Below are 111,992 nucleotides of genomic sequence, written 5' to 3'. Positions count from 1 at the left end.
CCGGTGCCGGAGAGCGGGCCGGAGGCCGGGACGGCCGCGGCCGGAGCCGCCGCCAGCAGGGTCCGGGGCAGGACGACGACCGCCGCGACACCGCCCTGCTTCTGCTCGCGGAGCTGCACGCGCACACCGTGCCGGTGGGCGAGGCGGGCCACGACGTACAGGCCGAGGCCGAGACCGTCCTCGCCCTCCTGGTCGTACGGCGCCTCCGGGTCGAAGTCGGCGAGGCGGGCGTTGAGGCGCTCCAGCCGGTCCTCGGCCATGCCGATGCCCTCGTCCTGGACGGAGAGCATGACCTCGCCGTTCTCCAGCAGCCAGCCGGAGATCTCGACGGGCAGGTCGGGCGGCGAGAACGAGGTGGCGTTCTCCAGGAGTTCGGCCAGCAGGTGGGACAGGTCGTCGGCGGCGAACCCGGCGATGTGCGCGTGCGGCGGCAGCGCGGCGATCCGGACCCGCTCGTACCGCTCGATCTCGCTGACCGCCGCGCGGACGACGTCCACGAGGGGCACGGGCCCGGCGGCGTGCTGGACGTGCTCGGTGCCGGCGAGGACGAGGAGGTTCTCGCTGTGCCGGCGCATGACCGTGGCGAAGTGGTCGAGCTTGAACAGCGTGGCGAGGCGGTCCGGGTCCTGCTCGCGCTCCTCCAGGTTCTCGATGACGGCCAGTTGCCGCTCGACCAGGCCGAGCGTGCGCAGCGCGAGGTTGACGAAGGTGCCGCCGATGGCCGTGCGCAGCCGCTCCAGCTGGGCGGCGGACTCGGCGAGTTCGCCGCGCAGTTCCTCGCGCGCGTCGGCCATCTTCTGGCGCTGCCCGACGAGGTGCTTGCGGTCGGACTCCAGCGTGGAGATCCGCTCGTTGAGCGCGACTGCGTGCGCGTGCAGGGCGTTGACGGAGCGGACGACCTGGGCGAACTCGTCGTTGCGGCCGGTGAACTTGACGGGTTCCTCGGCCGTGGGGACCTCCGCCTCGGCCAGCCGCTTCGAGCCGAGGCGCAGCACGGCGAGGGGGCGTGTGAGGCTGCGGGCCATGCCCGTGGCGACGCCGACGGCGAGCAGCATCAGGGCGCCGAGGACGGCGATGCGGATCTCCAGCGCGGTGACGTCGTCGTCGCGCAGCGCCTCCAGGTCCTTGGTGCGGCGGTCGTAGAGGGCGGACTCCACGCCGCGCATCAGGTCGACCCGGGCGGAGAGGGCCGCGTCCAGCCTCTTGGTGTTGGTGGAGAGCTCGCTGCCGGACAGCGTCGGCTGGTCGGTGAGGGTGGCGAGGTACTTCTCGGCGGAGTTGACCTCGGTGCCGGTGACCGTGTTGTCGAACGAGGTACGGGCCGCCTTGGGCGCGGTGTCGCGGAAGTCGGCCAGGGCGGCGTCGGAGCGCAGCCGGGCCTGCTGGGCGGCGGCGCTCAGTGCGTCGCGCTGCCGGGCGTCGGCGTCCGAGGAGGTCTCGGTCGGCAGGCCGGTGACCGGGTCGATGGCCGTCTCGGTGCCGCGCGGCACGCTGAAGGCGGCGAGCAGCAGCCCCCGGGCCGCGGCGGCCTGCTGGACGGCGGAGTCCAGTTCGGCCAGGGCCTGTCCGCCCGCACCCGCGCGGGGCGGCGTCTGCTGCGCCAGCTGCTCGGCGAGCCGGTGGAGCTCGGTGATGGCGGTGGAGTACGCCTGGTGCGCTTCGAGAGCGCTGCTCTTGCCGGTGAGCGCCGCCCGGCGCACGGCCGCGATGTCGTCGAGGTCGGAACGGAGCGAGGCGGGCGTGTCGGTGTCGCTCCGCAACTCCTCGACCTGCCGGTCCACGCGGGCGCTGCGCTGCTCGGAAGGCGCCTTGGACTTGGGGCGGCCGGCCGCGATGTAGGAGGTGACGTCGTCGCGCTCGTCGGCGAGGGAGTGCGCCAGGACGAGGGCGCCCTGCGTCTGCTCGGCGAGCGTCACCAGCTTCTGGGAGTCGTGGAGTTGCCCGGAGGCGGCGAGGACGGACGGGGTGCCCGCACCGGCGATGGCAGCTGCGACCACGGCCACGGCCACGATGAGCCGGTTGCGTACATGGGTGGGGCGGCCCTTGCCGGTGGGGGGCGTCGGCTCAGCGCCCTGAACGGGGGCCGTCTGCTTGCCTGGGCGACGAGGCCGCGTCTTCTGCACCGGTGCTCGCATTCCTGACTCGTGAACTCATGGGCCCGGATGACGCTCCGTCAACTGGTGCGTACTCCAGGTACACTTCCCGACCCTCCCAGCGCCGGTGGGCAGCGCACGTGCATCACCTGACCCGCCACCCGAAGGAGTGAACCCCGGAGGAGAGTTGGGGAGCAAGTTCCGCTGGCCCTTGCAGCGGCCTTGTTCGGCAGGCCGGTTGGACGCCGTGCGCGGGCGGTGGCAGTATTCGCCACCACGCCTTCCCGGAACAAAGCATTCCATCCCAAACGGGGCGTCTGACCTGTATGACCGCACCAGTCCGGCAACCATTGCCAGCGTTTTGCGGACCTTGTGAAGGGCTCGTGCAGACTGGCTGGATGCGTACTGAACTCGCCTCGGAGCCGGGAGACGCGGACCGCCCCAACGAGGACTTCGCCAGTGTCGGACTACCGGCCTCCGGACAGGGTGGTTCGGTCGTCGTCCTGGACGGGGTCACACCGCCGAGGGGCGGGACGGGCTGTCTGCATTCCGTCCCCTGGTTCACCGCACGCCTCGGTGGAGCCCTGACCGAACTGACCGTTTCACTCCCGGATGTTCCCCTGGTCGACGCCTTGTCCCGCGCCATCGCGCGTACCGCTGAGGCGCACGCGTCAACCTGTGACCTTTCTCACCCCAGAACACCGCAGGCCACGGTGGTCGTGGCCCGCTGGTCCCCGGAGACGGTGGAGTACCTGGTCCTGTCGGACTCGGCTCTCCTCGTGGAGTCCCAGGACAGCGTGGTGACGCCCTTCCTGGACGACCGGCTGGCTCTCCTCCCCCGCTCGGCCCTGGCCACGGACGCGCTGGTGGACTCCACGCTCCGCAACAAGGAGGGCGGCTTCTTCACGGCGGCGGCCGATCCCTCGGTGGCCCGGCGAGCGGTGACCGGCACCCTGCCCCGGTGCGAGGTCCGCGCCCTGGCCGCCCTGACGGACGGGGCGGCCCGCTGGGTGGAGCGGTTCGGGGAGGGCGACTGGACGGACTGCTTCCGCCTCCTGCGCAAGGAGGGTCCGCAGGCGCTGGTGGACCGGGTGCGGACGTTGGAGCGGACGGATTCGGCCGGATCGTTCCTGGGCCGGAGCAAGACGCACGACGACGCGACGGTCGTGTACGTCGAGTTCTGAAAAAGCGGAGTCCTGAAAAACCCGAACCGGGGGCTACTTCTCCATGCCCCGGTTCAGCTGGTGCAGCAGCCGGGCCAGCTCCGTGACCTCGCGCGTGTCCCAGTCGGCCAGACGGCCGGCGTACCGGGCGCGGCGGGCCTCGCGCACCCGGCGGACCCGGTCGTGGCCCTCCTGGGTGAGGGCGACGAGCCAGGCGCGTCCGTCGGCGGGGTCGGGCTCGCGGGCGACCAGGCCGAGTTCCTCCAGGGCGCGCAACTGGCGGGACATCGTGGCCTTGCCGACGCCGATGTAGGCGGCGAGCTCGGTGGCCCGCTGCTTGCCGCACTCGTCCAGCCGTACGAGCAGGCCGTACGCGGACGACTCCAGGTCGGGGTGGACCTCCCGGGCCATCTCGCCCTGGCTGGCCCGGGCCCTCCGCAGGAGCACGGTCAGCTCCCGCTCCAGCGCCAGAAAGGCAGGCTGATCCACACCGGTTCCGGCCAGGGAGGCGTCCCGGTGTCCGTCGTCGTTGCCGTCCTCGTGCACGTGAGCCCTGCCTCGGTTGTCGCCCGGTACCTGCATTTTCCGCCACCTGCGGCCATCGCCGCAGCTCGGCAAGTATTCCGCAGGTCACGGGGTGCGCGTCCACAGGGCCGCCACACGGTGAAGGCCCGGGCCTCCCTCACGGGACCCGGGCCTTCCCTCATCCGGTGGCCTCCGTCACGCGGCCACCGGAACCTCCGGCGCCGCGTCCGCGGTGGCGGGCGCGAGCGCCAGCTCCAGGACCTGGCGGACGTCGGTGACGGCGTGGACGTCGAGCTTGTCCAGCACCTCCGCCGGGACGTCGTCCAGGTCGGGCTCGTTGCGCTTGGGGATGATCACGGTGGTGACCCCGGCGCGGTGGGCCGCCAGCAGCTTCTGCTTCACGCCGCCGATCGGCAGGACCCGCCCGGTCAGCGAGACCTCGCCCGTCATCGCCACGTCCGTGCGGACCAGACGGCCGGACAACAGCGAGGCGAGGGCCGTGGTCATCGTGACGCCGGCGCTCGGGCCGTCCTTGGGGACCGCGCCCGCCGGGAAGTGGATGTGCACGCCCCGGTCCTTCAGATCACCCACCGGCAGTTCCAGCTCGGCACCGCGGGAGCGCAGGAAGCTCAGCGCGATCTGCGCGGACTCCTTCATCACGTCCCCCAGCTGACCGGTCAGGGTCAGCCCGGCCGCGCCCGTCTCCGGGTCGGCCAGCGACGCCTCGACGTACAGCACGTCACCGCCGGCGCCCGTCACCGCGAGGCCCGTCGCCACGCCCGGCACCGACGTGCGGCGCTCGGCCGGGTCCTGGGCGGACTCGGGCACGTGGTGCGGCCGTCCGATCAGAGAGCGCAGGTCCTCGTCCCGGACGGTGAACGGCAGCTCCCGCTCACCCAGTTCGTGCTGGGCCGCGACCTTGCGCAGCAGCCGTGCGATCGACCGCTCCAGGTTGCGCACGCCCGCCTCGCGCGTGTACTCACCGGCGAGCTTGCGCAGCGCGCCCTCGTCGATGGCCACCTCTTCCTCGGCGAGCCCGGCCCGCTCCAGCTGACGCGGGAGCAGGTGGTCGCGGGCGATGACGACCTTCTCGTCCTCGGTGTAACCGTCCAGGCGGACGATCTCCATCCGGTCGGCCAGCGCCTCCGGGATCGCCTCCAGGACGTTGGCGGTCGCGAGGAAGACCACGTCCGAGAGGTCCAGCTCGACCTCCAGGTAGTGGTCCCGGAAGGTGTGGTTCTGCGCCGGGTCGAGCACTTCGAGCAGGGCCGCGGCCGGGTCGCCCCGGAAGTCCGAGCCCACCTTGTCGATCTCGTCGAGCAGCACGACCGGGTTCATCGACCCGGCCTCCTTGATGGCGCGGACGACCCGGCCGGGCAGGGCACCGACGTACGTACGCCGGTGGCCGCGGATCTCGGCCTCGTCACGGACGCCGCCGAGGGCGACGCGCACGAACTTCCGCCCCATCGCGTGGGCGACGGACTCGCCCAGGCTGGTCTTGCCGACGCCGGGCGGTCCGACGAGCGCGAGCACGGCACCGCCGCGCCGCCCGCCGACCACGCCCAGCCCCCGCTCGGTACGCCGCTTGCGCACGGCCAGGTACTCGGTGATCCGCTCCTTCACGTCCTGAAGGCCGGAGTGCTCGGCGTCGAGGATGGCCTGGGCGCCCTGGATGTCGTACGCGTCCTCGGTGCGCTCGTTCCACGGCATCTCCAGCACCGTGTCGAGCCAGGTGCGGATCCACGAGCCCTCGGGCGACTGGTCGGAGGACCGCTCCAGCTTGTCGACCTCCTTGAGCGCGGCCTCCCGGACCTTCTCGGGCAGGTCGGCGGCCTCCACCCGGGAGCGGTAGTCGTCGGACTCCTCTCCCTCCTGCTCGCCGTTCAGCTCGCGCAGCTCCTTGCGGACCGCTTCGAGCTGACGCCGCAGCAGGAACTCGCGCTGCTGCTTGTCGACGCCCTCCTGGACGTCCTTGGCGATGGACTCGGCCACGTCCTGCTCGGCGAGGTGGTCGCGCAGCTGCTGGGTGGCGAGCTTCAGCCGGGCGACCGGGTCGGCGGTCTCCAGCAGCTCGACCTTCTGATCGGTGGTCAGGAAGGGCGAGTAGCCGGAGTTGTCGGCGAGCGCCGAGACGTCGTCGATGGCCTGCACCCGGTCGACGACCTGCCAGGCACCGCGCTTGCGCAGCCAGGCGGTGGCGAGGGCCTTGTATTCCTTGACCAGTTCGGCGACCTGCCCGGGCAGCGGCTCCGGGACGGATTCGTCGACGCGGGTGCCCTCGACCCAGAGGGCCGCGCCGGGACCCGTGGTCCCCGCACCGATCCTCACCCGGCCCCGGCCGCGGATCAGCGCGCCCGGATCGCCGTCGGCCAGCCGGCCCACCTGCTCGACGGTGCCGAGGACACCGGTGCCGGCGTACGTGCCGTCGATGCGTGGCACCAGGAGTACCCGGGGCTTTCCGGGCGTTGTCCGAGCAGCGGCCTGTGCGGCCTCCACCGCGGCACGGACCTCGGAGTCGCTCAGGTCCAGCGGGACCACCATTCCGGGCAGGACGACCTCGTCGTCGAGCGGCAGCACGGGCAGGGTGAGCGGTGTGGACGTCGAAGCCATGATCTCCCCTTCGGCAGTCAAGTTGAGCTATGCCGACTCAATGCACGGGAGTCGCCGGATGTTCCCCACCCGCCGTTCGCTGTGAGCGATCGACCGTGACGCCAGGGGCGATCGGGGTCGTAGAGTCAGCGGCGTAACAGATCAATTCGGCTAGTGCCTATTACCAGGGGGCGGCGTGGACAGGACCGTGCAGGCGTGGGTGGACGGGTGGATCGTGTCGCGCGGGGCCGCTCCGCCCGTGACCGAGCCGTGGGGCTGCACGATCGACGTGGGGGCGAACGGCCACGTCACACGGCATGTGTTCGGCGCGACCGGCGACGACCTCGACGAGACGTCCGTCCGGAAGGTGGCCGGCGCGGTGACCGGGGCCGGCGTGTGGCTGAAGGCGTTCCGGGACCCGTCGGTGGTCGCCGGCTGGCTGGACGACAGCTGGTGGATCGACCCCGAGCCCGGTTATCTGATGAGGGTCCCGCTGACAGACCACGGCGCTCCGGACGTGCCCGACGGCTACCGGCTGCGCAGCTGGTCGCGCGGCGGAGTGACGCGAGTGATGGTGGCCGCCCCGGACGGTTCGCTCGCAGCGCGCGGCCAGATGGCCCCGACCGGCGCCACCGCCGTCGCCGACCAGATCGAGACGGCCCCCGGGCATCGCCGCAGGGGTCTCGGCAGCTTCGTCATGCGGACGCTGCAGAGCGCCGCCGCCCGGCAAGGGGCACGGACCGGCGTCCTCGCCGGTACGCCCGCGGGGCGAGGGCTCTACGAGGCGCTGGGCTGGGAAGTCGTGGCCCCGCTCACCAGCGCGAAGCACGAACCACGGACCTGAACGGCCTCGGGTTCAGCCCCGGGCCGGTCCGATCGGGCCGGTGCGCCTCCCCCGCCACCGCCGCAGCACCGGCCAGGTCGCGACACCGATGGCCAGGGCGATCAGATGCCCCCAGTTCGTCATCGGGTCGGTGAGGGCGAGCAGGTCCTGGAGCAGCATCCCGCCGAAGCCGGCCAGCAGCGGCACACGCAGCCAGAGAGGCAGCAGTCCGGCCAGGGCGCCGGTGCCGGCGGCGACACCGAAGCTGACGCCGTAGTCGAGCCGGTGCAGCGAACTCTCGGGAAGCTGCCCGGCCAGCACCGCGAGCCCGACCGGCACCTCGGTCGCCAGGGTGGCGAGGACGTGCCCGAGCAGGAAGACACCGGCCGTGCGCAGGCCGCCGATCCGCCGTTCCAGCGCGGTCAGCACGAGCACGAACCCGATCGCGAACGGCGAGGCCACCCCGCCCGCGAGCCACAGCGCGCTGCCGACCAGCACCAGCTCCGGCGTCCGCACCAGGTGCGCCACATCCGTACTGGAGCCCTGGAGCAGGGCGTGCACCAGCGCGGGGTCCGCGTACGCGGAGAACAGCGAGGTCAGGCAGAGGACGATCCCGTACCCGAACGTGAACGGCGTGCCCGTGGGAGTGGGGAGCAGCCGCCACACCCGCGGCGCCCGAAGCCGAGGCCGGGGCTTCTCCACCGCGGCGGACTCTCGCCCGTCCGGGCCCACGGTCCCGCACGGCAGCGGGCCGCCGGCCCGCTGCCGCGGCACCCCGTCCAGCAGCGCCGTCACGTCGGAAACGGGCGCGCCCGTCGGCGTCGGCGTGGCCGTCTCGTCGGCCGGCGCGGTGCGATCCACGGCGGGCGCTCCTTCCGTCATGCCCCACCCTTCGCGCACCTTTGCCCCCTGTCTGTGACCGGCGCCACGCGAGAGCCGATTCACAGCAACCTGACAGCAGCGTGCCGCGTCCCCGGCCGGCCTCTCCGTATTGCTTGGCGCCGGACGCCCCTCACCTGCCAGGATGCTCGGATGCCCACCTCGAACGACATCCCCCTCGTGCTGGACCGTCGCGAGGGCCCGCACGGCGAGGTCGTGCTGCGACGGCACGGCGACCGGCTGGAGATCATCGCGAACGGCTGCTTCCTGATGGACACCTCCGACGGCCGCTCCGAGCGGCGGCTGGTCGACGCGGCCCTGGACGCCCTGGCGGGCCGGGACCGCCCGGACGTGCTGATCGGCGGACTCGGCGTCGGCTTCTCCCTCGCCCACGCGGCGGCGAACCCGCGCTGGGGAGGGATCACGGTCGTGGAACGCGAGCACGCGATTGTCGAGTGGCACCTCGACGGCCCGCTCCGCGCGTTCTCCGCCGAGGCCCTCGCCGACCCCCGCACGGAAATCGTCGAAGCCGATCTCGTGGCCTACGTCAATGAGACATCCGCCACGTACGACGCCCTGTGCCTCGACATCGACAACGGCCCCGGCTGGACCGTCACGGAGGGCAACGAAATTCTCTATGGAGAGGCCGGACTGGCAAGCTGCGTACGGGTGTTGAGGCCCGGCGGGGTGCTCGCCGTCTGGTCCGCCCAGCCCTCACCGGAATTCGAAGAAACCCTGCGGAATGTCGGGTTCCAACAGGTGCGTACCGAAGAGATCCCGGTTGCCCGGGGCGTTCCGGACGTCGTGCACCTCGGCATCAGCCCTGGATAGCAAAGGTGTGCTGACTCCCCGTACGCTGCTCCTCTGACGCCGATCATTCAAGCGTCAATCGCAACCATGCGCAGACCGAGGAATCACCCCACTGATTCCGGAAAGCACACCCCAGGGGCGGGCGATGGAGCAGACACACACCTCCCACAACGGTTCGGCGACGGCTACACCGGGCGCACAGCGCCGGGTTCTCGTCGTCGAGGACGACGCCACGATCGTGGATGCCATCGCGACCCGCCTGCGAGCCGAGGGATTCCTCGTGCAAACAGCGGGTGACGGTCCGGCCGCCGTCGACACGGCCGAGGCCTGGCAGCCCGACCTGCTGATCCTCGACATCATGCTGCCCGGCTTCGACGGTCTGGAGGTCTGCCGGCGCGTGCAGGCCGCCCGCCCGGTGCCGGTGCTGATGCTCACCGCACGCGACGACGAGACCGACATGCTGGTCGGGCTCGGCGTCGGCGCCGACGACTACATGACGAAGCCGTTCTCGATGCGGGAACTGGCGGCGCGCGTGCACGTGCTGCTGCGCCGCGTGGAGCGGGCCGCGCTGGCCGCCGCGACGCCGCGCAGCGGCATCCTGCGCCTCGGCGAACTGGAGATCGACCACGCGCAGCGCCGAGTCCGGGTGCGGAGTGAGGATGTCCACCTCACGCCGACCGAGTTCGACCTGCTGGTGTGCCTGGCGAACACCCCGCGCGCGGTGCTCTCCCGCGAGCAGCTGCTGGCCGAGGTCTGGGACTGGGCGGACGCCTCCGGTACCCGGACCGTCGACAGCCACATCAAGGCGCTGCGCCGGAAGATCGGCGCCGAGCGGATCCGTACGGTGCACGGCGTGGGCTACGCCCTGGAGACCCCGACGCCATGAGCGGCGGGCCGGCCGCACGGAGAAACCCCGGGGAGCCGGAACCCTGGGGCGGGGTGAGCCCGTTCTCGATCAAGACCAAGCTGGGCGCGCTGGTCGTCATCTCGGTGCTGATCACCACGGGCCTGTCGGTGATCGCGGTGCACACGAAGACGGAGCTGCGCTTCATCACGGTCTTCTCGATGATCGCCACACTGCTCATTACGCAGTTCGTGGCCCATTCGCTCACCGCGCCGCTGGACGAGATGACGGCCGTGGCCCGTTCGATCTCGCAGGGCGACTACACCCGCCGGACGCGGGAGAACCGCCGTGACGAGCTGGGCGACCTGGCCGTGACGATCAACGCCATGGCCGACGAGCTGGAGGCGCAGGACAGCCAGCGCAAGGAACTCGTGGCGAACGTCTCGCACGAGCTGCGCACACCCATCGCCGGCCTGCGCGCGGTGCTGGAGAACATCGTCGACGGCGTCACGCAGGCCGACCCGGAGACGATGCGCACGGCGCTGAAGCAGACCGAGCGGCTCGGCCGGCTGGTGGAGACGCTGCTGGACCTGTCCCGCCTGGACAACGGCGTCGTACCGCTGAAACAGCGGCGGTTCGAGGTGTGGCCGTATCTGTCCGGCGTACTGAAGGAGGCCAACATGGTCGCCTCCGTGCGCGCGGGCATCGCCACCGGCTCGGGCAGTCACACCCGTACGGACGTCCATCTGCACCTCGACGTCCACCCGCCGGAGTTGACCGCGCACGCCGACCCGGAGCGCATCCACCAGGTCGTGGCCAACCTCATCGACAACGCGGTCAAGCACAGCCCGCCGCACGGCCGTGTGACGGTCAAGGCGCGGCGCGGCGCGCTGCCGGAGTCGCTGGAGCTGGAAGTCCTGGACGAGGGCCCCGGTATTCCGAAGTCCGAGTGGCACCGCGTCTTCGAGCGGTTCAACCGCGGCAACGTCAAACGGCCGCAGGGGCCAGGGAGCGACGGCGGTACGGGTCTCGGGCTGGCCATCGCGCGCTGGGCGGTGGATCTGCACGGCGGGCGGATCGGAGTGGCCGAATCCGAGCGTGGTTGCCGGATTCTTGTCACTCTTCCGGGACTTCCATCTCTGCCAAGTTGACGTAAAGTTCGAAGCGGAGCCACAAGATCCACGGGCGTCCGCACTGACGGACACGTGTGATCAGGCACAGGCCCGCGCCGTCGGCGCACGAGGCCCTGCCGCGCCCTTCCCTCTTTAAGCGGAACCACGCTTGTTTCCCGCCATTTCAAGCCCCGAAACACAGTTCAAGATGTGACTTGCGCGACGTTGAACGGGCCCGACCTGACCTACCCGGTCCAGGGGGCGTAGCCTTGATTCCCGCTGTCCATCATCTTGTGAAGCGGAAGAGGGCGGTTGCCGCCGTGTCGCCACAGTCCCCCAGTAACTCGAGCATCTCGACCGACACCGACCAAGCGGGGAAGAACCCTGCTGCGTCGTTCGGTGCCAACGAGTGGCTCGTCGACGAGATCTATCAGCAGTACCTCCAGGACCCGAATTCGGTAGACCGAGCCTGGTGGGACTTCTTCGCCGACTACAAGCCGGGGGCGGCTGCCGCCTCGGCTCCGGCGGGTACCGCGGCCGCGGGGGCCGCGGGGACCACCGCTCAGCCGGCGGCCCCTGCCGCACCCGCCCAGGCCGCGGCCCCCGCCCCGGCGGCCCCGAAGCCCGCGGCCGCCGCGCCGGCTCCCGCCCAGGCGAAGCCCGCCGCGCAGGCACCGGCTCAGGCTCCCGCCCAGGCCCAGGCCCAGGCACCGGCTCCGGCGAAGGCCGCCCCGGCCGCCAAGCCCGCCGCCGCGAAGCCGAAGGCCGAGCCCGCCGCCGAGGCCCCCTCGGGCCCCGAGCAGGTCGTGCTGCGCGGTCCCGCCGCCGCGGTCGCGAAGAACATGGACGCCTCCCTGGAGCTGCCCACGGCCACGTCCGTGCGCGCGGTCCCGGTGAAGCTGCTGTTCGACAACCGCATCGTCATCAACAACCACCTCAAGCGGGCGCGTGGCGGGAAGATCTCCTTCACGCACCTCATCGGCTACGCGATGGTCCAGGCCATCAAGGCGATGCCGGCGATGAACTACTCGTTCGCGAAGGTGGACGGCAAGCCGACCCTGGTCAAGCCGGACCACGTCAACCTCGGCCTCGCCATCGACCTGGTCAAGCCGAACGGCGACCGCCAGCTGGTCGTCGCGGCGATCAAGAAGGCCGAGACGCTGAACTTCTTCGAGTTCTGGCAGGCCTACGAGGACATCGTCCGCCGCGCCCGCGACGGCAAGCTGACGATGGACGACTTCTCCGGGGTCACGGTCTCCCTGACCAACCCCGGCGGCCTCGGCACGGTCCACTCGGTGCCGCGTCTGATGCCCGGCCAGTCCGTGATCATGGGCGTCGGCTCCATGGACTACCCGGCGGAGTTCCAGGGCACCTCCCAGGACACCCTGAACAAGCTCGGCATCTCGAAGGTCATGACGCTCACGTCGACCTACGACCACCGGGTGATCCAGGGCGCCGCCTCCGGCGAGTTCCTCCGCCAGGTCGCGAACCTCCTGCTCGGCGAGAACAACTTCTACGACGAGATCTTCGAGGCGCTGCGCATCCCCTACGAGCCGGTCCGCTGGCTCAAGGACATCGACGCCAGCCACGACGACGACGTCACGAAGGCCGCCCGTGTCTTCGAGCTGATCCACTCCTACCGGGTCCGCGGCCACGTCATGGCCGACACCGACCCGCTGGAGTACCAGCAGCGCAAGCACCCCGACCTGGACATCACCGAGCACGGGCTCACCCTGTGGGACCTGGAGCGCGAGTTCGCCGTCGGCGGCTTCGCCGGCAAGTCGATGATGAAGCTGCGCGACATCCTCGGCGTCCTGCGCGACTCGTACTGCCGCACCACCGGCATCGAGTTCATGCACATCCAGGACCCGAAGCAGCGCAAGTGGATCCAGGACCGGGTGGAGCGCCCGCACTCCAAGCCGGAGCGCGAGGAGCAGCTGCGCATCCTGCGCCGCCTGAACGCGGCGGAGGCCTTCGAGACCTTCCTGCAGACGAAGTACGTCGGCCAGAAGCGCTTCTCCCTGGAGGGCGGCGAGTCCGTCATCCCGCTGCTCGACGCGGTGCTGGACTCGGCCGCCGAGTCCCGCCTGGACGAGGTCGTCGTCGGCATGGCCCACCGCGGCCGGCTGAACGTCCTGGCCAACATCGTCGGCAAGTCGTACGCCCAGATCTTCCGCGAGTTCGAGGGCAACCTCGACCCGAAGTCGATGCACGGCTCCGGTGACGTGAAGTACCACCTGGGCGCCGAGGGCACCTTCACGGGTCTGGACGGCGAGCAGATCAAGGTCTCCCTGGTCGCGAACCCGTCGCACCTCGAAGCCGTCGACCCGGTCCTGGAGGGCGTCTCCCGCGCCAAGCAGGACATCATCGGCAAGGGCGGCACGGACTTCACGGTCCTGCCGGTGGCGATCCACGGCGACGCGGCCTTCGCGGGCCAGGGCGTGGTGGCCGAGACCCTGAACATGTCGCAGCTGCGCGGCTACCGCACCGGCGGCACGGTCCACATCGTCATCAACAACCAGGTCGGCTTCACCGCGGCCCCCGAGTCCTCGCGCTCGTCGATGTATGCGACGGACGTGGCGAGGATGATCGAGGCCCCGATCTTCCACGTGAACGGCGACGACCCGGAGGCCGTGGTCCGCGTGGCCCGCCTGGCCTTCGAGTTCCGCCAGGCGTTCAACAAGGACGTGGTGATCGACCTCATCTGCTACCGCCGCCGCGGTCACAACGAGTCGGACAACCCGGCCTTCACCCAGCCGCTGATGTACGACCTGATCGACAAGAAGCGCTCGGTGCGCAAGCTCTACACCGAGTCCCTCATCGGTCGCGGCGACATCACCCTGGAAGAGGCCGAGCAGGCGCTCCAGGACTACCAGGGCCAGCTGGAGAAGGTCTTCACGGAGGTCCGCGAGGCCACCTCGCAGCCGTCCGCCGTGGAGCCCTCCGACCCGCAGGCCGAGTTCCCGGTCGCCGTGAACACCGCGGTGACCTCGGAGGTCGTCAAGCGGATCGCCGAGTCCCAGGTCAACATCCCCGACCACATCACCGTCCACCCGCGCCTGCTGCCGCAGCTCCAGCGCCGGGCGTCGATGGTCGAGGACGGCACGATCGACTGGGGCATGGGCGAGACCCTCGCCGTCGGCTCCCTCCTCCTGGAGGGCGTCCCGGTCCGTCTGGCCGGCCAGGACTCGCAGCGCGGTACGTTCGGCCAGCGCCACGCGGTCATCATCGACCGCAGCACGGGCGACGAGTACACGCCGCTGCAGTACCTCTCCGAGGACCAGGCGCGGCTCAACGTCTACAACTCGCTCCTCTCCGAGTACGCGGCGATGGGCTTCGAGTACGGCTACTCGCTGGCCCGCCCCGAGGCGCTCGTGATGTGGGAGGCGCAGTTCGGCGACTTCGTCAACGGCGCGCAGACGGTCGTGGACGAGTTCATCTCGTCGGCCGAGCAGAAGTGGGCCCAGACCTCCGGCGTCGTCCTGCTCCTGCCGCACGGCTACGAGGGCCAGGGCCCGGACCACTCCTCGGCCCGCCCGGAGCGCTTCCTCCAGATGTGCGCCCAGAACAACATGACGGTCGCCATGCCGACGTCGCCGTCGAACTACTTCCACCTCCTGCGGTGGCAGGTGCACAACCCGCACCACAAGCCGCTGGTGGTCTTCACGCCGAAGTCGATGCTGCGCCTGAAGGCGGCGGCCTCGAAGGCGGAGGAGTTCACGACCGGCCAGTTCCAGCCGGTCATCGGCGACCCGTCGGTGGACGCGGCCGCGGTCAAGAAGGTCGTCTTCTGCGCCGGCAAGGTCTACTACGACCTGGAGGCCGAGCGTCAGAAGCGCGGCGTTACGGACACGGCGATCATCCGCATCGAGCGCCTGTACCCGCTGCCGGGTACCGAGCTCCAGGCGGAGATCAAGAAGTACCCGAACGCCGAGAAGTACCTGTGGGCCCAGGAGGAGCCGGCGAACCAGGGTGCCTGGCCGTTCATCGCGCTCAACCTGATCGACCACCTGGACCTGGCGGTCGGCGCGGACGTCCCGCACGGCGAGCGCCTGCGCCGCATCTCGCGCCCGCACAGCTCGTCCCCGGCGGTCGGTTCCGCGAAGCGGCACCAGGCCGAGCAGGAGCAGCTGGTGCGTGAGGTGTTCGACGCGTAAGCGCCCTCGCGCGTCCTGTGTGACCGGGCCGCATCCCCGCTTCGGGGGTGCGGCCCGGCCGTTTGCGCGCACATATCCTTGACGGCATGTACTTCACGGACCGTGGCATCGAGGAACTGGAGAAGCGGCGCGGCGAGGAGGAGGTCACCTTCGAGTGGCTGGCCGAGCAGCTGCGGACATTCGTCGATCTCAACCCCGACTTCGAGGTGCCGGTGGAGCGACTGGCCACGTGGCTGGCACGGCTGGACGACGAGGACGACGAGTAGACGAGCGGGGGACCCACCGGGGCCGGGCGGAGCTTGGCCGGCTGGCGGCGTGGCGGAGCCGGGCTGGGAGCCGGGCGTGGCGGAGCCGGGGCCGACTTGGCGGAGCCGGGCGTGGCGGAGCCGGGGCCGGCTTGGCGGAGCCGGGCGTGGCGGAGCCGGGCTGGCGTGGCGGGCGTGGCAGAGCCGGGTCGTGGACGTCGGAGCGGGGCCGGGCCGCCGGAGCCCTGTGGGAGCCCGGGGAGCCCGAACCGGAACGCCCGAGCCGCGCAGCAGCCGGGACCGGGCCGCCGGGCCCCGTGGGAGCTAGGGCCGGAACGCCCGAGCCCCGCAGGAGCCGGAACCAGCACGCCCGAGCCACACGAGAGCCGGGACCGGAACGCCCGAGCCCCGCAGGAGCCGGAACCAGCACGCCCAAGCCCCGCAGGAGCCGGGCCGGGGCGCCAGACCCCGTGGGAGCAAGGGCCAGGCCGCCAGAGCCCCCCGGGGCCCGAAACGGGCCCTCCCCAGCCGCACGAGAGCCGGGGCCGTGCCGCCGGACCCCGTGGGAGCTAGGGCCGGAACGCCCGAGCCCCGCAGGGCCCGGAACCGGCACGCCGAACCGCACGGGAGCCGGGCCGGGGCGCCTGAGTCCGCAAGAACCGGAACCTGCACGCCCGAGCCGCACGGGAGCCGGGCCGAAACGCCCGAGCCCCGCAGAACCCGGAACCAGCACGCCCAAGCCCCGCAGGAGCCGGGCCGGGGCGCCAAGGTCGCGCGGGATCCTGGATTCGCGCCGTCCGGTGATCAGTCGCGCGGGTGCGTGACGGCGTAGGCCAGACCCAGGGCGCCATGGGCCATGAGCAGCGCTCCGGCTGTGGCCCAGCCCCAGCCGCCGCTGGGACGCCGGAGCCCCCACGCGATGAGCGGGACGCCCACCGCCAGCTGGGCGAGGGCCAGGGCACGGGCCCTGGGGCCGCCGGTCCAGGGCATCCAGGGGCCCAGGCGGCTGTGGTCGACGGTGTCGCGCTCCGCGACGGCCTCGCGCCAGCCCGGCCATTCGACCGGGAGGCTGTCCGGCTGGAGCGCGGCCGCTTCCCGGAGGCGATCGGCGGGCTCGCCGGGGGCGAGTTCCGGGGGCAGCGAGACGCCCACGCGCGCGAGGACCGCCAGCAGGCCGCGCAGACGGGTGCGGGCGTCGGCGCGGGAGTCGGGCTGCGTCAGCTGGTCGAGGGTCTGGAGGTCCAGGACGGGGTCGAGGCCCATGCGCGCGGCGAAGGTGCGCATCGCCTCCTCCTCCCCCGCCGGGAGGCCGCTCGCGAGCCAGACGAATCCCACCGGGCGGCGGAAGCCGGACGCGAGCGTGAAGCCCGCGTGGTCGGCGTCCCACCACAGGGCGAGAACGGGCCAGGGCGCGCCAACGGCGAGGGCCGTGGCCCAGCCGGTGACCACGCGGTCGACGGGCTCGCCGGCATCGCGCCAGGGTCCGCCCTCGGGGACGAGAACACTCCATTCGTCGCCCGCCCGGGTGAGCTGCATACGCTCCCGCAGCAGGTGGGCGACGGGGGCGACGGCCCCGGGCACCGCGCGGCACAGCAGCAGCGCCCCAGTGGCGGGACCGGTGCGGTCGGCTTCCGTCGGCATGATCACACGCTAGGGCGAATCACTGCACTTCGAGCACTTTTGTACGCCTCGACGTCCCCAGAACGAGTGTCTTGACTTTCCCCCACCACGATATATCGTGATTGACAGAAGACGCGATATGGCGCGTCACGCCGGGGAGGTCTGCCCATGTCCGAGTGGTCTGTCGCGGAGCCGAGGAAACTCACCTTCGACGAGCCCGTGAGCGAGCTGCACGTACGCCTCGTCAACGGAACGGTGAACGTGGTGAGCACCGACGAAGGTTCCGCCCGCCTGGAGGTCTCCGAGATCGAGGGACCACCCCTGGTCGTGACCCGGCAGGGCGGCACCCTGACGGTGGCCTACGAGGATCTGCCCTGGAAGGGCTTCCTCAAGTGGCTGGACCGCAAGGGCTGGCGCCGCAGCGCGGTGGTCTCCCTGGCCGTCCCGGCCTCCACCCGGGTGGAGGTGGGGGTCGTCGGCGCGGCAGCCGTGATCTCCGGGATCGAGGGACCGACGGCGGTGAAGGGCGTCACGGGCGACACGACCCTCGTGGGCCTCTCCGGCCCGGTCCGCGCCGACACGGTCTCCGGGAATGTGGAGGCCCAGGACGTGACCGGCGACCTCCGGTTCAACTCCGTCTCGGGCGACCTCACTGTGGTCGAGGGCTCCGGCTCCTCCGTGCGGGCCGATTCGGTCAGCGGCTCCATGATCGTCGACCTCGACCCGGAGGGCCCCACGGACGTGCGGCTGACCAGCGTCTCGGGCGAGATCGCGATCCGGCTGCCGTACCCGGCGGACGCGGAGGTCGAGGCCAATACGGCGAGCGGCGCCATCTCCAACGCCTTCGACGGGCTGCGGGTGCACGGCCAGTGGGGCGCCCACAAGATCACGGGCCGTCTGGGCGCGGGCACGGGCAAGCTGCGAGCGACGACGGTCTCCGGCTCGATCGCCCTGCTGCGCCGCCCCTCCAGGGAGGACGAGCCCGAGGAACCGTGGGACACCCGGCCCGGCACCGGCACCGGCACCGGCACCTCGCCGGCCGACCCGCAGGACGACCCGCAGGCCGGCTCGGGAGACAATTCCGTCTCCGGCCGGGGCGCCGCCGACGCCGGCACCCCGGCCGACGGTACGACCGACAAGAAGGTGCTCTGACATGCCCCCCGTCTTCGCCCACGGCCGCCTCCGCCTCTACCTGCTGAAGCTGCTGGACGAGGCCCCCCGACACGGTTACGAGGTGATCCGCCTCCTCGAGGAGCGTTTCCAGGGGCTGTACGCACCGTCGGCGGGCACGGTCTACCCGCGCCTCGCCAAGCTGGAGGCCGAGGGCCTGGTCACCCACACCACCGAGGGCGGCCGCAAGGTCTACTCGATCACGGACGCGGGCCGCGCCGAACTGGCCGACCGCAGCGGCGAGCTGGCCGACCTGGAGCTGGAGATCCGGGAGTCCGTCGCGGAACTGGCGGCGGAGATCCGCGCCGACGTGCGCGGGGCCGCCGGCGACCTGCGCCGCGAGATGCGCGCCGCGGCGACCGAGGCCCGCCGGGAGACCGGCACCAGGCCCCGTGGCACGGAGGACGCCCCCTTCGGGGACTTCGGGCAGTACGGCGACAAGGAGGCCTGGCGCGTCGCCAAGGAGGAGATGCGGCGCGCCAGGCAGGAGTGGAAGGAACAGGCGCGCCGCGCCAAGGACGAGAGCCGCCGCGCCCGCGAGGACGCCCAGCGCGCCCGCCGCCAGGCGAAGGAGGCCCAGGAACAGGCCCGTGCCCAGGCCCAGGAGCAGGTGCAGCGCATCGCACGCCGGGTCCAGGAGCAGGTCCAGGACCACTTCTCCCGCGGCGACTGGCCCACGGGACTGCGCGAGGGCCTGAGCGAACTGGCCAAGGAGGTCGGCGAGTTCGGCAAGGACTACGGCAAGGACTTCGGCTTCGACTGGACCGGCACCGGCAAGCCGACCCCACAGCCGACTCCCTCACAGCCCGCCGAGGACTTCCCGGCCTCCTACGAACCCGCCTGGGCCCACGAGGACGCCACGGATTCCACCGGCGACCCCGCCCGCGACCTTGACCGCCTGCTCGACCGCTTCCGGGACGACATCCGCGACGCGGCCCGCGACCACGGCGTCACCCCCGACCAACTGCGCGACGCCCGCCGCCATCTGTCGACGGCGGCGGCCCACATAGGAGCCCTGCTGCGCGCCCCGAAGAAGTAAGCGGCCGGATCCCCGCCCTCACCCGGCCTTGGCCTCGCCGCCGCCCCCGTACAGCACCCGCACCAGGGACTCGTACGTCACCCCGTGGTCGGCGAGGACCTCGGCCGGCACGCCGGGACGCATAGTCAGGGCGAGCAGGATGTGCTCGTCCCCGATATACCGGTCCCGCTGGGCGAGGGCGACCCGCAAGGAGCGCTCCAGAACGTCCTTGGCTCCGCGCCCGAAGGAGGCCCGCCCCGACCACCACCCCTTGTCCTTCCGGTCACCGGCCATGGCACCGGCCCCGTGCACCTCCTCGACACGGGCGACGATCTCCTCCACATCGATCCCGAGCCCGGCGAGCGCGTCGGTCTCCGCCTGCGACAGCCCGGCCCGCCGCCGCGCCGCCCCCAGCGCCTGCCGCACGGACTCCCTCCGCTCGGCGAGCCCGAGAGCTGCGAGCGCGAACGAGCCGCGACTGCCCTCCCGATCGAGCAGCGCGAGCAACAGGTGCTCCGGCTCCACGACCTGCCCGCCACCCCCGCCCTCCACATGAGCGAACGCGCCCTTGACCACGCTCCGGGCGTCCTTGGTGAACCGCTCGAACATCAATGCCTCCCGTACTTCTTGTGCACGGCCTGCCTGCTCACACCGAGTTCGGTGGCGATCTCCTGCCACGACCAGCCCTGGTGGCGCGCATTGCGCACCTGTACGGCTTCCAGCTGCTCCAGCAGTCTGCGCAGGGCGGCGACGGCCCGCAGGCCGACCCGTGGATCACGGTCGCCCGCACGCTCGGCCAGATCGGTTGCTTCGGTCATGACGTCAACCTACGTTGACAGCACTCTCCCGTCAACCCCAGTTGACAAACCAACGGCCGGCCCGAACCCGGACCGGCCGTCAGCACATTTCAGTTCAGCAGCAACTACGGATTGGTGAGCACGACCTTCCCGAACTGCTCACCGGACGCCAGCCGTTCGAAGCCTTCCCGCGCACGGTCCATCGGCAGCACCTCGTCGATGACGGGCCGCACTCCGGTGGCGGCGCAGAACGCGAGCAGATCCTCCAGCTCGTCCTTGGTGCCCATCGTGGACCCGACGACCTTGAGCTCCAGGAAGAAGATCCGGGTGAGTTCGGCATGCGGGGGCCGGTCGCCACTGGTGGCACCGGAAATCACCAGCGTGCCGCCGGGCTTCAGCGACTTGACGGAGTGCGACCAGGTGGCGGCGCCGACGGTCTCGATCACCGCGTCCACCCGCTGCGGCAACCGCGCCCCCGACTCCAGAGCCTCCACGGCCCCCAGCTCCACGGCCCGCTTCCGCTTGGCCTCGTCCCGGCTCGTGGCGAAGACCCGGAGCCCCGCCGCCTTCCCCAGCACGATGGCGGCCGTGGCGACACCACCGCCGGCGCCCTGCACGAGCACGGAGTCACCGGGCCGGACGCCGGCGTTGGTGAACAGCATCCGGTACGCGGTAAGCCACGCCGTGGGCAGACAGGCGGCCTCCTCGAAGGAGAGTTCCTTGGGCTTGGGCAGGAGGTTCCAGGTCGGGACGGCGACCTGCTCGGCGAAGGTGCCCTGGTAGCGCTCGGTGAGGATGGAACGGGGTTCCTTCGGGCCGACCCCGTGCCCGCTCTGTCCGATCACCGAGTGAAGGACGACCTCGTTGCCGTCCTCGTCGACACCGGCGGCGTCACAGCCGAGGATCATCGGCAGCTTGTCCTCTGCGAGGCCGACGCCGCGCAGGGACCACAGGTCGTGATGGTTGAGGGAGGCGGCCTTGACCGTGACGGTGCTCCAGCCGGGGCGGGCCTCGGGAGCCGGACGCTCTCCCAACTCCAGGCCGGCCAGTGGCTGGTCGCGGTCGATTCGAGCGGCGTAGACAGCGAACATGACCTCGACGATAGGTTCCGGACCAACTGCACGGAACCACCAACCCCTGTGAGACACACCCTCTTGCCACACGCTCAGCACCGGTGCACAGCCCGGACGGGCCGAGACGCACGCGCACCCGCCGACGGCGAGAAGGGGACGTGTCGGGGGGTGTCCGCCCGCAGCGGTTGGCGCGTCAACGGGGAGTCAGTCGGTACGCAACCCCATCGCGCCGTTCCGAGGACGGACACCCCCCGACGCGGCCCCGCCCCACCACCCGGCGTAAGGCGCAGCCGCGCACCCCCACCGAAGCAGCCACAGGCCGCCGCAGGCACCCCGCCCCACCGCCGCAGGCACCCGCCCCACCACCGGAGGCACCCGCACCACCCGGACAGCCGCACACCACCCGGACAGCCGCACCCAAAGAAATGACCCCGCCCATTCCCGGACGGGGCCACTCACATCACCGCGCAACGCGCCACGCGCTACCGCGTCACCGCCGAGCCACACCCTCGGCCCGGGCAGCAGCCGCCACCGCAGCCGTCACCGCCGGCGCGACCCGCTCGTCGAACGGAGACGGGATGACGTAGTCGGCCGCGAGGTCGTCCCCGACCACACCCGCCAGCGCCTCCGCGGCGGCCAGCTTCATCCCCTCCGTGATCCGCGACGCCCGCACCTGCAAGGCACCCGCGAAGATCCCCGGGAACGCCAGCACGTTGTTGATCTGGTTCGGGAAGTCCGACCGCCCGGTAGCCACCACGGCCGCGTACTTGTGCGCGATCTCGGGGTGCACCTCAGGGTTCGGATTCGCCATGGCGAAAACGAACGCCCCCTCGGCCATCGACGCCACCGCGTCCTCCGCCACCGTCCCGCCGGACACCCCGATGAACACATCGGCTCCGGCCAGCGCGACCTCCAGCGACCCGCTGATGCCCGCCTTGTTCGTGAACCCGGCCAGCTCCCGCTTCACCGGCGTCAGATCGTCCCGGTCCGCCGACACGACACCCTTGCGGTCGGCCACCGCGACATCCCCGATCCCGGCCTCGACCAGCATCTTCGCGATCGCGACACCCGCCGCACCGGCGCCGGAGATGACGGCCCGCAGCTCCCCCAGCGCCCGCTTGCTCAGCCGCGCGGCGTTCCGCAGGGCCGCCAGCGTCACCACCGCCGTACCGTGCTGGTCGTCGTGGAAGACGGGGATGTCCAGGCGCTCCTGGAGCTTCCGCTCGATCTCGAAGCACCGCGGCGCCGAGATGTCCTCCAGATTGACTCCGCCGAACGAGGGCGCGAGCCGCACCACCGTCTCGACGATCTCGTCGACGTCCGTGCAGTTCAGCGCGATCGGGACCGCGTCCACGCCGCCGAACTGCTTGAACAGAATCGCCTTGCCCTCCATCACCGGGAGGGAGGCCTCGGGCCCGATGTCACCGAGCCCCAGCACGGCCGTACCGTCCGTCACGACGGCCACGACCGACGACTTCCACGTGTAGTCGTGCACGAGCTCCGGCTGCTCCGCGATCGCGCTGCACACCTTCGCGACGCCGGGCGTGTACGCCAGGGACAGGTCGTCCTTGTCACGGACCGGCACCGTGGCCTGCACGGCCATCTTGCCGCCGCGGTGGAGCGCGAACGCCGGATCGAAGGAGTCGAGGGGCTCCGCACCGCCCTCGTTGCCCGTATGGTCCGTCGTGCTTTCGCTGCGAGGATTGACGATCTCCGCTGCCACTTCGTTTTACCCCTTAAATCTTCATTGGTCTGAGGGTGGCCACTCCTGGTGAGGCGTGGGCGGGACCGCGTACGGCCGTGGTCGTGCTGTGTACGTGCTACGTACGGGCGCATACGCGATGGGCGCGCCGCACACGCGCCCTGAGCCCCGGATGAGGGGTGTAAAGACCCTTCTTACCGGACGGACGGCACCGACGACGAGTCCATAACGCGAAGGTCACACACGGGCGCCCTGATTCTTCGTCCAATATCGGGACAAGGTCTGGACAAACCCTGGGTAACCACTCATACGTCGGCGAATCCCTCGGGCCCCGTATCGGATACCCGGGACATACCGAAGATCTTCCTGCCGGAAGGAATGATTCCCGCAGAAGGTCCGGCCGTGATGTACCGGAGTGGTGCGGTTCGGGGGTCGCCCGTTATCCGATTTTGACATGGCTGGCCCCCAGAATGGCGCAGTCCGAATGGCAAGATGCCGTAATCACACGAGGTCGCGACACTCGAAGACGTGTGTTCTCGTCGACCCACGGCACTGCCGGCACCGCCGGCAGTCCACGGCACTGCCGAACCGTCGGCAGTCCAGGCACTGCCGAACCCATCGGCAGCGCTCCGCCCCATCGGCAACTCCACCCATCCGCCGGAGGAACCCACCATGACCGCAAGCTCCACCCGTCGTACGACCGCCGCGCACTCCCGGCTAGCAGCGGTCGGTGCGATCGCGGTCGCAGGCGCGCTGATGCTCACCGGATGCGGTGACCAGACCAAGGACGCCGGGTCGGACAACGCGACGGCCGCTGCCCCGCTCGCGGACAAGCTGCCCCAGTCGATCCGTGACAAGGGCGTCATCAAGGTCGGCTCGGACATCGCTTACGCCCCGGTCGAGTTCAAGGACAGCTCCGGCAAGGTCGTCGGCATCGACCCGGACCTCGCCGCCGCCATGGGCAAGCAGCTCGGTGTCGACTTCCAGTTCGAGAACGGCACCTTCGACACGCTGCTCACGGGCCTGCGCTCCAAGCGGTACGACGTCGCGATGTCCGCGATGACCGACTCCAAGGAGCGCCAGGAGGGCATCGACTCCAAGACCGGCAAGAAGGTCGGCGAGGGCGTCGACTTCGTGGACTACTTCACCGCCGGTGTCTCGATCTACACCAAGAAGGGCGACGACCAGGGCATCAAGAACTGGTCCGACCTGTGCGGCAAGAAGATCGTGCTCCAGCGCGGCACGGTCTCCGAGGAGCTCGCCAACGCCGAGTCGAAGAAGTGCCCGGCCGGCAAGAAGATCGCCATCGAGCCCTTCGACAACGACCAGCAGGCCCAGACCCGCCTGCGCGCCGGCGGTGCCGACGCCGGCTCGTCCGACTTCCCGGTCGCCGCGTACGCCGTGAAGACCTCCGGTGGCGGCAAGGACTTCCAGCTGGTCGGCGAGCAGGTCGAGGCCGCTCCGTACGGCATCGCGGTCGCCAAGAACCAGACGCAGCTGCGCGACGCCCTCAAGGCCGCGATGGACGCGATCATCAAGAACGGCGAGTACGAGAAGATCCTCAAGAAGTGGGGCGTGACGGACGGCGCCGTGCAGGAAGCCACCATCAACGCCGGCGGCAAGTGACGCGACGCAGCGGCACTGAAAGGCAACACCCGTGACTGTTGACATCGACAAGACGTCGGGGCCGTCCGACACGCCCCCGGCCGGACCGGAGGCCATCAAGGCCATCCCGGTCCGGCACTACGGGCGGTACGTTTCCGCCGTCGTCGCCATCGGCCTGCTGGTCGGGGTCGTCTACGCGTTCTCCCAGGGCAAGATCAACTGGGGCGCGATCCCGGACTACTTCTTCGACGACCGTGTCCTGCAAGGCGTCGGCAGGACCATCCTGATCACCGTCCTGTCCATGGTGATCGGCATCGTCGGCGGCATCATGCTGGCCGTGATGCGCCTGTCGAAGAACCCGGTGACCTCGGCGATCTCGTGGTTCTACATCTGGTTCTTCCGCGGTACGCCGGTCCTCGTGCAGCTGGTGGTCTGGTTCAACCTGGGCCTGGTCTTCGAGTACATCAACCTCGGGCCGTTCTACAAGGACGAGTGGTCGGACTTCATGACCCCGTTCCTGACGGCGCTGCTGGGCCTCGGCCTCAACGAGGCCGCGTACATGGCGGAGATCTGCCGTGCCGGTCTGCTCTCCGTCGACGAGGGCCAGACGGAGGCCTCGCACGCGCTGGGCATGAGCCACTCCAAGACGCTGCGCCGGATCGTCATCCCGCAGGCGATGCGCGTGATCGTGCCGCCGACGGGCAACGAGGTCATCAACATGCTGAAGACGACCTCGCTGGTCTCGGTCGTCCAGTACTCCGAGTTGTTCCGCGTGGCCCAGGACATCGGACAGACCTCCGGCGCCCCCGCCGAGATGCTGTTCCTGGCGGCGGCCTGGTACCTGCTGCTGACCTCGGTCTTCAGCATCGGCCAGTACTACCTGGAGCGGTACTACGCGCGTGGTTCGAGCCGGTCCCTCCCGGCCACCCCGTTCCAGAAGATCAAGGCGAACCTGCTGTCCCTGTCCAACCGCTCGGCGTCGACGGGAGGCACCGCATGAACGCCATGGTCAAGGCCGAAGGCGTCCACAAGTCCTTCGGCCCCCTGGAAGTCCTCAGGGGCATCGACCTGGAGGTGAAGACCGGCGAGGTGTTCTGCCTCATCGGCCCCTCCGGCTCCGGCAAGTCGACCTTCCTCAGGTGCATCAACCACCTGGAGAAGATCAACGCCGGCCGCCTGTACGTGGACGGGGAGCTGGTGGGCTACCGCCAGAAGGGCGACAAGCTCTACGAGCTGAAGGACAGCGAGGTCGCCCTCAAGCGCCGGGACATCGGCATGGTCTTCCAGCGCTTCAACCTGTTCCCGCACATGACGGCCGTGGAGAACGTCATGGAGGCACCGGTCCAGGTCAAGGGCGTGAGCAGGAGCCAGGCCCGGCAGCGGGCCCTGGAGCTCCTGGACCGGGTCGGCCTGGCCGACAAAGCGGGCAGCTACCCCACGCAGCTCTCCGGCGGCCAGCAGCAGCGCGTCGCCATCGCCCGGGCCCTCGCCATGGACCCGAAGCTGATGCTGTTCGACGAGCCGACGTCGGCGCTCGACCCGGAGCTGGTCGGTGACGTCCTGGACGTCATGCGCGACCTCGCCGAGTCCGGCATGACGATGATCGTCGTCACGCACGAGATGGGCTTCGCCCGCGAGGTGGGCGACAGTCTGGTCTTCATGGACGGCGGCGTGGTGGTCGAATCCGGTCACCCGCGCGAGGTGCTGACGAACCCGCAGCACGAGCGGACGAAGTCGTTCCTGTCCAAGGTGCTCTGACGCCACACCCACCGAGGGGGCGGTACGGGAACTCCGTACCGCCCCCTTCGGCGTGCTACTTCAGGGCGAGCAGCAGGGTGTCCGAGGGCGAGCACCACACCGGCCTGGCCTCGGCGAACCCCTTCTCGCGCAGCACGCGCGCGTGCCACGCCACCGACGGCATGTCGCCGTCGGCGTGGTCGCCGTAGATCTCGTAGCGCCGGGCCGTGGGCTCCGCGAGGACCGGGTCCTTGGCGGCGAGCTGCCACCACTGCGACCAGTCGAGGACGCCGTCCCGCTTGGCCTGTTCCATGCGGTCGTGCCGCTGCGCCTGCTCCGCGGCGTTGATCCGGGGTGTCGTCTCGTCGATCATGTGGTCCGCGTTCATGAAGACACCGCCGTCGCGGACCACTCCCGCGACCTGGCCGTAGAGGTCCGCGAGGGGTTCCCGGTGCAGCCAGTGCAGGGCCGTCGCGGTCAGGACGGCGTCGTACGAGTCGTACGGCAGCTCCGCCGGCCAGTCGGGGTCCTTGAGGTCGGCGGTGACGAAGCGGACCCGCTCGTCGCCCGCGAAGGTGCCCCGGGCGATGGCGAGGAGCGCCGGGTCGAGGTCGACGCCGGTGCTGGTGGCCTCCGGGAACCGGGCGAGCAGCCGGGCGGTGATGCTGCCGGTGCCGCAGGCGAGGTCGAGTACGCGCGGGGCGGTGCCCACGAGGGCCTCGACCATGTCGAGCATGATCCGGAAGCGTTCCTCGCGGTCGGGCAGGTACCACTCCTGCTGCCGGTCCCAGCTCTGCTGCCACGCCTGCCAGTCGGCGGTGGCCGTGGTGATGTCCGCGTCCGTCATCGAGCCCCTCCCTCGTAATACCCTGGAAGCACCATCAGCTGTTACAAGTGCGCGCTCACGACAATAAAGCCCCTCCGTAAGGACTACAAGTGGAACTGGCCTATTACTCGGACTATGCCGTGCGCCTCGTCAACACGGAGGAACCGGCCCGGGGCAAGGACACCCTGACGTCGGTCGAGGCGGTCCGCGAGCTGTTCGGCGCCAACCAGTCGGCGGCCCGCCGCACCACCGACGCGGACGTCACCCGCTTCCGCTCGGTCCGGGGCCGGCTGCGCGCGGTCTTCGAGGCGGCCGACACGGGCGACGAGACGCTCGCCGTGGACCTGCTGAACTCGCTGCTGCTGGAGTTCCCGGTGAGCCCGCAGATCTCCGGGCACGACTTCCGCGACGACGACGGCCGTCCCCTGTGGCACATGCACCTGGCGGACCACCCGTCCAACGCGACCGCGGGCTACGCGGCGATCGCGGCGATGGGCCTGGCGTTCCACCTGACCGAGTACGGCGTGGACCGGCTCGGCCTGTGCGAGGCCGCGCCCTGCCGCAACGCCTACCTGGACACCTCCACCAACCGCTCCCGGCGCTACTGCTCCGACCGTTGCGCCACCCGCGCCAACGTCGCGGCCTACCGCGCCCGCAAACGCCTCGAAGCGGCCCGGCCCGACCTGCCCGAGAGCACGGGCCTGGCGGCCGACAGCGCCCAGCCCAGCAGCGCCCAGGGGGAACGCGGGCCGGGCCTGCGCGGCCGGTAGCGGAACCGGACCCGCCCCAGCACCAGGTCGTCGGGCACGACGCCGTAGTCGGTGCTGTCGCCGCCGGCGTACGTGTTGTCCCCGAGCACCCACCAGCCGTTCTCGCGCCGCTGGGCGACCCGCTTGACGACCAGCAGGTCCTGCTGGAAGGGATGCCGCAGCACGACGACGTCACCGGGCTTGATCCGGGCTCCGTAGTGCACCAGGAGCCGGTCCCCGTGGTACAGAGTGGGCACCATGGACGGACCGGTCACCTCGGCCACCCCGAAGGGCGCCGACCTCCCCCGCTCGGACTCCTGCGACAGCTCCGGCATCACCCGGCACCTCCCCGGTTCTTCGTCCACCAGTCTCAGTCTCACCCCGGACTTTTGTCCTAAGCCCATGGGGGCACTCGCGAAAACCGCTCCCCCACGGAGTAATGTCCCCTGTGAGAAGACGATCACGAGGAAGGAATGCTCCATGCTTTCCCGCCTGTTTGCCCCCAAGGTCAAGGTCAGCGCACACTGCGACCTTCCCTGCGGTGTGTACGACCCTGCCCAGGCCCGCATCGAGGCGGAGTCGGTGAAGGCCATCCAGGAGAAGATGGCCGGCAACGACGACCCGCACTTCCAGGCGCGTGCCACCACCATCAAGGAGCAGCGCGCGGAGCTCGCGAAGCACCACGTGTCCGTGCTGTGGAGCGACTACTTCAAGCCGCCGCACTTCGAGAAGTACCCCGAGCTGCACCAGCTGGTCAACGACACCCTCAAGGCCCTCTCGGCCGCCAAGGGTTCGACCGACCCGGCGACCGGCCAGAAGGCGCTGGACTACATCGCCCAGATCGACAAGATCTTCTGGGAGACCAAGAAGGCCTGATCTTGTCTCAAGCCCTTTGACCTGCACTTTTTGCATGCAGTGTCTCCCTGACCGCACCCGGTCCGCAGGCCGCCGAGCACGGCGTCCCTGACGGATCGGGTGCGGTCTTGTTCGTCCGGCCAGAGGTTGGCGAAGGGAATCAGCCACCCGAAGTCGGCGCGCACACTGGAACCTCACTCACGATTCACAGCTGTCACACAGTCAACTGGCAGATCAGCGGCTGGACATGCCCATCTCCGGCCCTCGCCGACTGCCCCAGCACCGTGTCCTTGCTGCCCAAAAATGGGTCAACGCCGCCTACGGCAAGGTGTCGGGTTAGAGCTCAGTCCGTCGTGGCGAGCTTCGGGGACGGCACCCTCGCCAAGATCATCCGCCACAGCCTGTTATGCAAGGGGTACTGGGGCGGCGACACGGAAAGAGAACATGGGCCTGCCCACGGACGGCGGGGTGGTCCAGGCGAAGGTGCTCAGCGGGTGGGCCGGAGGCCGAGGACGCCGACGGGTTCCTCCTGGCCGAGAAGATGCGGTCCGGTGTGCCCATAAACACCGCCGTGCGCGAGCACTACGAGAAGACCGGCGGGATAACCCGCTTCAGGGACTACCTTGCCAAGCGGTTCGGCACCTCGCAGGCCACGGCGGTGGACGCCGCGTTCTACATCCTCACGTCCACCGACGATCCGCTCGTCAATGTCGGACGCATCTTCCTCGAACAGCAGACCGGAGGAGCCGCCATGGTCCTTTCACACTCACGCCAGGCTGTTCGCGGACAGTTCGGCCTGATGGATTCCTGGATCCTGGCGGTGCTCTTCGTCGGCTTCGGTCTGGCCTTCGTACGCCTCCGGAAGGGCCGACGCCTTGTCAGTCTGATCAAGGCATCCACCGCCACGGGAACCCTCTGCTACCTGCTCGGATGGTCCCAGGTCCACTTCGCCTTCCCCTCGCATACCTGTCCCGACTTCTTCGACAGGCGCCCCATCGTCCGCTTCGACCGCTATGAGGACGGAGTTCTTCCGCTGCACGCCACCTGCTACTGGGACAACGGTGAGCGGAAGGAACTCGTGAGCGCCTGGGTCAATCCACTCCTGTTCACCTGTGCGGCCGTGTTGACCGGCTGCCTGGTGACGTTGGCGGTCCTTGCCTACCGCCGCTACCGGAAAGGACACACACGTTGAGCGACACCGCTCACATACTCACCCGCCGTCAGACTCTCGGCTTAGCCGCTGGTCTCGCGGCAGGAGCCCTCCTCGCGACTGCTCCCACCGCTGCCGCATCCGCTCCCGACCCGAGCGCGTGGCCCGGCCGGCGGTCCGAGAACGGCTGGCCCGTCATGGACAGTGACGGCATCGCCCTCCTGCGCGTCGAAGGTACCGCCGTCGACGTGCCGCTGCTGACGGGCGACGTGGCCACGGTGCTGCTCCACGTGGCCCGGCGGTTCGCGTACGAGATCGACGTGCTCCGCCCCGGCGACGTCCACGGCCACACGGACCACCGCGTTGTCGAGGCCGGCTTCGAGTCGAACCACCTGTCGGCCGCACCATGGTCGTGCCCGGGACCGGCGTCGAGTTCCGGTGCGTGCGCGGTCTTCGACAACAACCTCGGCACAGCGAAGAAGATGAAGCTGAAGCTGTGCCCGAACCTGACCGACGCGCTGTGCAAGGAGGATGCGGGGACCTTCTCGCAGTACGCGGGTAACTGACACGGTCAGTGGAACTGCGGGACGATCAAAAAGATCCCGTACGCCACCACGGCCGCGCAGGCGAGGAAGCACAGCGCCGCCTGGGTGACGCCCAGGGCGGAGGTGCGGCCGTGCTGTTCGCGGGCGCCCTCCAGTTGGGCGAGGCCGAGGACGCCGAGGGCGAAGACGACGACCACGGCCACGGTGACGCCGATGCTCACCGCGGTGACCTGGCCGAGTGCGGTCCAGTCCAGTTGCATGCCGACTCCCCTTCGTTCAGGCGGCCGTGCCGACCTTGGCGGGCGGCTCGGTACGGATCGTGACCTTGTGCGCGTCGTTGACGTTGTGCGCGTGCACCGGGTTGCGGCGGGAGACGACCACGATGCCCGCGGCGAGGGCCGCGCCGACCAGGGCGACGACCGCCGTACCGAGGTCGCCGCCGCTCTGCACCACGCTCGCGGCCAGGCCGCCGACCAGCGCGGCGGCGGGCAGCGTGATCAGCCACGCGACCGCCATGCGGCCCGCGACGCCCCAGCGGACCTCCGCGAGCCTGCGGCCGAGGCCCGCGCCGAGGATGCTGCCCGAGGCGACCTGGGTGGTGGACAGGGCGAAACCGAGGTGCGCGGACGTCAGGATGACGGCCGTGGACGCGGTCTCGGCGGCGAAGCCCTGCGGCGACTGGATCTCGGTGAGGCCCTTGCCCATGGTGCGGATGATGCGCCACCCGCCGAGATACGTGCCAAGGCCGATGGCGATGCCCGCGGACGCGATCACCCACAGCGGCGGTCCGGCGTCGTGGCCGAGTGCGCCGGCCGAGATCAGGGTGAGGGTGATGACGCCCATCGTCTTCTGTGCGTCGTTCGTGCCGTGGGCGAGGGAGACCAGCGAGGCCGAGGCGATCTGACCGATCCGGAAGCCCTTGGTCACGGTGTCCTTGCGGGCGCGGTCGGTGAGCCGGTAGGCGAGGTACGTGGCCAGCAGCGCGGCGAGACCGGCCACGACCGGCGAGGCCACCGCCGGCACCAGCACCTTCTCGACGACCTTGTCGAAGTTGACCCCGTGGCTGCCCGCCCCGACCCACACGGCCCCGATCAGCCCGCCGAACAGGGCGTGCGAGGAACTCGACGGCAGTCCGACCAGCCAGGTCAGCAGGTTCCACAGGATCGCCCCGACCAGGCCCGCGAAGATCATGCCGGGGGTGACGAGGGTGTCGTCGACGATGCCGCCCGAGATGGTCTTGGCGACCTCGGTGGACAGAAAGGCACCGACGACGTTGAGGACACCGCTGATCAGGACCGCCGTACGGGGAGCGAGTGCGCCGGTGGCGATGGACGTGGCCATCGCGTTCGCCGTGTCGTGAAATCCGTTGGTGAAGTCGAAGGCGAGCGCCGTCACGATGACGACCGCCACGAGGAACGTGATGTGGTCCATTCCTGAATGCAAACAAGTGCAGGCCAATAGGCGGGGAACGGCGAGGCAAAGGCTGGTCAAGGTTCACGCGGGTGGCGGTGGCGTCGCACTTGTACGATCGCGCCCATGAGGATCGGCTGGACGTTCGCCTTCATCGACCGCCCGCGCGAGGCGTTCGACACCGCCTGCACGTTCTGGACGGCGGTCACGGACACCCGGCTTTCCGAACTGCGCGGAGTACAGGCCGAGTTCGTCACATTGGTCCCGCACGACGCCGACGCCTGCCTGAAGGCCCAGGCGGTGCGCTCGGGGGCCGGCGGTGCCCATCTCGACTTCTGTGTGGACGACGTGAGGGAGTTCGCCGGCTCGGCGACGCGGCTCGGCGCGAGCGTGGTGGCCGACCTCGGGTCGCTCGTCGTGCTGCGGTCGCCCGGCGGGCAGTTGTTCTGCGCGGACCCTTGGCGCGGGCAATCGTCGCGGCCGGGAGTGGTGCGGGGCAGCCGTCTCGACCAGGTGTGCGTGGACGTGCCGCCGTCCGCCTACGACGCCGAAGTCGCCTTCTGGAGCGGGCTGCTGGCCGACTGGACGTCACGGCCCGGTTCCCTCCCGGAGTTCCACGTTGTCGAGCCGCCGCCCGGCCTGCCGGTACGCCTGCTCCTGCAACGCCTCGACGAGGAACGCCCGGCCTCCGCCCACCTCGACCTCGCCTGCGCGGACGTCGAGGCGACCCGGGCGCGGCACGAGGAGCTCGGGGCGGTGTTCGTGGCCGGTTTCTCGGGCTGGACGGTGATGCGCGACCCGGCGGGCGGCACGTACTGCCTGACGACCCGGGATCCGCAGACGGGCGGGCTGCGCGGCTAATCCGCTTCGACGTACGCGCACAGGACGTCCCCGCCGTCCTCGGGCGTCGGGCAGGGCGGCAGGTCCGGTGTCTCGTCGGGGTTCGCGTTCTCCCAGACGTACGGCCCCCGAGGCTGGGTCGAGTCCTGCATCCACAGCGTCAGCCCGCCCGCGACGACCACGACCAACACCCACACGATCACCACCCGGCGCCACACCCGGCGCCGCCGCTCCCCCGCCATGTCCATGCCTCACACGCTAGTCGGGCAACCGCGCCGCCCGGGCCTGGAGATAGCGCTGTTCGGGCAGGCTGAGAGTCTGCGCGGCCGCCGACTCGTAAGCGGCACGAGCGGCTTCGCGCTCGCCCGCGCGCTCCAGGAGGTGACCTCGTACGGCGTCCAGACGGTGGCCCTTCGACTCGGCTGCGAGAGCATCCAGTTCGGCAAGACCTGCGTGCGGGCCGTGGACCATGGCGACGGCGACCGCGCGGTTGAGGCGTTCGACCGGGCCGGGGACCAGACGGACGAGGACGTCGTACAGGCCCAGGATCTCGGCCCAGTCCGTCGCCTCGGGCGAGGGCGCCTCGTCGTGGACTGCCGCGATCGCGGCACGCAGCTGGTACGGCCCGGGCCGGCCCCGGGACAGCGCCCCGGTGACCAGCGCGACGCCCTCCTCGATGGCGGCCTTGTCCCAGCGGTCCCGGTCCTGTTCGTCGAGGGGGATCAACTCGCCGTGCGGTCCGCTGCGCGCGTCGCGGCGGGCGTCGGTGAGCAGCATCAGCGCGAGCAGGCCGGCCACCTCGCAGTCGTCGGGGAGCAGCCGGTGGACCGTGCGGGTGAGACGTACGGCCTCCCCGGCGAGGTCCCGGCGCTGGAGGGCGGCTCCGGAGGTGGCCGTGTAGCCCTCGTTGAAGATCAGGTAGAGGGTCTGGAGGACGGACGGCAGCCGCTGTTGCCAGAGCTCCGGGCGGCCGAAGCGCACGCCCCGCACCTTCTGCTTGGCCCGGCTGATCCGCTGGGCCATCGTCGCCTCGGGCACCAGATACGCGCGGGCGATCTCCGCCGTGGTGAGACCGCCGACGGCGCGCAGGGTGAGCGCGATCTGGGCGGGCGGCGTCAGGTCCGGATGGCAGCACAGGAAGAGCAGCGAGAGGGTGTCGTCCTCGCGGGGGGCCCGCTCCCCGGGCGGCGGGGCGGTGAAGGCGTCCCGGGGCGCCAGAGCCGCCGCCCGCTCCTCGCGCTGCCGCCGGGCCTCCTCGCCGCGCAGGGCGTCGGTCAGCCGCCGGGAGGCGACCTTGATCAGCCAGCCGCGCGGATTGCCGGGCACACCCGCCGAGGGCCACTGCCCTGCCGCCGCGAGCAGCGCCTCCTGTACGGCGTCCTCGGCGGCGTCGAAGTGCCCGTACCGCCTGACCAGCGCACCGAGGACCTGCGGCGCGTCACGGCGCAGCAGGTCCTCGATCTCGGGTGTGCTCCTCACCGGCGCGCCCGTCGGCGTATCCGGGCTCTCAGATGTCCCCGGAGCCGTCCATGATCGGACGGATCACGACCGGGTAGTCGGGGGCACCGGCCGGCTGGGGGCACCGGGCGACGCGCTCGGCGATCTCGGTGACCCGCTCCAGGCTCTCGCACTCCAGGACCCAGTAGCCGGCCAGCAGCTCCTTGGTCTCGCTGTACGGGCCGTCGGTGATCACCGCCTTGCCGTCGTCACCGAGGGTGACGTGCCGCGTCTGCGCCGGCTCGGCCAGGCCCTGCCCGTCGACGAATTCGCCCGTCTCGGAGAGGTCGTCGTTGATGGCGCCCATGTAGGCGAACATGGCCTGGAGCTCCTCCTCGCTCCACGCCGGGGAGTTCGCCGACGCCCTGCCGCGCATGGCCTCGTAGTCCGCCTGTGTGCCCTGCACCATGACCAGGTACTTCATCAGTCCGCTCCTTCGGCTCTCACCGCCCTGGTGGGCGGCTCTCACACGGGACGTCGGAGCCGGGCCGGGATTCTCGACACGAACTCAGGAATTTTCCACGACGGTTTCTCCGGGTGCGTCTTCGCGCGGGGTCGTCGCAGGTGAGGCGGTGCTCTCGGCGGACGGGGGCGGTTCGGCGGTCCGGGTGGTCTCGCCCGCCCGATCACCCTCGGCGTCTTGCGCTTCGTAGGCCCCGCACTCGGGGTTGCGACAGGGGCCCGCCACCCACAGGGGGACCCACGCGCCCAGCGTCTTGTGGCGCCGGACGACCGTTTCCACTGGCTGTCCGCAGGTCGGACAGACATGCCCTTCGCTGCCCATGTCCTCAGGGTAGGCCGGTCGGCGGCTCAGCGCTTCCTGCTGTACGTGCGCACCAGCAGCCCGTTGCCGAACGTGCGCACCGACTCGAGCGTGAAGTCCGAGATCGCGAATCCGGAGCCGAACATCGGCATGCCCGTGCCGTACACGAGCGGGTAGGTCTTGATCACGAGCTCGTCGATCTCGTCGCGCAGTTCGCCCGCGAGCTTGGAGCCGCCGCACAGGTAGATGCCGAGATCGCCGTCCTCGGCCTTCAGTTCGCGGACCTTTCCGACGACGTCGTCCGCGATGATCTCGACGTTCGGGTCGGGCGACTCCTTCAGCGTGCTGGAGGCGACGTACTCGCGCAGGTGGGCATAGGGGCTGGTGATGCCCTCCTTCAGGGCGAGCTCGTAGCTGCCGCGGCCCTGGACGACGGTGTCGAACCGCTTGTTCGGCACGTCGTCGAAGCCGAGGGCCCGGCGGCCCTGGGTAGCCGCGGTCTCCGGATACTCCGACTTCAGGAAGGCGAGGAACTCCTCGTCGACGAAGCGGAGCATCGACGTCGCGTCGCCGTCCGGGTCCCCGATGAAGCCGTCGATCGAACAGGCGATGAAGTACGTGAGCTTTCGCAAGCCGGTCTCTTTTCGTAGGCTGCCGCTACAACGACTTCAGTTGTAGTACTTCTGATGTAGTGGTTGCAAGGCGTTATCCGCGAACCGCGGAAAGTGGGAGAAGGGACTCCGCATGGTCAGCAATCCCGGGCGCCGGGCCGCGCTCGTCGACGCCGGCGTCGAGGTGCTCGCGCGCGAGGGAGCGCGCGGGCTGACGTTCCGCGCGGTGGACGCGGAGGCCGGCGTGCCCGTGGGCACGGCCTCCAACTACTTCACGGACCGCGGCGACCTGCTGCGCCAGATCGACACCCGGCTGCACGTACGACTCGCGCCCGACCCCGACGTGGTCGCCGAGCTGATGACCCGCCCCAAGGACCGCTCACTGGTCACGGCCTTCATGTACGACCTCATGGCCCGCGCGACCCGCGACCGCACGGGCTATCTGGCCCTCATGGAACTGCGCCTCGAGGCCACCCGGCGTCCCGAGCTGCTCGCCTCTTACACCAGGTCGGTGCGAGGTGACCTGGAGGAGGCCATGGAGTTCCACCGCACGGCCGGCCTGCCCGGCGGCGACGAGTCCGTCGCCGTGCTGTACCTGGCCATGCTCGGCCTGCTCCTGGAGCATTTGACCCTGCCGGGTGTCCTGGAGGGCGTACTGCCCGGGGTGAGCGTGCCGGAGGGGCTGGTGGAGAAGATCGTGGCGGCGGTGCTGCCGGAGGGGTAGGGCAGGCCGAAGGCGGCGGCCGGATGGCCGGAGGGGTCAGGGCCAGTAAGGCCAAAGGGCGGTCGGGCCACGTCGCCGGTCAGGCCACGGGGTCGGACCGGGCCGGGCGTCGGTGGACGACGATCAGGACGTGGTCTCGGCGGTGCGGGGCTCGCGCCACATCGGCCACATGGCCGGGCCGCCATCCGGGAGGTCGAGCACCGGGCCGGCGAGCTCGAAGCCGAGGCGCTCGTACAACTTGCGGCTGCGGGCGCTGCTCGCTTCGAGGTAGGCGGGCAGCCCCTCACGGTCGCAACGGTCGAGGACCGACTCGATGAGCGCCGTGCCGAGACCCTCGCCCTGGCGGCCGGGGACCACGCCGATCATCCACAGGTACTCGTGGGCCCGCCCGGAGGGATGGATGGCGGCGGTCAGCCGGCCGATCGCCTCGATGCGTTCGTTGTCCGGGTCGACGGCCTGACGCACCTGGGCCGGGCCGTCGTCCTCGGCGTCGCCGTCATGGTCGTCGGCCGGCATGGACAGCCACAGCGCACAGGCCGAACCGTCCTCGGCGAGGTCGATGCGCCCGGCCTCGAGCACGATGTCGGTGAAGGCGGCCATGAGCCCGGGGTGGTTGGCACGACGGTCCTCCGCCCCGGGGAAGACCCAGCCGCTCACGGGGTCGTCCTGGAACGCCTCGTCCAGCAGCCGGACCACCAGCTCCCGGTCCGCCACGCCCGCCGTCCGGATCGCCACACCCATGTTCCCGCCCCTTCAGTCGTCCGACGGGCGTTGATCGTAGGGGAGTCGGGACCCGCCTCGGCCAATGGGGCGGGAGCTTGGCGGGATTTCATCGAACGCCTACCCAAACCGCCGGTCATCGACGGCAGTAGGGGGCGGGCCCCGCACACCGTGGGGCAGTGCGGGACCCGCCTGGCCGGAGGCCCGGGGGCCGTACGGAGTCAGGAGCCGCACGGCCCCGGCGCTCCGGGGTTCCTGGCCCTTCGGTCATCCGAAGGTCCGTCAGGTGCCGCCGACGGCCGGTCGCCGCACCGCCGGCCGTCGCCGGCGGCCGATGTCCGCACCGCCGACCGTCAACTGCTGCGCCGTGTCACGAACTCGGCGAGGGCCAGCAGACCGCCCGCCGCCTCCGGGTCCGGCACCGCGCGGGCCAGTTGCTGCATCGCCAGGGCCATCCGGTCGGCCGCCTGGTTCTGTGCCCAGTCACGGCCGCCCGCCCGCTCCACGGTCAGCGCGATGTGATCGAGGTCCTCCGTCTCGCTGGGTCGTGCGTACAGTTCGGCGAGTTCCGCGGCCGCCGGCGTGCCGGACGCGAAGGCCGCCACGACCGGCAGGGACTTCTTGCGTGCGGCCAGGTCCGCGCCGACGGGCTTGCCGGTGCGGCGCGGGTCGCCCCATATGCCGATGACGTCGTCGATGAGCTGGAAGGCGAGCCCGGCCTCCCGGCCGAACGCGTCCAGCGCCGCCACGTCCGCGTCCCCGGCGCCCGCGTACAGCCCGCCGATCGCACAGGCGCTCCCCAGCAGCGCGCCCGTCTTGGCCTCCGCCATGGCGAGCACCTCGTCGAGCGAGACCTCGTCGGGACCGAGCCGCTCCATGGCCGTGTCCGCGTGCTGTCCCGCGCACAGTTCGACCACACAGTCCGCGAGCCGGGCGGTGGCGGCCCGGGCCGCCGGATGCGGGTCCTCGGCGAGCAGCCGCATGGCCAGCGCCTGGAGGGCGTCCCCGGCGAGGACCGCGTCGGGGTCGCCGAACACCGTCCACGCGGTGGGCCGGTGCCGCCGGGTGGTGTCCCGGTCCATCACGTCGTCGTGCAGCAACGTGAAGTTGTGGACCAGCTCCACGGCCGCGGCCGCCCGCACCGCCGCCGCGCGTGCCTCGGGTCCGCCGAGGGCGGCCGCCGCGGCGAGGACGAGCGCGGGCCGGATCGCCTTGCCCGAGCCGCCCTCGGCCGGTGTGCCGTCCGCCTGCTCCCAGCCGAAGTGGTAGAGCGCGACGCGGCGCATCGGCCCGGGCAGCGAGCAGAGAGCGTCCCGCAGGACCGGGTCGACCTCCGCCCGGGCCCGTTCCAGGAGCAGGACCGCCTCGTGCTCCTCGGCCGGTCCGGGCCGGCCGTCCCGCTGTGTCCCGATGGGCCCCCGCCTTTCCGGCGCCCCGGCCGCACGCCCGGGCTCGGCACCGCGCTGCCCACCGGGGGCGGGCAGCGTCGTCTCCGTCCTGGACTCCGTGAGGGACTCACCCATGGGACCGCCTCGGAGACTGAGCGGACGGTGGCTCTTCCGCTGCCGCTGGGCGTTTACCCCGAGGGTGTACCCGCGCTGCCGGGCGCGGACACGGCCGGCGTACCGGAAGCGTCACTGCCAGCGGCCGATCTCGACGTTCTCCAGGACGCCGAGCGCGTCCGGTACCAGCACCGCGGCCGAGTAGTAGGCCGTGACCAGGTACTTGATGATGGCCTGTTCGTTGATGCCCATGAAGCGCACCGACAGGCTCGGCTCGATCTCGTCCGGGATGCCGGAGGCCCGCAGGCCGATGACGCCCTGGTCGCTCTCGCCGGTACGCATGGCGATGATCGACGTCGTCCGCTCGGAGGTCACCGGGATCTTGTTGCACGGGTAGATCGGCACGCCGCGCCAGGTGGGGATGCGGTTGCCGGCCATGTCGATGGTCTCGGGGACGAGCCCTCGCTTGTTGAGCTCACGGCCGAACGCGGCGATCGCGCGCGGGTGGGCGAGGAGCAGTTTGGTGCCGCGGCGCCTGCTGAGCAGTTCGTCCAGGTCGTCCGGGCCGGGCACGCCGTCGTGCGGCTGGATCCGCTGGTCGTACTCGCAGTTGTGCAGGAGACCGAAGTCGCGGTTGTTGATGAGCTCGTGCTCCTGGCGCTCCTTGAGCGCCTCGACCGTCAGCCGGATCTGCTGCTCGGTCTGGTTCATGGGCTGGTTGTAGAGGTCGGCCACGCGCGTGTGGATCCGCAGGACGGTCTGGGCGACGCTCAGTTCGTACTCACGGGGCCTGGCCTCGTAGTCGACGAAGGTGTGCGGGATGTCGGGCTCGCCGGAGTGGCCGGCGGCGAGGTCGATCTCCTTCTCGCCGTACTTGTTGGAGCGCTGCGAGGGGATCGAGCGGCGCTGCTCGAGGTGTTCGCGCAGCGTGTCCGAGCGCTCGGCGATCTGCGCGAACTCCACGCGGGGCAGGACCAGGACGGTGCACGTGGTGAGAGCACGGGCCGTGTACTCCCAGATCGCGTCCTCGTTCAGCAGCGCGTCGTCACCGAAGTAGGCGCCGTCGGCGAGGACCCCGAGGGACTCGTCGTCCCCGTACGGGCCGGTGCCGACCTTCTCCACCCGGCCGTGCGCCAGCAGGTACACCTCGTCGGAGGGGCTGCCGAACGAGGCGATCACCTCGCCCGCGGCGATCTCCCGCTGCTCGCAGCGCCGGGCGACCTCGAAGAGGACCTCCTCGTCCTCGTACGACCGCAGCGCCGGCAGTTCACCCAGCTCCGCGGGGATGACCTCGACGCGGTCGCCGGTCTTCACGAACGTCAGCCGGCCGTCGCCCACGGCGAACGTCAGCCGCCGGTTCACCCGGTACGTACCACCCTGGATATCGACCCAGGGCAGCATCCGCAGCAGCCAGCGGGAGCTGATCTCCTGCATCTGCGGCACGGACTTGGTCGTGGTGGCCAGGTTCCGCGCGGCCGCCGTGCCGAGACTCTGCTGCGGCTTGGTCTGCTCCGTGCGGACCTCTTCGCCTACCGACATAGAGAAATGCCCTCCCGGTTGTGACCGACGCCCATAGGCCTCGGGCATCGATGTGCACGCCCCAGCCTTTCGCACACGGCGCCGTGGTGCTATTACCCGAAAGAGCGGGAATGGATCTTCGTATGACTGGGCAGGGGGCCCGCTTTCCCGCCGGGTCGCGGGAGGCCCGGCCGGTCTCCGACGGCTGGCGACAACCCGTGGGAACCTGTCGGTAATGCCGCTGGGGAGTGTGCGGAACCGGACCTAGCGTGGTGATCCGCTCCTTCCACCGCCTCCAGAAACGGCCCCTCCATGCAATACATCGCGCCGATCGGCGTCGGCATCCTCTACGCCCTGTTGATGTCCCTCGTGCGCGAACCGCACCGGCGGCACCTGAACGCGCTCATGGTCGGCGGCGCCGGTGCGGCGTACCTCAGCGGCGGCGGCATGGGCGGCTGGGAGTTCCCCTTCACCGCGCTGCTCACCTACGTCGCCTTCCGCGGTCTGGAGTCGTGGACGTGGATCGGCGTCGGCTGGCTGCTGCACACGGCGTGGGACATCGTCCACCACATCAAGGGGAACCCGATCATCCCCTTCGCCCACACCTCCTCCCTGGGCTGCGCGATCTGCGACCCGGTGATCGCCCTCTGGTGCCTGCGGGGCGGCCCGTCACTCATCGACCTCGTACGCGGCCGCCGCCGGTCCGGGAAGCCGCAGCCCGGCCCGGGCTCGCGGGAAGGCGTCAGCCCCGAGTCCCCCTCCCCCGCTCCTGAGTCCCCCTCCCCCGCTCCCGGGTGACAATGACCCCGTGACCAGCCCCGACACCCCCGGATCCGCCGTACTGCGTCCCCGGCTGCCCTCGCCGGTGCAGGAGGTCGTGGACAGCAGGTTCGAGCGCCACGGCGTCCGGCTGGTGCTGAAGCGGGACGACCTGATCCACCCGGAGCTGATCGGCAACAAGTGGCGCAAGCTGGCGCCGAATCTCGCCGCTGCTGCCGGCCGTACCGTCATCACCTTCGGGGGCGCCTACTCCAACCACCTGCGTGCCACCGCCGCGGCCGGCCGGCTGCTCGGCATCCCCACAGTCGGCGTCGTACGCGGCGAGGAGCTGGCCGGCCGGCCCCTCAACCCCTCGCTGAGGCGCTGCACGGCCGACGGCATGCGGCTGCACTTCGTCGACCGGGCGACGTACCGCCGCAAGTCCGAGCCGCGGACCCTGGCCGCGATCCTGCGCGCGGCGGACGCGGAGGAGGCGTACGTCGTCCCCGAGGGCGGCAGCAACGCGCAGGCCGTACGCGGCTGCCGGGCGCTGGGCGCCGAGCTGCACAACGAGGCCGATGTCGTCGCCGTGGCCTGCGGCACCGGTGGCACGCTGGCAGGACTGGCGGCCGGACTCGCCCCTGGGCAGCGTGCCCTCGGTGTCCCGGTCCTCAAGGGCGGCTTCCTCACCGACGACGTCACCTCCTTGCAGCAGCAGGCCTTCGGCGGCCCGCGCGGCACCTGGAGCCTCGACGACCGCTTCCACTTCGGCGGCTACGCGCGCGTGCCCGACGAGCTCGACGCCTTCGCCGCGGACTTCGAGCGCCGTCACGGACTGCCCGTCGAACGCCTGTATGTGGCGAAGCTGCTGTACGGACTCGTCGCCCTGGCCGGCGAAGGCGCCTTCCCGCGCGGGACGACGGTGGCGGCCGTGATCACCGGCCGCCCCTTCCCATGACGCCCGCTACGCCGTCCTACGCCGTCTCCCGGAAGGCCGCCGCCTCCTCCAGGTCCAGCCTGCGCAGCAGCGTCCGCAGCATCTCGTCGTCGATGTACCGGGCGTCCCTGAGCTTGACGAACACCTCGCGCTCGGCGCTGATCATCTCCCGCGACAGCCGCCGGTAGGTGTCGTCGACGGACTCCCCGGTGACCGGGTTGGCCTGCCCGAGCCGTTCCCAGACGGCGTTGCGGCGGCGCTCCAGGACGATGCGGAGCCGGTCGGCGAGCGGGGCGGGCAGGGCGTTGCGCTCGTCGGTGAGGAGTTCGTCCAGGCGCCGCTCGGCGGCCCGGGAGGCCTGTGCCTGGGCGTTGGCCTCGGCCAGCGTCTCGGCCTGTGTGTCCCGCGCGGGGAACTTCAGCAGACGGATCAGCGGGGGGAGGGTGAGACCCTGCACGACCAGCGTCCCGATGACCGTCGTGAAGGTCAGGAAGAGGATGAGGTTGCGGTGCGGGAAGGGCTCCTCGCCGTCGTGCAGGGTGAGCGGGATCGAGAAGGCGATGGCCAGCGAGACCACGCCCCGCATACCGGCCCACGCGACCACGAACGGCCCCTTCCAGGTCGGACTCGCCTCCCGCTCCCGGATCCGGGCCGACAGCCGCGGCAGGAAGGTCGCCGGGTACACCCACACGAACCGGGCCGCGACGACCACCAAAAAGACGGCGACCGCGTACCAGGCGGCCAAGACCCCCTCGTACTCCCCGAGGCCTCTCAGCACCACCGGCAGCTGGAGTCCGATCAGCGCGAACACCGCCGACTCCAGGACGAAGGCGACCATCTTCCACACCGCCTCCTCCTGGAGCCGCGTGGCGAAGTCGACCTCCCACGCGCGGTGTCCCAGGAAGAGCGCGACGACCACGACCGCGAGAACGCCCGAGGCATGCACCTGCTCGGCGGCGGCGTAGGCGACGAACGGTGTCAGCAGGGAGAGCGTGTTCTGGAACAACGCCTCCTTCACGTGCGTGCGCAGCCAGTGGATCGGCGCCATCAGCACGAGCCCGGCCACGACACCGCCGACCGCCGCGAGCAGGAACTCGCCGATGCCACCGGCCCAGGTCGCGCCCTCGCCGACGGCGGCGGCCAGGGCCACCCGGTAGGCGGTGATCGCGGTGGCGTCGTTGAGCAGGGACTCGCCCTGGAGGATCGTGGTGATCCGCGACGGGAGCCCGACCCGGCGGGCCACGGCCGTGGCCGCGACCGCGTCCGGCGGCGCCACCACCGCGCCGAAGACCAGGGCCGCGGTCAGCGGCAGGTCCGGCACGAGCATGTACAGGGCCCAGCCGACGACGAAGGTCGCGAACAGAACGTACCCGACGGACAGCAGCGCGACCGGCCGCAGCTGCGCCCGAAGGTCCAGGTAGGAGCTGTCGGTGGCGGCCGTGTGCAGCAGCGGGGGCAGGATGAGCGGCAGGACGACGTGCGGGTCGAGGGTGTAGTCCGGCACGCCGGGGACGGAACTGACCGCCAGCCCGACCGCCACCAGCAGCAGCGGGGCCGGAACCGGTGTGCGCCTGGCCACCGCGGCTATCGTGGCGCTGCCCGCCACCAGCAACAGCAGTGGCATCACGTCCATCGTTCTCGCCCGCCCTCTTTTTTCCACGCGGTCTTCGGCGCGACCGTCGTAACCTGGCAATCATGAAACAGTGCACGCATGCCGACGCGCTGCCGCACCCCGAACCCGTCCCGCTCAGCGAGACGTGTCCGGCGTGCCTGGCCGAAGGCATGGATCCGGTGCAACTGCGGCTGTGCCTGAGCTGCGGTCACGTCGGCTGCTGCGACTCCTCACCGGGGCGGCACGCGGCGGAGCACCACAAGGAGTCGGGGCATCCCGTGATGCGGACCCATGAGCCCGGGGAGACCTGGCGCTGGTGCTTCGTCGATCATGTCCTGGTGTGACTCGACAGGACCCCGGCGCCGGACGGTTCGACCGTCTGACGTCTGGGTACGTCAACCCGGCGCGCGCTCTTCCCATTTGGGCCCGCCAACCCCCTAGACACGGAGCGTATCCACAGGTTTACTGTGAGTGACGGCAAGGGGTTGGGGTCCCGGGGACAGGACCGTTGAGAGCGCGATAGCGTCACCGCTGAACCACGTATCGCGTTACCCCGGGGGGCGACCCTCGGCCCTGAAACGCTTGTACCACCATGGAGGTGAGGGTGTCCCAGATCGCAGGCGAGCCCGCGACCCAGGACTTCGTGGAAGTCCGGCTGCCGGCCGCGGGTGCCTACCTGTCGGTGCTGCGTACGGCCACGGCCGGTCTCGCGGCCCGTTTGGACTTCACCCTCGACGAGATCGAGGACCTGCGCATCGCGGTGGACGAGGCCTGCGCGATCCTGCTTCAGCAGGCCGTGCCCGGCTCCGTACTCAGCTGTGTCTTCCGCCTCGTCGACGACTCGCTCGAGGTCACCGTCTCGGCGCCGACCACGGATGGCCATGCCCCCTCGCGGGACACCTTCGCCTGGACGGTCCTGTCCGCTCTCGCGGGCAAGGTCTCCTCCGCCGTGGACAAGGACAAAACCGTTTCGATCAGCCTCTACAAACAGCGCGGCGCGGGACCCGGGCCGGCGTGAGGAACGAGGACGGGCCGGTGCGGGACGAAGAGCGCGGCACACGAGAGCTGCCTGCCGAGGGCACGGCCCCCGGCGCGGGCACGGCGCCCGGCGGCACCCGGCGCATGGCGGACGGCATCGACGGCATCCCCGAGCAGGCCCGCCCGCATCCCGAGGACGACTCCGCGGGGGCCGTCCTCCCGAGCGGCGAGCTGCGGGACCGGGACGGTGCCGTGCGGAGCGCGCCTCCGGGCGGAGGGATCGCGGCATCCCCTGCCCAAGGGGGTCCCCCCACTCGCGTGAAGCCGGGAGTGGAGGGGGAGGCGAGGGCTCGGGGAAGGGCGACGGGCGGGACGATGAGCGAGCACGAGCGACACTCCGAGGACGCAGCGCCGCGCGCGCACCACACACAGGGTGCGTCGCACGGCTCCCCGGACCGCAGCGGGGCGCGCGAGATGTTCCTCAAACTGCGCACCCTGAGCAGCGGCAGTCCCGAGTACGCGGAGCTGCGCAATCAGCTGGTCCGCATGCACCTGCCGCTCGTGGAGCATCTCGCGCGGCGCTTCCGCAACCGCGGCGAGCCGCTGGACGACCTCACCCAGGTCGCCACGATCGGGCTGATCAAGTCGGTCGACCGCTTCGACCCGGACCGCGGCGTGGAATTCTCCACGTACGCGACCCCGACGGTCGTCGGCGAGATCAAGCGGCACTTCCGCGACAAGGGCTGGGCGGTGCGCGTCCCGCGTCGCCTCCAGGAGCTGCGCCTGTCGCTGACCACGGCCACGGCCGAGCTCTCGCAGCTGCACGGCCGCTCCCCCACGGTCCACGAGCTCGCCGAGAAGCTGGCGATCTCGGAGGAGGAGGTCCTGGAGGGCCTGGAGTCCGCCAACGCGTATTCCACGCTGTCCCTGGACGTCCCCGACACCGACGACGAGTCCCCGGCGGTCGCGGACACCCTCGGCGCGGAGGACGAGGCGCTGGAGGGCGTGGAGTACCGGGAGTCCCTCAAGCCGCTGCTGGAGGATCTCCCGCCGCGCGAGAAGCGGATCCTGCTGCTGCGCTTCTTCGGCAACATGACCCAGTCGCAGATCGCGCAGGAGGTCGGCATCTCGCAGATGCACGTCTCGCGGCTGCTGGCGCGCACCCTGGCGCAGCTCCGGGAGAAGCTCCTCGTCGAGGAGTGACGGCTACTTCTCCGGGTTGCCGGGGTTGCCGGGCCCGCGGATCCCGAGGGCCCGGGTCGTCTCGGGGTTCACGAGCAGGACGAGCGCCGCGACGGCCACGACCGCGAGGGCGATCCCGGCCGGAATGGCCATGCTGTCGGCCTGGAGCAGGTTGTAGGCCACCGGCAGCGCCATGAGCTGGGTGATGACGGCCGGGCCGCGGCTCCAGCTGCGGCGGCCGAGCAGCCCGCGCGCGGCGAGCAGCGGCAGCAGCGCGAGCACGACGAGCGTGATGCCCCCGGTCACGGCCTGCCGACGGTCGTCCGGCTCACCCGTGACACCGAGAACGAGCATCCAGACGCCACCGACGACCAGCGCGAGCCCTTCCAGCGCGGCCAGCAACGCGGCGTACGTCAGCCGCCGCGGGCGGGGGCCGGTGATGTCCGGGGTGGTGGGGGTCTGCTCACTGCTCACCCCTGAAGAGTAGCCCTGCCGTACGCGCCCCTCGTGGCGAGGTTCACCCCAGCTCTCTTACCTGATCCCTACCTCGGTCTGGGCCAGGTACCACCCAGTAGGTACGCTGCCAGTCATGCGTGCACTCCTCGTGGTCAATCCGGCGGCAACCACCACAAGTGCGCGCACACGCGACGTACTGATCCACGCGCTCGCCAGCGAGATGAAGCTGGAAGCGGTCACCACCGAGTACCGCGGCCACGCGCGCGATTTGGGCCGGCACGCGGCGGAGAGCGACGACATAGACCTGGTGGTGGCCCTCGGCGGCGACGGCACGGTCAACGAGGTGGTCAACGGCCTCCTGCACGCCGGTCCCGACCCGGGGCACCTCCCCGGCCTCGCCGTGGTCCCGGGCGGCTCCACCAATGTCTTCGCCCGCGCTCTGGGCCTGCCCAATGACGCGGTGGAAGCCACTGGGGCTCTGCTGGACGCCCTGCGCGACGGCAGCGAGCGCACCGTCGGCCTGGGCCTGACCTCCGGCACCCCGGGCACGGAGGACGAGGCGGTGCCCTCCCGCTGGTTCACCTTCAACGCGGGACTCGGCTTCGACGCCGGTGTGGTCGGCCGGGTGGAACAGCACCGCGAGCGCGGCCGGAAATCCACACACGCTCTTTACGTCCGCCAGGTCGTGCGCCAGCTCCTCGGCGAGCCGCACCGCCGGCACGGGACGATCACACTGGAGCGTGCCGGCGAGGATCCGGTCACCGATCTGGTGCTGTCCATAGTCTCGAACACCTCCCCGTGGACGTTTCTGGGGAATCGCCCGATCTACGCGGCGCCTAAGGCCTCGTTCGATACCGGACTCGATCTCTTCGGTCTCAGCCGGCTCTCCACGGCGGCGGTTGCCCGGTATGGCACCCAGTTGCTCACTTCGTCCCCCGAGCGCGGACCCCGTGGCAAGCACGCGACCTCTCTGCACGATTTGACCGAGTTCACCTTGCAATCGAAGGTGCCGCTCCCCCTCCAGATGGACGGTGACCACCTGGGGCTGCGAACAAGCGTGACGTTCACAGGCGTACGCCGTGCACTGCGTGTGATTGTGTGAGCAGAACTGGCTAAAGTCCTTTCACTCGAACGTTTAGGCCAGGGTCCACCCCATGGAAGTACGGCTGTGACCTAGTCGACACCGAAGAATCAAAAAAAACTTTCCAGAAGGGGTTGTATCCGCCGCTGAGGTTTGCGAGTCTCTACGTGGCGATCGAGACGGCCCGCAACACCGGCCTCCACTGATCACCAGAACCCCTCTTCAAATCACAGGACCTTCGCCGGGGAACCTGGCAGTCGGCCCTTCACTTGTTGAGGGATTCGTGAAAGCGTTCACATTCACAAGCAAGCCCTGCACGTAATACCAAGGAGAGGTAGCAGCCATGGACTGGCGTCACAACGCCGTTTGCCGCGAGGAAGACCCCGAGCTCTTCTTCCCCATCGGCAACACCGGTCCTGCGCTGCTGCAGATCGAGGAAGCCAAGGCCGTCTGCCGTCGCTGCCCGGTGATCGAGCAGTGTCTGCAGTGGGCGCTCGAGTCCGGTCAGGACTCCGGCGTCTGGGGTGGTCTCAGCGAGGACGAGCGCCGCGCCATGAAGCGCCGCGCCGCCCGCAACCGGGCCCGTCAGGCCTCCGCCTGACAACCCACCCCTGCTGACAGCCTGAGCTTGGCGGCGCGTACAGCGAGTACGCATCTCCCGCCCCCGAGCCGCAGCGCGCAGTTCCCCCGATGCGCTTAGTTAAGCAGCAACGAGCTTTAGCCCCGGGCCATTTGATGGCCCGGGGCTCAATGCTGTGAGGGGCCCCTTGCGAGGGACGGGCACCGGCCTGGGCAGTTGCCGCTTCTACTTCCGCGTCGGCACCGGGATGTCAAGGATCACACGGGTGCCGCGCTCGGGGGCCGGGACCATGTCGAAGGTTCCCCCCAACTCGCCCTCCACCAGGGTCCGTACGATCTGGAGACCGAGATTGCCCGCGGTCTGCGGATCGAAGCCTTCCGGCAGGCCGACGCCGTCGTCCTGGACGGTGACCAGCAGCCGGGCCTCCTTGGACGTACCGCCGCGGACCGCCGACACCTCGACCGTGCCGGTGTCGCCCTCGCGGAAGCCGTGCTCCAGCGCGTTCTGCAGAACCTCGGTCAGCACCATCGACAGCGGGGTGGCGACCTCGGCGTCGAGGATGCCGAAGCGTCCGGTGCGCCGGCCGGTGACCTTGCCCGGCGAGATCTCCGCGACCATGGCCAGGACGCGGTCGGCGATCTCGTCGAACTCCACGCGCTCGTCCAGGTTCTGGGAGAGCGTCTCGTGCACGATCGCAATCGATCCGACGCGCCGCACCGCCTCCTCCAGAGCCTCGCGGCCGCGGTCGGATTCGATGCGCCGGGCCTGGAGGCGGAGCAGGGCCGCCACCGTCTGGAGGTTGTTCTTGACGCGGTGGTGGATCTCCCGGATCGTCGCGTCCTTGGTGATCAACTCGCGTTCCCGGCGGCGCAGTTCGGTGACGTCACGGAGCAGGACCAGCGAGCCGATGCGGGTGCCCTTGGGTTTGAGGGGGATCGCGCGGAACTGGATGACCCCGTCAGTGGCCTCGATCTCGAACTCGCGCGGCGCCCAGCCGCTGGCGACCTTGGCGAGCGCCTCGTCCACCGGGCCCCGGGTCGGGGCGAGTTCGGCGGTGGTCTTGCCCAGGTGCTGGCCGACGAGGTCGGAGGCGAGGCCGAGGCGGTGGTAGGCGGACAGCGCGTTCGGGGAGGCGTACTGGACGATGCCGTCGGCGTCGAGTCGGATCAGGCCGTCGCCCACCCGGGGCGAGGCATCCATGTCGAGCTGCTGGTTCGCGAACGGGAAGGAGCCGGCCGCGATCATCTGCGCGAGGTCGGAGGCGCTCTGCAGGTAGGTGAGCTCCAGGCGGCTGGGGGTGCGCACGGTGAGGAGGTTGGTGTTGCGGGCGATGACACCGAGGACGCGTCCCTCGCGCCGTACGGGGATCGACTCGACCCGGACGGGGACCTCCTCGCGCCACTCGGGATCGCCCTCGCGCACGATACGGCCCTCGTCGTGGGCGGCGTCCAGCATCGGACGGCGGCCACGCGGGACGAGATGGCCCACCATGTCGTCCTGGTAGGACGTCGGACCGGTGTTGGGCCGCATCTGCGCGACGGACACGTACCGCGTGCCGTCGCTGGTGGGGACCCACAGCACCAGGTCGGCGAAGGAGAGGTCGGAGAGCAGCTGCCACTCCGAGACCAGCAGGTGGAGCCACTCGAGATCGGTGTCGTCGAGGGCGGTGTGCTGGCGTACGAGTTCGTTCATGGAGGGCACGTGAGCGAGCGTACCCGGGGGTTTGTACAGCTCTGAAATGTACGGGCCCGGACAGGTACGGGCTCCTGGAACACCCGCGGGCCGCGGCGCCTGAGAGGGACCCTCAACCCTCCCGGCACCGCAGCCCGGAGCAGCATCGGCCGTGGGGTGTGCGGTCCCGGTCGGCCGAAGGACGAGGAGCCGGGGCAGTCAGGGCAGAGAGCCTCGGTTCCTCTGTCCGCCTTCCTGTGCGGGGAAGGCGGAGGCTGGTGCGCGCTGCACACGCGCTCTCATCACGCATTGTGGACTAGACCACTTGTGGGTGTCCATGCGTTGGAGGCTGTTCGTTGTTGTTAATTCTGCGACTGGTCGGACGCGCCGGCGTCCTCCCGGCAGCCTAACCCGTGTGGGTTCCTGTGCGGGGCCAGATGGACATGGCAATTTCCGCGACCGCCTCCAGTTCCTCCCGGCTCGCCCCGTCGCGCGCCTGTTGTGACATGCCCTGGATCATCGCTCCGGTGTGCCGGGCCAGGGCGGCGCAGTCGGTACCCGGGGGCAGCACGCCGGCGGCGACATCGGCTCTGATACGGCTCTCGAACGCGGCGATGTTGGCGTTGCGGCGGTCCCGCAGCGACTGTTCGACCTCGGGGGTCGAGCAGTTCGCTGCGGCGTGGACGACGAGGCAGCCGTGCGGGTGGCCGGGTTCCGTGTACGCGGTCGCGGCCTCGCGCAGCATGCGCTCGACGGCGTCCCGGGCGCTGGGCTCCTCGGCGAGCGCCCGGTCGGCGAACGAGCCGTACCTCGTGCCGTAGACCTGGACGACCTCCTCGAAGAGGGACCGCTTGTCGCCGAATGCGGCGTAGAGGCTGGGGGCGCCGATGTCCATGACGCGGGTGAGGTCGGAGACGGACGTGGCCTCGTAGCCGTGCTCCCAGAAGGCCAGGAGCGCCTTCTCCAGCGCCGTCTCGCGGTCGAAGGAGCGGGGGCGGCCGCGGGGCCTCCCCTTGCCCTTGCCCGTTGCGATTCCGTCGCCCTCGCCCGTCGCGGTTCCGTGCCTCTCGGCCCTCGCGGTCCCGTCGTCGTTCACCATGGAGGGCATTTTATAGCGGGCACTAGAGAAATGTCGCCGGGCTGGGGTACGGTCATTTCTGTAGCGACCGCTAGAAAAAAGAGAAGGGGGCGCCGCCATGGGCGTGCTCACGGGCAGGACGGCACTCGTCACGGGCGCGAGCAGGGGCATCGGGCGAGGGATCGCCGAGCGGCTGGGGCGCGACGGTGCGCGGGTCGGGGTGCACTACAACAGGAACGAGACTGCGGCGAAGGAGACGGTCGCGGCGATCGAGGCGGCGGGCGGCTCGGCGTTCGCGGTGGGCGTGGAGCTGGGCGTGCCGGGGGATGCCGAGGCGCTGTGGGCGGAGTTCGACCGGCACGCGGACGGGCTGGACATCCTGGTGAACAACGCGGGGATCGGCAACACGCGGCCGATCCACGAGCTGGACGAACAGGAGTACGACAAGGTCTTCGCGGTGAACGTGAAGGCACCGTTCTTCATACTCCAGCAGGGCATGAGCCGGCTGCGGGACGGCGGCCGGGTCGTCAACATCTCCTCGGGGCTGGCCCGGACTGCGGCGATGCCGGACAACATGGCATACGCGATGACGAAGGGCGCGCTGGACGTCCTCTCGCGGGACCTGTCCAAGGTGCTGGGCCCTCGGGGCATCACGGTGAACTCGGTGGCGCCGGGGATCATCGACACGGACAACACGGCCCCGCTGCTGTACGGCAGTGCCGACGGCTGGGCGAAGGCCGCGGCGTATTCGGCGCTGGGCGGGGTGGGAGAGCCGGCCGAAGTCGCCGACGTGGTGGCGTTCCTGGTCTCGGACGCAGGGCGCTGGGTCACGGGGAGCTGGGTGGATGTGACGGGGGGCTCGCTCACCTAGTCAACGAGTCGCTCACGCGCGTCGTGGGCCGGTAGTCAACGAGTCTCCGTCACCTTCGCCAGCGCCCGGGGAGCGTCCGGGTCCTGGCCGCGGGCGAGGGTGACCTCGTAGGCGAGGAGCTGGAGGGGAATGATCTCCAGGACGGGCTGGACCTCCTCGGCGACGTCCTCCGTCGGCAGGACGAAGCCGGCTGACGCCTGCTCGACCTGATGCCCGGGGCCGATGACGACCAGGTCGGCACCGCGTCCGCGCAGCCGGTCGAGGACCGGCTGGAGCGCTTCGCCGCCCTTGCCGTCGGTGACGACGGCGATGACCGGGGAGACGTTGTCGACCATGGCGAGCGGCCCGTGCAGCAGGTCGGCACCGGAGTAGGAGAGGGCCGGGATGTAGCTGGTCTCCATCAGCTTGAGTGCGGCCTCCTTCGCCGTGGGGTAGCCGTAGCCGCGCGAGGTGATCACCATGCGCTCGGCGAAGCGGTAGCGGGCGGCGAGAGCGCGGACCTCGTCCTGCCGGGCGAGCAGGTGCCCGGCGAGATCCGGCAGCACGTGCGCGGGTGCGCCGTCGCCGCCGCGCAGGCCCTCGACGAACAGGTAGAGCGCGAGAAGGGAGGCGGTGTACGTCTTGGTCGCGGGGAGGGCCTGCTCCGGTCCGGCCATGATGTCGATGTGGTACTCGGAGACGCCGGCGAGCGGCGAGTCCGGGTTGTTGGTGACGGCGAGCGTGATCGCACCGGCTTCGCGGGCGGCCCGCGTCGAGGCGACCAGGTCGGGAGAGCCGCCGGACTGGCTGACGGTGACGACGAGGACGTCCGTGAGGTCGGGCCGGGCGCCGTAGGCCGTGGTGGTGGACATCGAGGTGAGCCCGCAGGGCAGGCCGAGCCGGATCTCCAGGAGGTACTTGGCGTAGAGGGCGGCGTTGTCGGAGGTGCCGCGGGCGGTCAGCAGGACGAAGCGGGGAGCGCGGGCGGCGATCCGCCGTGCCACGTCCCGGATGGCCGGGGCGCCGTCGGTCAGGATCCGGCGCAGGACGGCGGGCTGCTCCGCCATCTCCCGGGCCATGATCCGGCCCGGGCGCTCGCTGGTGGTGTCCGGTGTGGCGGCGGCGGTCATGGCGGGGCTCCCTCCGGGGGCGCGGGCGGATGCAGCTCCCATTCCACTCCCCCGCACCGCGGAACGGCCACGCGGGGCCGGTGCTGTTCACCTGCCGGAGAGCTGGCCGGTGCCGGTTGGCTGCCCCTGTGGGACCGGCTGCATCCACCCTGGGAGCGGCGCCCCCGCTCTGTTAGATTGACCCTAGATTGGTCTAAACCACACGGCCCCTCCCCGGGACCGGTCCAGTTGAGCATCCCCTCAGATCGGCAGGCCCAGCGTGGAAGTTGTCATCGTTCCGGACGCCAAGGCGGGCGGCGAGCTCATCGCCGAGGCCATGGCCCAGCTGCTCCGGCGCAAGCCCGGCGCCCTGCTCGGCGTGGCGACCGGCTCGACGCCGCTGCCCGTGTACGAGGCGCTGGCGGCCAAGGTGCGCTCCGGCGCCGTGGACGTCACGCGGGCGCGGATAGCCCAGCTCGACGAGTACGTGGGGCTGCCCGCCGACCATCCGGAGTCGTACCGCTCGGTGCTGAGGCGTGAGGTGCTGGAGCCGCTCGGCATCGGGATGGACCAGTTCACGGGGCCGGACGGCACGGCCGAGGACGTGCAGGGCGCGTGCGAGGCGTACGACAAGGCGCTCGCGGACGCCGGGGGCGTGGACCTTCAGCTGCTCGGGATCGGGACCGACGGGCACATAGGGTTCAACGAGCCGTGTTCGTCGCTGGCGTCGCGGACGCGGATCAAGACGCTGACCGAGCAGACCCGGATCGACAACGCGCGCTTCTTCGACGGCGACATCGGCCAGGTGCCGCACCACGTGATCACGCAGGGCATCGGCACCATCCTGGAGGCCCGGCACCTGGTGCTGCTCGCCACCGGCGAGGGCAAGGCGGACGCGGTCGCGGCGACGGTGGAGGGACCGGTCGCCGCGGTGTGCCCCGCGTCCGCGCTCCAGCTCCACCCGCATGCGACCGTCGTGGTCGACGAGGCCGCCGCGTCGAAGCTGAAGCTGGCGGACTACTTCCGCCACACCTACGCCAACAAGCCGGAGTGGCAGGGCATCTAGGGTCTGTCGTTTGGATCACGCCGCAGACGCGGGGTCTGGCACGCGCATCTGCCGCGTTGTCGTCGGTTGCCGACTCCCCCACGCTCGGCTTCGCTCGCGCGGGCGGTGCCCCCATCGCGTCGACGCCCTCCTCCGCCTTGCAGCTGCACGCACCAGACCCCGCTCACCGGCGCTGAACAGCACCGTCGATCTCCTGCGGCCTGATCCAAACGACAGACCCTAGAGCGCCCCCGGCTCCGGGGCCTCGTCGGCCGGTTCGTCCTGGGCCCGCAGGCCGGCCACCCACAGGGGCATGACCCAGTGGACGACGAGGACAGCGATGAGGAGGGGTGCGGCGTAGGCCTTCGGGGCGTCGCCGGCGGCACCGCCCGTGATCAGCAGGGCGATGGCCGCCGCGGCCAGGAGCAGGGTCGTCATGCGGTGGGCCCGGGCCAGGACGCGGCTGCGTTCCGCCGACTGCCGCTCGTCCAGTACGTGTTCGCGCAGCTCCAGCAGGCCCCGGGTGGCGCCGTTGATGACGCCGGTCGCCACCATCCAGGGCAGCAGCAGCACCGCCATCGCGGCGACGGGCCACAGTGGTTCGCCCTTGGCGAGGAAAAAGTGGGTCATCAGTGCGCCGATGGCCACGGTGAGAGTGATGTGCGCGGCGACGGCCAGACGTCGGCGTGCCGCCGTGGCGTACCAGGCCTGGCCGCGGCGGTCGTTCATGAGCCGCAGCATGCTCCGGTCGTAGCGGGTGAGGCGTGTCGTCGTCATGGCTGGTTCCTCCCGTAGACCTCGTCCGTGAGCGGCCGGAACGGTTCGAGGGAGAACAGGGCCTCGACCGGCAGACCGAAGAACTTCGAGATCCTCAGTGCCAGGTCGAGGCTCGGGTTGTACTGCCCCCGCTCGATGTAACCGATGGTCTGGTAGTGGGCTCCCACTGCCTCGGCCAGGCTCTGCCGCGACACCTTCCGTTCGGCGCGCACCACGGCCAGCCTGTTGTGCACCTGCTCGCTCATGTATAAGAAGTACTACATTCAGAAGCAGCTTCACAACCCAGTAGCTTGCAACCCGACCGGCTTACACCCCGGCGATCACCTCGGCCGCGGCCCGGCCGCAGACGCGGGCCGCGCCGTGGGTGGCGATGTGCAGGGCGCCGCGGGGTGCGGCCTGGGGGACGCCCATTTCGACCACGATGGTGTCGGGGCGGGCGGCCAGCAGGGTGTCGAGGGCGGAGGCCATCCAGGGATGGCGGTGTTCGTCGCGGACGACCGCGACGATGCGGCGCGGCCCGGCTGCCTCAAGGGCCGCCCGTCCGGCGCTCTCACCGGCACCGGCCTCACTCTCGTTGCCGTCCTCCGCCGCGAAGCTGCCCGTCACCGTGCCCGGCAGGAGGTGGACGAGTTCGGCGGCGATACCCCAGGGGGTCTCGTCGCCCACGGCGATGTTGGCGACGGGGGTGAGGGCGGCGACGTAGGGCGGTTCGGTGAGGGGCTTGAAGGTCTCCGGGCTCCCCAGGCCCGGGGCGACGGTGACCGTGAGGGCGCGGCGGGCGGCGTGCAGGCCGATCTCGCTGCCGTGGGTCTCCCCGGCTGCGCGGCCGGCCGCGCTCGCCCAGCGGGCCAGGGCCCGGACCCGGTCCGCGGCCTCGGCCAGGCGTTCCTCGGGCAGCTCGCCCGTGCGGACCGCCGCGACCAGGGCGTCGCGCAGGCGCCGTACGGTCGCGTCGTCGGCCAGGCCGCCGCCCACGCAGATCGCGTCGGCACCGGCGGCGAGGGCGAGGACGCTGCCGCGTTCGATGCCGTAGGTGCCCGCGATGGCCCGCATCTCCATGCCGTCGGTGACGATGAGGCCGTCGTAGCCGAGGTCGCCGCGCAGCAGCCCGGTCAGGATGCGGCGGGAGAGGGTGGCCGGGCGGTCGGGGTCCAGGGCCGGGACCAGGATGTGGGCGCTCATCACGGCCCGGCTGCCGGCGGCGATGGCCGCGCGGAACGGGGTCAGTTCACGGTCGGTCAGCACGTCTTCGGGGACGTCGATGCGCGGGAGGGCGTGGTGGGAGTCGACGGCCGTGTCACCGTGGCCCGGGAAGTGCTTGGTGCAGGCGGCGACTCCGGCCGACTGCAGGCCCGTCACGTACGCGGCGGTGTGCCGGGCGGCCAGGTCGGTGTCGGCGCCGAAGGAGCGGACGCCGATCACCGGGTTGCGCGGGTCGGAGTTGACGTCGGCGGACGGGGCCCAGTTGAGGTTCACGCCGCAGGCCGCGAGGCGGCGGCCCAGTTCGCGGGCGACCTGTCGTGTCAGCTCCACGTCGTCCACCGCGCCGAGGGCGTGGTTGCCCGGGAAGGAGGAGCCGGTCCGCACCTCCAGGCGCGTCACGTCACCGCCTTCCTCGTCGATCGCGACCAGGACGTCGTCGCGCTCGGCCCGCAGTTGTGCGGTCAGCGCGGCCAGTTGGCCGGGCGAGGCGATGTTGCGGCCGAACAGGCCGACGGAGGCGAGGCCCTCGCCGAGCCGGCGCAGCAGCCAGTCGGGGGCGGTGGTTCCGGTGAAGCCGGGCTGGAGGACCGTCAGGGCGTCACGGGTGAGCGTGTCGGTACCGCCGGCGAGTGTCGTCATGGGGTGGGGTCATCCCTTCACGGCGCCCGCGGTCAGGCCCGCGGCCATCTTGCGCTGGACGAGGAGGAAGAGGGCGACGATCGGCACGGCCATCATCGTGGCGCCGGCCATCATCGGGGCGTATTCGGTGCCGTGCTTCGTGGTGAAGTTGCCGAGCCAGACGGTCGCCGTCTGGTTCTTCTGGCTGAGCAGCATCAGGGCGTACAGGTACTCGTTCCAGGCCTGGATGAAGCCGTAGACCGAGGTGGCGACCATGCCGGGGGCCAGGAGCGGGAAGACGACCCGGAGGAAGGCGCCCGTGCGGGAGCAGCCGTCGACCATGGCGGCCTCCTCCAGTTCCTTCGGGATGTTGACGATGAAGCCCCGCAGCGTCCACACGGTGAACGGGAGGATGAAGGTCAGGTACGTGATGATGAGACCCGTCAGCCGGTCGTACTGGCCCAGGTCGTTGAGCAGCAGGAACACCGGGATGATCATGGCGACCAGCGGGACCATCTGGACGGCGAGGATGCCCACGATCACGATCTTGCGCCCCCGGAAGGCGAAGCGCGAGATGGCGAGCGCGGCCAGCAGCCCCACGACCATGCCGATGACGACCACCGCCAGCGACACCACCATGCTGCGGCCCACCGGGCCCCAGAAGTCGGCGATGTCCAGCGCCCGGCCGAAGTTGGCAAAGGTGATGCCGGTCGGCAGCAGGCTCGGGTCCGGGTCGATGGCGTCCTTGGCGGGCTTGAACGCCGTGTTGAGCATCCAGTAGAGCGGGAAGCCCGCGGTGACGAAGACCAGGAGGCCGAGGACGTTCCACCAGAGCTTCGGCGCCCGGCGGCCGGTCAGCGTGCTGCTCATTCGACCTCTCCGATCTTCAGCATCTGCCGCATGTAGACGGCGACCACGCCGAGCAGCAGCAGGACGGTGATCAGCGCGATGGCCGAGCCCTGGGCGTAGTCGTTGACCACGAAGGCCCGGTCGTAGGAGTAGGTGTTGAGGACCTGGAACTCCGGCTCGGGGTGGCCGTTGCGCATCACGAACACCTGGGGAAAGACGCCCATGTCCCAGATGACCGACAGGGTCGTGAGCATCACGATGATCGGCTTGAGGACGGGCAGGGTGACGTAGCGGAAGACGCCCCAGGCGCCGGCGCCGTCCAGGCGGGCCGCCTCCTCCAGTTCCTTCGGCACCTGGGTGAGACCCGCGCTGAGCGTGATGACCACGAACGGCACGGCTCCCCACACCACCAGCAGCATGATCACGGCCAGGCCCTCGGGCCCGCTCGCGAACCAGTTGTGGCCGATCATCTCGACGCCGGGCAGCTTGCTGAGCAGCGCGTTGAAGACGCCGTAGTCCGAGTCGAAGAGCCACTTGAAGACCGTGGTCGCCACGATCACGGGCATGCCCCAGCTGGCCACCAGCACGATGTTGATGAGCACCTTCAGCCAGCCGGAGACCCGCTGGAGCAGCAGGGCGATCGCCATGCCGATCACCATCGTGAAGACGACGGCCCCGGCGGCGAAGACGATCGTGCGCACGACGACGGTCCAGAACTCGCCGTCGCCCAGCACCTTCGCGAAGTTGTCGAACCCGACCGACTCGGCCGGCTGGAAGCCCCACAGCTGGGACTGCCCGAACTTCTGGAAGGACAGAGTGACCAGACGGGCCAGCGGATAGCCCATGACCAGGGCCAGGATCAGCAGGCAGGGCGCGAGCAGCAGCCAGGGGACCGCGGTCCCGCCCGACGGCCGGTTCGCCCGGGGCAGTTCGGCGGGGGGAGGTGGCGGTGCCTGCCGCGGTGGCGGCACCTTGGCAGGGGTGGTGGTGTCTGCGGCACTCATCGCGCGCTCCTCGGCGGTCCCTCAGGTCTTGACGACGGCGGGGCTCCGCCACAAGGGAGCCCCGCCCGTAGGTCACTTGGTGTTGATGACCTTGTCGATCGCGGCGTCCGCCTCCTTGGCGGCGGCCTCGACCGACTTCTTGCCGGTGCCGATGCTCTGGAGCATGGTCTGGAGGATCTGCGCCTTCTCGACCTGGCCCCAGCCGGGGGCCATCGGGACGAACCAGTTGGACTCGGCCGCGGTGGCGGGGACCGCCGTCTTCGGGTCGCTCTTCAGCGTCGCGAGGTCGGTCTTGTTGTTGGGCAGGTTGCCCTTGGCCATCAGGCCCTTCTGGCCCGAGGAGCCGGTGAACGCGTTGATCCACTCGGCGGCCAGGGCCGGCGCGTCGGACTTCACCGGCACGGCGAGGTCGGAGCCGCCCAGGAAGACGGGCATGTTCTTGCCGGACGGGCCCGGCATCACGAAGTTCTCGAGGTTGCCCTTGAGCTTGCCCGACTTGTCGTTCTTCGGGTCCTCGGCGGTCGCGCCCTCCCAGGCGGCGGCGAAGATCATGGCGGACTTGCCCTGGCCGTAGACGATGTAGCGGTCGGATTCGTCCTTGGTCTTGTCGCCGTGCATGTAGGAGTCGACGACGTTCTTGAACTCCTTCAAGCCCTTGAGGGACTCGGGCGAGGAGAGGGAGGCCTTCCACTGGCCGCCCGACTCGGTGGCGATGGCGCCGCCGGCGTCGTAGACGAAGGACATGGCCGCGTACCAGTCGCGGGTGGGCTGGTACCAGGCGCTGAACTTGTCGCCCTGCTTCTTCTGGATCTTGTCCAGGGCGGCGGTGAGCTCCTTGTACGTCTTCGGGGGCGTCTTGACCCCGACCGAGGCCGCCACGTCCTTGCGCCAGTTGGCGACGCGGCCGCCGGCGTAGTACGGGACGCCGTAGGTCTTGCCCTCATAGGTCACCGAGGCCTTGAGTCCGTCCAGCCAGGCGTCCGAGCCGTCGAACTTGCCCGGGTCGAGGGGGGCGAAGGCGCCCTTGACCATGTAGCCGAGCATCTCGGTGTTGCCCATCTCGACCACGTCGGGGGCCTTGTCGGTGGCGAGGACGGCGTCGAGCTTGGCGTTCTTGTCGGGCCAGCCGTAGTACTCGTGGTTGATCTTCAGCCCGGGGTGCTTCTTCTGCACGGCGGCGTCGGCGGCCTTCACCAGCTCCGGCCAGTTGTTCTGGGCGTCGACGGTGAGCCAGACGGTCAGCTCCTTGGCGTCCGCGCCCTTGTCCGAACCCCCGCTGCCGCCCTCGCCCCCGCACGCCGCGATGGAGAACATCATGCCCGCGATACCGATCGCGGATATCAGCTTGCGCTTCACGCCACCCTCCTCAGGGATGCCACCGACCCCCCTGCTCCCCGCGTTCGTGGGGCCAGGACCCTGGACCAATGGTGTAGACCAGTAGGGGGAGCTTGGACCAGACCAGCAAGCCTGTCAAGGGTCCGGAATCGGCTCTGACCAGCCGTTATGCGACCTACATATGCAGGAACCTTTAAGTAAGAACCCCGCGAAAACCTGGTCGGGCACGGCATACTCCAGGTAGACCACTTCGAGTTGTGGACTAGACCAAAAGCGGCGCCGACGGTATACAAGTGAGATCGTGTCGGCCAGGAGCCGGGAAGGCGGAGCATGAGCACCGACATCAGCAGTGCGGAGAACGAGAGCGGGGCGCCCGTCCGCACCGCACGCGTGCCCAAGTACTACCGCCTGAAGAAGCACCTGCTCGACATGACCGAGACCCAGGCGCCCGGCACGCCGGTGCCGCCCGAGCGCACACTGGCGACCGAGTTCGACACCTCGCGCACGACCGTGCGCCAGGCGCTCCAGGAGCTGGTCGTCGAGGGCCGGCTGGAGCGCATCCAGGGCAAGGGCACGTTCGTCGCCAAGCCCAAGGTCTCGCAGGCGCTGCAACTGACCTCGTACACCGAGGACATGCGCGCCCAGGGTCTCGAACCCACCTCGCAGCTCCTGGACATCGGCTACATCACAGCCGACGACCGCCTCGCCGGGCTGCTCGACATCACGGCCGGCGGACGGGTGCTGCGCATCGAGCGGCTGCGCATGGCCAACGGCGAGCCGATGGCCATCGAGACCACCCACCTGAGCGCGAAGCGCTTCCCGGCGCTGCGCCGGTCACTGGCGAAGTACACGTCCCTCTACACCGCGCTCGCCGAGGTCTACGACGTCCATCTCGCGGAGGCCGAGGAGACCATCGAGACCTCGCTGGCCACCCCGCGCGAGGCCGGCCTGCTCGGCACGGACGTCGGCCTGCCGATGCTGATGCTCTCCCGTCACTCGCTGGACCGGGACGGGCAGCCGGTGGAGTGGGTGCGGTCGGTGTACCGCGGGGACCGGTACAAGTTCGTGGCGCGTCTGAAGCGGCCGCAGGAGTAGGGCGCGCCGGGCGGTGCCACTGCTGCTGAGCTCGGTTTCTTTTGGGTACCGCATTGCGGACGAGGGGTTCCGTTCCCGCCGCACCCTGACCTAGATTGCCTGCGCATTGCACAGGTGATCACTGAGGGGACGGAGCCGCCTGATGTCGCAAGCCCCAGAAGCCAGCAGAGGGGCGACGGTGACGCCGATGCGCGTCGTCATCGCCCTCTGCCTCATAGCGCCCTTCGTGGCCATGCTGTGGGTCGGCTCGTACGCCAAGACCGACCCGGCCTTCATCGGGATCCCGTTCTTCTACTGGTACCAGATGGCATGGGTGCTGATCTCCACCGCACTGACGATGATCGCCTACAAGCTGTGGCAGCGTGACCAGCGCGCCCGCTCTGCCGCGAAGGGCGGTGCGTCGGAGTGAAGGACGGCGTGAACGGCGTCGCACTCGCCGTCTTCATCTTCTTCTTCCTGGCCGTCACGGTCATGGGCTTCCTGGCCGCGCGCTGGCGCAAGGCCGAGAACGAGCACAGCCTCGACGAATGGGGCCTGGGCGGCCGCTCGTTCGGCACCTGGATCACCTGGTTCCTGCTCGGCGGCGACCTGTACACGGCGTACACCTTCGTGGCCGTACCGGCGGCGATCTACGCGGCGGGCGCGGCCGGCTTCTTCGCGGTGCCCTACACGATCCTCGTCTACCCGCTGATCTTCACGTTCCTGCCCCGCCTGTGGTCGGTCTCGCACAAGCACGGGTACGTGACGACCTCCGACTTCGTGCGCGGGCGGTTCGGCTCGAAGGGCCTGTCGCTGGCGGTGGCCGTGACCGGCATCCTGGCCACGATGCCGTACATCGCGCTCCAACTGGTCGGCATCCAGGCCGTACTGGACGTCATGGGCATCGGCGGCGGCGAGAACACCAACTGGTTCATCAAGGACCTGCCCCTGCTGATCGCGTTCGGTGTGCTGGCGGCGTACACGTACTCCTCGGGTCTGCGGGCGCCGGCGCTGATCGCGTTCGTGAAGGACACCCTGATCTACATCGTCATCGCGGTGGCGATCATCTACATCCCGATCAAGCTGGGCGGCTTCGACGACATCTTCGCCAAGGCGGGCGAGGCGTTCAGCCAGACCAATCCGGCGACGGGAGCGCCGCGCGGTGCGCTCGCGCCGGCGGAGGCGGGGCAGTGGACGTACGCCACGCTGGCGCTGGGCTCCGCGCTGGCGCTCTTCATGTACCCGCACTCGATCACGGCCACGCTGTCCTCGAAGAGCCGTGACGTGATCCGCCGCAACACCACGATCCTGCCGCTGTACTCGCTGATGCTGGGGCTGCTCGCGCTGCTCGGCTTCATGGCGATCGCCGCCGGGATCAAGGTGCAGAACGGGCAGCTGGCGATCCCGCAGCTGTTCGAGACCATGTTCCCGGACTGGTTCGCGGGCGTGGCCTTCGCGGCGATCGGCATCGGGGCCCTGGTCCCGGCGGCCATCATGTCCATCGCGGCCGCGAACCTCTTCACCCGCAACATCTACAAGGACTTCATCAAGCCCGACGCCACGCCGGCGCAGGAGACCAAGGTCTCCAAGCTGGTCTCGCTGCTGGTGAAGGTGGGCGCGCTGGCCTTCGTCCTCACCATGGACAAGACGGTCGCCATCAACTTCCAGCTGCTGGGCGGCATCTGGATCCTCCAGACCTTCCCGGCCCTGGTCGGCGGCCTGTTCACCCGCTGGTTCCACCGCTGGGCGCTGCTCGCGGGCTGGGCCGTCGGCATGGTCTACGGCACGGTCGCCGCGTACGGCGTCGCCTCGCCGACCCAGAAGCACTTCGGCGGCTCCTCGAAGGAGATCCCGGGCATCGGCGAGATCGGCTACATCGGCCTCACGGCGTTCGTCCTGAACGTCGTCGTCACCGTCGTCCTGACCTTCGTCCTGAGGGCCCTGAAGGCCCCCGACGGCATCGACGAGACCAAGCCCGAGGACTACACGGCGGACGCGGGCGATCCCGGTGTCCAGGTGGAGCTGCCGCCGGCGACGGCGGGCACCTCGCACTGAGTCGCAGGTGATGACGGGCCGTCGGTGAGAAACCGGCGGCCCGTTGTCATATCCGTCCGGCACCTTAGTCGCGCGTGCGTCCGGCCATCGCGTGCCAGAAGCGGTCCAGCTCCCCGACGCGCAGGCCGACCCAGGGAGGCGTCTTTCTGCGCAGGATCCGGGGGAAGCAGCGGCGCACGCGTCCGGGCAGCAGGGCCTGCTGCTGGCGGCAGAACGGCTCGCGGATCTCTCCTCGCAGCACCCCTCGGGGCGGGTACGGGCAGAACTGGAACTTGCAGTCGGGCAGACAGGTGGAGCCCGGCGGGGGCGGGGCCGAGGTACTGGCCCGCGAATCGGGCCGCAGCGGCTCACGGTCCGTACGGATGCAGGGTGGGAGCGGCATGCCAGGTTGTTCCGCGCGGGCCATGCGCTCCTCGACCTCGTCCGGATGCCCGCCCCGTTCGACGAGGTTCAGCATCACCAGCACGTCGGCGACCAGGCGTTGGGCCCGCCCGTCGAGGGTGCTCCAGCCGACCGAGGGCGGGATCCACAGGTTGTGCTTGCGGTATCCACCGGGGTTGCCGGTGCGGGAGCCGATGGTGTCGGCGACGCCCTTCTCGTCGATCCAGATGAAGCGCTCGGGTTGCCCGGTCTCCAGTGCCAGGGCCACCAGATCGCCCGCCTCCGAGACGAACGGGTGCAGGTACCGCCGCGGTGAGTCACCGTTCGTCCCCGACTGGCCGGGCGCCGTGTTCACCGTACCGGCCATCGAAAGCCAGCGTTCCACCGTCCGCACGGCGGTCGTCCCGCCGATCACCGCAGGTGGCCTCCGTGTTCGGTCGTGGTGGTCGTCCTGACCTGCCAGCAAGTCGCCGTGCCGGTCACGGTGGCCCGCGCTGTCCGGAAGCTCCCACAGACACAGCGCCTGGAGCAGGCTGAGCTGTGCGTACCAGCACCGGGACTGCTGGAGCACGGTCTCCGCCTGCCGGATCAGATCGTCGCGGCTGCCCGCATAGGTGTGGGGGTGACGTTTGCGCCGGTTGGCCGCGAACTTGAAGCCCTGGGCCAGCGCGGTCTCAAGCGCGAGCGGCAGGTCGGGGTTGCCGCCGGTGCGTCGCGGATCGAGGTGCCCCAGCCACTTGATGAGACGTTCCCGGGCCTCATCACGGTGGGAGTCGTCGACGGACCCCAGGAGCATGGGGAGCATCCAGGCCCGCATCACGAACTCCCGGAGCAGTTGCACCCGTTGCTCGCGGTACTCCTGTTTGAGCTCCTGCCGTTGGCGTTGCAACTGTTCGATGAGCTCGGACGACGCAGCCGGTGAGGACGCGCGGGTGCTCCTCGCCTGTCTCATGGCCGCGGCCCACACCTCGAACCTGCTCGTCCTCCAGGCTTTCAGCTCACTGATCGTCTCGTCGTACTCCTGCATGGGGTCGCGGTGGAGATGACCGACGCGCTCACGGATCACGGCGAACGCCGCATTGCCGCCGGCGCCGAACTCCTGGGCGACGGCCAGGCGTATGGAGTACGAGGGCTCTGCTCTGCCCATCTCGAAGAGCTGGTTGTACAGCGGTGTGGTGTCGACCCTGTCGGAGGTCGCGCGCAGTGCCGCGCCGAGTTGCTTGAGCAGTCCGAGCTTCGCGTCCTCAAGAGAGCGCCGGTCCCCCTTGATGGCGGCCCAGCGGCCGTGCACCGCGCCGACGATGTCGCCCAGCAGGCCCGGATTGCGTTCCACGCTCTCGATCTCGAGGGACGCCGAGTAGAGGTCGAGGGCCTTCGGGTCGTCGGTACGGCGGTTCGCGGCCGCGCACAGCCGCTGGGCCATGGGCCGCCCGTGCACGGGAACCTGCCGCCGCAACTCCTTCATCTGCTTCTTGACCTCGGCCTTGATACTGCCTCCCTCCGCCGAGGCCCTGGCCCACCGCCGACGGGACAGCAACACCAGTGCGGTGAGCAACTCCCGGCTGGGACCCGGCGGGCGCAGCGCCTGCTCGATCAGCTCTCCGGCATCGGACTCCCCCTGGTGATACAGCATCCGGAAGCCGAAGTAGGCCTGCATGATGCTGTGCGGGAAGCGGACCTTCTTCTCCTGCCCCTCCACCAGCTTCAGTCTGTTCGCGTTGCTCGCGAAGCGGGCGAGCGTGGCGTGGCACTGAGCCATGTTCCCCTCGCGCAGTCGCTTGCTCTCCTCATCGCTCAGCCGGGCGCAGAGCGCGTTCCAGATCTGTTCCCGGTGCCACTCGGTGAAGGTGTTCCCCCGCTTGCCGTACCGGTCGAAGCCGCGTGCCTTGCCCCACAGGTGCTCGGCGCGGGCCGTCGTCCGCCGCGCCGCATTGGGGTGGACGTCCTGGTCCAGCAGCTCCGCGAAGCCGACCTCCAGCTTGTCCTGGAGCAGTCCGATGCACGCGAGTGCCGAGACCACCTCGATGGTGTCGCGACGCTCCTGCGGGCCCAACGAGACGTCGTCGCGCAGCCGGCCGTCCCACAGGGCGCGTTCCCACGTCTCGAGAAGCCACAGTCGCAGCGTGCTGCGGTCCAGGCTTCGGGTGTCCAGCCGGAGCGGGTCGTTGCGCGGACGGTCCCGTTCCAGGGCGCCGCGGTCGTGCAGTTCACGAGCGATCTTCAGGTAGATGGGCGATTCGGTGACCTCCGCCGTCTCCACGATCCAGTCGATGCGGCGCTCGTCCGTGTCCGGTACGCGCACCTCGACGAAGTGCAACGCTTCCTCCTCGCTGAGCGGTTCCAGCTCGACGATGGCGGCGGGTGTGGTCTCCAGCGGACTGTGCGGCCGGGACGCGATGACGAGTGGCAGTTTCTCCTCGTGGGCGCGCTCGATGGCCTGCCGGATGATGTTGTCCCGGTCCTCCTGCAGGCTGTCGTCGAGAACAGCCTCCTCCAGGCCGTCGGCGATGACGACCACCTTGTCGTCGGCGAGCAGTTGCTGCCAGACCCGCTCGTTCTTGGTGCGAGCCAGGATGCCCTGGGGTGCCTCCTCGAAGAAGCGCTGCTTGGCCATGCGCTCGAAGTTCAGGTCGGCTCCGTCCGCGTCCCTCAGCCGGATGGGCACGGGGACGGCAGACTGCCGGGCCAGGAGTTCGGTGAGCCGCACCAGGACGGCGGTCTTCCCCGTGCCGACGCCGCCGACGAGCAGATAGGGCCTGCGGGTGTCGCGCTTGCGCAGGCGCTGGGCGATGACCTGGGCGACCTCCTCGCGGCCCACGATCTCAGCGATGTCCGGCCCGGCGGTGAGGACCAGTCTGTGGGGATGCTTACGTGCCTTGCGGAGGTAGCGCCGCTTGGTCCAGCTGTACCAGAAGAACAGGAAGAGCGCGGCGGCGATCGAGGCGGTGAGGATCGGACCGACGAAACGAACGACGGCTTCGAACCCTTCGTTGTTCTTCCGCCACTTCTCGAACGAGGTCGTCTTCTCCGTGGCCAGGATCCACAGGCCCTCCCCGCACCAGGCGAGGACCGCGAGCGCGGCGAGCAACCAGACGATCCTGGTCGCGTTGGTGTAGGAGAACCACCTGCGCCACTTCCTGGAACGCGTGGTGTCCCGACGGGCCTCCAGACGGATCGTCAGCGTGTGCCAATAGCCCAGGAAGACGCGGCGCACGTGGTTCCCCGCCCGTCTCACATTCAGGGTCGCCATCGGCGCGTTACGCGGCCGCTCCTTGCCTGGCGGGTGACGGACAACCCTCGTCATCGTGCGTTCTCCTTCCGAGAGCCATCTCGGGTCGGAGGCCTCGGACGCCGGCACCTACTTCCATGGAAACACTCGACGAACCTCCCGCAACCCGAAAACCCCGGCGCCCGGTACGGCTGCCCTCCGGCAGACTCGGCCCCATGGACATCCTCATCCGACAGGCGGAACCCGGCGAATACGAGACCCTCGGCGAGATCACCGCCCAGGCCTACGTCCAGGACGGCCTCCTCGCTTTCGGCGAGAGCGACTGGTACCTGGCCGAACTGAAGGACGTGGCCAAGCGCGCGGCAGCCGCCGAGGTCCTGGTGGCCACGGAGAACGACACCATCCTCGGCGGCGTCACCTTCGTCCCGGCCGGCGGTCCCATGGCCGACATCGCCCGCCCCTCGGAGGCCGAGATACGGATGCTCGCCGTCGCCCACGAGGCCCGCGGCCGCGGCGCCGGAGAGGCCCTCGTCCGCGCCTGCGTCGACCGCGCCCGTGCGACGGACGGCTGTGTCCGCGTCGTCCTGTCGACACAGCGCACCATGCACGCCGCCCACCGCATCTACGAACGTCTCGGCTTCGTCCGTGTCCCGGAGCGCGACTGGAACCCGATTCCGGAGCTCGACGACATCACTCTCCTCACCTACGAGTTGACGCTGTGAAACCGTCGCGACACTACATCTAGGGGTGCTTTCGCCACCCGGCACAAGATGTATGCTCATGCTCGCTGTCGCCGCAGGGGAATCCGGTGCGAATCCGGAACTGTCCCGCAACGGTGTACCCATGCCTTTTTCATGCCTGCATGGGAGTCAGTCCGAGGACCTGCCGACAGCGCGCCCGGCCGTCCGGCCGGTGCGCATTGACGTCCGGGCCTCGTGGAATGGGCCGGTGGACGCGACGCCGCGTGCGCTCGCGTGCTGCCCCCTGCCCTGTGCGAGGCCCCCGTGCCGAGCGAGGGAGAGCCCCACGTGACCATCGCGCCAGCCGATCCGGTCTCAGCCGCCGAAAAAGAGCACGACGGTCCCGGTGCCGCGCTGCTGCGGACCCTGACCGAGCTGACCGCCGACCTCCCCGACGCCGACCCCGGCCGGGTCGCCGCCGCCGCGCTGCGCGGCCGCTCCGCGCGAGCCGACGAGTCGGAGTTGCGCGACCTGGCGACCGAGGCGGCCGCCGGCCTCATCTCCGAGGATCCCGCCTACTCCCGGCTGGCCGCGCGCCTGCTGACGATCGGGATCCGCGCCGAGGCCGCCTCACAGGGCGTCACGTGCTTCACCGAGTCCGTGGCCGTCGGGCACCGGGAGGGTCTCATCGCCGACCGGACCGCCGAGTTCGTGCGCCTCCACGCCGCCCGTCTCGACGCCCTGATCGACACGGCCGCCGACGACCGCTTCGGCTACTTCGGCCTGCGCACGCTGCACAGCCGCTATCTGCTCCGGCACCCGATCAGCCGCAAGGTGATCGAGACGCCCCAGCACTTCATGCTGCGCGTGGCCGCCGGACTCGCCGAGGACGACACCCGCCGCTCCGTCGACGAAGTCGCCGCGCTCTACGGGCTCATGAGCCGGCTCGACTACCTCCCCTCCTCCCCCACCCTCTTCAACTCCGGCACGCGGCACCCCCAGATGTCGTCCTGCTACCTCCTCGACTCCCCCAAGGACGAGCTGGACTCGATCTACGACCGCTACCACCAGGTGGCGCGGCTGTCGAAGCACGCCGGCGGCATCGGCATCGCGTACTCCCGTATCCGTGCCCGCGGTTCGCTGATCCGCGGCACCAACGGCCACTCCAACGGCATCGTCCCGTTCCTGAAGACCCTCGACGCCTCGGTCGCCGCCGTGAACCAGGGAGGCCGCCGCAAGGGCGCCGCCGCGGTCTACCTGGAGACCTGGCACTCCGACATCGAGGAGTTCCTGGAGCTGCGCGACAACACCGGCGAGGACGCCCGCCGCACGCACAACCTGAACCTCGCCCACTGGGTGCCCGACGAGTTCATGCGGCGCGTGAACGCCGACGCGCAGTGGTCGCTGTTCTCCCCTTCGGACGTGCCCGACCTGGTCGACCTGTGGGGCGAGGAGTTCGACGCCGCGTACCGGGCGGCCGAGGCGAAGGGTCTCGCGAAGAAGACCCTGCCGGCCCGCGAGTTGTACGGCCGCATGATGCGCACCCTGGCGCAGACCGGCAACGGCTGGATGACCTTCAAGGACGCAGCCAACCGCACCGCCAACCAGACGGCCGAGCCGGGCCACGTCGTCCACTCCTCCAATCTCTGCACGGAGATCCTGGAGGTCACCAGCGACGGGGAGACGGCGGTCTGCAACCTGGGGTCGGTCAACCTCGGCGCGCTCGTCGACCAGGCCGGCGGGGACATCGACTGGGAGCGGCTGGACGAGACCGTCCGCACGGCCGTCACGTTCCTCGACCGGGTCGTGGACATCAACTTCTACCCGACCGAGCAGGCAGGCCGTTCCAACGCCCGGTGGCGTCCCGTCGGCCTCGGGGTCATGGGCCTGCAGGACGTCTTCTTCAAGCTGCGCCTGCCCTTCGACTCGCCGGAGGCCAAGCGGCTCTCCACCCGCATCGCCGAGCGCATGATGCTCGCCGCCTACGAGGCCTCGGCCGACCTCGCCGAGCGCAACGGCCCGTTGCCGGCCTGGGAGAAGACCCGTACGGCCAAGGGCGTGCTCCACCCCGACCACTACGACGTGGAGCTGACCTGGCCGGAGCGCTGGGCCGCCCTGCGCGAGCGCGTCGCCGTGACGGGCATGCGCAACTCCCTGCTCCTCGCCATCGCGCCGACGGCCACCATCGCCTCCATCGCGGGCGTGTACGAGTGCATCGAGCCGCAGGTGTCCAACCTGTTCAAGCGCGAGACGCTGTCGGGTGAGTTCCTCCAGGTCAACTCCTACCTGGTGCAGGAGCTGAAGCGGCTCGGCGTGTGGGACGCCCGCAGCCGGGAGGCCCTGCGCGAGGCGAACGGCTCGGTGCAGGGCTTCGCCTGGATCCCCGAGGACGTGCGCGCCCTCTACCGCACGGCGTGGGAGATCCCGCAGCGCGGCCTGATCGACATGGCGGCGGCCAGGACCCCGTTCCTGGACCAGTCCCAGTCCCTGAACCTCTTCCTGGAGACGCCGACCATCGGCAAGCTCTCCTCGATGTACGCCTACGCCTGGAAGTCCGGGCTGAAGACCACGTACTACCTGCGTTCGCGCCCGGCGACCCGCATCGCCCGCGCCGCCCAGGCCACCGTCCCCGCGCAGGCCACCCCGGATCCCGAAGCGGTCGCCTGCTCCCTGGAAAACCCCGAGTCCTGCGAGGCCTGCCAGTAATGAGCACCCAGAACCTTCTCGACCCCGGCTTCGAGCTCACCCTGCGTCCCATGCGCTACCCGGACTTCTACGAGCGCTACCGGGACGCCATCAAGAACACCTGGACCGTGGAGGAGGTCGACCTCCACTCGGACGTCGCCGACCTCGCCAAGCTCTCCCCCGCCGAGCAGCACCTGATCGGCCGCCTGGTCGCCTTCTTCGCGACGGGCGACTCGATCGTCGCGAACAACCTGGTGCTGACGCTGTACAAGCACATCAACTCCCCCGAGGCCCGGCTGTACCTGAGCCGGCAGCTCTTCGAGGAGGCCGTGCACGTCCAGTTCTATCTGACGCTCCTGGACACCTACCTCCCCGACCACGACGACCGGGCGGCGGCCTTCGCGGCCGTCGAGAACATCCCCTCCATCCGCGAGAAGGCCGGGTTCTGCTTCAAGTGGATGGACTCGGTCGACCAGCTCGACCGGCTTCAGACGCAGGCCGACCGCCGCCGTTTCCTGCTGAACCTGATCTGCTTCGCCGCGTGCATCGAGGGCCTGTTCTTCTACGGTGCCTTCGCCTACGTGTACTGGTTCCGCAGCCGGGGCCTGCTGCACGGCCTGGCCACCGGCACCAACTGGGTGTTCCGCGACGAGACGATGCACATGTCGTTCGCCTTCGACGTGGTCGACACCGTCCGCAAGGAGGAGCCGGAGCTGTTCGACGACCGGCTCCGGCAGGAGGTGACGGACATGCTCCGCGAGGCCGTCGAGGCCGAGCTGCAGTTCGCGCGCGACCTGTGCGGTGACGGCCTCCCGGGCATGAACACCGAGTCGATGCGGCAGTACCTGGAGTGCGTCGCCGACCAGCGGCTCACCCGCCTGGGCTTCGCTCCGGTGTACGGCTCCGAGAACCCCTTCTCCTTCATGGAGCTCCAGGGGGTTCAGGAGCTGACCAACTTCTTCGAGCGGCGGCCCTCCGCGTACCAGGTGGCGGTGGAGGGCACCGTCGACCTGGACGAGGACTTCTGAGCCGGTACACCTTCGCGGGTCTCCTGGGCCTGCCTGATCTGACGGTCGATGCGCCTGTCGCGCACGATACCGATCACTGACGGGAGGACCAGGAGGACCAGCGTCCCGAGTACGAAGATCATTGCGATGAGTGTCTGCGACTGGTTCGTGTCCATGGACACCACTGTCGCGCCGATGACTCCTTACCGTCAGTGGCAGTACTGCCGTAGACCCTCGAATTACTGCCACGGACGAGGCACACTGGAGCCATGCTCCAGAACGTGGCCGTCGTCCTCCTCGACGGCGTGAACCCCTTCGAACTCGGTGTGGTGTGCGAGGTCTTCGGCACCGACCGCAGCGACGACGGCCTGCCGGTCTACGACTTCGCGGTGGCCTCGGCCGAGGGCCCGCACCTGCGCACTAACACGGGCTTCTCCCTGCACGTCGAGCACGGCCTGGAGCGGCTGGAGACGGCCGACCTGATCGCCGTGCCCGCCGGGCACTGCTACGAGTCCCGGGACTTCCCGCCGGAGCTGCTGGACGCCCTGCGGCGCGGCGTCGACCGCGGCGCCCGGGTGCTCAGCGTCTGCTCCGGCGTCTTCGTGCTGGCCGCGGCCGGGCTGCTGGACGACCGGCGCTGCGCCGCGCACTGGCGGCACGCGGAGGCCCTCGCCCGGCAGTACCCGCGGGTGGCCGTCGAGCCGGACGTGCTGTACGCCGACGAGGACCCGGTGATCACCTCCGCCGGCACGGCCGCCGGGATCGACGCCTGCCTCCACCTGGTGCGCAAGGAGCAGGGCTCCGAGGTCGCCAACAAGATCGCCCGGCGGATGGTGGTGCCGCCGCACCGCGACGGCGGCCAGGCCCAGTACATCGAGCGCCCGCTGCCGCACTCCGAGGCCGACACGATCGGCGAGGTGCTGGCGTGGATGGAGCGCCACCTCGACGAGGAGGTCACCGTCGAGCAGCTGGCCGCCCGTGCCCACATGTCCCCGCGCACCTTCGCCCGTCGCTTCCAGCAGGAGACCGGGACGACCCCCTACCGCTGGATCCTGCGCCAGCGTGTCCTGCTGGCCCAGCGGCTGCTGGAAGCGACGGACGAGACCATGGACGCGATCGCCGGTCGAACAGGGTTCGGCAACGCGGCCACGCTGCGCCACCACTTCGTCCGGGCCGTGGGCACGACGCCGAACGCCTACCGGCGGACCTTCCGGGGCCCCGAAGCGGCCTGACCCGCCCCCACGCTCACCTCGGCACCGGCCGCAGCAGCAGGTCGTGCGGCCGCAGCGTGATCCCGACGCGCGTGCCGTCGTTCGAGCCGGCCACCTGCTCGAAGCGGTACCTGGTGGCCAGCGCCGCCGTGATCAGCGTCAGCTGGGCCATCGAGAAGTGGTCGCTCGGGCACTTGCGGTTTCCCACGCTGAACGGACTCATGGCGTGCTTCGGGATGTCCTTGACCCGGTCCGGAAGCCAGCGGTCGGGGTCGAACTCCAGGTGCCGGGCGTACGACTTCGGGTCGCGCTGGATCGCGTACGGGCTGTAGACGATGTCCGCCCCCGCCGGAATCCGGTATCCGCCGAGTTCCGTGTCCCGCACCGCCCGGCGCGTGAGAATCCAGACGGCGGGGCGCAACCGCATGGCCTCGACCACGACATTGTTGGTGTGCCTGAGTCCCCGGACGTCCTCGAATGCCACCGGCCTCCCGCCGGTGACGGCTTCTACTTCGTCGCGCACCCGGTCCGCGTGTTCAGGGTGTTCCGCGAGCATATGCAACAGCCACATGATCGTGGAGGCGACGGTTTCGCTGCCGGGAGTGAGGATCGCGACGACCTGATCGTGGATCTCCTGTTCCCCGATGGGATCGCCATTCTCGTCCGTCGCCTCCAGCAATGCCGTCAGCAAATCGTCCGGCTTTTGACCGGATGCGCGGCGCTCGGCGACGATCTCGTCCACCAGGAGATGTAAATCGGCCAATGCCCGGTTGAATTCCCGGTTGGCCGGGAGCGGCAGCTTGTAGAGCGGTCCGAGCGGCACCACCATCCGCCGGTACATCCCGCGGAAGACGGTGGCGAGCGCGACGCACAGCCGCTCCGCCCGCTCGTCCATGTAGTCGCCGCGCAGCAGGCAGCGGGCCGCGATGCGCACGGCCACCCGGAAGGACTCGGAGGTGCAGTCGACGGTCTCGCCGGGCTTCCAGCGCTCGGTGAGCGCGTGTGCCTCCTCCTCCATGATCGGCCCGTAGGCGGGGATGGCGTCGAGCCGGAAGGCGGGCTGGATGGTGCGCCGCTGGCGGCGGTGGCGCGGGCCGTTCGCCGTGGCCACGCCCTCCTTGCCGAGCAGGCCCTCCAGGGACTCCCACAGCGGTCCGGCGATGATGAAGTCGTTGCTCAGCGCGAGGGCGCCGGTGAGCGCCGGGGTGGTGACGGCGTAGACCGTCTTCGGTCCGAGCCTCAGCCGGACCACGTCGCCGTGGTCGCGCAGCCGGGACATGAACTCCAGCGGGTCGCGCGCCAGCCTCCAGCCGTGCCCCAGGACGGGGACACCGCCGCCCGCCCGGGGCGGCTCACGCAGGCCCGGAGCGAGAGGGGCTTCGGGCTTCACAGACTCGACGGTCATTTCTCACCTGCCGCTTCGTTGTTGACGTACGGGGGCGTGGACCGGTCGTCCCAGCTGTCGACCATGTACCGGCCGGACTCGTGATGGAACCAGTAGACGGAACTGAACCAGTTCCGCATATTGCTCAGACAGGCCCGCACGGCGGCGCTCAGTTCCTTTCCCCGCACGGTGCCGTCGGCGAGGGAGTCGGCGAACCGTAATGCCGCCCGTTCGACGTCGAGGAATTCCGTGATGCATTGCTCGACGCGGCGCCTGACTTCGATGACCGCCTGTTCCAGCGTCAGCCCCTCATGGGTGATGAGACTGATTCCGAGATTGTGCACCTCGTCGCCTGCTATTTCCTTCGGAAGCGAGCAGAGGTCGTTGTACCAGGCGGCGAACTCCTGACTCAGCAGCGCGGCCCGCCGATATGCCGGGTGTTTGCGTACGGTGTCGGGGAGTTCGTATCCCGCGGCCGGCTCCAGCAGGTCCGTCCAGATCCAGTGGGCGAAGGTGAGCCGGCGCAGCCGGAGATACTCCTCGACCGTGGGCACGATTCCGTGGGTGCGGTTGTGGTACTCCCGGTCGTACGCGTCGATCACCGCGTGGAAGTGCCGGGCGAACCGGAGGTTCCAGGTCGCCGGCAGGAAGGCGTACAGCCGCAGCACGCTGTCCGCGAACCCGGCGACCAGTGGGTCCTCGTGGTGCAGGTGCTCCCCGGGGGAGTCGAGGGCCGAGTGCAGTCGGTCCCGCAGCCGCCGCCAGGCCACCGGGCGCCCGTGCACGATGTCGCGGTCGTGGCGGTCGTCCCAGACGAAGAACCAGGCGCTGTAGTCCGCGATCGCCTGCATCACCTCGTCGGAGGCGCCGATGTAGTACCCGGCCATGAGGTCCGTGTAGCACAGGCCGTCGGCATATTCCGCCACCTTGTCCGCGGGCATGAGCCGCTTTTCGAGCAGCCAGGCCCGGGTCTTCTCCTGGCACTTCGGCCAATACGGGTGGAGTTGCCGGGGAAACGCCGCCTCGATCACCGGAAGGGAGAGCGACGGTGGAACTGCGATGGTGGTCGGTGTCGATGTGGTGCCGTGTGACAAAGCATGCACGAACTAACCCCTCTCAGCCGCCAGTTGGCGCGGGCGCCCCTCCTTCCGTGCCGGGCGTGCGCCGTTGCATACCCCGCTCCTCCATTCAGCACTACAACTGACCGTTCTGGGAACGCATTTGCTCCATTCACTACCCCACAGTGCCGGGAACCTCCCGGTGTGTGACTGGTACCGGATCACCAGGAGAGCAGAAGCGATCGAACGTGCGACGGACAGGCGAACGGCGCAGACGAACGGCGCCTGTTCAGGGCGGGAAGCCCGAACAGACGCCGTTCGCCTGGTGATCCTGAGGTCTCAGTCGTTCGCGACGACCGGGTACCGGGGCTCGTTCTCGGCCATCTGCCGCAGCGCGTCCTTGCGTTCGCGCTTCGAGAGGCGGTCGATGTACAGGTAGCCGTACAGGTGGTCGGTCTCGTGCTGCAAACACCGTGCGAAGTATCCGGTGCCGCGCACCTTGATCGGGTTGCCCTTCTCGTCCTGCCCGGTCACCTCGGCGTAGTCGGGCCGGGCGAGCGGCGCGTACGCGGTCGGCACCGACAGGCAGCCCTCGTTGCTGTCGTCCAGCCGGCGCTTCTCGGCGGGCAGTTCGACGAGCTTGGGGTTGCAGACGACGCCGGTGTGCCGGACACCCTCGTCGTCCGGGCAGTCGTAGACGAAGACCTTCAGGTCGACGCCGATCTGGTTGGCGGCCAGGCCCACACCCTCGGCGGTGCGCTGTGAGGCGAACATGTCCGCCACGAGCTGCTGGAACTCGTCGCCGAAGTCGGTGACGTCCTTGCACTCCTTGTGCAGCACCGGGTTCCCGACCACCGTGATCGGCCGCGAGGTCCCCCGTTCCCGCCAGGCCGCCTCGCGCTCCTCGCAGTCCTCCGTGTCGATCACGTACCCCTCGTCATCGACGGGGAGCACGCCCGCGCGCTGCTGATCGGTGTCCTGCTGAGCCATGACGTTACGTGCGCCTTCCTGAACAGATCCAAGCTGGGATGCTGATACAGGGTACGGGGGCCGCAGGGCCTAGCAGACCTCTTCGAGGTCCCGCCAGTCCCGGGAATCCGGACTGTCAGCGACCCACCCGTCCAGCAACCCCCGAACCAGCGAAGCCGGCGCCGCCAGCCCGCACTCCCGCTCGGGAACCCACAGCTGCCCGTCCGTCCGGTGCCCCAGCGGCCCGGGATGCCCCGGCTCACTGTGGTCATGCGGATCGAGGTGCTCCCCGTCACCCTCGTCCGACGGCATCCGTGACTCCGAGCACATCCGGCACAGCAACCGCACCGAAGAGGACCAGTCCTCCGCGGCGAACCCGGCATCCCCGGCGAGCTGCTCCAGCGCGTCCCGATCCGCTTCGGTCGCGGCCTCCAGCAGCACCACCCATGTCGGCACCGGCGAGGGCGCCCACAGCTCGATCTCGTCGAACACCGGGTACGTGTGCCCCGCGGCCGTGGTCCGCTCCCCGTGCGGCACGCCGTCGTGGAGCACGACCTCACCCCAGCGCCGCCCCGACGACGGCAGCGGAATGGACAGCACCTCGATCCGCGCGGGATCCAGCCGCCGCCCCCACACGACCTCGGCCTCCCCCTCGGGGGACAGCCGTACGGCCGCACTGCCGAGGTCCATGCCGAGGGGCTCACCGGAGTCGTTGGCCGGCCCCGGCACCCGCAGCCCGTAGGCCTGCCAGGCACGCCGGGCCAGCGGCCAGTCCTGGAGGGCGGTCGCGGCGATTCCGACGTTCCACCAGTCGGGAGCGCCGGTGTCCCGGTCGAGCAGCGCCACGGCCCTGAGGCCGGCCGCCCGCGCCTGCTCCCAGTCGTGCCGGAACTTGTGCAGCAGGGCGAGGTTGAACCAGGACTCGGACAGCCAGGGCTCCAGGTCGGCGGCACGTGTCAACAACGCGCCGGCGTCCTCGTACCGGCCGTCGCCGATGAGAGTGAACGCCCGGTCTGTGGCCTGCCGCCAGGAGGCGGAGGGCCGGTGCCGTCCCTTGCCGAAGATCCTCACGATTCCCGCCTGCCAGTTCCGTGCGGTGGGCTGGCCGTAACTGTGTTTCGAGCCCCCGGACACCTTCTTCTTCGCATCCAACCACGTGCGGCCTCCGGGGCGCTCATTACCCATGGGTTACCCAGTCAGAGGCAAGGTCAGACTGCCTCTTGCCAGTACCCGGGCCAGCGATTCCACCACTTCCGGGGCGTACTCCCCGGCGGTGGCGAGCCGGAGTTCCTCCAGCGCCGTCAGCGGTCCGCCCAGGCCACCTTCCCGGGACTTCTCCTCGTACGCGTTCACGGCCCGGACGATCCGCGCGGCGAGCGGCTGCTCGGCGTAGGGGTCGGCCTGCCGCTCCACGACCACGGCGACCGCCTCGTCGACACCCGTCTGCCGTACGACGGCCCCGCCGAGCAGCGCGATCCGCCGCTGTTCCGCGGCGGGCAGGCCGGCGGTGGCGCCCGCGGGCACCGGGTCGACGAGGCTCAGCTGGCCGATGTCGTGCATGAGCGCGGCGTACTCCAGCACGGCCAGCTCGGGCTCGGTGAGACCGAGGTCACGCCCCACCGCCTGGCTGAGCGCGGCGACGCGGCGGGCGTGCCCGCAGGGGGTGTACCCGGCGACCTCGGTGGCCCGTGCGAGGGAGGCGATGGTCTGCCGGTAGGTCGCCCGGACGGCGGCGTAGCGCCGGAACGACATCTGGGCGAGCAGCAGCGGCACGGAGAACACGGGCAGCGCCCACAGCCCCACCACGGCGACCGCCAGGGCCATCACCGCCCCGGTCGCGATGACGGCGGAGCCGATGCCGCACACGGCCCGCAGCTCGTCCCGCAGCACCGGCCCGAAGGGCCAGCCGGTGCGGGAGTGGGCCAGCGCGGCGGCGAGCACCGCGTCGCACAGCGCGGTCAGGGACAGCAGCGCGAGCAGCAGCAGCGCGTAGGCCGGGCCGCCCCAGTCGTCGAACGTGCCCCGGTTGTACGGCGGCTGGAAGCACACGGCGACGAACCCGACCGTGAGCACCCGGCGCGCCAGGTGGTCGAGCGTGGGCCCCTGCCCGCGCGCCACGTGCGGCACGCTGCCGAGCAGCGAGGCCGCCACCACGACGGCGACGACCTGGGCGAGGCCGTGGTGCGTGGCCCGCCCCCCGGCCTCACCGAGCAGCGCGTACGACAGGGCCGCGGCGGCCCCGAGCGGCGCCGGCTCCCTGACCTGCGCCCCGTTGCGCCGGGCGAGCTCCCCGACGGTGACGAGGACGCCGAAGGCGAGGGCGACCCGGCGCTCCTCCAGCCCGTCGTGGAGGGTGACGGCGAGGGAGCCGGCGGCGAGAAGGGCCGCACAGCCATGGACGAGGGTGAACAGCGGCGGCGGGCGGTACGCGCTCACCGGTGCGCTCCCGGCCGGCTGGAGAGCGGTGTGCCGGGCGGAGGAATCCGGGAGGGGCCGACGTCGTCGGCGGTCACGGCGGGGCGCCAACCCGCCCGGCCGACGGCCTCCACGAGGGCCGCGACCATCACCGGGTCGAACTGGCTGCCGGAGCAGCGCTTCAGCTCCGCCAGGGCGACCGCGACGGGCCGCGCCCTGCTGTAACTCCGCGTGGAGGTCATGGCGTCGAAGGCGTCCGCGACGGCCACGACCCGTGCGGATTCCGGGATCTGGCTGCCCACCAGGCCGTAGGGGTACCCGGTGCCGTCCAGCCGCTCGTGGTGGTGCAGTACGGCGGCGCGGGCCTCCCCGAGGAAGCCGATGCCGCGCACCATCTCGTGCCCGTACTCGGGGTGCAGCTCGATGACCCGCCGCTCCTCGGGCGTCAGCGGCCCGTCCTTCCTGAGCAGCCGGGTGGGGACGCCCAGCTTGCCGACGTCGTGCAGGATCCCGGCGAACCGGAGCACCTCGACGCGCTCGTCGTCCATGCCCAGCTCGCGCGCGATCATCATGGAGGCCTGCCCGACGCGCTCGCTGTGCCCGCGGGTGTACCCGTCCTTGATGTCGACGGCCTGCACCAGCGCCCGGATGGTCGCCTGGTGGGCGGCGCGTTCCCGGTGGTACTGCGCGAAGGCCCACCAGGAGACGCACATCGGCAGCAGCACGAGCAGCGCGGCCACCGGACCGTACGGGCTGCGCCACAGCACGGCCATCATCAGCCCGGCCAGCCCGTGCACGGCGATGGGCGCGAGGGAGCGCGCCACGAGCCCCCGCCAGGCCCGCCGCACCGGCACCCGCTCGGCGACGGCCAGGATCCCGCCGTCCAGCAGCGCGAGCACCAGGCAGAACGCCAGCACGGCCGCCCCGGCCGGACCGAGCGCGTAGGGGACGTCGCCCGCGACGACCGCGTCCCGCCCGCCGAGCGCCCGGTGCACCCGGGCCGCGGCCCACACGCCGAGGACGAGCTGGGCGGCCCGCCAGACGCGCCGCAGTGCCACGGGCCGCTGCTCGACATGCGAGAGCAGCGCACCGGGCACGGCCACCAGGGCGGCGGCGGGCGCGGGCAGCAGGAAGGCACCGGCGAGCAGCACGGGATAGAAGGTCCCGGCCGGATGGGAGATCCCGACGAACCGGGACCGGGCGACGCGCTCGCAGCCCGCGTACAGCGCGGCGAGCAGCAGCACGGCCCACCAGGGCGCGCGGACGCCCGGCAGCGGCAGCAGACAGAGAAGGGCGGCGAGGACGACACAGGCCACGTACACACGTGCCCGCACCGGTACCGCTTCCATGAGCCCTCCCCCGGCCAAGTCCGTCAGGCCCGGAGCCTAGGACGGCGGTGGGGGGCTCCGCGGGCCGATAACCCGCGGATTAGCACGTTCGAGTGATGCGTTCGAGAGTGACTACCCCCTCGGAAGAGGGGTAGTTGAAAAGCGCGGGAGTGTCAGGACTCCTGCGGCGTGGCCGGCGAGGCCGTGATGTCCTGCTCGGGGACGGCCTGGCCGGAGCGGATCAGCTCGATCCGCCCCATGACCTTGTCGCGCAGGTCGCCCGGCACGTCGTCATGCCCGCAGCAGCGCTTGACCAGCTTCTTCACGGCCTGTTCGAGCCCGTACTTCTCAAGACAGGGCGAGCATTCCTCGAAGTGGTGCTCGAACTTCACGCAGTCCGAGTCCGGCATCTCACGGTCGAGGAACTCGTAGAGATGATCGAGGATTTCGCTGCAATCCGTCTCGTGCGGCTCTCCGCAGCTCATGACCCCGAGCCTTTCGCTTCGTTCGACTCTCCGGCGCCGGCCGGGACCATCCCGCGGTCACGGGCGTAGTCCTCCAGCATGCCGCGCAGCTGACGGCGGCCCCGGTGCAGCCGGGACATCACCGTACCGATGGGTGTCCCCATGATGTCGGCGATCTCCTTGTACGCAAAGCCCTCGACATCCGCCAGATAGACGGCGATGCGGAACTCCTCGGGGATCGCCTGGAGCGCTTCCTTCACGTCCGAGTCGGGCAGGTGGTCGAGCGCCTGCGACTCCGCGGAGCGCAAGCCCGTCGACATGTGCGACTCGGCGCGGGCGAGCTGCCAGTCCTCGATCTCCTCGGCCGCCGAGCGCTGCGGTTCCCGCTGCTTTTTGCGGTACGAGTTGATGAAGGTGTTCGTGAGGATCCTGTACAGCCACGCCTTGAGATTGGTGCCCTCGCGGAACTGGTGGAAGGACGCGTACGCCTTGGCGTACGTCTCCTGCACCAGGTCCTCGGCGTCAGCCGGATTGCGCGTCATGCGCAGCGCGGCCGAGTACATCTGGTCGAGGAACTCGAGCGCGTCCCGCTCGAAGCGCGCGTTGCGCTCCGCGGCCGTCTCCGCGCCCGTGCCGCCCTGGCCCTCGGGCTGCTCCGCCTGGCCGTGTTCGGTCCCTGCGTCGGTCCCTGTGACCGGACCCACCTCCTCCAGTGTTCTCGTGAGACCGAGACCGGTCTCACCCGAATCGGAGGATAGACGACGATCCGGTCCGCCCGCCGCCCGAATGGGGGCGGTCTTGGCCGCGTGCAGCACCGTCCAGTCCAGGTCGGCGCGGCTGGTGCGGCTCGGGCAGTAGATCGAACCCATGCGGCGGACTCCCTCTCCTACGGCGTCGGTGCTGGTCTCCAGCACGTACGTCCCCCACAACAGTGCTCGCCGCCCCGGCATTCCCGGAGCTTTACCCGAGTGACCCGGTCCACTCCACGACCGCGTCCGTGATGACCGCCACTGCCTCCTCCTGCGTGATCTCCGCGCGCTTGGGGACGGCGAAGCCGTGATCGCCGTACGGCACCTCGACGAGCTCATAGGGCCCGTCGGGGAACTCCGCGGGCTTCCCGAAGGGGTCGTTCCCGCCCTGGACGACCAGGGTGGGCACCCCGGAGCCCAGCAGCTCGGCGGCGCGGGACTTCTCGGGCTTGCCGGGCGGGTGCAGAGGGAAGCTGAGGGCGAGGACAGCGTGGGCGCCGAGTTCGGTGGCGGTGCGGCAGGCGACCCGGGCCCCGGCGCTGCGGCCGCCGGACACGACCGGCAGTCCGGGCCCGGCCAGCGCGGGCCAGATGCCCCGCCAGCCGAGGTCCAGGGTCTTGGGCGCGGGCGCGAGCTTCTTCCCGGCCACCCGCCAGGGCTGCTCCACCCGGGCCACGGTGACGCCGTGGGAGGGCAGGACGGCGGCCAGGGCCTTCAGGTCGCGGGCCTCGATGCCGCCGCCGGCACCGTGGCTGACGGCGAGCACGAGGCGGGCCTGCTTCGCCTTGTGCCAGGTGATGCGGGCGGGGCCGGCTTCGGTCTCGACGGTCTCGGTGGTCGCGTCGGACCCTTTCGTCACGTTGGTCACGTCAGAAGAGTGTGCCCTCTTCGGGCCCTTCCAGCTCCTTCAGCAGCTCCGGGCCGTTGTTGCGGACGTTGCTGACGGCCGTGGTGACGGGGTAGGCGCGCATCAGCCCGGCGGGCGGCGGGGCGAGCAGCTCGCGCAGGTCGTCGGGGTCCGTGCGGGACGGGTCCAGCCAGGCGTCCCAGCGGTCGGGCGTCAGCATCAGCGGCATCCGGGGGTGGATCTCGGCCAGGGCCCGCGGACCGTCCGCCGGGGACACCGCGAGCGGGCTCGACTCGGCCTCGGTGGTGATGACGGAGCACGTCACCCACCAGGCCTGCGGGTGGTCGTCCGGCAGCGTCCTGTCCCGCCAGAACTCGTACAGGCCGGCCATCGCGAAGACCGACCCGTCGGCCGGGGTCACGAAGTAGGGCTGCTTGCGGGGGCGCTTCTTCTTGCCCTCGACCTCCAGCTCGCGCTCCTGCGTGCCGGTGACCCACTCGTAGTAGCCGTCGGCGGGCAGGATGCAGCGCCGGGAGGTGAAGGCGCGGCGGTAGGACGGCTTCTCGTGGACGGTCTCCGCCCGGGCGTTGATCATCCGGGCGCCGCCCTCGGGAGTCTTCGACCAGGACGGGACGAGGCCCCACTTCAGCGTGCGCAGCTGCCGAACCGGTCGCGGGTCGTCGGCGTCTTTCACGGGGCGGTCGAGGACGGCGTAGACCTCTTTGGTGGGCGCCACGTTGTAGTCGGGCTCCAGAGTCTCCTCGGGCTCCCACTTCTCGATCTCGAAGATTCCTGCGAGATCCTCCGGCCGACGACTCGCCGCATACCGTCCGCACATATGAAAACCACCCCTCCGACCTGCGAAAACGGCTGCCTGAGGTCAGCACGGTGCTGGTCGCGCCACATCCACTGGTGACCCAGGGCCTTCACTACTTTACGGAAGGAGGACGAGCGGCCCCACGGTCAGCGGGCACTGGGCCGGTCGGTGTGACGAACACCGGTTCCCTCGGCGGTTCACCCGCGGACACGCCCACCGCGGCCACGTATCCGCCAGGGAGCCGGAAGGCTCTGAACCGCGCCGCGGCATAGGGGGTGCTCGCGACCAGCGGGAAGCGGGCGCCCGGGCACTCGAAGGCGATGCTCCGCAGGCCCGCGCGCAGACCCTCGCCGGTCAGTTTGGCCGCCGCCTCCTTCAGCACCCACATCGCCGCCCGGCGCTCCTCGTCCTGCGGCACCGCGTCCAGGGCCGCCCGCTCGCCAGGTCCGAGGAAGGCGTCGTCGGGCAGCCGGGTCACGCGCGCCACCTGCTCCGTGTCGACTCCGACCCGGGCCCCCGCAGCCGCGGCCGCCAGCGCGTACCGGCCGCTGTGCGCGATGCTCAGCGACAGCTGCGGCCTGCCCACCACATACGGCTGCCCGCCGAGGCGCTGCCCGGTGCACAGGGTCGTCCACGGCACCCCGACGATCCGTGCGGCCGCCCGGCGGGCCAGCCACCGCCCGATCAGCGAGCGGGTCCGGTCCGCGGCCAGCCGTTTCCGCAGGACGTGTTCGCGTTCGGCCGGCGCCAGCACCTCGGACACGGTGCGCGCGAGGTCCTCGGTGCCCGGGGAGCGCAGATCGTGCGCGAGGAGCAGCACGCGGGGCGGGGCGGCGACCGGGGTCATGTGCCCTCCAGGCCCAGCCGTCCGAGGTGCGCGGACGCCGTGGCGGCGCTTCGGCCCTCGTCCGCCGCCTCCTGCGGACCGGGGGCCGTGTGGTGCAGCGCTCCGGGAGCGAAGATGCTCAGGGCCATCAGCAGCGGGTGGTCGGCGTCCTCGGCCATCCCGGCGATCGTGTCCACCAGGGCGCTCATCGGGCACCCTCCGACCGCTCGGCCCTGCGCCACACGAGGACGCGCCGCTGCGGACGCGCGTCCACCTCCCGGGTGGCGCGGACGGTGAGGACGTCCCCGTCGAGCTCGGCGTCCCGCGACTGCTCGATGCCGATCCAGTCGGGGCGCGACGAGATCCGGATGCGGTGCACGACCTTCCCGTCCTGTGCCCGCCACTCGCCCGCGTACCCCATGTACGAAGGTCCCGGTGCCGAAGCCGGTGCGGTGGGCATCATGCTCACCGAGACGTGGCCGTCGGGCGTGTAGATCAGCATGCCCGAGGGGGACGGCCCCAGCGGGCCCTCGCCCACGGGTCGCCCGTCCTCGTCCACGTCGTGGAAGGCGTCCAGATGCCACACTCCGACGATGTCCTGCGTCATGTCCGGTCCTGCTTTCCTCGCGTGAGTCCGATCGGGTCGTCCGTGCGGTCGGGGGCGGGCGGTCCGGGGGAGCCCGCCGGCGGTGTCAGGCACTGTCGGAGGACAGCAGCGCGGAGCTCCGTTCCGACTCCCGCCACTGCAGGCACTCCTCCGCGAAGCCGAGGGCTCTGAGGTGGTAGGCGCGGGCCGTCCAGCCGAGGCTGATGTTGTGGCCGGCGTCGGGCTGATGGTCCGTCACCACGCGGGGCGCCGAGCTCAGCCGGGACCGAAGCCGGGCGACCGCCTGCTGGTCGTGCTGCCACCAGGCCTCGTGCTCGGCGAAGGTGAACCGGACCGGCACCCGGATCCGCTCGGCGAACCCCGCGAACTCCTGCGTCCAGCGGACGGCGTCCGCGAGCTCCCGCGGCGGAATCGAGGCGACGACGCTGCCGCTGGCCCGGAACGTCCCCGGCGGATACAGCCGCAGCGGCCCCCAGTTGAGCCGCCAGCTCCGTCGCCCGTGCGTGTCCCCGGCGCTCAACGGCACCGCGTACTCGCCGCCGCAGCCGGAGATGTCGAGGCCGAGCAGTTCCGGGACCATGCCGTCCGCGGCGATCCGCAGCGCCGGCTTGCCGCCGAAGGAGTGGGCGAGGAGGAAGATGCCGCTGCCCGTGTCGAACCGCGCCGTCAGGAAGCGCAGGGCCGCGCTGAGCGTCGCCGCCTGTTCCGCGATCCCCTGCCCCTGGGGCAGCTGCCGGGCCGACAGGCCGTAGCCCGGTCGGTCCACGGCCACCGCCGCGAATCCGAGGCTCGTGGCGAGGTCGAGGAACGACGTGTCGGGGTGGGACGGCCCGTGGAAGTACGAGGAGCTCATCCCGGCTCCGTGCAGGGCGACGACCATCGCCCTGCACGGAGCCTGTGACGGGAGGGCGAGCAACCCGGACAGGGTGATGCCGTCCGCGTCGAGGGTGATGCCGCGCACGCCCGCCGTGGCGGCCGGCTGTGCCACCGTCATGGACGGTCGCCCCCGGCGCGCTCCTCGGCGAACGCCTTGGCGAGGCCCAGGGTCGCCATGCTGTTGGTGCTGAGCGCCGTGCGGACGTAGTCGATCGCGTCCTGCACGGTCGCGTCCGCGCCCAGGACCTTCGCGATGTTGTCGGTGTCGACCGTGAACGTGTGCTGCGAGGAGGCCGTCACGCCGTCCTCGGTCGGCGTGATGGTCCAGCGGCCGGTGTGCAGCGTGATCAGGGCGGGCAGCGTGACCTGCTTGTAGGCGATCCGGTGGTGCGGCAGGCACACGCGGTACGACTTCGTGGTGTGCGAGGTGCCGTCCTTGGACAAGGTGTCCATCTCGAGCGTCTGCAGCCCCGGTGCCGGTTCCTCCAGCCGCACCGCGAGGACGTGCGGCAGGCGATCGGTCCACAGGTCCGCACGGTCGATGAAGTCGTACACGTCCCGGGCGGCGCCCCTGATCGTGACCGTGTCCTCGAAGGAGCAGGTCAGCGCGTCGGCAGCGCCGTCGGACTCGGCTGTCACCTTCAGCGACTCGAGCTCGGAGCGGGAGTTGCGGTCCACGACGTCGTCGAGCCAGGCGAGGCTGTCGTCGTCGACCGCCTGGTAGTCGTGGTCGAGGCGCACCAGCGCGTCGCCGGAGGGGAGCGCCTCGATGTGCCAGGTGCCGCCCATCGCCGCCACCGGGGGCGTACTGACCTCCTGCCGGAAGCGGATGCGGAGGTTCTCCGGGTCGAGGGTCCGGCGCGACGTCCAGTTCTTGACGGTGTCGCCGGCCGTCGCCCAGATGCGGATGCGCTCCTCGCGTTCGCCGCGCTCCACCTGGTCGACGTGGATGTTCGGGGGGAAGAGACGGGGCCAGTCCTCGGCATGCGCGAGCATGCGGTAGACGGTTTCGGCCGGGGCCGAGATCTTGATCTCGTGACTGGACTCGTGCAGCTCCGACGGCATGGTGGACTCCTTCGCGCTCGGTAGGTGGTCAGAAGTTGCCGAGGCCGCCGCAGACGTTCAGGGCCTGGGCGGTGATGGACGCCGCCGTGTCGGTCATCAGGTAACCGACCAGGCCCGCCACTTCCGCGGCGGTGGAGTAGCGGCCCAGCGGGATCTTGGCCTGGAACTTCTCCAGGATCGCCGCCTCCGAGGCCCCGGACAGGCGGGAGTAGTTCCGCCGTACGTGCTCCGCCATCGGGGTCTCGACATAGCCCGGGCAGACGGCGTTGACCGTGATGCCGGTGGGAGCCAGTTCGTTGCCCAGCGCCTTGGTGAAACCGACGACGCCGTGCTTGGACGCGGAGTACGGGGCACCCAGGACGACGCCCTGCTTGCCGGCCGTGGAGGCGATGTTGATGACGCGCCCCCAGTCCTTGTGCCGCAGCCCGCCCGTGGTCAGCACCTCGCGGGTCAGGCGGAAGACGCTGTTGAGGTTGGTGTCGACGATGTCGTCCCACAGTTCGTCGGAGATGTCGGCCGTGACTCCACCGCCCGGTATCCCCGCGTTGTTGACGAGCGCGTCGACCGTGCCGAACCGCTCCACGGCCGCCTGGACGAATCCGCGGATCGAGTCCACGGACCGCACGTCCAGGACGACCCCGTCCACGTCGAGCTGCTCCTCCTGGAGCTGCTTGACGGTCGTGACGACCTTGTCCTCGGTGCGGGACCCTATGAAAACCCGGTGCCCCTGCCCGGCCAGCAGCCGGGTGACGGCCAGACCGATGCCGCTGGTGGCACCCGTCACCAGGACGACCCGGCTCTTCTGCTCTGTCATGTCCCCTCTTTCCCTGCGAGTTTCGCTGTGGTCTCGAGCTGCGGTGTCGAGCTGTGGTGCGGAGCTGCGCCGGCACGCTGCGGCGCCGCTCCGCGGTGGCGTGGTCAGGCGGCCTGAGCGAGCAGGTGGGAGGAGATGGCGTCGAGGAGGGCGCGGGGCGTGTTCGCCTCCCCCACGACGGTCTCGTCCAGCTCGATGCCGTACTCGCGCTCGACGCGGCTGGCGGTCTCCAGCAGGGCGAGCGAGTCGTAGCCGATGTCGGCGAAGTCGGCGTCGAGGATGTCCCCTTCGAGGCCGGTGCCGTCGGGGGCGCCGGAGCCTTCGAGGAGGATCCGCTTGAGGTCGTCGAGCGTGAAGGTGCGGGACATGGGGAGCCTTCCTTCTTGTTGCTGCTTGTTCCTGCTACGGCTGGATCGGGGGTGCGGTGGGGTTTTGCGGCGGCGCGCTCAGCGGCGCACGACCATGGCCGAGTTGAAGCCGCCGTGGCCCCGGGCGAGGACGAGCGCGGTGCGCAGGCGGGCGGCGCGGGGCTGGGAGACGACCAGGTCGAGGCCGTGGCGTTCGGCCGGCTCGGTGTGGACCGTCGGCGGGATGGTGTCCTCGCCCAGGGCCAGGAAGGCCGTGGCGAGATCGAGCGCCGCGCCCCCGGCGTACAGCCGTCCCGTCATCGTCTTCGGCGCGGTGACCGGTACGCCGTGCGGCCCGAAGACCTCGACGATCGCCTCTGCTTCGACGCGGTCGAGCTCCGGCTCGGCCGCCGCGTCGGCGAACACCACGTCCACGTCGGCGGCGGTCACGGCCGCATCCGCGAGGGCAAGCTCCACGGCCTTGCGCAGGCCGGGTTCGCGTCCGTCGAAGGTGGCGGCGTACCCGGCGATCTCGCCGTACACCCTGGCGCCGCGGGCCCTCGCGGAGTCACCCGACTCCATGATGAGCAGGGCGCCGCCCTCACCGGCCACATGGCCGGCGGCCCGGTCGTCGAAGGGCAGGTAGGCGTGGGTCGGCTCCTCGGCGGTGCTGAGGCGGCCGCTGGTGTGCAGTCCGGCCCACCCCCAGGAGCACAGCAGCGCGTCCACGGCGCCGGCGACGACCAGGGAGGTGCCCTTGCGGATCTGGCGCCGGGCCTGGGCCACCGCGTCCAGTCCGCCGGCCTGGTCGGTGACGACCACGCCGCTGGGGCCCTTCATGCCGTTGCGGATGGAGATCTGGCCGGTGTTGACCGCGTAGAACCAGGCGAACGACTGGTACGCGCTGACGTACTGGCTGCCCTTGCTCCACAGGTTCTTCAGCTCGTGCTGGCTGAACGCGAACCCGCCCGCCGAACTCGCGGTGCTCACGCCCATGCTGAACTCGGGCAGTTCGGCCGGCCGCACGCCGGCGTCGGCGAGCGCCCAGTCCGCCGCGACGAGGGAGAGCCGGGTGACCCGGTCGGTCTGGGGCATCAGCCTGCTGGGCAGCTGTCCCTCGGCCGTGAAGTCGCCGATCTCGCCGGCGAGCCGCGCCGGGTACCCGGAGGCGTCGAAACTGGTGAGCGGGCCGATGCCGCTCTTGCCGGCGAGGGTGGCGTTCCAGAAGTCCTGGCCACCGAGTCCGTTGGGCGCCGCCACACCCAGGCCGGTCACCACCGCTGAGGCCGTCACGCCGCACTCCTTTCGGGCTGGGCCAGCACCATGGCGCTCTGGAACCCGCCGAAGCCGCTGCCGACCGTTAGGACGGCGTCAACGAGCTGATCGCGGGCGGTGAGCGGCACGTAGTCCAGGTCGCACTGGGGGTCGGGGGTGTGCAGGTTCGCCGTGGGCGGTACGACGTTGTTCCGGATCGCGAGGATCGACGCGGCGATCTCGATGGAGCCGATCGCGCCCAGCGAGTGCCCCACCATGGACTTGATGGAGCTCACCGGTGTGCGGTACGCGTGATCGCCCAGGCTGCGCTTGAACGCGGCGGTCTCGTGGCGGTCGTTCTGCTTGGTCCCCGAGCCGTGCGCGTTGATGTAGTCGATGTCCGTGGGGTTCATCCGGGCCTCGTCGAGGGCGACGGTGATCGCCTCGGCCATCTCCACGCCGTCGGCGCGCAGGCCCGTCATGTGGTACGCGTTGCTTCGGGTGGCGTATCCCGCGATCTCCGCGTAGACACGGGCGCCTCGGCGCCGCGCGCTCCCGAGTTCCTCGAGGACGAACACCGCGGCGCCCTCGCCGAGCACGAACCCGTTGCGGGTGCCGTCGAAGGGCCGGGAGGCGTGCTCCGGCTCGTCGTTGCGTGGCGTGGTGGCCTTGATGGCGTCGAAACAGGCGAGGGTGATGGGCGAGATCGGCGCATCGGTGGCGCCGGCGACCACGACGTCGGCCGTGCCCTCGCGGATCAGCTCGGCGGCATAACCGACCGAGTCGAGCCCGGAGGTGCAGCCCGCCGACACGACGCTGCTCGGCCCCTGCGCGCCGACGGCGCGGGCGACCTCGGCCGCGAAGGAACTCGGCACGAAGTAGTTGTAGAAGTGCGGGTCGGCGTAGGTGTGGTCGACCAGGTCGAGGCGGCCGTCGTCGCTGACGATCCGGTAGTCCTCGTCGAGGCTCATGGTGGAGCCGACGGCGGTACCGACCGTGACGCCGATCCGGTAGGGGTCGAGCCCGTCGAGGGCGAGGCCGCTGTCGGCGACGGCGCCGCGCGCGGCGACCACCGCGAACTGGGCGGCCCGGTCCATCCGCCGGATCTCCTGCGGGGTCAGGCCGTGCGCGTACGGGTCGAAGTCGACCTCGGCGGCCACGCGGGAGCGGAACGGTGAGGGGTCGAAGAAGGTGATGCCCCGGGTCGCGGTGCGTCCCTCGGTGAGCAGCTCCCAGAACTTCCGGGCGCCGACCCCGCCGGGGGCGAGGACCTCGACGCCGGTGATGACGACTCGTCGCGCGCTCACTCCGCCGCCTCCCAGTGGTAGAAGCGGGTGGCGATCTGGTCGGCCGTGGAGCGCCAGCGCTCGGGGGCGTACTTCTTCACCAGCGGGTCCAGGTCCGCGCAGATCTTCACGAAGCGCGGGTCGGCCTCCTTCCAGGCCTGGTCGATCACGGCGGTGCCGTTCTCGCTCGGGAAGTCCTGGATGTGGAAGTAGACGCCCTGGTACGAGAACAGCTGGCGGCGCCGGGTGCCCATCCGGTACGGGAAGTCCGTGGCGTCCAGTTCGCCGAAGAGCCGGGCCACCTCGGGGACGACCTCGTCGGCGACCCGGTTCACGATCACCGTGCTGTGGAGGCCGGTTTCCTTGTCGACCGGCGGCTCGCCCTCCCAGTGGTAGAAAGCGACGGCACGGTCGTCGGCCACGGTCGGGTTGTAGGCCGTGACCAGCGGTGCCAGCCGCTCGCGGAGTCCGGCCACCCGGAATTCCTTCGCCGTTTCGTCGGCCGCCGCGCCGGCGTTCTCTCCGGTGAAGTCCTGAATATGGACGAGGACGTCGTAGTAGGCGTACAGCTGCCGACGCTTCAGCCCGGATATCCGGGGCGCAGTGACCGCATCGAAGTCGGCGAAGATCTCTGCTATCTCCTTGCTGCAATCCCCGTCCAGTCTGCCCACGCTCACCACAGTGAACATGTCGTGCCTCCCGTTCTGTCCGGCGCATCGGATTACGCAATGAACTATTCACCAGAGCTCGGCGCACTCTCAACTCAATCCACTTCATAACTTCTACATTTCCAATGGAGGGAACAGTCAGGTCTCCGCACGCCCAACTCAGCTTTACGTCAGGGAAAGGTCAGACGGGCAGCTCAGGGCATGAAAAGGCCGCCGCCGCAGCTGGGAGAGCTGCGGCGGCGGCCGGTGAATTCTTTTCTTTCTTTTTTCTCTCTCTTTACGACATCATGGGTACGCCCCGCCCGATGCGGAAGCCGACGCCGCGCACGGTCAGAATCCAGGATTTTCCGCCGAGTTTCTGGCGGATACTGCTGACGTGCGTGTCGATCGTGCGGCGGGACCAGGAGTTCTCCCAGACCTGGCGCATGATGTGCTCGCGCGAGACGACACTGTCGGGATTCACCGCGAGCAGGTGGAGCAGGTCGAATTCCTTGCGGCTCATCGGGATCACCCGGTTGTCCAGCCGCACTTCGCGAGTGAGCGTGTCGATCCGCAACGGGCCGTGCTCGATGACGTGATCGCCCTGCCGGCGTGGTGTCGCCCGTCGCATCACCGCGTCTATCCGGGCCATGAGTTCCCGGAATCCGTACGGCTGGACCACGTAGTCGTCGGCCCCGGCCTGGAGGGCCAGCACACAGTCCAACTCGGACGAGCGGTCCGTGATGACGATGATCGGGATGTCGCAGCTGACCCGGATCGCCCGGCACACCTCCAGCCCGTCGATGTCGGGAAGGTCGGGACCCAGCAGCACCACGTCCGCCTGGTCGTAGACATCGAGCGCCTTGGCACCCGTGTCGACGCAGGTCACCTGGTGCACGTGCCGGCCCAGTGCCTGTCTGAGCAGTTCCTGCTGCCGCTGCTCGCTCTCGACGAGGAGCACCTGCCAGGTGTCGAAGGCCGGGAACGAGACCGGGAGGGGCCGCGTCGGCAGTACGCCGACTCCTCCGCGGTACCGCTGCCGATCGGCCCCGCCGGCAGCAACCGTGAGTATGTCACTTTCCGATATCTCAGTACGCTTTTCCATCCATCTACCCCCATGATCATGGATGTGCGACAGGAGACGTCCTGATCTTCTTCTCGTAGAAGTCGACCAGGATTTGCCGGTCGGAACTCACGGCGGCTCCATTGCCGACCGCGGCGAACCAGGCAGGTACTCCGAGGTGCTGGTAAGAGCTTTCTTACCTATCGTTCGAAACGGGCTCCGTCAGGAATTCCGCCCGTCACGCTAACACGCGGGCATCCGAGCCGGAAGACCGTCGATCATGACGTATCGAATGCCACAGAGAAGCCTGCCGCGTGGCTGAATTCATTCGGTGTGGCGTGATTTAACGCGTCCAATACCGCACCGTAACGAGAAGGTGCATTCGCTGCGGCGGGCAGGGCCCCCTCGGGCCGGGCCCCTTATGGGGGGCGTCATTCCTCCGCGTGCCGTACCGCCCGCTCGGGCAGCCACCGGGTGCACAGCGCGGCGCCCGCGACGAGCGCGAGAGCCACCAGCAGAGCCGCCGAGGTCGCCGCCGTGAACGCCGACGCCCCCTCTCCGCGCCGCCCGTTCAGGACGGAGAAGAAGACCGTGCCGAGGACGGAGGCACCGAGCGCGTTGCCCACCTGCTGGGCGGAGGTCAGGGTGCCCGATGCGGAACCGGTCTCCCTCTCGTCGACGCCCGAGAGCACGATGTCGAAGAACGGCGCGATGGCGAGCCCGGAACCGACACCGAGCACCGCGAGGGCGGGCGAGAGCCACCAGGCGTTCACCGGGTCGTCCTGCACGGCGATCGTGCCCAGCGCGGCCAGCAGACCGACGGCGGTGGCGGTGAACCCGATGAACATGGTCCGTCGCGCCATACCGAGCGCCTGGGAGAACCCGAACCCGAGCAGCATGCCCGCAGCCTGCGCGATCGTGGCGAGGCCCGCCTTCAGCGGGCTCATCCCGAGACCGAGCTGGAAGAAGAGGCCGAACAGCAGCGCCCCGCCCATCATGACGCTGAAGAAGAGGATGCCGATGAACAGCCCGGAGACGAAGGCCTTCTTCCTGAACAGTGAGGGAAGGACGAGCGTCGGCAGGCCCTTGTCCGCCCGGTGGTACTGGTGGCGGACGAATCCGGCGAGAGTGCCGATGCCGGCGGCCAGCAGCAGGAACGCCCACCAGGGCCAGCCAAGCTCACGCCCCTGCACGAGCGGGAAGATCACGGCGGCCATCCCGGCCGCGGCGATCACCGCCCCCACCAGGTCGATCTCGAGGTCCCGCTGACGCTGCGACCTGGGCAGCAGGACGAGCCCGGCCACCAGGGCCAGAACACCGACCGGGACGTTGACGGCGAAGATCATCCGCCAGCCCCAGCCGAAGTAGTCCGCGTCGACCAGCCAGCCCGCCACGATCGGCCCGGCCACACCGGACAACGCCATCACGGGCCCGGTCACCCCGAAGGCCATGCCGACCTTGTCCGGCGGGAAGAGACTCCTGATGATGCCCAGCGCCTGCGGCACCATCAGCGCACCGAGCAGGCCCTGCAGGACCCGGGCGGTGATCAGGGTCTCCGGGTTGGTCGCCACCGCCGAGACCAGCGAGGTCACGGTGAAGCCGGCCAGGCCGGTCAGGAAGAGGTTCTTGCGCCCGTACTTGTCGCCGAGCCGCCCGCCGATGAGCAGTCCCGCGGCCATGGCGATGGTGTAGCCGGCCGCGAGCCACTGGATGAACTCCTGCGAGCCGCCCATGTCACGCGTGATCGTCGGTCCGGCGATGGTCGTGACCAAGGAGTCGAGCAGATCCATGACCTCGCCGACGAGGATGATGCCGACGGCCGCCCATGCGCGCCTGGCAGAGAACGCAGGACCGTCCGGCAAGGCCACGGCCTGCGGCATTTCAGTGGTGGACATGCTGACCTCCTGGGGTCGGGACAGCTGACAGTGCCGCCGGCAGGGCAGCCGGTGATGCGCGATGAACGTCGTACGGCGACTGCGTATGAACGTCGTACGGTGCAAAAACACCGTTTCCTTTGGCCGAACACTTACCTGTAAACGAACACTGTTCTACGATAGAATCATGTTCGGCGTCAACCCAAATCTGAACCAACCCCGATCCGCCCCCGCGCCCTCGGGCGCCTCCTCACCGGTAAGGTCTCCGTGATGCGTCAGAAGTCGAACTCCGCCGAGGTACCCCTTCCGCCATGGGAGGTGCGCCGGAAGACCGAGGTTCCCCAGCGCGCTCCGCTCACGGCGGAGCGGATCGTCGACGCCGCGCTCGCGGTCGTCGACACGGAGGGCAGCGGCGCGGTCACCATGCGCCGGATCGCCGGCGACCTCGGCGTGGTCGCGTCCAGCCTTTACGCGCACGTACGCAACCGCGAGGAGCTGCTGCTCCTGGTGCTGGAGCGGGTGATGAAGGAGGTCGGCGTCCCGGAGGTCACCGGGCAGTGGGACGCGGACCTCAAGGCGCACTACACGAAGATGCAGCGCGTACTGTCCGCCCACGGCGACATCGCCCTCTACAACTTCGCGGCCTTCCCGCCCACCGCCATCGGCGTGGCCATCACCGAGCGGCTGCTGTCGGTGCTGCTGAACGTGGGCGTCCCCCCGAAGATCGCGGCCTGGGCCCTGCACCGGCTCACCCTGTACACGACGGCCGATGTCTACGAGGGCTGGCGCCTGGCGAACAAGGACCTGGCCGACTGGATCGATCCCGTCCGCGACTACTTCGCGTCCCTGCCCGCGGACCGGTTCCCGTCCATCGTCGGCAACGTGGACGTCATGCTGGACACCGACAGCGACGGCAGGTTCGAACTGGGCCTGGACATGCTGATCTCCGGGCTGGCGACGTTCGTCACGGACTGACCGCCCCGCCCCGGCATCCGCAGCCGCAATCCGGGACCGGCTTTTCCGTCACCGATTCCCTGCAGTTTCCCGGATTCAGAATTGACAAAGAGCTGACTCTGGTCTGACCCTGAGGGAAAATTCACCGCGCTACCGTTCATGTCATCCCCCCTCGGCATACCCAAGGGAATTGTCATGAATGAGATCGCAGCGGACGCTGCTCCGGAATTCCCCATACTCCGCACCTGCCCGTTCAGTGTTCCGGAGACGTATCGGAAACTGGACGAGGCGGGCGGCCGGGTGCACCAGGTCCGCATGTCCGACGGGCGCCGCGCCTGGCTCATCACCAAGAACGAAGACGCCCGAGCGGTGCTTTCCGATGCCCGTTTCAGTTCCGAGAAACTTCGGCCCGGATTTCCCGAACTTTCTCCGGGCGGACTCAAGGCGCTGACCTATTTCTCGCCGTTCCTCGTGAACATGGACGGACCCGAGCACTCCCAGGCCCGCCGCGCGGTCCTCGGCGAGTTCTCCGTGCGCAAGATCAACGCCATGAAGCCGCGGATCCAGCGCATCGTCGACACGGCGATCGACCGGATGCTGGAGCAGCCGGACCGGCCGGTCGACCTCGTCACGCACCTCGCGGGCCCCGTCCCCACACTGGTGCTCGAGGCGTTCCTGGGTGTTCCGGCGGACGACCTCGACGCCATCGAGCGCAACACCGAGAGGATGCTGCGCGAGGCCCGGACGGAGGACGAGCAGCGGGCCGCCGCCGAGGCCCTGCACGCCCACCTCGACAGCGTCATCGCGGCCAAGGAGGAGAATCCGGCCGACGACTTCCTCAGCCGTCAGATCGAGCGGTCCCGCCGGGAGCAGCAAGGTGCCGCCGACCGTTTCGAACTCGCCAGCCTCGTGCAGCTCCTGCAGATCGCCGGACACGCCTCCAGTGCCGCGATGATCTCGCTGTCGGTGCTCACCCTGCTGGCCAACCCGGAGCAGCTGAAAGAGCTCACCACCGATCCGGCCCGCACGCCGGCCGTGGTCGAGGAGCTCCTGCGCTTCCTGTCGATCACCGACACCGGGCCGCTCAGGCTGGCCCTGGAGGACGTGGAGATCGGCGGCGTACGCATCCGCGCGGGCGACGGGGTCATCATTCCCACCCTGCCGGCGAACCGCGACGCCGACGCCTTCCCCGACCCCGACCGCTTCGACATCCGGCGGGCCTCGGGCACCCGGCATGTCGCGTTCGGCTACGGGGCGCACCAGTGCCTCGGCCAGAACATCGTGCGCACCGAGCTCCAGGTGGTCCTCGACCGCCTCTTCCACCGCGTCCCGGACCTGCGGCTCGCCGCGGAACCCGGCGCCCTGCCCTACAAGTACTTCGGCCAGTTCTTCGGCCCCGTGGAACTTCCCGTCACCTGGTAGGAGACCAGCACGTGAGCATACGTCTCGGCTATCACATCCCGTACTTCCATCACACGGAGACGGTCACCGATCTCTTCCCCGCACTGGTCGACCAGGTGCGCGCCGCGGAGGACGCCGGGTTCGACCTGGTCACGACGATGGACCACTTCTACCAGCCGCCGCTGATCGGGCCGCCCGACGGCCCGATGCTGGAGGCGTACACCCTGCTCGGGGCGCTGGCGGCGGCCACCAGCCGTGTGCAGCTGTCGACCATGGTGACCGGCATCGGCTACCGCAATCCCGCCCTGCTGGCCAAGATGGTCACCACGCTCGACGTGATCAGCCAGGGGCGCGCCGTGCTCGGCGTCGGCGCCGGCTGGCATGAGCAGGAACACCGCGAGTACGGCTACGAGTTCGGTACCGTCGCCGAGCGTTTCGGCCGGTTCGAGGAGGCGCTCGGTGTCGTCGTCCCGATGCTGCGCGGGGCGCGGCCGCGAGTCGAGGGGCGCTGGTTCCGCGCCGAGGGTGCCATCAACGAGCCTCGGCTCCGGGAGGACCTGCCGCTGCTGATCGGAGGCGGGGGCGAGAAGAAGACGTTCGCCTTCGCCGCCCGGCACGCCGACCACCTCAACATCATCTGCACCACTTCCGAGCTGCCGCGGAAGATGGCGGCGCTGCGGACGCGGTGCGCCGAGGCCGGCCGGGATCCGGCGACGCTGGAGACCAGCTTCGCCACGCCGCTGATCATCGACGAGGACGGCGAGCGGGCCCGCAAGCTGCTGGAGGAGGCGCTGGCCAGGTCGGGCGTGGACGTGTCGGAACTGACGGACTCCGAGCGGGCCGCGGCGAGCGACCGGTTCTTCGTCGGCACCCCGGCCGAGGTCACCGAGCAGCTCCAGGAACGGGTGCTGTGCCACGGCATCGACGGGCTCATGGCCAACATGCTCGTCAACGCGCACGATCCGGACGCCATCGCACTGGCCGGGCGCACGCTGGCCCCGCTGGTCGGGCTCGCGCCGGAGACGGGGACGACGACATGAACACGGCCGGATCGCAGCGCTTCACCGGAGGCGATGTACTGATGCAACAGCTGAGGATCGACCCCCCGGTGCAGCTGCTCTGGCGGGTGCAGGGCCGGCCGGCTCCCGAAGCGTTGCGGAAATTCCACGCCAACCTGGCCCAAGGCCCGCTGAACCGGCGGATGCGGACGGCCCGGCTGCCGCTGGCCCGTCCGGTCTGGGAGCGGCACACCGACTGCTCCGCCCTGCGTGTCTCGCCTCGGACCATCGCCCCGGAGGAGGTGATGGACTGGGCCGACGCCGCCTGCCGGGTCGATCTCGACGCCCACGCGGGCCGCGGCTGGGTGCTGAGCGCGGCGCACATCGGCGACGGCACCTCCGTGGTGTCCCTGGTGGGTTCGCACGCGCTGACCGACGGCCAGGGTCTCATCGGCGCGGCCACACTCGCCGCCCGGGAGACCGCTCGACAGTGGCGCTCCGGGCAGCCGTCGCTGGTCGACGACCTCACCGACGTGGTGACGGAAGGCGTGTGGACGTACTCCCGGCTGGCGCTCTCCCGGCTGCGCGGCAAGGTCGCCGACGCACCCGCCACCGCGGCCCGGATGCTGCTCGGCCGTTCCCGGCAGGAAGAGGCCCCGGCGCCCGTCCGCTCCCGGCTCGCCTTCACCGTGACGGCCGCCGACGCCGAGCGGGTGGCGGAGAGCGGCGGGGGCAGCGTGACGGGACTGATGCTCGCCATGACCGCGAACATCCTGCGCGCCGCGCGGGGCACCACCGAGTCGGGCGGGCCGTTCACGGTCGGGCTGCCCGTGAGCTTCCGGCGGCCGGACGATCTGGAGTCCTCCAACATGGTCGGGATCGCCACGCTGCGGCTGGCCGGCCTGCGCGGGCGTTACACCGACCTGGCCCACATCCGCCGGCTGAGCAAGGCGGTGTACGCCGAGGTGGTCGGCCGGCACCTCACGGGCTATCCGCAGACCGACGCCGCGCTGTCCAACGCCGGCGAGATGCTGCCAGAGGCCAGGGACGTCTTCGGCCCGGCCCTGGGTGTCCTCTTCCGCACGGTCTCGGGCGCCGGGGGGCCTCCCGGCCGGATGAACTGTTTCGTCCTCAGGGCCGGCGGGACGGTGTCCATCGGCTTCCAGTCCGCCGGCGTCTCGGTCGGACACGGGCTGGTCGAGGCGGAGCTCGACGCGTGGGGCCTCGCCCCGACCCACAGCTGGTGACCCATCTGCCGCGAGCCGCGGAACAGCGCGGCGCGCGGTAGACGCGGTCGCGCCCCAGCGTCCTCGCAGGCCCACGGGAGAACGTGACCAACTTCCGACGGCCTGCGGAGAACGATGTACTTGTGGAAGAACGTCGTTCACTGATAGAACGTTGTTCGGAACCGGAAGGCAGAGAGGAACCCGTAATGGACGCTGACGTGATCGTGGTGGGCGCCGGACCCACCGGTCTGACGCTGGCCCACGAGCTGGCCCTCGCCGGCGCACACGTGGCCCTGCTCGACAAGGGCCCCGGCCGGACCGGCGAGAGCCGGGCCCTGAACCTCCACCCCCGCACCGCGGAGATGCTGGCCTTGCGCGGCATGCTCGACGGCGCGGAGGAGCAGGCCAGGGCCCGCTTGGAGACCACCCACTTCGCGCACCTGCCCGTGCCGCTGACGCTGGACGGCTGGAACTCCCGCTACCCGTACCAGGTGGCCATTCCGCAGGCCGAGGTCGAGAGCGTGCTGGAGGAGCACCTCGCCTCACTCGGAGTTCGGGTCCAGTGGAACTCGGAGGTCACCGGCATCGAGCAGGACGAGGAGCGGGTCCGCGTCCGGACCGGCGGGAAGTGGATCGAGGCACGCTATCTGGCGGGCTGCGACGGTGGCCGCAGCTTCGTCCGCAAGCACCTCGGGGTCGAGTTCCCCGGGCTGGACGCGCGGTGGTTCGGCACCGTCTCCGACGTCGTGCTGGGCATCGCCGGTGAGGGGATCGCGACCACCTGGGACACCAAGGGTTCCCCCCGGATGCGTCCTGACGGGTCGTTCGCGAACATCTTCCCGATCGGCACGGAGTCGGACAACGTCTACCGGATCTTCTACAGCATCGCCGACCAGGTGATCGACGACCAGCGCGCGAAGGTGCCGGAGGACGAGGTCATCGCCGCGATCCAGGAGTTCTACGGCTCGGACACCGAGGTCAAGGAGGTGCGCTGGGCCTCCCGGTTCAGCGACGCCTCACGCCTCGCGGAGCAGTACCGCGTCGGACGGTCCTTCCTCGCCGGCGATGCCGCGCACGTCCACCTGCCGCTCGGCGGACAGGGACTCAACACCGGCGTCCAGGACGCGATGAACCTGGGCTGGAAACTGGCCGCCGAGATCGCCGGCTGGGCCCCCGAAGGGCTGCTCGACACCTACCACGGTGAACGACACCCGGTGGGCGCCGCCGTCCTCACGAACACCCGGGCCCAGGTCGCCCTCGGTCAGAAGGGCATCGAGCACGAGGCGCTGAGGGAGATCTTCGCCCAGCTGATCAAGCTGCCGGAGGCCAACCGCCTGCTCGGCGGGGCGATCTCCGGCCTCTCCATCCGCTATGACCTCGGGAGCGACGAGCCCGTCGGCACCCGGCTCACCGACTTCGCCCTGCCGGACGGCCGCTGGGCCAGCGAACTGTTCCACCAAGGGCACGGCGTCCTGCTGACCACGCGGACGGCACTCGTCGCCGAGGCGGCGCCCTGGACGGGCCGGGTGGACGCCGTGGAGGTACCGGAGCTCCCCGGCCTCGGCGCCGAGGCCGTGCTGGTGCGCCCCGACGGCTACATCTGCTGGGTGTCCGGCACGCCGCTCACGGAAGCACTCCACCGCTGGTTCGGCGCTGCCCGGACCTGACCCACGGCCGGCCTCGGCGCCGGCCGTGTACGCCCCGTTTCCTCCAGCGCCTCATTTCCTCCAGCGCCTCATTTCCCCCACGTAGGAGTCCACCTCATGACCATTCTGGTGACCGGCGCGACCGGCAACGTCGGCCGCAACGTCGTCGAGCTGCTGCTCGCGGCCGGTGCCCCGGTGCGGGCCACCTCCCGGAACCCGAAGACCGCCGAACTGCCCGCGGGCGTCGACGTGCGCGCCGGGGACCTGGACGACCCCGGTTCGTTCGGGGACGCGCTGTCGGGCGTGGAGAAGCTCTTCCTGTTCCCCAACCCGTCCGGCGTCGCCGGCTTCCTGCACCTCGCCAGGGCCTGCGGGGTCAAGCACGTGGTGCTGCTGTCGTCCGCCGCGGTGAGCGAGCCCGGTGAGACCGCCGGTCCGATCGGGCTCATGCACCTGTCGGTCGAACGGGCGGTGGAGGACAGCGGTCTCGCCCGGACGGTGCTGCGGCCGGGCGCCTTCGCGAGCAATGTGCTGCAGTGGGCCCCCGCGATCCGCGAGGGCGGTGAGGTCCGCGTCCCGTACGCCGAGAGCACGGTCTCCCCGATCCACGAGCGGGACATAGCGGCGGTCGCCGTCCAGGCCCTGCTGACCGACGGACACGAGGGCGCGACCTACGAGCTCACCGGCCCGGAGTCGATGACGCAGCGCCGGCAGGTCGAGCTGATCGCGGCGGCGATCGGTCGTCCGGTCACCGTCGTCGACCTGGTCGGCGATGCCGCTCGGGCCCAACTGGAAGATCAGTACGGCGCGTTCGGAGTGCCCGGCCTCGTCGACTCCGTCCTCGGCACGTACAGGGCCTCGGTCGGCACCGCAGCCCCGGTGACGGACACGGTCGCCCGGGTCACCGGCCGCCCGGCGACGGCTTTCGCCGACTGGGCGCTGGAGCACCGTACTGCGTTCACCGCTGCCTGACGGCAGACCTCCCACATGAAGGAGCCGACCCAGGACGGGTACGGCTCCTTCTCCGCTGCCCGCGCGTGCCGTCAGGAACGATCCCCACTACGCCGGCGTCTCAAATACCGTCCGCACATCCGTGCCACACTGCGAGATTCCAGACGACGCCAGGGAGCCATCGCCGCACATGGACAGCACCGCAACCGCCTCGCTCGCCTCCCTCTGGGACGAGGTCTCCGGCACCCAGCCCGACCCCGACCTGTGGGTCGTGATCGCGACCCTGGTGGCCGCGCTCGCCGTGGTGATCCCGCACGGGCTGTGGCGCGTCTCCCGCAACGCCATCACCATCGCCCACGAGGGCGGCCACGGCCTCGTGGCGCTGCTCAGCGGCCGCACCCTCACGGGCATACGGCTGCACTCGGACACCAGCGGCCTGACCGTCAGCCGCGGCAAGCCGTACGGCATCGGCATGATCCTCACCGCGGCCTCCGGCTACACCGCCCCGCCCCTGCTGGGCCTCGGCGGCGCGGCCCTGCTGGGCGCCGGTCGCATCACGCTGCTGCTGTGGCTGGCCACGGCCCTGCTGCTGGCCATGCTCGTGATGATCCGCAACGCGTACGGCGCCCTCACCATGATCGTCACCGGCGGCCTGTTCGTCCTGGTGTCCTGGCTGGCCGGGCCCCAGGTCCAGGCGGCATTCGCGTACGTGGTGGTGTGGTTCCTGCTGATCGGCGGGGTGCGTCCGGCGTTCGAGCTCCAGGCCAAGCGGGCGCGGGGCGGGGCGGGGGACTCGGACGCGGACCAGTTGTCGCGGCTGACGCATGTGCCGGCGGCATTGTGGTTCTTCCTGTTCCATGCGGTGTCACTGTGCTCGCTGATCGGCGGGGGACGCTGGCTGCTGGACCTGTGACCGGCCGGCCTGTGGGACGCGGGGGGCTGTGCCGATGTGCGGCTCCGCCGCGTGGGCCCGACCGGCCCCCACGACGCCGCACCCGAACCACTGCTCCTTATAAAGTGAAGCCATGGCCCCGAACACCGCAGACACCGCCCTTTGGCCCGCCCCGCACGCGAGCGGAGCCGTCGACGCGACGGTCCTCGTGCCCGGGTCCAAGTCGGTCACCAACCGCGCCCTGGTCCTCGCCTCCCTCGCCTCCGAACCGGGCTGGCTGCGCCGCCCCCTGCGCTCGCGCGACACCCTGCTGATGGCCGGCGCGCTGCGCGCCATGGGCATCGAGATCGAGGAGGGCGTGGGCCCGGACGGCACCGGTGAGGCCTGGCGGGTGCTCCCCACGGGCCTGCGCGGCCCGGCCGCGGTCGACGTCGGCAACGCCGGCACGGTGATGCGCTTCCTGCCGCCGGTCGCCGCGCTCGCGGACGGTCCTGTCCGCTTCGACGGCGATCCCCGCTCGTACGAGCGTCCCCTGAACGGAGTCATCGACGCGCTGCGTCAGCTCGGTGCCCGGATCGACGACGACGGCCGTGGCGCGCTGCCGTTGACCGTGCACGGCAGCGGCGCCCTGGACGGCGGCACGGTCGCCATCGACGCGTCCTCCTCGTCCCAGTTCGTGAGCGCCCTGCTGCTGTCCGGCCCGCGCTTCAACCAGGGCGTCGAGGTCCGCCACACCGGCGCCACGCTGCCCTCCATGCCGCACATCCGCATGACCGTCGACATGCTGCGCGCGGTCGGCGCCCAGGTGGACACGCCCGAGTCGGGCGGCGAGCCGAACGTCTGGCGGGTCACGCCGGGCGCCCTGCTCGGCCGGGACCTGGTCATCGAGCCGGACCTGTCCAACGCCCAGCCGTTCCTGGCGGCGGCGCTGGTGACCGGCGGCAAGGTCGTCATCCCGGACTGGCCGGCCCGCACCACCCAGCCCGGTGACCGGCTGCGCGAGATCTTCACCGAGATGGGCGGCTCCTGCGAACTGACCGAGTTCGGGCTCGTGTTCACCGGTTCCGGCTCGGTCCACGGCATCGACGTCGACCTGAGCGAGGTCGGCGAGCTGACACCGGGCATCGCGGCGGTCGCGGCCCTCGCGGACTCCCCGTCGACCCTGCGCGGCGTGGCGCACCTGCGGCTGCACGAGACGGACCGTCTGGCGGCGCTGACCAAGGAGATCAACGAACTCGGCGGTGACGTCACGGAGACCGCCGACGGTCTGCACATCCGCCCGCGCCGGCTGCACGGCGGGATCTTCCACACGTACGACGACCACCGCATGGCCACGGCCGGCGCGATCATCGGCCTCGCCGTGGAGGGCGTGCAGATCGAGAACGTGGCGACGACGGCCAAGACCCTGCCCGACTTCCCCGACCTGTGGACCGGGATGCTCGGGGCATAGGACGCGGGGATCAGGTCATGCGCCGCTACGGCAAGCACACCGACGAGGACGACATCCGCACCCGTCCCGGCCGCCGGAACACCCGGCCCCGGACGAACATCCGGCCCAAGCACGAGGACGCCGCCGAGGGCCTCGTCCTCACCGTCGACCGGGGCCGCCTGACCTGCCTCGTCGAGGGCCGCGTGGTCATGGCGATGAAGGCCAGGGAACTGGGCCGCAAGGCGGCCGTGGTCGGCGACCGCGTGGCGCTCGTCGGCGACATGTCCGGCAAGAAGGACACGCTCGCGAGGATCGTCCGCATCGAGGAGCGGACCTCGGTCCTGCGGCGCACGGCGGACGACGACGACCCGTACGAGCGCGTGGTCGTCGCCAACGCCGACCAGCTGGCCGTCGTCACCGCCCTGGCCGACCCGGAGCCCCGCCCCCGGTTGATCGACCGCTGTCTGGTCGCGGCCTACGCCGGCGGCCTGGACCCGCTGCTGGTCCTGACCAAGTCGGACCTCGCCCCGCCCGAGAAGCTGCTGGAGCTGTACGGCCACCTCGACATCCCCTACGTCGTCACCAGCCGCGAGGAACTCCAGAACGGCACCGCCGTCGCCCGCGTACGCGAGCAGCTCGACGGCAAGATCACCGCGTTCGTCGGCCACTCCGGTGTCGGCAAGACGACCCTGGTCAACGCGCTGGTGCCGCAGGAGCAGCGGCGTACGACCGGGCATGTGAACGCGGTGACGGGCCGTGGCCGGCACACCACGACCTCGGCACTGGCGCTGCCGCTGGCGGGCAGCGACGGCTGGGTGATCGACACACCGGGCATCCGGTCCTTCGGCCTGAACCACGTCGACCCGTCCCGGGTCATCCACGCCTTCCCCGACCTGGAGCCGGGCACCGAGGGCTGCCCGCGCGCGTGCAGCCATGACGAGCCGGACTGCGCGCTGGACGCGTGGGTGGCCGAGGGGCACGCGGATCCGGCGCGGCTGTACTCGCTGCGGCGGCTGCTGGCCACGCGGGAGCGCAAGGAAGGCGACTGACCTCCGCGTTGTTTGTCATGGCGTGCGGACGGTAAGTGCATAATCGCACCAAGCCGGATGCAAGACCGACCAGGCGCTGAAGAATCTGGCGAACAAGCTCAAACTGACTAAGCGGTCGCTGAACGTGGGATACGGGAGGAACGACTCATGGCGTGGCTGCTGGTCATCGTGGCGGGGTTGCTGGAGACCGGCTTCGCCGTGTGCCTGAAGCTGTCGCACGGTTTCACCCGGCTCTGGCCGACGGTCGCGTTCTGCATCTTCGCCCTCGGCAGCTTCGGCCTGCTGACCCTGTCGCTGAAGAAGCTCGACGTGGGTCCCGCCTACGCCGTGTGGACCGGTATCGGCGCGGCGGGCACGGCGATCTACGGCATGGTGTTCCTGGGCGACCTGGTGTCGACGCTGAAGATCGTGTCGATCAGCCTCGTCATCATCGGCGTGATCGGGCTGCAGTTGTCGGGTTCGACGCACTGACATCCCGTCATACGGCCTGCCGCTGAAGGGCGCTGCGGACCAGCTCGGTGACGCCGCCCTCGCCGGGGGGCGCGGCCACGCAGGACAGGGCGAGCCGGACGGCGAGTTCGCAGGAGCGGGCCAGGTCGGCGGTGTCGGACTTGGGGGTGCCGGGCCCGGCCAGGACCGTGACGGCACGGTCGCGGACGAGGCTGACGAAGTCGCCGGGTGAGGGCAGCGGGCCGTCGGCGCGGCGCTGGGCCGGTACGGCGGAGGTGGAGGGCACGGCCGACAGGGCCGGGGACGGCAGCCGTTCGCTCCAGCAGCCGGTGAGCATGGCACGGACGAGGGCGTTCTCGCGGGCCGCCGAAGTGGTCCACTCGGCGGTGGCGGTGAGCCGCTCGCGCGGGTCGCTGTGCGCGGTGAGCGCACGGTCGACCCCCGCGAGGTATCCGTCGGCTTCTCGCCTCACGAGCGCCCTGGCGAGCCCGTCCTTGCTGCCGAACTCGTTGTACAGCGTCTGCCGGGACACTCCGGCCGCCGCGGCCACGTCCACCATCCGCACGGCGGACCACGGCCGGCGCGCCAGCGCCGTGTAAGCGGCGTCCAGTAGAGATTCCCGCGCTGCAGGCATCATCGCCTCCCCTTGGGGCGAGCGGCTCTGCGCCCAGATTTGACGCGCACGAAACCACTGTCAAGGGTTCACGAGAGCACGCGGGGTCGCCTTTGAGCCGACCTGCGCGGGTGCGATCGTCCCGGTTGCGGGCAGTCGTACCGCCGACCGTCCCGCCCGCAAACCCGCTGTAGCCCCACCCCCACCTCGGCAGATAGGTTCGTTACATGCCCGACTACCTCGACGACCTGCGTCTCGCCCACGTCCTCGCCGACGCCGCCGACGCCGCGACGACGGACCGGTTCAAGGCCCTCGACCTCAAGGTCGAGACCAAACCGGACATGACCCCGGTGAGCGAAGCGGACAAGGCCGCCGAAGAACTCATCCGCGGCCAACTCGCCCGCGCCCGCCCCCGGGACGCGATCCTCGGCGAGGAGTACGGGGTCGAGGGAACCGGCCCCCGCCGCTGGGTGATCGACCCCATCGACGGCACCAAGAACTACGTACGCGGCGTCCCCGTCTGGGCCACCCTCATCTCCCTGATGGAAGCCGGCGAGGGCGGTTTCGAGCCCGTCGTCGGCGTGGTCTCCGCCCCGGCCCTCGGCCGCCGCTGGTGGGCCGCGAAGGGCTACGGCGCGTTCACCGGCCGCAGCCTCACGAAGGCGTCCCGCCTCCAGGTCTCGCGCGTCGGGAAACTGGCCGACGCCTCCTTCGCGTACTCCTCGCTCAGCGGCTGGGAGGAGCAGGGCCGCCTCGACGGCTTCCTGGACCTCACCCGCGAGGTGTGGCGCACGCGCGCGTACGGCGACTTCTGGCCGTACATGCTGGTCGCCGAGGGCGCCGTCGACATGTGCGCCGAGCCGGAGCTGTCGCTCTGGGACATGGCCGCCAACGCGATCATCGTCACCGAGGCCGGCGGCACCTTCACCGGCCTCGACTCCCGCCCGGGCCCGCACAGCGGCAACGCGGCCGCGTCGAACGGCCTGCTGCACGACGAGTTGCTGGGGTATCTCAACCAGCGCTACTGAGGGCGTTCGCGGTCTGACCTGCGGATTTACCCCAGGATCAAGCCGCCTGGGCCGTCGTGGGGCCGTCAGCGGCGTCCGGGCCGCCCTCAAAGGCCCGGTTCACTGCCTCCCGCGTCCGCTTCTCGCTGCTCGGCATCAGGTGCGTATACGTCCGCAGTGTGAAGCCCGGATCATGGTGCCCCAGGTACTCCGACAGGGCCTTGATGCTCTTCACCGCGTCCAGCAGCACGGAGGCGTAGAAGTGCCTCAGCGCGTGCATGCCGTTTTCCCGACCCCGAGAGACGCCCGCTGTGTCGAGAGCGGGCCGCCATGCCTTCTCGTTGAAGACGGTGCGGATCACCGGGCGCCCCTCAGCGTTGCGGAAGAACACGGCTGCCGTGGCCGGTGAGCCGTCGACCGACCTCCACGGCAGCGTCACCGCGGCAGGCGGGTACTGCGCGATGTGTGCCTCAAGCGCCCGAGCGACGCTCTCCGGCAACGGGACCGTGCGTGTCTTGCCTCCCTTGGGCAGTGCGAACACCTGTCGCCCGGCGATGAGCTTCACCTGCCGGACGACGTGAACCACGCGCTCGACGAAGTCCACGTCTTCGGCGTCGACCTGGGAGGCCCCGGTCGCACGGGGCGGACGGAATCGGAGGTTTCCTCGTGACGGTCATGGATGACACGCTCGCGAGTGTGCTCGAAGACCGCTTGGGCACACTGCTTGCGGCTCGCAGGGCTGGCACAATCACGCCCGAAGCCGAACAAGAGATGACCGCGATCTTCGAGACCCTGACGAGCCCCATGTCCCCACGCCCACCGTTCTGCGTCCTGATGGCCGGCCTTCCCGCCTCCGGCAAGACAACGCTTTCCCGCACACTCACTGATCGCGGGTTCGTACGCCTGTGCCCGTTTGGACCCCGGACGACCGTGCGCGGTGGCGATCCATCGCGACCGACGCCGGCGCCACACCGATGCTGGTCTATCTCGCAGCAAGCCATGAAGAACTCTGGTCACGGATCAGCAAGCGCAATGAGGATCATGCGCATGATCCAAACGCCATCTACTTCTCCGAGAGCGACCTTCAGCGGTACCGCAACCGCTTGTCCCTCTCGGGTCGAACGCACCGCACATCGCGTACACCGGCGATCCTGCGGCCGTGATCTCGACACTGGAGGCGGCCGCACCCAGCGGCGAGGCGGCGCGGAAGGGCTGATGCGCTGGTCAGCACATGCCTCCTCCGTCTCGGTTTCCGCCTCATTTAGGCCCGTTCAGCGCCGTTCACGGTAGTTCACGTCACGGCCCGGAGGGTACGCGAATGAACGACAACATCGAAAGCGACCGCGTTGCGGCGGCACATCCCGAATGTGACATGAGGACTCCGGGACACCATCAGCCACGGTTGCGATCCTGCCGATTTAGTTGGCTGTAGCGGCATGAAGGAATCACCGCTAAGGGCTCTTAGGGGTCCAGCCTGTACTCACTACTCACGGTTACTCCTCGACTGACCAGAAAGGGATTGATTTCCTGCGCAGCGCCTGCACCCCGACGCTTTCGACCCTTATCCTTTGGATCCCAGTCGGAGATCTGAAATCTCGTAAAAAGATTCGGGGATGCATCTGGGGAGAATGTAACAATGGTGCGCGCCACCGGCCTATCACCCAGAATATCGCGGAACATATTAGAGGCCGGGATCGCCGCTTCAAGGCAACTTGGGAGATCCGGATCATATCCCTTGCCCTTTAGGCATGGATTGAAATCCAACTCACCCGAATGCACCAGCAGTGAAAGTTGAATGGTGAGTCTAACTTTCTGTTGCGCGTCATTTCGGACGTCAAATACAAACGACGTCGCGTTCTTCTGGCCGGGGGATAGGTGCCCCCCAGGCCGGACCAATCTGCCAACTTTCAAAACGCCCTTGTATGGACTGCCATCCACCCACGGAACGCGGTTTGCCGCAAGAGAAAATCGCACGTCATCGCGCACCATAGGTCGTTTCTCTGCATCCATGCCGTGGCCGGTTACGGCGTAGATGGAGCCTAGAGTACTCAGCGTGGCTTTCCCTACATTATCCATGGTCACTGTGCCGCGCATGTGACTCACCTTCCCTTGACGCCGCACCTCCTCAAGATCGGCTTCAACATTCACTGTAGGTCGCTCATGGGTCGGCAGATAGAAGGTCTGATACCAGAATTGAAATAGACTCGCAAGGGGAAGGAGGGCGATGAATACTGCCCACACCGACCGTAGGTAGTTCGGCCAAGCAACGAGGGCGCCGAAGGAGATCCCGATGGCCACAGCAAGCAGCGAGGCAAAAAGAGCGGTTAGGAAGATATCAATGGCATCGTGAGCTAGACTCTCTACCTCCATCATGATTGGCACGATGAACATAGGAATCACTGACGCCTGCCCAACAAGCACGGTGGGAAATTCCCAAGGCTTTCGCCGGGCGGCAGTGCCGAGTAGTACCCTGAGAACCTCAACGGCGGCAGCAAGATTAACGAAGGCGACGATGATACGCAGGAACGCCCAAGGAATTTGAGGATTCCCGTATGCTGTAATGTCAACCATTCCACTTGCCGCAAGGGTCACAGCATCGATTACCAGTACAAAGAAAAGTGCCCATAGCATGTAAGCAGGCTAGATTAGCCCTCAGTCGTGACCTGGCATATAAAGCTGACGCTTCAGAAATTACACCCCTTCGGCGTATTCTTATTACCTCAGCTTTCGAACTGAGGACACGCCAGAGCTCTGAACTGGTGATCAGAGCAAGGAGCTGGGCCATCTCCCGGCCGTCAGAGGGCGGCCGGCAATGACCAATAAAGATAGACAACAACGGCAATCGCGCAGCTCATCGGCGAGCAACGGAGCAACAACGCAGTCCACCGCAAGGGAAGTTCAAAACCATCCCTACGAGCACGAGCGAGGACGGCAATCCAGGGGGGCGACAGGAGTCACCCATCATGGTCATCAGCTCCGGCGGCGGCTGTCGCGCGAACGCAGTACGTAGGCAGGCTGCTGCGACGGCCGACCGGGTGTTCCCGGACGAGCATCATCCGGGCCGTCTGTGGGCCGCCCGAGGCCAGCCGAACGACCGATAACGACAGGCATCGACCAGGCTCCCCCAGCTCTCCGGCGGGGTGCGGGCCATCACCACACTCCGCCGGAGCGGCCGTTCAATACCAGCGCTACTGAGTGGCCACCGCCGCTGAGCGATCACCGCGAGTGCGCGACCACCACCACTGAGCGCGCCCCCTGTTACCGGGCGCCCCCTTGTTGACCCTCCCTTTGCCTGCCACCCTGAGAGTCCGCCCGCTTGTGAACTTGTGAAAACATGAACAAACGGCGGGGACACCCCCAGGAGGCCTATCCATGCTCGTCCGCGACGCCATGAGCACCGTCGTCCTCACCATCGGCCCGACCCACACCCTCCGCCAGGCCGCTGCACTGATGGCCGCCCGCAAGGTCGGCGCGGCCATCGTCCACGACCCCGACGCCGGCGGCATCGGCATCCTCACCGAACGCGACATCCTCATCTCCGTGGGCCAGGGCCAGGACCCGGACACGGAACTCGTCCACGCCCACACCACCACCGACGTCGTGTTCGCCGCTCCGGCCTGGACCCTGGAGGAGGCGGCCGGCGCCATGGCGCACGGCGGTTTCCGTCACCTCATCGTGCTGGACCGCGACGAGCCCGCCGGCGTCGTCTCGGTCCGCGACATCATCCGCTGCTGGGCACCGGCACGCCAGCAGGTTCCCGCCTGACGACACGGGCGGCCCGGGCCCCTCACAGGAGCCCGGACCGCCCCTGCCGCGAGCATCCCCGCCCGAATTAGACGTTGTCCAAAGCCGGTGGAACTCTAACTCCACACCTGTTCGCGACCTGGTCCCTCTTGCTGTTAGGCTGGTGGCCATGAGTGACCTTCTGGAACGGCTGCGCGGACGCGGATGGCGGATGACCGCGCAGCGGCGCGTTGTGGCCGAGGTCCTCGACGGCGAACACGTCCACCTGACGGCCGACGAGGTCCACTCCCGGGCCGTCGCCAAGCTGCCCGAGATCTCCCGGGCGACCGTCTACAACACGCTCGGCGAGCTCGTGTCCCTCGGCGAGGTGCTCGAGGTCTCCACGGACCAGCGCGCCAAGCGGTACGACCCGAACGCCCACCAGCCGCACCACCACCTGGTCTGCGCCCAGTGCGGCGCGATCCGCGACGTCCACCCGGTCGGCAACCCACTGGCGGACCTCCCCGACTCGGAGCGCTTCGGCTTCACGGTCTCGGACGTCGAGGTGACGTACCGCGGCGTCTGCCCGAACTGCGCGGCCGCCTAGTCTTCGCACGGAAAGCCCCGGCACCCCTGGGTGCCGGGGCTTCACTCTGCCCGCGCACCTCCCGTATCGGAACAGGCCCTTACTTCTACGAGGAAGCGGCGGGCCACCGCCGGTAGACGCACCGAGGGCCGGAACCCTTTCGGATTCCGGCCCTCGGCCTTCAGTAGCGGGGACAGGATTTGAACCTGCGACCTCTGGGTTATGAGCCCAGCGAGCTACCGAGCTGCTCCACCCCGCGTCGGTGAATGCAACGTTACGTCAACGCGGAGGACGGATGCAAATCGCTTAGCTGGAGCCGCGAGCTGCAGTCGCGCTCAGCTACGGGAAGTCGTCGCGAAACCCGGCATCAGGCCGACAGCTCCTGCCGCAACGCATCCCGCAGCCGGGCCGCCCGCTCCGCCACGGACGCCGGCCCCAGGGCCACCGCCCGATCAGCCCAGCGCTGCCCCTCCGCCAGCTCCCCCCGACGCGCGTAGACGAGGGCGAGCCGCAACGCCGCCCGCCCGTGCCCCGCGTCAGCCGCCCGCGTCCACCACACCGCCGCCTCGGGCTCACTCCCCTCCCGGGCCAGCAGCAGCCCGAGATTGAACGCCCCGTTGCGGGACCCGGCCTCGGCCGCCTCCCGGTACCACCGGGCCGCCTCGACGACATCCCCCCGGGCGGCGGCGAGCATGCCCACCCGCACCTGCGCCCGCCGGTGCCCCTGCGAGGCCGCTCTCTCGTACCACTCCTCGCACTCGCTGCGCCGGTGCACCGGCTCCCCGAGCTCGTGCGCGGGCTCCGGCGGCCGGCGCGCGTCGAGCACGGTCGCCAGCCGGTACGCGGCCTCGGCGCTCCCGCCCCCGGCCGCACACCGCAGATGCCGCTCGGCCTCCTGCTCGTCGCCGGCCCGCAGCCGGGCCATGCCGACCTGGAGCGCCGCCTCGGTGTGCCCGGCGGCCGCGGCACGCTCGTACCAGCGCAGCGCGGCCTGCTCCTCGCCCCGGCCGGCGTGCAGGATGCCCAGGTTGAAGGCGGCGTCCACGCTCCCGGCCTCAGCCGCCTTGGAGAACCACGGCTCGGCGCCGGTCTCGTCCCCGGCCCGCAGCAGCAGGATCGCCAGCGCGTTCGCGGCCTCCCGGTGCCCGGCGTAGGCCGCGCGCCGGTACCACTGCTCGGCCTGCGCGGTCCGCCCCTGCTCGGCGCAGAGCAGCCCCAGGTTGTAGGCGCCGTTCACGTCGCCCGCGTCCATCGCGGCCCGGTACCAGCGCTCGGCGGTCTGGGTCTCGCCCCGCTCGGCGTGCAGCGCGCCCAGCGCGTTCGCCGCGTTGCCGTCGCCGTCCTGGGCGGCCCGCAGCCACCACACGGCCGCGTTCTCGGTGTCGCCCGCGTCGCGCAGCAGGAACCCGAGCGCGCAGGCGGCCCGCGCCTCGCCGTCCTTCGCGGACGTCAGGTACCAGCGTCCGGCCTCCTTGAGCTCGCCGCGCTTCTCCAGGATCGTCCCGAGGTGCAGGGCCGCCCGCCGGTGCCCGCGCGCGGCGGCCTGCCGGTACCACTGCTCGACCTCGTCCGGCGCCTGGCCGCCGTCGTCACCGCCGGTGTCCCGCGCCGCCTTCCGGTCCAGCGCCCGGGCCAGGCGGTACGCGGCCTCCCGGTGCCCGCGCTCGGCCGCGGCCCGCATCCACTTCTCGGCCCCGGCGTCGCCGCGGTGCTCCAGCAGGTCGGCGAGGGCGTACGCACCCAGGGTGTGTCCCTGTTCCGCGGACTGGCGCAGCCAGTACTCGGCGGCGGGTTCGTCGCCGCGCTCGCGGTGGTGCCGTCCGAGGGCGTGCGCGGCCGCCGCCGATCCGGCGACCGCGGCGATCCGCCACCAGCCGGCGGCCTCGTCGGCGTATCCGCGCTGATGGAGAAGGACGCCGAGGTTGTTGGCGGCGGCCCGGTCGCCCGCGGCGGTGGCGGCACGCAGATGGGATTCGGCACCGTCGAGATCACCACGGCGCAGCAGCATGGCCCCGAGGACACTCATCGCCTCGACGTCGCCGGCCTCCGCGGCGAGCCGCTGACGCAGCTCCTCGGCCGCCTCGTCGGCGATCTCCCCGGTCTCGTCCGGGGTCTCGGTGTCCTCCCGGCTGGAAGGCTGCACAAAACGCCCTGTCTCGAACAGAGTTGCCTTGTCCCCCATAACGTCCATCGTCGCACCACCTGCAACCTGGGTACACCTGGTATACCGCAGCCAGTGAGGTCACTACAGCGTTTTGTCGACATGCCCACAGAGAGACAAGTCAAACACAGATCTGCCAACTCCCCCCGGCGGCGCGGCCGCAGCCTGCGTCAGCACATGCGTTCACACATCACGAAGGCCCGGATTCCGTTGTGGAATCCGGGCCTTCGTGGTCGCTCCGTCACTCGGACTTCGCGATTTCAGTAGCGGGGACAGGATTTGAACCTGCGACCTCTGGGTTATGAGCCCAGCGAGCTACCGAGCTGCTCCACCCCGCGCCGTTGTGTTCACAACCGTATCACGGCGCGGAGTGGGCATTTGACCAGGCCAGGACCTAGCTGCTCGGCTTCGGGCTCGGACTGCCGCTCGGCTTGGCGCTCGGGCTCGCGCTGGGCTTGCTCTCGCCGCTCCCGGCGCCCCCGCGGCCGGCCTCGGCCTGCGCGTCCTCGGCCCGCTGCAGAGCGTCCTCGAGGTCCTTCTGCGCCCGGCCGTACGCCTCCCAGTCGTTCTCCTTCAGGGCCTCCTGGCCCGCGTCGAACGCCTTCTGGGCGTCCTGCAGAGCCTGTTGGACCGTCGGGTTGTCGGACGTCGGCGGTGGCGTCGTGGTGTCACCCTCGTCCGGTGGCTCGGGGGTCGCGCCGTCCGTTCCGAAGACCTTGTTGAGGGCCTCGTCGAGCGTGTTCTCGAAGGCGGTCTGGCCTCCGTAGGTGACCAGCACCTTGCGCAGCAGCGGGTACTTAAGTCCACCACCGCGTACGTAGACCGGCTCCACGTAGAGCAGTCCGCCGTCGAGCGGCACCGTCAGCAGGTTGCCGTACTCGACTTCGGAGTCGCCGCCTCTCAGGAGCCTGATCGACTCGGCGATGTCCTCTTGGGAGTTGAACTGGCTCTGGACCTGCTTGGGTCCGTTGACCGTCGTGTTCGTCGGCAGTTTCAGGATTCTGATCTTGCCGTAGTCACTGGCGCCCGCCTCGGCGTCGACCGCCATGAACGCGCTGAGGTTGTCCCGGCCGTTGGGCGTGAAGGTCGTCGTCAGCG

106 protein-coding genes, 2 tRNA genes, 2 pseudogenes and 1 riboswitch (2 of these 111 cut by a window edge) are annotated in these 111,992 nt (G+C 70.2%); of the genes and pseudogenes, 48 read left to right on the top strand and 62 right to left on the bottom strand.

Annotated elements, in window-relative coordinates; all coding sequences use genetic code 11:
* Positions 1-2,123: the 5' portion of a sensor histidine kinase gene (locus ACH4G3_RS35715; RefSeq protein WP_397628364.1), read on the bottom strand. It extends 706 nt beyond the left edge of the window; 2,123 of the gene's 2,829 nt are visible here — the first part of the coding sequence; the start codon lies at positions 2,121-2,123; its stop codon lies beyond the left edge, outside the window.
* A 368-nt stretch (positions 2,124-2,491) separates the two neighbouring features.
* On the opposite strand from ACH4G3_RS35715, the gene ACH4G3_RS35710 reads away from it, so the two are divergent.
* Positions 2,492-3,277, top strand: coding sequence for a protein phosphatase 2C domain-containing protein (locus ACH4G3_RS35710; protein WP_397628363.1), 786 nt, complete (start codon positions 2,492-2,494; stop codon positions 3,275-3,277).
* Between the two features lie 33 nt (positions 3,278-3,310).
* Here the strand turns inward: ACH4G3_RS35710 and ACH4G3_RS35705 are convergent, their stop codons facing one another.
* Positions 3,311-3,802, bottom strand: coding sequence for a MarR family winged helix-turn-helix transcriptional regulator (locus tag ACH4G3_RS35705; RefSeq protein ID WP_020276399.1), 492 nt, complete (start codon positions 3,800-3,802; stop codon positions 3,311-3,313).
* Positions 3,803-3,976: 174 nt separating this feature from the next.
* Positions 3,977-6,391 (bottom strand): endopeptidase La, encoded by a 2,415-nt coding sequence (lon, locus tag ACH4G3_RS35700; protein ID WP_397628362.1) that lies wholly within the window; start codon positions 6,389-6,391, stop codon positions 3,977-3,979.
* 175 nt (positions 6,392-6,566) lie between these two features.
* Between lon and ACH4G3_RS35695 the strand changes: the two genes are divergently transcribed.
* Positions 6,567-7,214 carry a GNAT family N-acetyltransferase gene (locus tag ACH4G3_RS35695; protein WP_397628361.1) on the top strand — a complete coding sequence of 216 codons (648 nt, stop codon included), beginning with the start codon at positions 6,567-6,569 and terminating at the stop codon, positions 7,212-7,214.
* A gap of 12 nt (positions 7,215-7,226) precedes the next feature.
* Here ACH4G3_RS35695 and ACH4G3_RS35690 read toward each other — a convergent pair whose 3' ends face one another.
* Positions 7,227-8,054 carry a rhomboid-like protein gene (locus ACH4G3_RS35690; RefSeq protein ID WP_397628360.1) on the bottom strand — a complete coding sequence of 276 codons (828 nt, stop codon included), beginning with the start codon at positions 8,052-8,054 and terminating at the stop codon, positions 7,227-7,229.
* A 171-nt stretch (positions 8,055-8,225) separates the two neighbouring features.
* Between ACH4G3_RS35690 and ACH4G3_RS35685 the strand changes: the two genes are divergently transcribed.
* The 5 genes from ACH4G3_RS35685 to ACH4G3_RS35665 all read left to right on the top strand — a co-directional run bounded on the left by ACH4G3_RS35685 (position 8,226) and on the right by ACH4G3_RS35665 (position 15,261).
* Positions 8,226-8,903, top strand: coding sequence for a spermidine synthase family protein (locus ACH4G3_RS35685; RefSeq protein ID WP_397628359.1), 678 nt, complete (start codon positions 8,226-8,228; stop codon positions 8,901-8,903).
* Between the two features lie 124 nt (positions 8,904-9,027).
* On the top strand, positions 9,028-9,768 hold the full coding sequence (locus ACH4G3_RS35680) for a response regulator transcription factor (RefSeq protein ID WP_010040369.1): 741 nt from the start codon (positions 9,028-9,030) through the stop codon (positions 9,766-9,768).
* Positions 9,765-10,877, top strand: a complete 1,113-nt coding sequence (locus ACH4G3_RS35675; RefSeq protein WP_037672852.1) for a HAMP domain-containing sensor histidine kinase — start codon at positions 9,765-9,767, stop codon at positions 10,875-10,877. Before ACH4G3_RS35680 ends, ACH4G3_RS35675 begins: the two co-directional genes overlap by 4 nt.
* 281 nt (positions 10,878-11,158) lie before the next feature.
* Entirely contained in the window at positions 11,159-14,995 is a 3,837-nt protein-coding gene (locus ACH4G3_RS35670; protein WP_397628358.1) for a multifunctional oxoglutarate decarboxylase/oxoglutarate dehydrogenase thiamine pyrophosphate-binding subunit/dihydrolipoyllysine-residue succinyltransferase subunit, read from the top strand.
* Between the two features lie 86 nt (positions 14,996-15,081).
* Complete coding sequence (locus tag ACH4G3_RS35665) at positions 15,082-15,261, top strand: DUF6104 family protein (protein WP_003992906.1); 180 nt, start codon at positions 15,082-15,084, stop codon at positions 15,259-15,261.
* A gap of 783 nt (positions 15,262-16,044) precedes the next feature.
* Here ACH4G3_RS35665 and ACH4G3_RS35660 read toward each other — a convergent pair.
* On the bottom strand, positions 16,045-16,881 hold the full coding sequence (locus ACH4G3_RS35660; RefSeq protein ID WP_397628357.1) for a hypothetical protein: 837 nt from the start codon (positions 16,879-16,881) through the stop codon (positions 16,045-16,047).
* Positions 16,882-17,028: 147 nt separating this feature from the next.
* Here ACH4G3_RS35660 and ACH4G3_RS35655 point away from each other — a divergent pair, with 147 nt between their 5' ends.
* Together ACH4G3_RS35655 and ACH4G3_RS35650 are read left to right on the top strand one after the other, a co-directional pair.
* Complete coding sequence (locus ACH4G3_RS35655) at positions 17,029-18,012, top strand: DUF4097 family beta strand repeat-containing protein (RefSeq protein ID WP_397628356.1); 984 nt, start codon at positions 17,029-17,031, stop codon at positions 18,010-18,012.
* Position 18,013: 1 nt separating this feature from the next.
* The gene (locus tag ACH4G3_RS35650; RefSeq protein ID WP_397628355.1) at positions 18,014-19,069 is read left to right on the top strand and encodes a PadR family transcriptional regulator; all 1,056 of its coding nucleotides are present in this window, start codon (positions 18,014-18,016) and stop codon (positions 19,067-19,069) included.
* A gap of 18 nt (positions 19,070-19,087) precedes the next feature.
* Here the strand turns inward: ACH4G3_RS35650 and ACH4G3_RS35645 are convergent, their stop codons facing one another.
* From ACH4G3_RS35645 to ACH4G3_RS35630, 4 genes are all read right to left on the bottom strand, one after another.
* Positions 19,088-19,657 carry a Clp protease N-terminal domain-containing protein gene (locus ACH4G3_RS35645; RefSeq protein WP_397628354.1) on the bottom strand — a complete coding sequence of 190 codons (570 nt, stop codon included), beginning with the start codon at positions 19,655-19,657 and terminating at the stop codon, positions 19,088-19,090.
* Positions 19,657-19,866 carry a helix-turn-helix domain-containing protein gene (locus ACH4G3_RS35640; RefSeq protein WP_159535743.1) on the bottom strand — a complete coding sequence of 70 codons (210 nt, stop codon included), beginning with the start codon at positions 19,864-19,866 and terminating at the stop codon, positions 19,657-19,659. The genes ACH4G3_RS35645 and ACH4G3_RS35640 overlap by 1 nt, the downstream gene beginning before the upstream one ends.
* 104 nt (positions 19,867-19,970) lie before the next feature.
* Positions 19,971-20,936 (bottom strand): zinc-binding dehydrogenase, encoded by a 966-nt coding sequence (locus tag ACH4G3_RS35635; RefSeq protein WP_397628353.1) that lies wholly within the window; start codon positions 20,934-20,936, stop codon positions 19,971-19,973.
* A 472-nt stretch (positions 20,937-21,408) separates the two neighbouring features.
* Complete coding sequence (locus ACH4G3_RS35630; protein WP_397628352.1) at positions 21,409-22,641, bottom strand: NAD(P)-dependent malic enzyme; 1,233 nt, start codon at positions 22,639-22,641, stop codon at positions 21,409-21,411.
* A 651-nt stretch (positions 22,642-23,292) separates the two neighbouring features.
* On the opposite strand from ACH4G3_RS35630, the gene ACH4G3_RS35625 reads away from it, so the two are divergent.
* From ACH4G3_RS35625 to ACH4G3_RS35615, 3 genes are read left to right on the top strand one after another with little or no spacing between them, the layout of a single operon-like run.
* Entirely contained in the window at positions 23,293-24,246 is a 954-nt protein-coding gene (locus tag ACH4G3_RS35625; RefSeq protein ID WP_397628351.1) for an ABC transporter substrate-binding protein, read from the top strand.
* A 31-nt stretch (positions 24,247-24,277) separates the two neighbouring features.
* Positions 24,278-25,225 (top strand): amino acid ABC transporter permease, encoded by a 948-nt coding sequence (locus ACH4G3_RS35620; RefSeq protein WP_397628350.1) that lies wholly within the window; start codon positions 24,278-24,280, stop codon positions 25,223-25,225.
* Positions 25,222-25,983, top strand: a complete 762-nt coding sequence (locus ACH4G3_RS35615; RefSeq protein WP_397628349.1) for an amino acid ABC transporter ATP-binding protein — start codon at positions 25,222-25,224, stop codon at positions 25,981-25,983. Before ACH4G3_RS35620 ends, ACH4G3_RS35615 begins: the two co-directional genes overlap by 4 nt.
* Positions 25,984-26,038: 55 nt before the next feature.
* On the opposite strand, the gene ACH4G3_RS35610 is transcribed toward ACH4G3_RS35615, so the two are convergent.
* Complete coding sequence (locus ACH4G3_RS35610) at positions 26,039-26,809, bottom strand: class I SAM-dependent methyltransferase (RefSeq protein ID WP_397628348.1); 771 nt, start codon at positions 26,807-26,809, stop codon at positions 26,039-26,041.
* Between the two features lie 89 nt (positions 26,810-26,898).
* On the opposite strand from ACH4G3_RS35610, the gene ACH4G3_RS35605 reads away from it, so the two are divergent.
* Entirely contained in the window at positions 26,899-27,558 is a 660-nt protein-coding gene (locus tag ACH4G3_RS35605; RefSeq protein ID WP_397628347.1) for a CGNR zinc finger domain-containing protein, read from the top strand.
* A gap of 65 nt (positions 27,559-27,623) precedes the next feature.
* Here the strand turns inward: ACH4G3_RS35605 and sodX are convergent.
* Positions 27,624-27,797 (bottom strand): annotated as a pseudogene (gene sodX / locus ACH4G3_RS35600) (nickel-type superoxide dismutase maturation protease); the annotation flags it as partial.
* 220 nt (positions 27,798-28,017) lie between these two features.
* Here sodX and sodN point away from each other — a divergent pair.
* The 3 genes from sodN (at position 28,018) to ACH4G3_RS35585 (ending at position 30,108) form a co-directional block, all read left to right on the top strand.
* Positions 28,018-28,413 carry a superoxide dismutase, Ni gene (sodN, locus tag ACH4G3_RS35595; RefSeq protein WP_010040396.1) on the top strand — a complete coding sequence of 132 codons (396 nt, stop codon included), beginning with the start codon at positions 28,018-28,020 and terminating at the stop codon, positions 28,411-28,413.
* Between the two features lie 550 nt (positions 28,414-28,963).
* The gene (locus tag ACH4G3_RS35590) at positions 28,964-29,584 is read left to right on the top strand and encodes a hypothetical protein (protein WP_397628346.1); all 621 of its coding nucleotides are present in this window, start codon (positions 28,964-28,966) and stop codon (positions 29,582-29,584) included.
* A gap of 155 nt (positions 29,585-29,739) precedes the next feature.
* On the top strand, positions 29,740-30,108 hold the full coding sequence (locus ACH4G3_RS35585; protein ID WP_397628345.1) for a hypothetical protein: 369 nt from the start codon (positions 29,740-29,742) through the stop codon (positions 30,106-30,108).
* A 5-nt stretch (positions 30,109-30,113) separates the two neighbouring features.
* Here the strand turns inward: ACH4G3_RS35585 and ACH4G3_RS35580 are convergent, their stop codons facing one another.
* Positions 30,114-30,347 (bottom strand): hypothetical protein, encoded by a 234-nt coding sequence (locus tag ACH4G3_RS35580; protein ID WP_397628344.1) that lies wholly within the window; start codon positions 30,345-30,347, stop codon positions 30,114-30,116.
* 16 nt (positions 30,348-30,363) lie between these two features.
* Positions 30,364-31,518, bottom strand: coding sequence for an inorganic phosphate transporter (locus ACH4G3_RS35575; RefSeq protein WP_397628343.1), 1,155 nt, complete (start codon positions 31,516-31,518; stop codon positions 30,364-30,366).
* 105 nt (positions 31,519-31,623) lie between these two features.
* Between ACH4G3_RS35575 and ACH4G3_RS35570 the strand changes: the two genes are divergently transcribed.
* Positions 31,624-32,358, top strand: a complete 735-nt coding sequence (locus ACH4G3_RS35570) for a VOC family protein (protein WP_397628342.1) — start codon at positions 31,624-31,626, stop codon at positions 32,356-32,358.
* Here the strand turns inward: ACH4G3_RS35570 and ACH4G3_RS35565 are convergent.
* The 5 genes from ACH4G3_RS35565 to ACH4G3_RS35545 form a co-directional block, all read right to left on the bottom strand.
* The gene (locus ACH4G3_RS35565; protein ID WP_397628341.1) at positions 32,355-32,585 is read right to left on the bottom strand and encodes a hypothetical protein; all 231 of its coding nucleotides are present in this window, start codon (positions 32,583-32,585) and stop codon (positions 32,355-32,357) included. The genes ACH4G3_RS35570 and ACH4G3_RS35565 overlap by 4 nt on opposite strands.
* 10 nt (positions 32,586-32,595) lie before the next feature.
* Positions 32,596-33,816, bottom strand: coding sequence for an RNA polymerase sigma factor (locus ACH4G3_RS35560; RefSeq protein WP_397628340.1), 1,221 nt, complete (start codon positions 33,814-33,816; stop codon positions 32,596-32,598).
* A 28-nt stretch (positions 33,817-33,844) separates the two neighbouring features.
* Positions 33,845-34,258 (bottom strand): YciI family protein, encoded by a 414-nt coding sequence (locus ACH4G3_RS35555; protein ID WP_020277113.1) that lies wholly within the window; start codon positions 34,256-34,258, stop codon positions 33,845-33,847.
* 84 nt (positions 34,259-34,342) lie between these two features.
* Positions 34,343-34,618, bottom strand: coding sequence for a hypothetical protein (locus ACH4G3_RS35550; RefSeq protein WP_397628339.1), 276 nt, complete (start codon positions 34,616-34,618; stop codon positions 34,343-34,345).
* A 26-nt stretch (positions 34,619-34,644) separates the two neighbouring features.
* A complete protein-coding gene (locus tag ACH4G3_RS35545) occupies positions 34,645-35,229 on the bottom strand; it encodes a dihydrofolate reductase family protein (protein ID WP_397628338.1) in 585 nt (194 codons plus the stop codon).
* Positions 35,230-35,341: 112 nt separating this feature from the next.
* Here ACH4G3_RS35545 and ACH4G3_RS35540 point away from each other — a divergent pair, with 112 nt between their 5' ends.
* Positions 35,342-35,932 (top strand): TetR/AcrR family transcriptional regulator, encoded by a 591-nt coding sequence (locus tag ACH4G3_RS35540; protein ID WP_397628337.1) that lies wholly within the window; start codon positions 35,342-35,344, stop codon positions 35,930-35,932.
* A gap of 123 nt (positions 35,933-36,055) precedes the next feature.
* Here the strand turns inward: ACH4G3_RS35540 and ACH4G3_RS35535 are convergent, their stop codons facing one another.
* The 3 genes from ACH4G3_RS35535 to ACH4G3_RS35525 form a co-directional block, all read right to left on the bottom strand.
* Entirely contained in the window at positions 36,056-36,673 is a 618-nt protein-coding gene (locus tag ACH4G3_RS35535) for a GNAT family N-acetyltransferase (protein WP_397628336.1), read from the bottom strand.
* A 332-nt stretch (positions 36,674-37,005) separates the two neighbouring features.
* Positions 37,006-38,175, bottom strand: a complete 1,170-nt coding sequence (locus ACH4G3_RS35530; RefSeq protein ID WP_397628335.1) for a family 2 encapsulin nanocompartment cargo protein polyprenyl transferase — start codon at positions 38,173-38,175, stop codon at positions 37,006-37,008.
* Between the two features lie 111 nt (positions 38,176-38,286).
* Entirely contained in the window at positions 38,287-39,693 is a 1,407-nt protein-coding gene (locus ACH4G3_RS35525) for a family 2B encapsulin nanocompartment shell protein (RefSeq protein ID WP_397628334.1), read from the bottom strand.
* A 291-nt stretch (positions 39,694-39,984) separates the two neighbouring features.
* Here ACH4G3_RS35525 and ACH4G3_RS35520 point away from each other — a divergent pair, with 291 nt between their 5' ends.
* Together ACH4G3_RS35520 and ACH4G3_RS35515 are read left to right on the top strand one after the other, a co-directional pair.
* Positions 39,985-40,470, top strand: a complete 486-nt coding sequence (locus ACH4G3_RS35520; RefSeq protein ID WP_397628333.1) for a DUF6010 family protein — start codon at positions 39,985-39,987, stop codon at positions 40,468-40,470.
* Positions 40,471-40,480: 10 nt separating this feature from the next.
* Complete coding sequence (locus tag ACH4G3_RS35515) at positions 40,481-41,389, top strand: 1-aminocyclopropane-1-carboxylate deaminase/D-cysteine desulfhydrase (protein ID WP_397628332.1); 909 nt, start codon at positions 40,481-40,483, stop codon at positions 41,387-41,389.
* 16 nt (positions 41,390-41,405) lie between these two features.
* Here ACH4G3_RS35515 and ACH4G3_RS35510 read toward each other — a convergent pair whose 3' ends face one another.
* Entirely contained in the window at positions 41,406-43,001 is a 1,596-nt protein-coding gene (locus tag ACH4G3_RS35510) for a Na+/H+ antiporter (protein ID WP_397628331.1), read from the bottom strand.
* A gap of 62 nt (positions 43,002-43,063) precedes the next feature.
* Here ACH4G3_RS35510 and ACH4G3_RS35505 point away from each other — a divergent pair, with 62 nt between their 5' ends.
* The 3 genes from ACH4G3_RS35505 to ACH4G3_RS35495 all read left to right on the top strand — a co-directional run bounded on the left by ACH4G3_RS35505 (position 43,064) and on the right by ACH4G3_RS35495 (position 45,161).
* Entirely contained in the window at positions 43,064-43,324 is a 261-nt protein-coding gene (locus ACH4G3_RS35505) for a UBP-type zinc finger domain-containing protein (RefSeq protein WP_397628330.1), read from the top strand.
* 260 nt (positions 43,325-43,584) lie between these two features.
* Complete coding sequence (locus tag ACH4G3_RS35500) at positions 43,585-43,998, top strand: ATP-binding protein (protein WP_003992877.1); 414 nt, start codon at positions 43,585-43,587, stop codon at positions 43,996-43,998.
* Positions 43,999-44,015: 17 nt separating this feature from the next.
* On the top strand, positions 44,016-45,161 hold the full coding sequence (locus ACH4G3_RS35495) for an RNA polymerase sigma factor SigF (protein WP_397628329.1): 1,146 nt from the start codon (positions 44,016-44,018) through the stop codon (positions 45,159-45,161).
* Positions 45,162-45,164: 3 nt separating this feature from the next.
* On the opposite strand, the gene ACH4G3_RS35490 is transcribed toward ACH4G3_RS35495, so the two are convergent.
* Positions 45,165-45,614, bottom strand: coding sequence for a hypothetical protein (locus ACH4G3_RS35490; RefSeq protein ID WP_397628328.1), 450 nt, complete (start codon positions 45,612-45,614; stop codon positions 45,165-45,167).
* Positions 45,615-45,729: 115 nt separating this feature from the next.
* Here ACH4G3_RS35490 and ACH4G3_RS35485 point away from each other — a divergent pair, with 115 nt between their 5' ends.
* On the top strand, positions 45,730-46,698 hold the full coding sequence (locus ACH4G3_RS35485; protein ID WP_397628326.1) for a diacylglycerol/lipid kinase family protein: 969 nt from the start codon (positions 45,730-45,732) through the stop codon (positions 46,696-46,698).
* A gap of 322 nt (positions 46,699-47,020) precedes the next feature.
* A complete protein-coding gene (locus ACH4G3_RS35480; protein ID WP_003992873.1) occupies positions 47,021-47,278 on the top strand; it encodes a WhiB family transcriptional regulator in 258 nt (85 codons plus the stop codon).
* Between the two features lie 204 nt (positions 47,279-47,482).
* Here ACH4G3_RS35480 and ACH4G3_RS35475 read toward each other — a convergent pair whose 3' ends face one another.
* On the bottom strand, positions 47,483-48,949 hold the full coding sequence (locus tag ACH4G3_RS35475; RefSeq protein ID WP_397628482.1) for a sensor histidine kinase: 1,467 nt from the start codon (positions 48,947-48,949) through the stop codon (positions 47,483-47,485).
* A gap of 385 nt (positions 48,950-49,334) precedes the next feature.
* Positions 49,335-50,027, bottom strand: coding sequence for a TetR/AcrR family transcriptional regulator (locus ACH4G3_RS35470; protein ID WP_397628325.1), 693 nt, complete (start codon positions 50,025-50,027; stop codon positions 49,335-49,337).
* 97 nt (positions 50,028-50,124) lie between these two features.
* Between ACH4G3_RS35470 and ACH4G3_RS35465 the strand changes: the two genes are divergently transcribed.
* A complete protein-coding gene (locus ACH4G3_RS35465; protein ID WP_397628324.1) occupies positions 50,125-50,877 on the top strand; it encodes an SDR family oxidoreductase in 753 nt (250 codons plus the stop codon).
* A 35-nt stretch (positions 50,878-50,912) separates the two neighbouring features.
* Here the strand turns inward: ACH4G3_RS35465 and ACH4G3_RS35460 are convergent, their stop codons facing one another.
* A complete protein-coding gene (locus ACH4G3_RS35460; protein WP_397628323.1) occupies positions 50,913-51,986 on the bottom strand; it encodes an SIS domain-containing protein in 1,074 nt (357 codons plus the stop codon).
* A gap of 259 nt (positions 51,987-52,245) precedes the next feature.
* Between ACH4G3_RS35460 and nagB the strand changes: the two genes are divergently transcribed.
* Positions 52,246-53,031 (top strand): glucosamine-6-phosphate deaminase, encoded by a 786-nt coding sequence (nagB, locus tag ACH4G3_RS35455; RefSeq protein WP_020274249.1) that lies wholly within the window; start codon positions 52,246-52,248, stop codon positions 53,029-53,031.
* A gap of 219 nt (positions 53,032-53,250) precedes the next feature.
* Here nagB and ACH4G3_RS35450 read toward each other — a convergent pair whose 3' ends face one another.
* The 6 genes from ACH4G3_RS35450 to ACH4G3_RS35425 form a co-directional block, all read right to left on the bottom strand.
* Positions 53,251-53,787 carry a hypothetical protein gene (locus ACH4G3_RS35450; protein ID WP_397628322.1) on the bottom strand — a complete coding sequence of 179 codons (537 nt, stop codon included), beginning with the start codon at positions 53,785-53,787 and terminating at the stop codon, positions 53,251-53,253.
* On the bottom strand, positions 53,784-54,032 hold the full coding sequence (locus ACH4G3_RS35445; protein ID WP_020274247.1) for a helix-turn-helix transcriptional regulator: 249 nt from the start codon (positions 54,030-54,032) through the stop codon (positions 53,784-53,786). Before ACH4G3_RS35445 ends, ACH4G3_RS35450 begins: the two co-directional genes overlap by 4 nt.
* A gap of 61 nt (positions 54,033-54,093) precedes the next feature.
* Complete coding sequence (locus ACH4G3_RS35440; RefSeq protein WP_397628321.1) at positions 54,094-55,629, bottom strand: glycoside hydrolase family 3 protein; 1,536 nt, start codon at positions 55,627-55,629, stop codon at positions 54,094-54,096.
* 9 nt (positions 55,630-55,638) lie between these two features.
* Positions 55,639-56,478: a carbohydrate ABC transporter permease gene (locus tag ACH4G3_RS35435; RefSeq protein ID WP_086563476.1), complete on the bottom strand. Its 840-nt coding sequence runs from the start codon at positions 56,476-56,478 to the stop codon at positions 55,639-55,641.
* Positions 56,475-57,461, bottom strand: coding sequence for a carbohydrate ABC transporter permease (locus tag ACH4G3_RS35430; RefSeq protein ID WP_397628320.1), 987 nt, complete (start codon positions 57,459-57,461; stop codon positions 56,475-56,477). Before ACH4G3_RS35430 ends, ACH4G3_RS35435 begins: the two co-directional genes overlap by 4 nt.
* A 72-nt stretch (positions 57,462-57,533) precedes the next feature.
* Complete coding sequence (locus ACH4G3_RS35425) at positions 57,534-58,817, bottom strand: extracellular solute-binding protein (protein ID WP_397628319.1); 1,284 nt, start codon at positions 58,815-58,817, stop codon at positions 57,534-57,536.
* Between the two features lie 309 nt (positions 58,818-59,126).
* On the opposite strand from ACH4G3_RS35425, the gene ACH4G3_RS35420 reads away from it, so the two are divergent.
* From ACH4G3_RS35420 to mctP, 3 genes are all read left to right on the top strand, one after another.
* Positions 59,127-59,891, top strand: coding sequence for a GntR family transcriptional regulator (locus ACH4G3_RS35420; RefSeq protein WP_020274242.1), 765 nt, complete (start codon positions 59,127-59,129; stop codon positions 59,889-59,891).
* A 142-nt stretch (positions 59,892-60,033) separates the two neighbouring features.
* Positions 60,034-60,300: a DUF3311 domain-containing protein gene (locus tag ACH4G3_RS35415; RefSeq protein WP_397628318.1), complete on the top strand. Its 267-nt coding sequence runs from the start codon at positions 60,034-60,036 to the stop codon at positions 60,298-60,300.
* Positions 60,297-61,925, top strand: a complete 1,629-nt coding sequence (gene mctP, locus ACH4G3_RS35410; protein WP_397628317.1) for a monocarboxylate uptake permease MctP — start codon at positions 60,297-60,299, stop codon at positions 61,923-61,925. Before ACH4G3_RS35415 ends, mctP begins: the two co-directional genes overlap by 4 nt.
* 64 nt (positions 61,926-61,989) lie before the next feature.
* On the opposite strand, the gene ACH4G3_RS35405 is transcribed toward mctP, so the two are convergent.
* The gene (locus tag ACH4G3_RS35405; RefSeq protein WP_397628316.1) at positions 61,990-65,520 is read right to left on the bottom strand and encodes an NACHT domain-containing protein; all 3,531 of its coding nucleotides are present in this window, start codon (positions 65,518-65,520) and stop codon (positions 61,990-61,992) included.
* Positions 65,521-65,750: 230 nt separating this feature from the next.
* On the opposite strand from ACH4G3_RS35405, the gene ACH4G3_RS35400 reads away from it, so the two are divergent.
* From ACH4G3_RS35400 to ACH4G3_RS35385, 4 genes are all read left to right on the top strand, one after another.
* Positions 65,751-66,257 (top strand): GNAT family N-acetyltransferase, encoded by a 507-nt coding sequence (locus ACH4G3_RS35400; protein WP_397628315.1) that lies wholly within the window; start codon positions 65,751-65,753, stop codon positions 66,255-66,257.
* Between the two features lie 52 nt (positions 66,258-66,309).
* A riboswitch (cobalamin riboswitch) is annotated at positions 66,310-66,439 on the top strand.
* 124 nt (positions 66,440-66,563) lie between these two features.
* The gene (locus tag ACH4G3_RS35395) at positions 66,564-68,921 is read left to right on the top strand and encodes a ribonucleoside-diphosphate reductase subunit alpha (protein ID WP_397628314.1); all 2,358 of its coding nucleotides are present in this window, start codon (positions 66,564-66,566) and stop codon (positions 68,919-68,921) included.
* Entirely contained in the window at positions 68,921-69,928 is a 1,008-nt protein-coding gene (locus tag ACH4G3_RS35390) for a ribonucleotide-diphosphate reductase subunit beta (RefSeq protein ID WP_397628313.1), read from the top strand. The genes ACH4G3_RS35395 and ACH4G3_RS35390 overlap by 1 nt, the downstream gene beginning before the upstream one ends.
* Before the next feature lie 248 nt (positions 69,929-70,176).
* On the top strand, positions 70,177-71,139 hold the full coding sequence (locus ACH4G3_RS35385; RefSeq protein ID WP_397628312.1) for a GlxA family transcriptional regulator: 963 nt from the start codon (positions 70,177-70,179) through the stop codon (positions 71,137-71,139).
* A gap of 13 nt (positions 71,140-71,152) precedes the next feature.
* Here the strand turns inward: ACH4G3_RS35385 and ACH4G3_RS35380 are convergent, their stop codons facing one another.
* The 22 genes from ACH4G3_RS35380 to ACH4G3_RS35275 form a co-directional block, all read right to left on the bottom strand.
* Positions 71,153-72,523, bottom strand: a complete 1,371-nt coding sequence (locus ACH4G3_RS35380; RefSeq protein ID WP_397628311.1) for a bifunctional albaflavenone monooxygenase/terpene synthase — start codon at positions 72,521-72,523, stop codon at positions 71,153-71,155.
* Positions 72,520-73,605 carry an epi-isozizaene synthase gene (gene cyc1 / locus ACH4G3_RS35375; RefSeq protein WP_397628310.1) on the bottom strand — a complete coding sequence of 362 codons (1,086 nt, stop codon included), beginning with the start codon at positions 73,603-73,605 and terminating at the stop codon, positions 72,520-72,522. The genes ACH4G3_RS35380 and cyc1 overlap by 4 nt, the downstream gene beginning before the upstream one ends.
* A 294-nt stretch (positions 73,606-73,899) precedes the next feature.
* A complete protein-coding gene (gene def, locus ACH4G3_RS35370) occupies positions 73,900-74,550 on the bottom strand; it encodes a peptide deformylase (RefSeq protein WP_397628309.1) in 651 nt (216 codons plus the stop codon).
* Between the two features lie 69 nt (positions 74,551-74,619).
* Positions 74,620-75,600 (bottom strand): tetratricopeptide repeat protein, encoded by a 981-nt coding sequence (locus ACH4G3_RS35365; RefSeq protein ID WP_037670680.1) that lies wholly within the window; start codon positions 75,598-75,600, stop codon positions 74,620-74,622.
* A 117-nt stretch (positions 75,601-75,717) separates the two neighbouring features.
* Positions 75,718-76,965: an HD-GYP domain-containing protein gene (locus ACH4G3_RS35360; protein ID WP_397628308.1), complete on the bottom strand. Its 1,248-nt coding sequence runs from the start codon at positions 76,963-76,965 to the stop codon at positions 75,718-75,720.
* Positions 76,962-78,293 carry an HD-GYP domain-containing protein gene (locus ACH4G3_RS35355; protein WP_397628307.1) on the bottom strand — a complete coding sequence of 444 codons (1,332 nt, stop codon included), beginning with the start codon at positions 78,291-78,293 and terminating at the stop codon, positions 76,962-76,964. The genes ACH4G3_RS35360 and ACH4G3_RS35355 overlap by 4 nt, the downstream gene beginning before the upstream one ends.
* A gap of 152 nt (positions 78,294-78,445) precedes the next feature.
* The gene (rsrA, locus tag ACH4G3_RS35350) at positions 78,446-78,757 is read right to left on the bottom strand and encodes a mycothiol system anti-sigma-R factor (protein ID WP_243379384.1); all 312 of its coding nucleotides are present in this window, start codon (positions 78,755-78,757) and stop codon (positions 78,446-78,448) included.
* The gene (gene sigR, locus ACH4G3_RS35345) at positions 78,754-79,440 is read right to left on the bottom strand and encodes an RNA polymerase sigma factor SigR (RefSeq protein WP_010047600.1); all 687 of its coding nucleotides are present in this window, start codon (positions 79,438-79,440) and stop codon (positions 78,754-78,756) included. Before sigR ends, rsrA begins: the two co-directional genes overlap by 4 nt.
* A 256-nt stretch (positions 79,441-79,696) precedes the next feature.
* The gene (locus tag ACH4G3_RS35340; RefSeq protein ID WP_397628306.1) at positions 79,697-80,353 is read right to left on the bottom strand and encodes an alpha/beta hydrolase family protein; all 657 of its coding nucleotides are present in this window, start codon (positions 80,351-80,353) and stop codon (positions 79,697-79,699) included.
* A gap of 1 nt (position 80,354) precedes the next feature.
* A complete protein-coding gene (locus tag ACH4G3_RS35335) occupies positions 80,355-81,170 on the bottom strand; it encodes an SOS response-associated peptidase (RefSeq protein WP_397628305.1) in 816 nt (271 codons plus the stop codon).
* Positions 81,171-81,261: 91 nt separating this feature from the next.
* Positions 81,262-81,996, bottom strand: coding sequence for a 4'-phosphopantetheinyl transferase family protein (locus ACH4G3_RS35330; RefSeq protein ID WP_397628304.1), 735 nt, complete (start codon positions 81,994-81,996; stop codon positions 81,262-81,264).
* Positions 81,993-82,184, bottom strand: a complete 192-nt coding sequence (locus ACH4G3_RS35325; protein ID WP_397628303.1) for a hypothetical protein — start codon at positions 82,182-82,184, stop codon at positions 81,993-81,995. The genes ACH4G3_RS35330 and ACH4G3_RS35325 overlap by 4 nt, the downstream gene beginning before the upstream one ends.
* Positions 82,181-82,582, bottom strand: a complete 402-nt coding sequence (locus tag ACH4G3_RS35320) for a lipocalin-like domain-containing protein (protein ID WP_397628302.1) — start codon at positions 82,580-82,582, stop codon at positions 82,181-82,183. Before ACH4G3_RS35320 ends, ACH4G3_RS35325 begins: the two co-directional genes overlap by 4 nt.
* An 85-nt stretch (positions 82,583-82,667) precedes the next feature.
* Positions 82,668-83,576, bottom strand: coding sequence for an alpha/beta hydrolase (locus ACH4G3_RS35315; RefSeq protein ID WP_397628301.1), 909 nt, complete (start codon positions 83,574-83,576; stop codon positions 82,668-82,670).
* Positions 83,573-84,523, bottom strand: a complete 951-nt coding sequence (locus tag ACH4G3_RS35310; protein WP_397628300.1) for an aromatase/cyclase — start codon at positions 84,521-84,523, stop codon at positions 83,573-83,575. The genes ACH4G3_RS35315 and ACH4G3_RS35310 overlap by 4 nt, the downstream gene beginning before the upstream one ends.
* A gap of 28 nt (positions 84,524-84,551) precedes the next feature.
* Positions 84,552-85,337 (bottom strand): SDR family NAD(P)-dependent oxidoreductase, encoded by a 786-nt coding sequence (locus tag ACH4G3_RS35305; RefSeq protein WP_020275098.1) that lies wholly within the window; start codon positions 85,335-85,337, stop codon positions 84,552-84,554.
* Between the two features lie 104 nt (positions 85,338-85,441).
* Positions 85,442-85,705: an acyl carrier protein gene (locus tag ACH4G3_RS35300; protein WP_354741699.1), complete on the bottom strand. Its 264-nt coding sequence runs from the start codon at positions 85,703-85,705 to the stop codon at positions 85,442-85,444.
* Between the two features lie 78 nt (positions 85,706-85,783).
* Positions 85,784-86,977 carry a ketosynthase chain-length factor gene (locus tag ACH4G3_RS35295; RefSeq protein WP_397628299.1) on the bottom strand — a complete coding sequence of 398 codons (1,194 nt, stop codon included), beginning with the start codon at positions 86,975-86,977 and terminating at the stop codon, positions 85,784-85,786.
* Positions 86,974-88,245 (bottom strand): beta-ketoacyl-[acyl-carrier-protein] synthase family protein, encoded by a 1,272-nt coding sequence (locus ACH4G3_RS35290; protein WP_397628298.1) that lies wholly within the window; start codon positions 88,243-88,245, stop codon positions 86,974-86,976. Before ACH4G3_RS35290 ends, ACH4G3_RS35295 begins: the two co-directional genes overlap by 4 nt.
* Entirely contained in the window at positions 88,242-88,913 is a 672-nt protein-coding gene (locus tag ACH4G3_RS35285; protein WP_397628297.1) for a TcmI family type II polyketide cyclase, read from the bottom strand. The genes ACH4G3_RS35290 and ACH4G3_RS35285 overlap by 4 nt, the downstream gene beginning before the upstream one ends.
* A 256-nt stretch (positions 88,914-89,169) precedes the next feature.
* Entirely contained in the window at positions 89,170-89,976 is an 807-nt protein-coding gene (locus tag ACH4G3_RS35280) for a response regulator transcription factor (protein ID WP_397628296.1), read from the bottom strand.
* 389 nt (positions 89,977-90,365) lie between these two features.
* Entirely contained in the window at positions 90,366-91,829 is a 1,464-nt protein-coding gene (locus ACH4G3_RS35275) for an MFS transporter (protein ID WP_397628295.1), read from the bottom strand.
* A 249-nt stretch (positions 91,830-92,078) separates the two neighbouring features.
* On the opposite strand from ACH4G3_RS35275, the gene ACH4G3_RS35270 reads away from it, so the two are divergent.
* The 10 genes from ACH4G3_RS35270 to ACH4G3_RS35225 all read left to right on the top strand — a co-directional run bounded on the left by ACH4G3_RS35270 (position 92,079) and on the right by ACH4G3_RS35225 (position 102,825).
* Positions 92,079-92,783 (top strand): TetR/AcrR family transcriptional regulator, encoded by a 705-nt coding sequence (locus ACH4G3_RS35270; RefSeq protein WP_037671485.1) that lies wholly within the window; start codon positions 92,079-92,081, stop codon positions 92,781-92,783.
* Positions 92,784-92,957: 174 nt separating this feature from the next.
* Positions 92,958-94,184, top strand: a complete 1,227-nt coding sequence (locus ACH4G3_RS35265) for a cytochrome P450 (RefSeq protein ID WP_397628294.1) — start codon at positions 92,958-92,960, stop codon at positions 94,182-94,184.
* Positions 94,185-94,195: 11 nt separating this feature from the next.
* Positions 94,196-95,203 carry an LLM class F420-dependent oxidoreductase gene (locus tag ACH4G3_RS35260; RefSeq protein WP_397628293.1) on the top strand — a complete coding sequence of 336 codons (1,008 nt, stop codon included), beginning with the start codon at positions 94,196-94,198 and terminating at the stop codon, positions 95,201-95,203.
* The gene (locus ACH4G3_RS35255) at positions 95,200-96,408 is read left to right on the top strand and encodes a hypothetical protein (RefSeq protein WP_397628292.1); all 1,209 of its coding nucleotides are present in this window, start codon (positions 95,200-95,202) and stop codon (positions 96,406-96,408) included. The genes ACH4G3_RS35260 and ACH4G3_RS35255 overlap by 4 nt, the downstream gene beginning before the upstream one ends.
* A 185-nt stretch (positions 96,409-96,593) precedes the next feature.
* The gene (locus ACH4G3_RS35250; protein ID WP_397628291.1) at positions 96,594-98,054 is read left to right on the top strand and encodes an FAD-dependent oxidoreductase; all 1,461 of its coding nucleotides are present in this window, start codon (positions 96,594-96,596) and stop codon (positions 98,052-98,054) included.
* A gap of 96 nt (positions 98,055-98,150) precedes the next feature.
* Complete coding sequence (locus tag ACH4G3_RS35245) at positions 98,151-99,005, top strand: NmrA family NAD(P)-binding protein (RefSeq protein WP_397628290.1); 855 nt, start codon at positions 98,151-98,153, stop codon at positions 99,003-99,005.
* A gap of 169 nt (positions 99,006-99,174) precedes the next feature.
* Positions 99,175-99,897, top strand: a complete 723-nt coding sequence (locus ACH4G3_RS35240; RefSeq protein WP_243379391.1) for a M50 family metallopeptidase — start codon at positions 99,175-99,177, stop codon at positions 99,895-99,897.
* 112 nt (positions 99,898-100,009) lie between these two features.
* A complete protein-coding gene (gene aroA, locus ACH4G3_RS35235) occupies positions 100,010-101,326 on the top strand; it encodes a 3-phosphoshikimate 1-carboxyvinyltransferase (protein ID WP_397628289.1) in 1,317 nt (438 codons plus the stop codon).
* Positions 101,327-101,343: 17 nt separating this feature from the next.
* Entirely contained in the window at positions 101,344-102,354 is a 1,011-nt protein-coding gene (gene rsgA, locus ACH4G3_RS35230; RefSeq protein WP_397628288.1) for a ribosome small subunit-dependent GTPase A, read from the top strand.
* A gap of 147 nt (positions 102,355-102,501) precedes the next feature.
* A complete protein-coding gene (locus ACH4G3_RS35225) occupies positions 102,502-102,825 on the top strand; it encodes a DMT family transporter (protein ID WP_389612350.1) in 324 nt (107 codons plus the stop codon).
* 7 nt (positions 102,826-102,832) lie between these two features.
* Here ACH4G3_RS35225 and ACH4G3_RS35220 read toward each other — a convergent pair whose 3' ends face one another.
* Entirely contained in the window at positions 102,833-103,441 is a 609-nt protein-coding gene (locus tag ACH4G3_RS35220; protein ID WP_397628287.1) for a TetR/AcrR family transcriptional regulator, read from the bottom strand.
* 203 nt (positions 103,442-103,644) lie between these two features.
* On the opposite strand from ACH4G3_RS35220, the gene hisN reads away from it, so the two are divergent.
* Positions 103,645-104,445, top strand: coding sequence for a histidinol-phosphatase (hisN, locus tag ACH4G3_RS35215; RefSeq protein WP_020275080.1), 801 nt, complete (start codon positions 103,645-103,647; stop codon positions 104,443-104,445).
* 37 nt (positions 104,446-104,482) lie between these two features.
* On the opposite strand, the pseudogene ACH4G3_RS35210 reads toward hisN, so the two are convergent.
* Positions 104,483-105,046, bottom strand: a pseudogene (locus ACH4G3_RS35210) (tyrosine-type recombinase/integrase); the annotation flags it as partial.
* A 283-nt stretch (positions 105,047-105,329) separates the two neighbouring features.
* On the opposite strand from ACH4G3_RS35210, the gene ACH4G3_RS35205 reads away from it, so the two are divergent.
* A complete protein-coding gene (locus ACH4G3_RS35205) occupies positions 105,330-105,587 on the top strand; it encodes an AAA family ATPase (RefSeq protein ID WP_397628285.1) in 258 nt (85 codons plus the stop codon).
* Between the two features lie 298 nt (positions 105,588-105,885).
* On the opposite strand, the gene ACH4G3_RS35200 is transcribed toward ACH4G3_RS35205, so the two are convergent.
* Entirely contained in the window at positions 105,886-107,055 is a 1,170-nt protein-coding gene (locus tag ACH4G3_RS35200) for a hypothetical protein (protein WP_397628284.1), read from the bottom strand.
* Between the two features lie 741 nt (positions 107,056-107,796).
* Here ACH4G3_RS35200 and ACH4G3_RS35195 point away from each other — a divergent pair.
* Positions 107,797-108,189 carry a CBS domain-containing protein gene (locus ACH4G3_RS35195; RefSeq protein WP_397617458.1) on the top strand — a complete coding sequence of 131 codons (393 nt, stop codon included), beginning with the start codon at positions 107,797-107,799 and terminating at the stop codon, positions 108,187-108,189.
* 148 nt (positions 108,190-108,337) lie between these two features.
* The gene (locus tag ACH4G3_RS35190; protein ID WP_354741665.1) at positions 108,338-108,754 is read left to right on the top strand and encodes a Fur family transcriptional regulator; all 417 of its coding nucleotides are present in this window, start codon (positions 108,338-108,340) and stop codon (positions 108,752-108,754) included.
* 164 nt (positions 108,755-108,918) lie between these two features.
* Here the strand turns inward: ACH4G3_RS35190 and ACH4G3_RS35185 are convergent.
* The 4 genes from ACH4G3_RS35185 to ACH4G3_RS35170 all read right to left on the bottom strand — a co-directional run.
* A tRNA-Met gene (locus tag ACH4G3_RS35185) sits at positions 108,919-108,992 on the bottom strand.
* Positions 108,993-109,100: 108 nt separating this feature from the next.
* Positions 109,101-110,924 (bottom strand): tetratricopeptide repeat protein, encoded by a 1,824-nt coding sequence (locus ACH4G3_RS35180; RefSeq protein ID WP_397628283.1) that lies wholly within the window; start codon positions 110,922-110,924, stop codon positions 109,101-109,103.
* A 234-nt stretch (positions 110,925-111,158) separates the two neighbouring features.
* Positions 111,159-111,232 (bottom strand) — tRNA-Met (locus ACH4G3_RS35175).
* 56 nt (positions 111,233-111,288) lie between these two features.
* Positions 111,289-111,992, bottom strand: the end of a protein-coding gene (locus tag ACH4G3_RS35170) for a UPF0182 family membrane protein (RefSeq protein WP_397628481.1). Its footprint extends 2,245 nt past the window's final position; 704 of the gene's 2,949 nt are visible here — the last part of the coding sequence; its start codon lies beyond the right edge, outside the window — the gene reads right to left on this strand; the stop codon is at positions 111,289-111,291.

Origin of the sequence: Streptomyces afghaniensis (assembly GCF_044327915.1) — a bacterium.
GTDB lineage: Bacteria > Actinomycetota > Actinomycetes > Streptomycetales > Streptomycetaceae > Streptomyces > Streptomyces afghaniensis.
Note: the sequence above shows the minus strand (reverse complement) of the source record. Positions and strands in the feature narration are given on the sequence as shown.

Excerpts from the sequence above, each read along its gene's own strand:
- ACH4G3_RS35710 (WP_397628363.1), top strand. The coding sequence starts at position 2,492 with ATGCGTACTGAACTCGCCTCGGAGCCGGGAGACGCGGACCGCCCCAAC.
- lon (WP_397628362.1), bottom strand. The coding sequence starts at position 6,391 with ATGGCTTCGACGTCCACACCGCTCACCCTGCCCGTGCTGCCGCTCGAC.
- ACH4G3_RS35685 (WP_397628359.1), top strand. The coding sequence starts at position 8,226 with ATGCCCACCTCGAACGACATCCCCCTCGTGCTGGACCGTCGCGAGGGC.
- ACH4G3_RS35680 (WP_010040369.1), top strand. The coding sequence starts at position 9,028 with ATGGAGCAGACACACACCTCCCACAACGGTTCGGCGACGGCTACACCG.
- ACH4G3_RS35675 (WP_037672852.1), top strand. The coding sequence starts at position 9,765 with ATGAGCGGCGGGCCGGCCGCACGGAGAAACCCCGGGGAGCCGGAACCC.
- ACH4G3_RS35665 (WP_003992906.1), top strand. The coding sequence starts at position 15,082 with ATGTACTTCACGGACCGTGGCATCGAGGAACTGGAGAAGCGGCGCGGC.
- ACH4G3_RS35660 (WP_397628357.1), bottom strand. The coding sequence starts at position 16,881 with ATGCCGACGGAAGCCGACCGCACCGGTCCCGCCACTGGGGCGCTGCTG.
- ACH4G3_RS35655 (WP_397628356.1), top strand. The coding sequence starts at position 17,029 with ATGTCCGAGTGGTCTGTCGCGGAGCCGAGGAAACTCACCTTCGACGAG.
- ACH4G3_RS35650 (WP_397628355.1), top strand. The coding sequence starts at position 18,014 with ATGCCCCCCGTCTTCGCCCACGGCCGCCTCCGCCTCTACCTGCTGAAG.
- ACH4G3_RS35645 (WP_397628354.1), bottom strand. The coding sequence starts at position 19,657 with ATGTTCGAGCGGTTCACCAAGGACGCCCGGAGCGTGGTCAAGGGCGCG.
- ACH4G3_RS35640 (WP_159535743.1), bottom strand. The coding sequence starts at position 19,866 with ATGACCGAAGCAACCGATCTGGCCGAGCGTGCGGGCGACCGTGATCCA.
- ACH4G3_RS35635 (WP_397628353.1), bottom strand. The coding sequence starts at position 20,936 with ATGTTCGCTGTCTACGCCGCTCGAATCGACCGCGACCAGCCACTGGCC.
- ACH4G3_RS35625 (WP_397628351.1), top strand. The coding sequence starts at position 23,293 with ATGACCGCAAGCTCCACCCGTCGTACGACCGCCGCGCACTCCCGGCTA.
- ACH4G3_RS35615 (WP_397628349.1), top strand. The coding sequence starts at position 25,222 with ATGAACGCCATGGTCAAGGCCGAAGGCGTCCACAAGTCCTTCGGCCCC.
- ACH4G3_RS35610 (WP_397628348.1), bottom strand. The coding sequence starts at position 26,809 with ATGACGGACGCGGACATCACCACGGCCACCGCCGACTGGCAGGCGTGG.
- sodN (WP_010040396.1), top strand. The coding sequence starts at position 28,018 with ATGCTTTCCCGCCTGTTTGCCCCCAAGGTCAAGGTCAGCGCACACTGC.
- ACH4G3_RS35585 (WP_397628345.1), top strand. The coding sequence starts at position 29,740 with ATGGACAGTGACGGCATCGCCCTCCTGCGCGTCGAAGGTACCGCCGTC.
- ACH4G3_RS35580 (WP_397628344.1), bottom strand. The coding sequence starts at position 30,347 with ATGCAACTGGACTGGACCGCACTCGGCCAGGTCACCGCGGTGAGCATC.
- ACH4G3_RS35575 (WP_397628343.1), bottom strand. The coding sequence starts at position 31,518 with ATGGACCACATCACGTTCCTCGTGGCGGTCGTCATCGTGACGGCGCTC.
- ACH4G3_RS35570 (WP_397628342.1), top strand. The coding sequence starts at position 31,624 with ATGAGGATCGGCTGGACGTTCGCCTTCATCGACCGCCCGCGCGAGGCG.
- ACH4G3_RS35565 (WP_397628341.1), bottom strand. The coding sequence starts at position 32,585 with ATGGACATGGCGGGGGAGCGGCGGCGCCGGGTGTGGCGCCGGGTGGTG.
- ACH4G3_RS35555 (WP_020277113.1), bottom strand. The coding sequence starts at position 34,258 with ATGAAGTACCTGGTCATGGTGCAGGGCACACAGGCGGACTACGAGGCC.
- ACH4G3_RS35550 (WP_397628339.1), bottom strand. The coding sequence starts at position 34,618 with ATGGGCAGCGAAGGGCATGTCTGTCCGACCTGCGGACAGCCAGTGGAA.
- ACH4G3_RS35540 (WP_397628337.1), top strand. The coding sequence starts at position 35,342 with ATGGTCAGCAATCCCGGGCGCCGGGCCGCGCTCGTCGACGCCGGCGTC.
- ACH4G3_RS35535 (WP_397628336.1), bottom strand. The coding sequence starts at position 36,673 with ATGGGTGTGGCGATCCGGACGGCGGGCGTGGCGGACCGGGAGCTGGTG.
- ACH4G3_RS35530 (WP_397628335.1), bottom strand. The coding sequence starts at position 38,175 with ATGGGTGAGTCCCTCACGGAGTCCAGGACGGAGACGACGCTGCCCGCC.
- ACH4G3_RS35525 (WP_397628334.1), bottom strand. The coding sequence starts at position 39,693 with ATGTCGGTAGGCGAAGAGGTCCGCACGGAGCAGACCAAGCCGCAGCAG.
- ACH4G3_RS35520 (WP_397628333.1), top strand. The coding sequence starts at position 39,985 with ATGCAATACATCGCGCCGATCGGCGTCGGCATCCTCTACGCCCTGTTG.
- ACH4G3_RS35510 (WP_397628331.1), bottom strand. The coding sequence starts at position 43,001 with ATGGACGTGATGCCACTGCTGTTGCTGGTGGCGGGCAGCGCCACGATA.
- ACH4G3_RS35505 (WP_397628330.1), top strand. The coding sequence starts at position 43,064 with ATGAAACAGTGCACGCATGCCGACGCGCTGCCGCACCCCGAACCCGTC.
- ACH4G3_RS35485 (WP_397628326.1), top strand. The coding sequence starts at position 45,730 with ATGCGTGCACTCCTCGTGGTCAATCCGGCGGCAACCACCACAAGTGCG.
- ACH4G3_RS35480 (WP_003992873.1), top strand. The coding sequence starts at position 47,021 with ATGGACTGGCGTCACAACGCCGTTTGCCGCGAGGAAGACCCCGAGCTC.
- ACH4G3_RS35475 (WP_397628482.1), bottom strand. The coding sequence starts at position 48,949 with ATGAACGAACTCGTACGCCAGCACACCGCCCTCGACGACACCGATCTC.
- ACH4G3_RS35470 (WP_397628325.1), bottom strand. The coding sequence starts at position 50,027 with ATGGTGAACGACGACGGGACCGCGAGGGCCGAGAGGCACGGAACCGCG.
- ACH4G3_RS35465 (WP_397628324.1), top strand. The coding sequence starts at position 50,125 with ATGGGCGTGCTCACGGGCAGGACGGCACTCGTCACGGGCGCGAGCAGG.
- ACH4G3_RS35460 (WP_397628323.1), bottom strand. The coding sequence starts at position 51,986 with ATGACCGCCGCCGCCACACCGGACACCACCAGCGAGCGCCCGGGCCGG.
- ACH4G3_RS35450 (WP_397628322.1), bottom strand. The coding sequence starts at position 53,787 with ATGACGACGACACGCCTCACCCGCTACGACCGGAGCATGCTGCGGCTC.
- ACH4G3_RS35445 (WP_020274247.1), bottom strand. The coding sequence starts at position 54,032 with ATGAGCGAGCAGGTGCACAACAGGCTGGCCGTGGTGCGCGCCGAACGG.
- ACH4G3_RS35440 (WP_397628321.1), bottom strand. The coding sequence starts at position 55,629 with ATGACGACACTCGCCGGCGGTACCGACACGCTCACCCGTGACGCCCTG.
- ACH4G3_RS35435 (WP_086563476.1), bottom strand. The coding sequence starts at position 56,478 with ATGAGCAGCACGCTGACCGGCCGCCGGGCGCCGAAGCTCTGGTGGAAC.
- ACH4G3_RS35430 (WP_397628320.1), bottom strand. The coding sequence starts at position 57,461 with ATGAGTGCCGCAGACACCACCACCCCTGCCAAGGTGCCGCCACCGCGG.
- ACH4G3_RS35420 (WP_020274242.1), top strand. The coding sequence starts at position 59,127 with ATGAGCACCGACATCAGCAGTGCGGAGAACGAGAGCGGGGCGCCCGTC.
- ACH4G3_RS35415 (WP_397628318.1), top strand. The coding sequence starts at position 60,034 with ATGTCGCAAGCCCCAGAAGCCAGCAGAGGGGCGACGGTGACGCCGATG.
- ACH4G3_RS35400 (WP_397628315.1), top strand. The coding sequence starts at position 65,751 with ATGGACATCCTCATCCGACAGGCGGAACCCGGCGAATACGAGACCCTC.
- ACH4G3_RS35390 (WP_397628313.1), top strand. The coding sequence starts at position 68,921 with ATGAGCACCCAGAACCTTCTCGACCCCGGCTTCGAGCTCACCCTGCGT.
- ACH4G3_RS35385 (WP_397628312.1), top strand. The coding sequence starts at position 70,177 with ATGCTCCAGAACGTGGCCGTCGTCCTCCTCGACGGCGTGAACCCCTTC.
- ACH4G3_RS35380 (WP_397628311.1), bottom strand. The coding sequence starts at position 72,523 with ATGACCGTCGAGTCTGTGAAGCCCGAAGCCCCTCTCGCTCCGGGCCTG.
- def (WP_397628309.1), bottom strand. The coding sequence starts at position 74,550 with ATGGCTCAGCAGGACACCGATCAGCAGCGCGCGGGCGTGCTCCCCGTC.
- ACH4G3_RS35355 (WP_397628307.1), bottom strand. The coding sequence starts at position 78,293 with ATGGAAGCGGTACCGGTGCGGGCACGTGTGTACGTGGCCTGTGTCGTC.
- rsrA (WP_243379384.1), bottom strand. The coding sequence starts at position 78,757 with ATGAGCTGCGGAGAGCCGCACGAGACGGATTGCAGCGAAATCCTCGAT.
- ACH4G3_RS35335 (WP_397628305.1), bottom strand. The coding sequence starts at position 81,170 with ATGTGCGGACGGTATGCGGCGAGTCGTCGGCCGGAGGATCTCGCAGGA.
- ACH4G3_RS35330 (WP_397628304.1), bottom strand. The coding sequence starts at position 81,996 with ATGACCCCGGTCGCCGCCCCGCCCCGCGTGCTGCTCCTCGCGCACGAT.
- ACH4G3_RS35325 (WP_397628303.1), bottom strand. The coding sequence starts at position 82,184 with ATGAGCGCCCTGGTGGACACGATCGCCGGGATGGCCGAGGACGCCGAC.
- ACH4G3_RS35320 (WP_397628302.1), bottom strand. The coding sequence starts at position 82,582 with ATGACGCAGGACATCGTCGGAGTGTGGCATCTGGACGCCTTCCACGAC.
- ACH4G3_RS35315 (WP_397628301.1), bottom strand. The coding sequence starts at position 83,576 with ATGACGGTGGCACAGCCGGCCGCCACGGCGGGCGTGCGCGGCATCACC.
- ACH4G3_RS35310 (WP_397628300.1), bottom strand. The coding sequence starts at position 84,523 with ATGCCGTCGGAGCTGCACGAGTCCAGTCACGAGATCAAGATCTCGGCC.
- ACH4G3_RS35305 (WP_020275098.1), bottom strand. The coding sequence starts at position 85,337 with ATGACAGAGCAGAAGAGCCGGGTCGTCCTGGTGACGGGTGCCACCAGC.
- ACH4G3_RS35300 (WP_354741699.1), bottom strand. The coding sequence starts at position 85,705 with ATGTCCCGCACCTTCACGCTCGACGACCTCAAGCGGATCCTCCTCGAA.
- ACH4G3_RS35285 (WP_397628297.1), bottom strand. The coding sequence starts at position 88,913 with ATGTTCACTGTGGTGAGCGTGGGCAGACTGGACGGGGATTGCAGCAAG.
- ACH4G3_RS35280 (WP_397628296.1), bottom strand. The coding sequence starts at position 89,976 with ATGGAAAAGCGTACTGAGATATCGGAAAGTGACATACTCACGGTTGCT.
- ACH4G3_RS35275 (WP_397628295.1), bottom strand. The coding sequence starts at position 91,829 with ATGTCCACCACTGAAATGCCGCAGGCCGTGGCCTTGCCGGACGGTCCT.
- ACH4G3_RS35270 (WP_037671485.1), top strand. The coding sequence starts at position 92,079 with ATGCGTCAGAAGTCGAACTCCGCCGAGGTACCCCTTCCGCCATGGGAG.
- ACH4G3_RS35265 (WP_397628294.1), top strand. The coding sequence starts at position 92,958 with ATGAATGAGATCGCAGCGGACGCTGCTCCGGAATTCCCCATACTCCGC.
- ACH4G3_RS35255 (WP_397628292.1), top strand. The coding sequence starts at position 95,200 with ATGAACACGGCCGGATCGCAGCGCTTCACCGGAGGCGATGTACTGATG.
- ACH4G3_RS35250 (WP_397628291.1), top strand. The coding sequence starts at position 96,594 with ATGGACGCTGACGTGATCGTGGTGGGCGCCGGACCCACCGGTCTGACG.
- ACH4G3_RS35245 (WP_397628290.1), top strand. The coding sequence starts at position 98,151 with ATGACCATTCTGGTGACCGGCGCGACCGGCAACGTCGGCCGCAACGTC.
- ACH4G3_RS35240 (WP_243379391.1), top strand. The coding sequence starts at position 99,175 with ATGGACAGCACCGCAACCGCCTCGCTCGCCTCCCTCTGGGACGAGGTC.
- aroA (WP_397628289.1), top strand. The coding sequence starts at position 100,010 with ATGGCCCCGAACACCGCAGACACCGCCCTTTGGCCCGCCCCGCACGCG.
- rsgA (WP_397628288.1), top strand. The coding sequence starts at position 101,344 with ATGCGCCGCTACGGCAAGCACACCGACGAGGACGACATCCGCACCCGT.
- ACH4G3_RS35225 (WP_389612350.1), top strand. The coding sequence starts at position 102,502 with ATGGCGTGGCTGCTGGTCATCGTGGCGGGGTTGCTGGAGACCGGCTTC.
- ACH4G3_RS35220 (WP_397628287.1), bottom strand. The coding sequence starts at position 103,441 with ATGATGCCTGCAGCGCGGGAATCTCTACTGGACGCCGCTTACACGGCG.
- hisN (WP_020275080.1), top strand. The coding sequence starts at position 103,645 with ATGCCCGACTACCTCGACGACCTGCGTCTCGCCCACGTCCTCGCCGAC.
- ACH4G3_RS35200 (WP_397628284.1), bottom strand. The coding sequence starts at position 107,055 with ATGCTATGGGCACTTTTCTTTGTACTGGTAATCGATGCTGTGACCCTT.
- ACH4G3_RS35195 (WP_397617458.1), top strand. The coding sequence starts at position 107,797 with ATGCTCGTCCGCGACGCCATGAGCACCGTCGTCCTCACCATCGGCCCG.
- ACH4G3_RS35190 (WP_354741665.1), top strand. The coding sequence starts at position 108,338 with ATGAGTGACCTTCTGGAACGGCTGCGCGGACGCGGATGGCGGATGACC.
- ACH4G3_RS35180 (WP_397628283.1), bottom strand. The coding sequence starts at position 110,924 with ATGGACGTTATGGGGGACAAGGCAACTCTGTTCGAGACAGGGCGTTTT.